Below are 89085 nucleotides of genomic sequence, written 5' to 3'. Positions count from 1 at the left end.
ACGGGGTCAGGTGGGGTCGTACACCCCGGCCTGGACTGCCTTGACCAGTCGGCGCGGCACTCGCAACTCTCGCCCCTGAACACGCACCGTCACCAGATCGGGGGCGACTGCCTTCCACTGCGCCCGCCTGCTTCGGGTGTTCGAGCGCGACATCTTTCTCTTCGGAACAGCCATGATTCAGGCGTCCTTTCGGCTTCGGCGGCCGTATCGCTTCTCGAACTTCTCGACGCGGCCCTGCGTGTCCATCACGCGTGCGGCTCCGGTCCAGAACGGGTGCGATTCGGAGGAGACATCGACGACGATCAGGGGGTAGGTGTTGCCGTCTTCCCACTCGGTCTCGCGTGCGGACGTGACGGTTGACCTGGTGAGGAACTTGTTGCCGGTGCTCGAGTCCTGGAACACGACCGGGTGGTAGTCGGGGTGGATGCCTGGTTTCATTCTGTTGCCTCTCGAGATTGTTCTGCGTACGGGGATTCGCTGCTCTCGCAGGGGTCTTCGTGCCACTGGCCGAACGGGTCGGTCCAGGAGGACCAGGCCGACGGGTCGATCATTTCGTCGTCGGATACCAACGCCCACTGCAGGGTTCGGTCGATCTCGCTGGGGTCGGCGGCATGTACCAGGATCACCAGGGAGGTGTCTCGATCACCGAATTGCTCGTCCCACCGCAGCGCGGCCATCGCCCGCCTGGTGGTATCGACGCGGTCCTGTTCCACCGGAGTCATTGCGGCAAGCCACCTTCCGGCGCTCGCCACTCGTAGTCCGCCACCGGCAGATTCGATCCAGAGCGCCTCATCGGGCTGGGTGGCAACCCACGCCCTGCCCCGCGCCGCGACGACGCCGTCGAGCAATACGTCGATGGCCTCGTGCAGACGCTCCGGGTGGAACGGCCGAGTGGCGGTGAACTCGACGAGCGCGACCCCGCAGTCGACGGTCAGCGGCGGCTCACCGCGCAACAGCGGTGAGTGGGCGTCCGTGATCTCACCTCGCCGGGCATCGAAAGGAATGGACGCGAGCAGCGCGGGCGCGTCGACCATCGAGTCCTGCGAAACCCAGACGACGGGTGCGTTGGGTGCCAACCGCGCGAGGACGGCTGCGAGCCGGGCCCGCTCCCACGCGTCGACATCGGGTCCTGCGGTGACGACGAGCGCGTCGGCGTAGTCGACCTGCCCGACGACGAGCTGCGCGACGGTTCGATCGTCGTCACCGCTGGCGACGACACCGCGGTCGGCCAGCGCATCGTCGCCGGTGGCGTCGGCCAACCAGGTCGCGGCATCGAGACAGCCGATCACGGCCTCGATGCGAACGTCTCGGGCGGCCGGCCCGTCGATCTGCCCGACGACGCCCGCCACGACGACGTTCTCGACGGCCCAGCACAGTGCCTCGGGTTCGAGTGCGGGGTCCATCGCGAGCACGATGCGATGGACGTTGCTGCGCATGGACAGTGCGCGCAGCAGCGGCAGCAGGTCCTCGCGGAGCGTGCACGAGACACAGCCGTGTGCCAGTTCCAGGATGGTCTCGCGCGGGCTTTCACCCGACACGGACAGTGTGCGGCGCACGACGCCCTCGGTGACGCGGCTCAGGTCGTGGCGGACTGCGACGGTCCCGGGCGTCAGTAGCGAGGACACGACCGCGTCCATGGCTCCGGTCCAGCCGGAGACGAGGACCATCGGCGTTCGATCGTCCGGTGAGTTGTTCACGAGCACCCTTCTTTTCGACAACGATTGTCATTCCCTGTGAATGCACGCTACATTCGTCGTAGCACTTTGTCGAAAACGATTGTCATAACGGCAAGATAGGAACGCTCGTGTCAGCGCACTGCCAAGTCACCGGACGCAGCCCCGGATTCGGAAAATCGGTCTCGCACTCCCATGTGCGCACCAGCCGCCGATGGGACCCGAACATCCAGCGCAAGACCTACTACGCGCCGAGCCTCGGCCGCCGCGTCACCCTCACCCTCTCGGCCAAGGGCATCAAGACCATCGATCGCGACGGCATCGACGCCGTGGTGGCGAAACTGCGCGCACGTGGGGAGAAGATCTGATGAGCAAGAGCACAGACGTCCGCCCGATCGTCAAACTCAAATCGACCGCCGGAACCGGCTACACCTACGTCACCCGCAAGAACCGCCGCAACGACCCCGACCGACTTGTCATGAAGAAGTACGACCCGGTGGTGCGCAAACACGTGGATTTCAGAGAGGAGCGCTGAGCTGTGGCGAAGAAGTCGAAGATCGAGAAGAACGAGCAGCGCAAGGTCCTCGTCGCCCGTTGGGCAACGCGTCGGGCAGAGCTCAAGGAGACCATCCGCAAGCCCTCGAGCAGCGAGTCCGAGCGCGCGCACGCCCAAGCCGCACTGCAGCGTCTGCCGCGTGACTCCAGTCCGGTACGATTGCGCAATCGTGACGCTGCGGATGGACGTCCGCGCGGTTACCTACGGAAATTCGGACTGTCCCGCGTGAAAATGCGCGAGATGGCCCACCGCGGGGAGCTGCCAGGCGTCCACAAGTCGAGCTGGTAAAGGGAAAAGGTTTCAGATGGCAGTCAAGAGAGCACCGTCGAAGAAGGTCCGCGCAGAGGCAGGCCGTCGACCCAAGAAGAACCCGTTGAACGCCGCCAAGGTCACCACGGTGGACTACAAGGACATCAACCTTCTTCGTCAGTTCATTTCCGACCGCGGCAAGATCCGTAGCCGCCGCGTCACCGGGCTCACCCCGCAGCAGCAGCGCCAGGTCGCTGTCGCAGTGAAGAATGCTCGTGAAATGGCACTGCTGCCGTTCACCAGCCGCTGAATAAGTTTTCGAGAAAGGCCACGTAGCCGTCCGGCTGCGTGGCCTTTCTGTCGTTCCCAGCAAGAAATGAGCATTCGACGATGTCCGGCGTACTCGAGGGCTTCACCGTCATTTTCGTCGTCATCGCTCTGGGATACCTGCTCGCGCATCTACGAGTGCTCGGCGAACACGGCCAGTTCGTCCTGAGCCGACTCGTCTTCTTCGTCGCGACGCCCGCGCTGCTGTTCGTCACCCTCGCCGGCTCCGATGTGTCGGTCATTCTCTCGCCCACGCTGGCCGTCGCAGGCACCACTGCATTGCTCGTCGGTGCCATCTATTTCGTCGTAGCGAAGCTGGTGCTCACCCGAGCCGTGCCCGACGCGACCATCGGCGCGCTGGCGAGCTCGTACGTCAATGCCGCGAACCTGGGCATCCCCATCGCTGTCTTCGTACTCGGCGACGCCAACTTCGTCGCTCCCCTGCTGCTGTTCCAAATCATGATCTACACCCCGATCGCGGTGACGATTCTCGACATCTCGACCAAGATCGACAAGGTCTCGCTGTTCAAAACCGTCACGACGCCGTTCCGGAATCCGATCGTGCTGGCGGGCGCAGCAGGGCTCGTGCTGTCCGTTACCGGATTCGAGTTGCCCGAGGCATTGATGCAACCGTTCCGCCTGCTCGGAAATGCATCCGTCCCCGGTGCGCTGCTGGCCTTCGGACTCTCGCTCTACGGCGCGCGAGTACTGCAGAAGGGCATCAGTCCGCGGCGGGACGTGGCCCTCGCGACGGTGTTCAAGATGGCGTTGCAGCCGGTACTCGGCTACCTCATGGCCCGGTTCGTCTTCGGCCTGGAGGACCACGAGCTCTTCGCCATCGTCGTCATCTCGGCACTGCCCACCGCGCAGAACGTGTTCGTGTTCGCCAGCCGCTACCAGCGCGGTGTGGTGCTCGCCCGCGACACTGCGTTCGTGACCACGCTCGTCTCGATCCCCGTCATCGCGCTCGTGACAGTCTTACTCGCCTGAGCCGAACGCAAAGGTTCTCCTCAGCTCCCAGCGCTACTTTGAATGCATGAGGTTTCTCGCTGCAGGTGTCATGTTGTGCCTGCTGCTGGTCGGCTGTAGCAGCGCCACCGGTAGCGACGAGGAGACAACGCCGACGCGCAGTGCCACCAATCCTGTCGGCCTCGTCCAGCCGCCCAGCGCCCCTCCGGTTCCGCACGAGGTACCCGTCGGCGACGTCGGCACGATGTTCGAGCCGACACCGGATCTGCTTCGCGCCACCACCACTCCATTCGAATCGTGGAGCCAGGTCTCCCCCAATACGATCGCAGTGCATTTCGTGACCGGCACCCCCGAGTGCTACGGCGCCGACGCCACGGTCGACGAGACCGACACCACCGTCACCATCGAACTGCGCACCGGCACCCGGCCCGACGCCGCCGACAAATCCTGCATCATGGTGGCGGTCTACGCCACGATGCAGGTGACCCTGGCATCGCCTCTCGGCAACCGCACCATCCTGAATGCGGCCTGAACCCCACGACGGTAAGGTCCGGGCCGTGAGCGATCATCTCCCCGACCGAGATCGAAGCCGAGTGCGCGCCGCCGACGCCGACAGGACCCTCGTCGCCCAGCTGCTCAGCGATGCTTTCGCACACGGCCAGCTCACCGTGAGCGAGTACGACGAACGCACCGCGGCTGCGTACCGGGCCACAACCTACGGCGAGCTCGATCTGCTGACCAGCGATCTGGTGCTGTCCCCGCCACCGACGACAACACCATCCGGTGGCTCCTCGAACGACCGCGTGATCGCGATCATGAGCGGTGCCGTCCGCAAAGGCGAGTGGACCACAGCCGCACGCATCGATGCCGTCGCGTTCTGGGGAGGTATCGAACTCGACCTACGCCGAGCGTCGTTCACCACCGAGGAAACCACCATCAACTGCGTCGCCATCATGGGCGGCATCGAGGTCACCGTGCCGCCCGGAGTGAGCGTCGAGGTCCGCGGCATGGGCATCATGGGCGGTTTCGAGCACGTCAGCGCAACACATCCCGGTGCACCGCGCGTTGTCATCACCGGCTTCGCGTTCTGGGGCGGCGTGTCGGTGGACATCAAGGCAGCGGAGAAATAACTACGATCGCCGACGCTTGAGGTAGTCGGTCACCACCGCAGCACCGAGGCCGTCCAGATCGGGCGCGATGACCCGTCCACCCACTCGCTCGGCCATCTTGTCGACGACACGCGCCAATCCGGGATCGTCGCCGAGCCGGAAGATCGTCACCTGCGCACCGAGTTTGGCGACGGTATCGAGCTCCCGCACGGTCAGTCCCAACGTCCTCGGCGACGGCGGGTAATCGAAGTACGCGTGACCGTCCGGTTCCAGGTGCGCCGTCGGCTCACCGTCGGTGACGATCAACACCACCGGCTGTGCATTGGGATGCCTGCGCAGATGACGCACCGCGAGCATCAGCGCGTGGTGCAGATTGGTGCCCTGGTCGTAGGCACCGTCCAATCCGGCCAGCTCCGATGCCGTCAACGTCTGTGCGTGCCTGCCGAATCCGATGAGTTGCAGATCGTCGCCGCGGAACCGGGTACTCACCAGGTGATTGAGCGCCAAGGCGGTGCGCTTCATCGGCACCCAACGGCCGTCCATCACCATCGAGAACGAGGTATCGACCAGCAGTGCCACAGCGGCCTGTGTTCGGGTTTCGGTCTCGCTGATTTCCACGTCGCTCACCTGCAGCTGCACCGGAAATCCGGAACCCTCGGCCGCTGTACGCACTATTGCGTTGGTGACGGTACGCGTGACGTCCCACGGTTCGGTGTCGCCGAACTCCCAGACCCTCGACGCTCCCGTCGGCTCCCCCATCGCACCTGCCTTGCGGGTGTCCCGCTCGCCTCCTCGACGAGAGATGGTGCCCGCCACATCTTTCAAGGCCGATTGGCCCAGCTGACGCATCGCCTTCGGCGACAAGCGCCACTGCCCGTCGGCACCCTTGTCCATGAAACCCTGCTGTCGCAACGCCTTGTCGATCTCGGCGAGCATCCTGGCGTCGGCCGCCGCCTCGGGGCCGAGCTGCTTGCGCAGCGCGTCGGCGTCGATATCGTCCAACGCGGCACCGTTGTACTGCTGCGACAGCTGATTTCCCAGATTCTCGAGATCGGCGATGTCCTGCAGTGCCCCGGTACCGTCGCCCAGACCCATACCGTTCTCGCCGCGGAAGTTCTGCGAACCGTCCCAGTCCTCACCGGGCCTGGCCTGCTGCAGATTCTGATCGAGCCGATCGAGCTGGTTCAGCAGGTTCGAGTCGCCGAAGGCCTGCTGCGCCAATGCATCGAGCTCCGCGCGCTGCTCGGGAGTCAGCGAGTTGCGCAATCGTTGCGCTGCGGCTGCCCGCTGAGCCAGGGAGTCCAGCAGCTCGTCGACATTCTTAGGATTCTCCGGAAAATGCCGGCCGTGCTTGTTCATGAACTCGTCGAACTGCTCGTCGGTGTCCTCGCCCTTGTTGTGGGCATCGAGCAGCTCGTTGAGGTCTTTCAACATCTCGCTGATGGCCTGGCGGTCTTCGTCCGTGGCGCCTTCGAGGGCTTGCTTCATGCCCGCGAAGCGCTGGTCGAGCATTTCGCGTCCGAGCAGGTCCTTGATCTTCTCGTAGTTCTCCCGCCCTTCGGAGGAGCGCCAGTCGTAGTCCGACAGCTCCTGCACCGCCTGGGCAGTGGACGGCGAGAGATCACCGATCTGCATCTCCTGGAACCGCGCATCGTCGTCGAGGGCACGCGCCAATGCCTTGCGCTCCTCGAGCACCGCCTTGTCGAGAAGCTCACGCACCTCCTGCAACGTGCCGTCCAGGTTGTTCTTCTTCAACAGATCTCGCCGACGCTTGGCCGCCTGCGCGGCCAGGTCGTCGAGGCCGCGCATGTTCTTCGTCCCGCGCCGCAACATCTCCTGCAATGCGCGCCGCGGCGACGCACCCTCGAGCACCTCCTCCCCGATGGCGTCGAGTGCCTCGCGTAAATCCACCGGCGGCGCAAGGGGATCCGGCCCGTCGTGGTATCGCCCGTATCTGGAGCGACGCATCAGCTGTACACCGTCTGGCCGTCGTCGTCGGGGTCCTTGGAGATCCGCCGCGCGAGGTAGAGGCCTTCGAGAGCGAGTTCGACGGCGGCGGCCTTCTCGCCGTCCGAGGTCGCGTTCAGCCGCTCGTGGATATCGCCGATGACCTCCACGTCCGGCAGCTCGTCCAGCAGCGCTTTGGCGGTGATCCGGTCTCCGGTGACGATAGGCTCGCCCGTCTCGACGGCTGTCACCAGCGCTGCGAGATTTATGCCTCCCAGATGTGCCCGCACGGTATCGGCCGTCGCGCGGCGAAGCATGTGTTCGAGGACCTCGACTTCCCGTCCCTCTTCACCCGATTCGAATTCCACCTTGCCGCGCAGTACCTCGATGATGGTGCCGAGATCGACCGGACGAGCCACAGGCTCCGCCTCACCCAGTATCGCGGCTCGATGCACGGCCGCGGCAGCGATGGTTTCGGCGGCCGCGATCGCGAATCGAGCGGAGACACCCGAGCGCTGATCGACCGAGGGCGACTCCCGCAGCAGCCTGGTGAATCGAGCCAGCACCTCGAGCAGATACGTCGGGACGACGGCCTGCAGATCCGCTTCCTGGTCGATGACGGCTACCTCGTCGTCGAGCTCGAGGGGGTAATGCGTCCTGATCTCGGCACCGAAGCGGTCCTTGAGCGGGGTGATGATGCGTCCGCGATTGGTGTAGTCCTCGGGGTTGGCGCTCGCCACCAACATGACGTCGAGTGGCAACCGCAGCGTGTAACCGCGGACCTGAATGTCGCGTTCCTCCATCACGTTGAGCAACGACACCTGGATGCGCTCGGCGAGATCCGGCAGTTCGTTGATCGCCACGATGCCGCGGTGGCTGCGCGGGACCAGTCCGAAGTGAATGGTTTCCGGGTCGCCGAGGCTGCGGCCCTCGGCCACCTTCACCGGGTCGACGTCACCGACAAGGTCGGCCACCGAGGTATCGGGGGTCGCGAGCTTCTCGGCGTAGCGCTCACTGCGGTGTCGCCACTCGATGGGCAGGTCGTCGCCGAGTTCCGCGGCTCTACGGATGCTCGCGGGCGTGATCGGCTCGTAGGGATGCTCACCGAGCTCGGCCCCGGCGATGACCGGCACCCACTCGTCGAGCAGCAGATTCAGGGTGCGCAGCAAACGTGTCTTGCCCTGCCCTCGCTCGCCGAGCAGCACCACGTCATGACCGGCCAGAATTGCTCGCTCGAACTGCGGCAATACCGTCGAGCCGAATCCGAGAATCCCCGGCCACGGATCTTCGCCGTCCCGCAGGGCCTTCAGAAGGTTCTCCCGCAGCTCTTCCTTGATCGACCGCTGCCGATGGCCGGATGCCGTGAGTTCACCGAGAGTGGAGATGCCAGGTTTGGTAGAGGTCACTTCTCCACGCTACGAGCGTTTGGCACTTGCTGCCATCCAGTACTCCGCCGAACTCGAAGTTATGGACGAAATTCGCGCAAATTCCGTCCATAACTTCGAGTTCGGCGGTCGATGCACACCGGGGCCCGAGATCAATTACAGGCGCATAACTGTGGACAACTATCTTGTTCATCCACAACCGGCGCTCGGCCCACTTTTCGCCTGAATCCGATGCCACTGTGCGTGGATGGACAGCGCACCGTTCGTCGGATCCGAGGCAATCGCCAACGGACTCGTCACCCGTCAGCAACTTCGAGCCCAGTTTCGACGAATCTATCGTGACGTCTACATCGACCCGGGTAGCGAACTGGACGCTCCCACCAAAGCAAGGGCAGCGTGGTTGTACTCCCGAGGTAAGGCGGTGGTCGCAGGCGTCAGTGCCGCGGCAATCCACGGATCGCGCTGGATCTCGGCAGACCAGGATGCCGAGCTCATCTGGGCCGAACACAGACGGATGTTCGATGGGCTCCGGATCGGCTTCGACAAGCTGGCACCGAACGAAATCGAGACAGTGGATGGAGTGGTCGTCACCACCGCCGCCCGAACTGCCTACGATCTGGGCCGTCGCGCACCCTTCGGCACCGCCGTGGCACGTCTGGATGCATTGTGTCGTGCGACCGGGGTTGGCATCTCGGACATCACCCGGCTTGCCGAACGTCATGGTGGGGCGCGCGGGATCGTCCAGTTGAGAGCCGTACTCGACGTGGTCGACGCAGGTGCGGAATCACCGCAGGAGACGCGTACCCGACTGGCACTCATGGCCGCCGGCCTGCCTCGACCGCAAACACAGATCGAAGTGGTGGGGTCGGACGGCAGAGTGTTCGCGCGCATCGACATCGGATGGGCACGCTGGAAAGTGGCGGTGGAGTACGACGGCGAGCAGCACTGGTCCGACGAAAGGCAGCGAGCCTGGGACATCGAGCGTCAACAATTACTCGAAGCACTCGGCTGGACCGTGATCAGGGTGAGCGCACTGCAACTGCGCACCGATCCATGGGGCATTGCGGCGCGGGTTCGCGACAAGTTGCGCGCAGCGGGGGCAAAGGTCTAGCCGAGCTCGAAGTTAGGGACGGATTTCGCCGGAAATCCATCCCTAACTTCGAGTTCGGCGGGGACGCTCAGTGCGCGAAGTGCCGCGAACCCGTCAGATACAGCGTCACTCCGGCATCCTGCGCCGCGGCGATCACCTCGTTGTCTCGAACCGAACCACCGGGCTGCACAACGGCTTTGACGCCCGCATTCATCAGCACCTGGAGGCCGTCGGGGAACGGGAAGAACGCATCGGAGGATGCCACGGATCCCACTACCCGATCCCCTGCCCGCTGCACCGCGAGATGGGCAGCATCGACGCGATTGACCTGCCCCATTCCGACGCCGACCGAAGCACCGTCGTGGGCCAGCAGAATCGCGTTGGACTTGACGGCTCGTCCTGCCCGCCAAGCGAATTCGAGATCCTTCAGGGTCTGCTCGTCGGCAGGCTCGCCGGCCGCAAGGGTCCACTGGGCAGGATCGTCGCCCTCGGCGTCGAGTACATCGCGCTGCTGCAGCAGGGTTCCGCCCGAGATCGGCTTGAGTTCGACGCCTGCCTTTGGCGGTGCCTGCGCCAGCAGCACGCGAATGTTTTTCTTGCGCTTGAGAACTCCGAGGGCACCATCGGCGTAGGACGGCGCGATGATGACCTCGGTGAAAATCTCGGCTACCTGCTCGGCCATCTCGACGGTGATCTCACGGTTGGCCGCGATGACGCCGCCGTAGGCACTCACGGGGTCGCAGGCATGAGCCTTACGATGCGCCTCGGCGATGTCCTCGCCGACGGCAATGCCACACGGGTTCGCATGCTTGATGATGGCGACGGTGGGCCCGGAATGATCGAACGCCGCCCGCCAGGCCGCGTCGGAGTCGGTGAAGTTGTTGTACGACATCTCTTTACCGTGCAACTGCTCCGCCTGCGCGATGCCCGAGCCGGCAGGATCGACGTACAGCGCTGCCTTCTGGTGCGGGTTCTCTCCGTAACGCAGCACCGCCGAGCGGTCCCAGGTTCCGCCGATCCACTCCGGGAACGAGGACTCGGACTCGACCAGCACGTTGCTCATCCACGACGCCACCGCAACGTCGTAGGCCGCGGTGTGTTGAAATGCCTGCGCCGCAAGCGAAGTGCGCTCCGCGAGGGTGAACCCACCACCGGTGACGGCCGTGAGCACGTCCTCGTATCGCGATGGATCGACCACCACGGCTACCGAGGGATGGTTCTTGGCGGCGGCGCGCACCATCGAGGGTCCGCCGATGTCGATCTGCTCGACGCATTCGTCCGGGGTTGCGCCACTGCTCACGGTCTCGGTGAACGGATACAGGTTCACCACGACCAGCTCGAAGGCCTCGATGCCCAGGTCTTCGAGCTGCGAAAGATGTTCGGGCTTACGGGTATCGGCGAGGACTCCAGCGTGGACACGGGGATGCAGCGTCTTGACGCGACCTTCGAGGGTCTCGGGGAATCCGGTCAGATCCTCGACCTTGGTGACGGGGATTCCCGCGTCGGCGATCTTCGCGGCGGTCGATCCGGTGGACACCAGAGCGACGCCCGCACCGTGCAGGCCGGTCGCAAGTTCGATCAGTCCGGTCTTGTCGTAGACGCTGACCAGCGCGCGGCGCACTGCTTTACGTTCACTCATCGGATTATCTGAGCCTTTCGTCCATCGGAGGTGATACCTGTGGCGGCCACGGCTGCGATCACGTCGACCAGCAACCGTCGCTCGACAGTTTTGATGCGTTCGTGCAACGCCGGTTCGTCGTCGGTGTCGAGTACCGGGACGGCTTCCTGAGCCAGGATCGGGCCGGTATCGACACCGGAATCGACCAGATGAACCGTCGAACCGGTTACTTTGACGCCGTGATCGAGGGCGTCCCGAACGGCGTGTGCGCCCGGGAACGACGGCAGCAGTGCAGGGTGAGTGTTGATGATGCGTCCGGCAAAAGCGTCGAGAAATCGTCCACCGAGGATTTTCATGAAGCCGGCGGTGACGATCAGATCGGGCTCGTGACGCAGGACGGCATCGGTGAGCGCGATGTCCCAGTGGGCCCGATCGGCATAGTCCTTCAGCCCGACCCGAAAATGCGGTATCCCGGCCTCGTCCGCACGGCGGACGGCATCGCAGTCTCGATCGACGCCGACGGCGACGATGCGGGCCGGGTAGTCCTGTGCTTCGGTGGCGTCGATCAGCGACTGCAGCAGCGAGCCCGTCCCCGATGCGAGGACGACGACCCGCGCGGGTGTCTCACGCAAGGCAGTCAGCGCACTACTCCTGAAATATCGAGGCGGATCGATCGAACCAGCGGAAAGCCTAGTCGCTGCGCCCCGCGCACCTACCGGGCAGGTCCGTCCTGTGTGCTGCTCGACGCCTCGTCCCCGTCGACGGGTGGGGCGACGATCTCGGCTTCCAGAGGCTCGTCGGTGCCCGACTTGGCAGATGATTCGGTCGCCTCTGCGGTGTGTGATTCGACCGGTTCGCCCGGAACTTCGTCCACGACCTCCGCTTCGACGACATCCTCTGATTCGGCGACGACCTCGGACGGTTCGGTGTCGGAGGGTTCGGTGGGAGCCGCTTCGATGGCCACGGCGGCGGTCGGCTCGACCGGCTCCTCGGCGGCGGGCTCGGTGGAGTCCTCGGTGGCGGGCTCTGGTTCTGCTCGACGCCACACGACGACAGCTGCGGAGACCGAGCCGATCACGCCCAGCCACGCGAATGTCAGCAGCCCGAAGCTCCACACCGTCACCTCGACGGTCCCGAAGGTTCCGAGGTTCCCACCCGCGACGTATCCGAGCACTGCGGCGAGTGAGCCGACTGCCGCTGCGATCACCCACACCGAGGACAGGGCAACCTGCACGTCGACGCTGCGGATTGCGCAGTCACGGCCGAGCAACAGCCCGGCACCGATCGGAACGACGAGCATCACGGCCCAGATCGCCTGTGCCGGGCCGTCGGGGAAGACGGCCAGGATCGGCAACGGCGGAAGCGGGCCGCCCGTCGTGGAGAACAGGCTCACCGCTGCATCGCCGAACCCGGCTGTCGATCCGGTCGCGACGGCGAGTGCACCCACCAGGACATTGGGCAGGTACAGGATCGACAGAACTGTGAGCCCGAGCATGCCGACAACATCGTGGCCGCGTTCGAGCAGCGATCCGGCGGTCTGCCACGAAGCGAGCAGGGCGAACAGCACGACCGTGCCGCCGCCCGCCGCAAGCAGTGACAGCACCCGCACCGAGGGCGCGACGAGCGCACGAACCCAGTCCGGGAGTCCGCGGCGGACCACCAGCGAGTCCCAGCGCGCCGACAACAATCCCATTCCGGAAGCAGCCGCATGTACGCCCGCGACCCAGGCGAAAGCGACGAGCGCGTTGGGGCTCGACAGCCCGATGACCGCCGACGCATCCTTGGCGACGGCCAGAGCAACGGCCGTCACGGCGAGCGGGCCCGCGATCGACGCCGCCACCACCCACCGAACCATCCGGGTGTCGGTCGCAGTGTGCACCGCGTGGTGGACCGTGCGGGCCACGGACCAGCCGACGATCACCGTCGGCAGCAGGGGCGCGACGCCGAGGGAGGTGCCACCGATGCTCAGAGGCACCAGGTGCACGGCGAACCACGACGCTGCGATCGCGCCGAGAGTTCCGGTCAGATCACTGTTGACCGAGACGAGGGTGATCAGAACGAGCGTCGTTGCGATCACCACGACCAGTCCTGAGGTCTTGAACGCCACCGCGGCGAGCATCCGCGACTGATCTGGGCTCGGCCCGGTGCCGACGCGGGCCGTCGGGCCGGCGGCGCGTCGAGTGTCTCGGTTCAATAGATCGCTCATCACCACGAGAGTTGCATCAACTTCGCCGCGCACCTGTCAGGCGCGCCGCGAAGCCGGTCGTGATGGCCGAATTAGTCCCGTTTGCCCTCTTCGTCCGCGGCGGGAGTGGCACCGAAGGCCTGGGTGGGTGCGCCGTAGGGCGTCGACTGTTCGCCCGTTGCGGGCTCAGCGGGAGTTGCGGGCGGCTGGCCGTACCCCGGGGGCTGACCGTACTGGTACGGATTCGGCGGATATGCCTGGCCCGCGGCGGGGCCACTCGGGCCGGTGTACGGCGGCGGCGAGTAGCCGCCCTGTGGCGGGGTGTAGCTGCCCTGTGGCGGGGTGTTCGAGCCGGACGGGCCACCGTACTGCGGCTGACCACCCGGGTAGGGCTGCTGACCCGTCGACGGTCCGCTCGGTGCCTGACCAAAGTTCGACGGGGCACCCGGGTTCGAAAGTCCGCCGGTGGCCTGTCCGTACGACGGCGGATTGCTGTAGTTCTGGGACTGCGAGGGCCCGCCGAACGATGTCGTGGGCGCGTTGTACGGGTTCTGCTGGCTGTATGCGGACGGCGGGTTCTGGTTGCCGAAGCCGGCCGCCTTGGGCGTTGGAGCCTTGACGATGCCCGCGTCGAGCAGCAGCGAGACCACAGCGGCGGCGGCCTGGACGAACCCCAGCACGAGAACCAGGATTGCGCCGATACCGAGCGAGGTGGTGGTGCTGGCGAACTCGTTGCCGTCGGAGCTCGGCAGGCTGAACGACTCGAAGACCAGCACCAGGAAGCCGGTGATGGCCAAGGCCGCAACCACGGCCTGGTTCTTGGCGTCTTTCTGCACGAGCGATGCGCCCGCTGTCAAGCCCGCAACGAGCAGCAGCGCCACCGACACTGCGCTGCCACCGGATGCGAAGAATGTGGTGCTGAACGACGTCTGAATGCTGCTCGGCAGTTGCTGCGCCGAGCTGACTTCGGCAGTGACGAGATCGAGCAGCCCGAGCAGGAAGTTGACGACGCCGAGGCCAAGCACCACGAAGATCAGAATCCTCGGCAGGTTCGACGGTCCGACACGCGGCGACTTCGTCTGGGGCGCTGAGCTTCCGGGCGCGCCGGGTGCCGAGGTGCCCGGCACGGGAGGTCCGAAAGGATTGGAGACGGTCGGCTGATGAAACGGCTGGCCCTGGCCGGGCTGCCCTTGACCCTGGGCAGGCGAAGGGGGCTGATTCGGCGAGGACGACGGGCCGTAGGACGGTCCACCTCCGCCGTAGCGACCAGAGTTGGAGCCCCCTGATTCAGGGCCGCCGGGCGAGTAGGTCATCGCGTCTCCTCATCCTGATAGTTACGTACCCCAGGTCGGTCGGGTCCTTTCGACTCACGCTACTGCAAGGACCCGACCGATCTCGGCACTCCAGGTCAGCGGGCCGCGACGAGCTCCTGGTCGTTGGCCTCGGCAGCCTCGAGTTCCCGAACGAGCGGCAGCACTCTGGCTCCGAAGTACTCGATCTCCTCCTGGAAATGCAGGAATCCACCGAGGATCAGGTCGACGCCGCGGCGGCGGTAGGCGACGATCCGCTCGGCCACTTGCTCCGGCGTTCCGATCAACTGCGTTTTGAAGCCGTCGTTGTACTGGACGAGATCCTCGAACGACGAGTCGGCCCACATCCCCTTCTTGTCTCCTGTCGAGTTGCCCGCCTGCTGCACCGCACCCTTGAATCCCTCGACAGCGGGCTTGTTCGCCTTCTCGATGATCTCGCGCAGGGTATCTCGGGCTTCCTTCTCGCTGTCTCGCGCGATGATGAAGCCGTTGAGCCCGAACTTGACCTCGCGCCGGTGATCCCGCGCGACGCGTCGCAGGTTGTCGATCTGCTCGGTGACGCCGTCGAAGTCTTTGCCGTTGCTGAAGTACCAGTCCGAGTACCGTCCGGCATTCTCTTGCGCTGCAGACGAATTGCCACCCTGGAACAGCTCGGGGTTCGGGCGCGCGGGGGTATTGAGCGGCTTCGGCTTCAGGGTGAAGTCATGGATCCGATAGAAGTCGCCCCTGAAATCGACGTCGTCCTCGGTCCAGATCTTGCGCAGAACTTGCAAGAATTCTGCACTGCGACGGTGCCTTTCGTCGTGTTCGAGCCACGGCTCACCGAGGTGGGTGAACTCGTCCTTGAACCACCCACTGACGACGTTCACCGCGAACCGGCCGTTGGACAGATGGTCCGCCGTCGCGCCGAGCTTGGCCAACACCGCCGGCTGCCACAGCCCAGGATGAACTGCCGCAATGACTTTGAGTCGTTCGGTGGCCAACAGCAAGGCGAGCGAGAAGCTGGTGGACTCGTGTTGGAACTCGGCGCCGTAGCTTGCCTCGTAGCGAACCTGACTCAGGGCGTATTCGAAGCCGTTGTTCTCGGCCGTCTGGGCCAGCTTCTTGTTGTACTCGTAACTCCAACTGGTGCGCTGCTCGATGGTGCTGGTGACCAAGCCTCCCGAGACATTGGGTACCCAATACGCGAATTTGACGGCGTCGGCGATCTTTTCGGTGCTCATGTTCGTGTCATCCTTCTCGTTCGTGTCAATGGTCCATTCACGCGCTCAGACGGGGTTGCACTGCTCCCCGGAAGTTGGACTGAGTAATTCAGTTCCGACTACCGGGGAGTTTTGTATGCGTGCACGAAGTTCACTTACCGAGGATCAGCGGGTCGCGGCGGTAGCGTTGTTCGAGGATGGTGTGGGTGCCGTCTCGGCTGCTGCGAAGGTCGGTGGCGGGACGGGCGCTGTGGTCTTGCTCTACGACCGGTGGCGGGTTCGAGGAAGGAATGCGTTGGTGGAGAAACCGGATCGACAACACTTCTCGTTCGAGTTCAAACTCGCTGTGGTGCACCGTGTTCTGGCTGGAGAGAACAAGATCGAGCTCGCCCGCGAGTACGGACTGTCGTCGGCGAAAATCATCGAGCCCTGGGTCCGCGGATACCGCCGCGACGGCGACGAGGCGCTACGACCGAAACGGGCAGGTCGCCGACCGGCACCGGCGGGAGTTGATCCGGGTGAGGCCAGCGAGCTCGACCGCCTGCGTGAGGAGAACGAGCGGTTGCGGACGCAGGTGGCGTACCTGGGAAAATTGCGGGCCTTGAGGGAACAGGGACGACGGTGAAAGTTCTTGCCGTCATCGCCCTCAAGGCGCAGTACCGACTCGATGTGCTGCTCGACGTCGCCGGCCTGGCTCGCTCGACGTTCTTCTACCGTCAGGCACAGTTACGCAGGCCCGACCCGAAGGCCGCATTGAAAGCCGCGGTGACCAGGGCATTCGAGACAAACCACCGACGCTACGGGCATCGACGCGTGCACCGAGTCCTCGTCGATGCAGGGTGGCGGGTGGCGAAGAAGACGGTGCTCGCGTTGATGCGTGAACTCGGGTTGGCCTGCCCTGTGCGACGCCGTCGACGGTATGTCTCGTATCAGGGACAGGTCGGGGCGGTCGCTGCGAACATCCTCGACCGTCAGTTCACGGCGGCGGCCCCGAATCAGAAGTGGGTCACCGATGTCACCGAATTCCGGGTCGGGGACGCGAAGTTGTATCTGTCTCCGGTGATGGATCTGTTCGACCGCCAGATCATCTCGTATTCGATCGGAAAGTCCCCGACGACGGAGTTCACCAATCGTTCCCTGCGGGCAGCATTGGACACCCTCGGTGAACAGGATTGCCCAATTGTGCACTCGGATCAAGGATTTCACTACCAGCACTCGTCGTGGCGACGGTTGCTGGCCAATGCGGGAGCTATCCAGTCGATGTCACGCAAAGCGAACTGCTACGACAATGCGATCATCGAGAACTTCTTCGGTCACCTCAAAGAAGAGATGTTTCATCACACCCGATACCTGAACCTCGACGCCTTGCACACCGCGATCGAGGACTACATCGACTGGTTCAACAACGACCGCATCTCGCTACGCCTCGACGGCCTGAGCCCGGTGCAATACCGAGCCCAGGCCCTCGCAGCCTAGGATTTCCATTAACGGTCCAACCCACGGGGTCCAGTGCAGGTGAATGGACCATCGACTCGGAAACTATGGGGGCGGACGGGCCTACGAGTACCAGGTGGGCGCCGGCAGCTCGCCGGTGAGAACCCAGCGCCCCACCTCGCGTCGCTTGTAGGCGACCGGATCGTGCAAGGTGTGGGTGCGCACGTTGCGCCAGAAGCGATCGAAGCCGTACTTGCTGGCCGTGGCCCGCGCACCGAGTGCCTCGAACACCGTCGAGGTGATCTCGAGTGACACCTCGGTGGCGCGAGCCTTGACTGCGGCGACCCGCACTTCGTGATCTCCGCGTTCCTCGGCGGTGACGTTCCAGGCGTCGTCGTGAATCTTCAGCCCTTCCAACGCAACCGCGTCGGCGAGCGCCTCGACGGCCCAGAGCTTGGAAACCAGGTCTCCGTAGATGTCGATGATGTACGGCTCGTCGACGGCCTTGTCGACATTGCTGTGCAGCCAGGCACGCGTCTTCTCCTTGGTGTACGACGCAGCCTCCTCGAGCGCGCCCCGCGCGATACCGAGGTAGAAGTTGACGAACACCAGCTGGATCGTCGGCACGTTGAGGGTGTTGTACACACGAGGTTGAAAAGCCTTGTCCACGAACCCTGCTGCGCTGGACCAATCGACCCGGACCTTGTCGATGGTGACGCTGCCACTCTCGGTCTGACGCAGGCCGATGTTGTCCCAGTCGTCGTGGAAGGACAAGCCCTCGATGTTCGACGGCACGATCGCGAAGACATGATCTGTACTGCCCTCGAGGGCACCTTCGAGCACGGTCACGTCCGAGACGCGGCTGCCGGTGGAGAACGTCTTGGACCCGTCGAACACAAGGGTCTCGCCCTCGTCGGTGACGACGACGTCGTTGTCCCGCGGGTTGACGGCACCGCCGAAGAACCACCTGTTCTTCGTGGCGTCGGCTTCGACTGCCTCGATCTGCTCGGGGGTACCGACCAGACGCGCAGCCCAGAACCACAACAGGTGATAGCCCAGCAGCTGGCCGATGGAACCGTCGGCTGCGGCGACGGTTCTGATCACCTGGTACGCCGTCGGCCAATCCTGCCCTGCCCCGCCGTGTTCGACGGGGCCGAGCAGGGTGACGAGCCCGGCGTCCTTGAGCAACTGGACCTCGGCGATGGGTGCTGCGCGGCCCTTGTCGCGGGCAACGGCGTCCACTGCGAGCAGTTGAGCGACCTCACCGGCGCGGGAAATCCATCCGGCAGCGGTCGTGGGAGCGTCGGGCCAGTTCTTGGTGAGAGCACGATTTTCTGTGGTTGTCATGACGCACAGTGAAGTCTTGCGCCGAAGCAATGACCACAGTTCGATTCAGCGTGATTCTAAGGACGCTGCGGTCCGGGGGGGACTGCAGTCCCGAACGCGACGGCCCGGGGAACCGCAGTCCCGACCGATGTCGTTCGGTCAGCCGGTAACCGCAGCAAGCACTGGGGTTTGCACGATCGCAAGGTCGGTATCCGAGGCTATCGACGTCGGCACGGTTGCGGCGGTGAAGACCGGCAGCGTCGATTCTGCCGATACGCCCTGGTTCCAGTGGTCGTTGATTCCGCGGGCGACGTCGCGGCCGGTGATGGTGATCTGGTTCATCGACTTGTCCTTCGTTCGTAGTGGATCCAACGAACCCGACGATGCCGCCTCGAGTCGGACTCGGCCACGCTCGATCGACAGACACGCCAGGTGACCGGCGCAAAGGTACTTTCCGGACCGGATGCGACGTCGGATCAGCAAGGTGGGCGGTACTCCAGATTCGGTAGCAGCCTCGCCCACATGTCCTCGGTGAGTAGTTTGCCTGTGGTTCGGCAGATCCTGCCGGCGGCGTCCGAGTCATCCATCGTCCAGGTCTGCAACACCCCGTCCTGTCCGACGGCGGACAGCATGGTGCCTGCCGGGTCGAATGCCACGGTCACGGCCGCCTGCGCGACGCGGCTGACCGGCCCGATCGTCTGCACATGCGCAGGATCGGTGAAGTCCCACAGTTCGATCGACCCGTCCGATCCGGCAACCGCCAGCGTCGAGCCGTCCTGCCCGAGCGCGAGCGATTGCACCGCTCCGCCGCCGGCTCGGAAGGGCTCGCCGAGCGCTTCGGGGTGGGTGGGGTCGGAGACGTCCCACACACGGACCACATCGTTGCTGGCGCTGACGAGTACCCGGTCGTCGGGCCCTAGCGCGATCGTCGAAGCATCACCTGAATGACCGTGCAGTGTGATCGGTAGCGATGTCGCATTCGATCCGTCCGCAGAGATCGCCCAACCACGCACGGTGTCGTCCGCGGATGCTACCCATACGGTGCGCCCATCACTGCTGAAGACCGCGTCGGTGACAAACCCCCCGAAGCCGCTCAGCGGCAGTCCGATCGGCCGCGGCATAGCTGGATCTCGTACGTCCCACAAGCGCGCGGACCGGTCGTCGGCCGGTGTCAACAACACCGTCCCCGCCGGGTCGAATGCGAGTTCACTGGTGAAGCGAGCATCGGTGGCGATCTGGGCTCGCGCGCGCGGGGCCGCCGGGTCGCCGGTGTCCCACAATTGCACCGGGCCACCCACCGTCGACGCCGCGGCAAGCAGGTTGGTTTTCGGAGCGAGCTCGACACCGACGCCGCCGTCCCGACCGACGGACACCGGCACGGAACTCGACTGCACCACTGCGCCGCTCGTCATCCGGTGCCACAGTGCGAACGTTCCGTCGTAGGAACCGGTGGCGAACACTGAACCGTCGGTGGCGAAAGACGGTCCCGTTGTCCGCCCGCGGTGAACCTGCTGCACCGCGTCGGGGGTCTGCCAGATCCGCACGGTTCCGTCGTCTCCCGCGGTGACAACGGATCTACCGTCGGGCGCGAGTGCAGTGCTCAGCACGCCACCTCCGTTACCTGTCAGCGCGGCACCGAGTCGCACCGGCCTGGCCGGGTCCATCAAGCTCCACAACTGCGCCGAGCCGTCCTTGCCGGACGTCACCATCGTGTTTCCGTCCGAACCGAAATCGACCGACCACGAGGCCGCGGACTGGGCAGGCAGCGGTGGCCCGAGCGGTACCGGCGCATCTGCGTTGTCCACATTCCACAGCCGGGTAGTACCGTCGTCGCTCGCCACAGCCAGCAGTGCTCCCGGCGGGGCGAACGCCACCGAGTGCGTGACGCTCGCAAATCCGGTGAGGGGAACCGGGCGCTGCACCACGCGGGACACATCTGTTGTGTTCCACAGTCGAACGGTGTTGTCGTCACCGCCGGACGCCAGTGTCCGACCATCGGGCGAGAACTCCACGGTACGAACTGGGCCGGCATGTCCAAGTAGGGGCGCTCCGATCGGACGCGGGGCATCCGGCCTCGTCACGTCCCACAACCGAACCGTCGAATCGTCCTTCGCCACAGCCAGAGTCCGACCGTCTGGGGCAAAGGCCACTTGATACGCGGGACCGGCATCGTCGTCGAGGACCGCGCTGTATCGCACCGGATGAGCCATGTCCGTGACGTTCCACAGACCTACAGTCCCATCACCGGTCGACGCCGCGAGAATCGAACCGTCGGGCGAGAACACCGCCGACGTCGCGAAGTTCGAGCCCTCTTCCAGCGGAACCCCGAGTGCCCGAGGAGAACTGGGGTCTCCGACATCCCACAGCCGCACCGTGCCATCGGCTCCGGCCGAGGCGAGCGTGGCCGCGTCGGGACTGTAGGACACTCCGTAGATGCTGCCCACGTGGCCAGTCATCGACGCGGCCAGCGGCGACAATTCGGCACCGATCATTCTGCTCCGCAGACGTGGGTCATCGGGCCTCGATCGTTGAGCTACGAGCAATAGTTGGGCAGACAGTGACGGATCGGATTCGAGAAGGCTGTCCGATTTGGCCAACACCTCACCGAACACTGCGTCGTCGCGCTGGCTCACCGCCGAGCCGCGCTCGACGAATGCCGCCACGGTACTGACCGTGGCGAGTATTCCGAGAACCGTCAGTGCCGCAACACCCGCACGCAGCCAGGAGCGTGCGCGGGTAGCGCGATGCGTTGCGGCAGCGACGAACTCACCCGCGGCGGGCGGGACGTCTGCGGCGTCCCTGGCCCACCCCTGCGCAGCTACCAACTGCGCTCCGCGGTAGAGGAACTCGTGAGCTCTCTCGTGCTGCAGCCACGTCTCGGCGTCGCCCTCGACTCGCTGCCGCAGCGAGGCATTGTCTCGATCCTGCTCGATCCACCGCGCCAACCTGGGCCACGCCCGGAGCACTGCATCGTGCGCGAACGATACGTATTCTGCGTCGATCGTCACCAATCGTGCTGCGGCAAGGACTTCGAGGACATCTTCGATAGGTGCCGAATTCTCGAACCCCGCCAGAAGTTCTGCCCGAGTGCGCCGACGGCAACCGTCGTCGGTATCGGTACCGAACGCCACCAACCGCATGCACAGTGTTTTGCTCGCGCGTTGCTGGGCATCGGTCAACCGCCGCCACGCCGCCTCCCCGGCCTCGGCCACGGATCCAGCCGCACCGCCGACGGCTCGATACGCAGCTGCTGTCAGCTTGCCGTTCTGGCGCCTGCTCCACGTCGCGCGCAGCGCATGCGACAGGAGCGGGAGTCGACCGGCGCGACGATCTCCGGAGGAGAGCACGTCCGTCGATGCGGACGAGCCTGCGGACCGCGATCCGAATTCGGCGATGATCGTATCCAGAAGCGCCGGTTCGACTCTGAGTCCTTCTGCCTTTGCCGGCTCCACCACGGCCTCACGAAGTTCCGCGTCGGTCATCGGACCTAGCACCATCGAATGATGCTCCAGCGCAACCCCGATTTTCGGAAATTCCAAGCACCGAGAGTAGAAGTCGGCCCTCAAACCCACAACCACCGGCACGTGTTCGGCCAGCGCAACGAGTTCGGCGACGTAGGCGGCTCGTGCGTCGACATCGGTCCGATCGGTGAACAGTTCCTCGAACTGATCGACGACGAGCATCGCGTCGGCGTCCACGTCGGCTGCAACCATCCCGGCACGAGGAGTCCGGACGTCGACGTCGGACACGCCATCGATACGGCCGTCCCGAACTGCCTGGACCAAGCCGGCGCGAAGCAGGGAGGACTTCCCCGCGCCGGACATGCCGACCAACACGAGGACGGACCGGTCGCTTCGAGCCTCCGAGATCCGGTCGAGCAGCGTTGTCGTGCTACGTGATCGACCGAAGTACAGTGCGCTCTGAGACTCGGTGAACGCCGCCAACCCCGGATACGGGCACTCTCCCGAGTACGTGGGCGCAGCAGTTTCCGTCTGACTCTTCTGCGACTGTGTCCACCACCGCGACCACACCGACAGGTCGTAGAGTCCGTCCGTGGGCGGTTCCGGCGTACGTTTACGCGCCTCGGCGACGAGCACCTGCAGGACCGGCAGTACCGACTCGAATTTGGCCGGCACGGCCCGACCTCGCCGCCAGTCGCTGATGCGCTGGGCGGACACCGCCGCCTCGGTGGGCGCTCGCCTGCGTTGCAGCGCCGTGGCGGTGGACGCGACCTTCTTCAGGGGTGGATCGCCGGCGAGCACGTAGAGTCGCGCCAGCGCTTCACCGAACACTTCCCTCGCGTTGGTCTCCCCCACCGATTCTCCCTGCTGTCCGAGCGCACTCATTCCCACGACCCTCGGTAGATAGTAAGCAGAAGAATCAAGTTGCGGTGACTGTGAAGTGCTCCCGGACCGATTTGCGGTTGAGCAAAATGAACACCATGAACATGACGACGACCTGAACGGCCTGGATGACATGGATCCACAGCGGATAGCTCGTGGTGAGCAGATAGCAGTACGCCGCCACCGTGATCACGCTGATGACCAGGAGCGACCGGTACTTGGACTTGTTCTGCGTTCCCAGCCATCTGATCAGCCGCGCGTAGTTGGCGAATATGGCCAGCACCGTCACGATTCGGACACAGTCGGCGATATAGAACGCTTCCTTCGTGTACGGCGGTAGTGGGCCATCCGGGTCATAGCCCGATCTGCGGAGCTGGAATTCGACGATAATCCGCACGAACATCAGCGAGAGAACCGAACTCAGAACGGCCAACGACATGGCCACGATCAACAAGCGCCCTACCGGCCGCACCGCTCCGTCCGCATGCCAACCGTCCTCGTACAGACGGACGAAGAACTCACGCACCGATGGCCCCTTCGTCGGATGCCCGCCTGATGCCCGTCCCCTTCGGTTCCCCGACAGGAATGTTCCTCGACACCACCAACGGTTTCAGCTCTCGCTCTCCGTTGCGATCAGGCGTGGACTGCAGAAGCATGAATTGGACACTGGCAGTGCTGCTGCCGATCTCGGCGTGGAGGCGCACATGCTCTTCGAGCATGCGGTACGGAGGACTGCTTTCGATCGAACCGAACCGACCACCGGATTTCATCGACAAACTCATCACCGCCTGAATCAGATCGAACAACGCTTTGGGGCCCCGGCTGCCTGGATTCCACAGTAGCGCCCAAGGCGGACGATGATGCGCGAGCGGCAGTTCCGACCATTCGGACACGGTGCCGTCCACATCGAAACTCCGGACGAGCAAGTGCGAATCCGAAATGCCAGGATTGGGGCCGAAGAACCTCCAGTTCGGCACGGTCAAGCCAACTTTGGACCACGCCAACTGGTAGTTGAACTTCTGATCCGGCAAATTGTGCAGGGTAGTGGCGACGCCCCAGACCGTGACCAGTGCCCCGACCCCGATCTCAGCCGATCCCCACAGCGCGTCCTGGGTGGAGCGACGACCGTTCAGCGACAGTAAGGACATGTTCTGCTACCTCTCGTGCTCTTGATCGAAAACCGATGACCGACAGATGATTGGAGTCCGGGACGACGGTCAGGGTCGTCGCGTTCACTCGGTCTGCCAGCGCTCTCTGCGCGGCGGCGTGCCCCTCCGCACCCTCGATTCCACTGTCCGCCGCAACGACCGACACCGGGACAAGGAGCGGTGCGAAATCGGGCGCGGCGACGAAACGGAGAAATTCGCGACGGGCCTGGAGCTGGCTGGCCAAGCACGACGAGAATGCCAGGTGCGCTGCATGAATGGACTTCGGGTAATCCAGATCGTCCTCGAATGCTCTCGATCGCTTCGTATTGTCGAACAGACTGGACAGAATCTCCAGCTCGAGTGATTGGGTCACCTTGCCGCGCCGCTCGGGAATGCATGCCATGTCGCGGAACAGAACCGGATCCGTACCGTCGACGAGAACGATGTGGTCGGGCCGACGATCGGCGGACTCCAGCCGCCCGAGAACGTCGTGAATGGCCAGCGCACCTATCGAATGACCGACGTAGACAACAGCTCTCGCATGAGGAAAGGCGGACATCGCGTATCGGTAGCCGGCCAGAACATCGATCCCGCGACTGCTTTCACCATATCCCGCGCGGTTGTATCGGACGCAGTTGACTGTGGGGAGGTTCTCCACCACCCACTGCCACGTCTCGATCGGGGTGCCGAGACCGTTCTCGAACACGACCAGTGGGCTCGACGTGTCAGCGTCGCGACCACGAACCACGTTTGCTTCCAGTCGCCCGGTCGCCGTTTCGACCGAGACGTATCCTGGAATCGCCCGTCGGAACGACTTCGATCGTCTCGTGGTCCGCAGCCCCGAAGCAATCCCCATCAGTCCGAGCACCCCGAGGGTGGGCAGAATCGATCCTTTCCGAAGTTCCCCGAGCACGTTCTCACGCAGCACGTGCCACCTCCCCGATTCGTGCCGCGATGGACGATGCAGTCGCCGCCGAACCACCTTCCAGAACGTAGGACGCAGCAGGATGTGTCGCACCGAATGCCCATACGAAACGCGGCAGACCCATGAAGTGGCCGATAGCCAAATGGAAGAGCCCTGCGATGGGGAGGGCACGCTGCACCCGTGCCGACTTGGGCACTAGATACAGCAGCGGATACAACGTCTCGCCGAGGATCGTGCCCCAGCAAACGAGTAGCGACGACGCTGGGATCTTGTCCAACACTGCCGCAGCCCGCGGATGGCCGTACGCCTCGGTGCGCATCACCGAGACGAACGCGCGACCCGAACGCCAGTCGTCCGAGACCAATTTGATGGCTCCGGAGGCAAAATAGGACACCGCAAGTTGGGTGTTGATGGCGCGTAGCGCGAAATCGGCGGCCTCCTCGCGGTCTCGAAATGCCGAGGACAAGGCGACGATCGTCGCCATGATGTCCTGCATCTGATCGGACCCGTCACGGCCGAAGTTGGTGCGGTAACGCTCGAGCCCGAACACCACCGCCGAGACTGTCGAGGTGACAACGGTGAGTCGACGCGTATGCGGCAGAAACAGCGTCGCGAGACCTGCAGCGGCTTTGACGGTGTCGCAGCCGACGATGAATCGGTAGTCCTCCAACAGCGCGGTCAGATGCGGATGCTTACGCGCAAACCTCGGGTAAGCGTGGCGAATCTGTGGGCTCAGCAGCTCGCCGGATCGATAGAGGTCCCTGCGCGCCAGACCTTCGGCGGCGGACACGCACTGGCCGAAAGCGGCAATGCGACGGGATCTCGCAAGATACTCGGAAGGAAGTCTCATGGAAGTGCGTCCTCTTCGCTTGGGAATCGGCACGAAAGGTGGGGACCATCGGCCCGAGCGTCATCTCGACGCTCGGGCCGTGTCGAGATACCCGTTCGGGTCAGCCGCGGTGTGCGTTGGTGGCGTTGACGACTGCGGTGGTGGCGTTCAGCGTCGCAGTGAGCAAAGCGAGATCCTCCGGCGTAGTGACGACCGTCACCGGAGTGGTGAGGACCGGAATTTCCCCCTTGGTGTCGACACCGGTGGCTACGTCGGTGAAGTGCCGATTGGCAGCTGCGGCAATGTCACGGTTCGCGATCTTGATGGGCTGCATTCTCGTTCTCCTCATGTGATGTGTTTCGTTGTCGGACAGGTACTGCATGTGGTGCGACACCAGAATCCATAACGGGCCGACTGGTTCGCAATGCCGCGCGCGCACCGTCACCACAACGACGCAGCACCAGCCCGGTGCGAGGGTTTCCGGACCGGATCCGGTACCGGAATTCGTTTCCGCCGTCCGCCGCGGCGCAGCGTGGTGCCGTCCGGTCCGGAAACCCCATTTACCCCTCCGAACTGGCGATACAGCGTCCGGACGGTGCGGTGGTGAGCGGATGTCGGCACACTGGATCACCGAGAGCACGCGCTCTCGAAAGAATCATCGGCATCGGCGAAAGGACGATCATGGATCGGAAAAAAGTGGAATACGTCAAGGCCGTGGTGCTCGTGGTTGTCGCGGCTATCTTTGCTTGGGGATTCGGGAGCACGCAGACGGCGTACTTCGGCATTTTCGCAGTGCTGTGTGGAGTGCTGGCTGTTTTCGTCCTGTGGCGAGCCCCGAAGCTCGCCGCCCACGAATGACTCCATCGAGTGACTCACGCAGTCGTTGTCGGCAGTGGACCCAACGGCCTCGCCGCCGCCGTGACTCTGGCCGCCGCCGGTGTCACAGTGCGGGTGCTCGAGGCCGCTACGGTCCCCGGCGGCGGCGTTCGTAGCTCGGAACTGACGCTACCGGGGTTGCTGCACGACGAATGCTCTGCGTTCCACCCCCTCGCCTGCGACACGCCGTTCTCCCGTCGCATCGATCTCGCTCGGTACGGCCTGCACTGGCTCACCCCCGACCTGTCGTACTCGCACCCGCTCGACGGTGGCCGAGGCTCAGCTGCATGGCGGTCGCTCGAGCGCACGGTGGAAGGACTCGAGGGCGACGGCCGTCGGTGGCGAACGGTATTCGGTGGTGTGACGCGCCGTCTCCCGCGGATCACCGAGGACATCCTCGTCCCCGCTGTGCACGTGCCTCACCACCCTCTCGACCTTGTGCGGTTCGGTGCCGCGGCCGGGTTGCCGGCGCATGTGCTGTCGAAAGTCTGGCGCGGGGAATCGGCCCGGGCACTCTTTGCTGGAGTCGCCGCGCACGCCTTTCGTCCGTTCGGCACCCTCGCGTCCTCGGCGATCGGCTTCACGCTCGGTGCGGCCGCGCACCGATACGGCTGGCCCGTCGCCCGCGGCGGTTCCCAGGCGATCGCGCACGCGATGATCGCAGCTTTGACAGATATGGGCGGAACGGTGGAGACCGGGATCACGGTGAGCTCGCTCGACATGCTCAGTGACGCCGACGTCGTGCTACTCGACGTCGCGCCTGCCGCCGCTGCCAGTATCGCCGGATCCCGATTGCCCGACCGGGTCGCTCGCACCCTCCGCAAGTACCGCCACGGTCCTGGTGCATTCAAGGTCGACTACGCCGTCGACGGAGGAATCCCCTGGCAGCACGAGGACTCGCGTTCGGCCGGGACCGTGCACGTCGGTGGCAGTCTGAAGGACATCGCCGACGCCGAGGCCCAGGTTGCCCGGGGACGAATGCCGTTGCGTCCCTTCGTTCTGGTCGGTCAACAGTCGGTTGTCGACCCGTCGCGCTCGCTCGGGGGCGTCCAGCCCGTATACAGCTACGCGCACGTACCGGCCGGCTACACCGGCGATGCGACGGCAGCCATCGAAGCCCAGATCGAACGTTTCGCACCTGGCTTCCGGGATCGAATCTTGATGCGGCACATCAGGAGTACTCCTGCCATGGCCATGCACAACGTCAACTACGTCGGCGGCGACATCGTCACCGGAGCCAACGACGCGCGTCAACTCCTGTTGCGCCCCCGTCCAGCGCTGGATCCATATTCTCTCGGAGCTCCGGGCCTGTACTTGTGCTCGGCAGCAACACCTCCCGGAGCCGGCGCGCACGGAATGTGTGGATACAACGCTGCCACATCGGCGCTGAAGTACCTGAACCGATGATGCGATTCAACTGCGAAGAATCTTCTCCATCGCTTTGCCCTTGGCGAGTTCGTCGATCAGTTTGTCCAGTAGTCGGATCTTCTTCATCAGCGGGTCCTCGACATTCTCGACGCGAATTCCGCAGACGACTCCGGTGATCAGCGTCGCGTTCGGGTTCAGATCAGCCGCGGCGAAGAAGTCCTCGAATGTCGTGTCGACCTCGAGATGGTGCTCGAGAGTCGCTTGATCGAATCCGGTGAGCCACCGAATGATCTCGTCGACCTCGGCTTTCTTCCGGCCTTTGCGCTCGACCTTGGTGACGTAGAGCGGATGGACCCTACTGAACGCCATGCTGAATATCTTGTGCACGGTGGTCACTGTAGCCACCGTTGAGCCGCGTGAATGTGCCATCGCCGCGCCCAGACGTATGCAGTGGTCCATTCACGCGCCCGGATAGCACCGCTCACCCGACACGAAAAAGCCCGCCACCGAATCGGTGGCGGGCTTCTCACGAAACGAGTCCTACTTGACGGACAGCGATTCCAGGATTTCGCGCGCGAGCGCAGCGGTCTCGGACGGCGTCTTGCCGACCTTGACGCCTGCGGCCTCTAGCGCGTCCTTCTTCGCCTGTGCCGTTCCCGAGGAGCCGGAGACGATGGCACCTGCGTGGCCCATGGTCTTGCCCTCGGGAGCGGTGAAGCCTGCGACGTAGCCGACGACCGGCTTGGTCACGTTGGCCTTGATGTAGTCGGCTGCACGCTCTTCGGCGTCGCCGCCGATCTCACCGATCATGACGATGACCTTGGTCTCGGGGTCCGCCTCGAACGCCTCGATGGCGTCGATGTGGGTGGTTCCGATGACCGGGTCGCCGCCGATGCCGATGGCGGTCGAGAAGCCGAAATCGCGCAGCTCGAACATCATCTGGTAGGTCAGCGTGCCACTCTTGGAGACCAGGCCGATGGGGCCGGTTCCCGAGATGTTGGCGGGCGTGATGCCGACCAGTGCCTCACCGGGGGTGATGATTCCGGGGCAGTTCGGTCCGATGATGCGGGTCTTCTTGCCCTTCTCCACGTTGTAGGCCCACGCGTACGCGGAGTCCTGCACGGGGATGCCCTCGGTGATGACGACGAGCAGCGGGATCTCGGCGTCGATCGCTTCGACGATGGCGTCCTTGGAGAATGCCGGCGGCACGAACGCGATGGACACGTCGGCTCCGGTCTTTTCCATGGCCTCGGAAACCGAAGCGAAGACCGGCAATTCGATGTCGTTGCCCTGAGCATCGACGTGCTTGACCGTGGTTCCGGCCTTGCGTGCGTTGACGCCACCGACGACCTGGGTGCCGGCCTTGAGCATCAGGGCGGTGTGCTTGGTGCCTTCGCCGCCGGTGATGCCCTGGACGATGACCTTGTTGTCCTTGTTCAGAAAGATTGACATGGTTTCCTCTACTTCGCTGCCAGCTCGGCGGCCTTGTCGGCGCCCTCGTCCATGGTTCCGGCGAGCGTCACCAGCGGGTGCGCGGCGTCGGCGAGAATCTTGCGGCCCTCTTCGACCTTGTTGCCGTCGAGGCGGACGACCAGCGGCTTGTTGGCATCGTCGCCCAGCTTCTTCAGTGCGCCGACGATTCCGTTGGCAACTGCGTCACAGGAGGTGATGCCGCCGAAGACGTTGACGAACACGCTCTTGACCTGTTCGTCGCCGAGGATGACGTCGAGTCCTGCGGCCATGACCTCTGCCGAAGCGCCGCCGCCGATGTCGAGGAAGTTGGCCGGCTTGACGCCACCGTGTGCCTCGCCTGCGTAGGCGACGACGTCGAGGGTCGACATGACCAGTCCGGCACCGTTTCCGATGATGCCGACCTGTCCGTCGAGCTTGACGTAGTTGAGGTCGTGCGCCTTGGCCTTGGCCTCGAGGGGATCGGCTGCGTCCTTGTCCTCGAACTCGGCGTGGCCGGACTGACGGAAGTCTGCGTTGGCGTCGAGCGTCACCTTGCCGTCGAGGGCGAGGATCTGATCGTCGGGGGTGCGAACCAGCGGGTTTACCTCGACCAGGAGGGCGTCTTCGTTGATGAAGACCTCCCACAGCTTCTGGATGGTCACCGCAGCGGCGTCGAGCACCTCGGCGGGCAGCTTGCCCTTCTCGGCGATCTCGCGTGCGAAGGCGAGGTCGACACCCTTGACGGCGTCGACGGGGATACGTGCGAGTGCGTCGGGGTTCTCCTCCGCCGTCACCTCGATCTCGACGCCACCCTCGACCGAGCACATCGCGAGGTACGTGCGGTTGGTGCGATCGAGCAGGAAGGAGATGTAGTACTCCTCGGCGATGTCGGAGGCCTCTGCAACGAGAAGCTTCTTCACGACGTGGCCCTTGATGTCGAGTCCGAGAATCGACTCTGCGTTCTCGGTGGCTGCTGCGACGTCCTTGGAGTACTTGACGCCTCCGGCCTTACCGCGACCGCCGACCTTGACCTGTGCTTTGACCATTACTGGCTTGCCGATTTCTTCGGCAATCTCTGTTGCTCCGGCGACCGTGTCGGTGACACGACCGGCGGAGGTTGGTACGCCATGCTTGGCGAACAATTCCTTCGCCTGGTATTCGAAGAGATCCATCAGCTCACCGTCTCGTCTACGTTGACGCCCGCTCCAGGGGTGTGAGCGGGTCTGAGCATGGACTTTATCCAGGTGCCCCGACGGCGCATCGGGCGCATGCATGCTATGTGGCCTATCTCACCGCCCTGCTGTCGATGCAACGACCGTCACCGATCGGCGCGGCGGGCCGAAAGTGCCGCAGCGACACCGAGAACGACGATTCCCGCCACCAACGGCAGGACGGCAGATCCCATCTGCGGATCGGTGGCGCGCGCAGATGTCAGCGGCCACGAGGAGAGATGAACGAGACCCGCGACCACTGCGGCGGCAAGCAGAACACTGCCTCGCGCAGCCCGGGCGCGCGCGGCGACGACGGCACCGACGAGCACCCCGACGGCGAGCGTCATCTGCCCCCAGGTGTCCCAGCCCCACGGAACCTCGGTGACGGTTGCGGCCGTGACATCGCTGCCCCGATACAGCGGCAGCGCCAGGCCGACGGCGAGGAGCGCCGCGCCCAGCAACCCGGTACCCAGCACGACGGCGTCGGTACGTGCATCGGTGGAGGTGTCGACATCATCGCGTTCGGCCGACCCGGCGAACAGCGCCAACAGCCCGGTGACCGTCGCGGCCACGACGCCCGCGATGATCGCGAATGCGCCGGTTCCGGCGCTGACTCCGTCCACGTCCTCGGCCAGAACCACCGATTGCAACACCGAGGCCGCTGCCGACACCGAACCGAGCCAGAACAGCGCCACGAACGGGCGTGCTGCCGCAGCGAACTCCGAGAACAGCAGCGGCACCGAGCCCAGAATCAGCACGAACCCGGCGACCAACACCACCCTGGTGGCCAAGATCTGTGGCACGGCGGTTCCCGAGTCGGTCTCGAGAATCGGCAGCAGGGATCCGACAACGAACAATGCACCCGCGAGAACACCCGCACCACCCGTGGCGGTATGCCATCGGAGCACCCCTGGCCCGGCCACGCTGCGGGCACTGCGAACCCCGTTGTCGCGCTGCTGCGCCCTCTCCAACGCCCGGCCGTCACGGATCGCAGCGACGGGTACGAGTACAGCGCCGCAGATCAGCAGTCCGAGTCCCGCGGCGGTGCCCAGATACGCGCCGGGCCCGGCACCGATCCGGTCACCGGCGCTCAGTCCGGCCAGCAGACCCACTCCCGCGAACCCGAGCATTCCGAGCCCGGCGCCGGCGGACGCGCCTGCCGCCACCGGCGGAGACAACGACGCCAGAGCGGACGCAGCCACCACCAACACCGAGATGCCGACTACCGCGGAGCCCACCGCGACGAAGACCGGCGACTCCACCACGGCCGTCACGATCACCACCGGATCGTCCGAGCGGTACAGCGAAGAAAACGCGGCGACGGCCGCCAGCGCTCCGAATGCGCCGAGCAGGATCCCGAGCAGCGGACCCACCCGACCCGCGACCGCGCGCCCCACGTGTTCGGAGTACACCGAATGGCCGTACCCGTCACCGAGCCCGGCGCGGTGCACCGCAGACCACCCCGCAAGACCGGCCAGAACCGACGCAGCATGACCGACGAGCAGAACCTGGGCACCGACGGTGGCGTCGAGGGTGGCGGCGCTCAGTGGACGGAAGAGCTCGAGCCTGTTCGCGTCGATCGGATCCGACAACAGCGCGAGGTCGAGCAGGGTCAGGCCGAGTGCCACCGCCCCGTATCCGGCCAGGAGTGCGGCTGCGAATTCGATGCGCCCGGTAGCGGCCCCTGCCGCCGCGAGAACGGCGACCAGGACTGCAAGCGTGATCGCGACGATCGCTGCGGAGGCGGCACCACTTCCCACCGGCGAGCCGTCGGCGCTGTCGACCACACCGATCAGCTGGGCCGTGACCGCAGCGCCCGCGGCGAGCAGAGCGAGTACGACGCCGACGACGATCCTCGAGGTCGGGGACGGATCGTCCGCTCTGCCGTAGGGCTGATCCTGCGGCTCGATTCGTTGCGGTTCGGCACGCTCTGCGCGGTCGGCGGACGAGTCGTCGAAGGTCGGAGTCGGCATTCGGATCACGGTATCGGCTCGATCGGCCCGTGAACCGCTACTGTGACAGCGTGCCTCGGATTCGATGCTCGCCGATCACGATCCGATGACAACGCGTGGCCGACCTACTGATGTGGCGCGTCACGACGGAACCGCTGGTCGTCCTGTGAGCCATCTCACATATGAACGCAGTTTGGTCCGTTAACTTGCGCGTCTCGCAATCATTTCGTTACCGTCTGCCGAGTCTTTCAGTAACAGCCGGATCACGGATAATGGAGGTTGTAGGTCTTGCAGCATCACCGCGCGTCCTTCACCTCCAGCCGTTTTTCTCGACCTTCGGCTGACGAAGCGACCACGGTCTACAGCTACGAGCCCGCACCCGAGGCCCCGTTCGATCCGGCAGGGTTCGAACCGGCGCTGTTCCACGCTGCACCGTACGAAGAAATTCCGTACGACGAAATTCCGTACGACGAGGCTCCATCCGAGCCCACGTACGCCAGCACTGCCTACTCCTACACCTCGTACCGGCCCGTCGAGACCGAGTACATCGAGACCGAGCGCGTCGAGACACCGCGAGATATCGCAGCAGCCGACGAGTCACCGACCGTCGTCACCGCGCTCGCAACCACTGGCGACGTAGCCCCGGTGGCCCGTCGCGGCGGCGCACACCGGATCCCGCTTCCCCCCACTGCACTCAAGGGCCGAGCTGCCGTTCTCGCAGTGGCCGCAGGCGCTGTCGTAGCGGCGGGTCAGGCCGTGGTCAACCATGACTCGCACGCCGACGTGTCCACCTCCGAGTACGCACTCGCCGCAGGCGAAGCGCCGGCCGCAGCTGCGGTCGCTGCCACCACCGCCCCGCAGAGTGTCGAGCTGGCAGACGACTCCTCGAGCGCGACGCCTTCGCAGGCACCGCAGATCCTCAGCGTCGCTGCACCGGCCGATTTGAGCCAGTTCAACGACTTGCTCGCCAAGGGCCAGCGCTTCAGCGACGAACGAGCTGCCCGTGAGGCCGCTGCCCGTCGGCCGCTGTTCGCTCTCCCCGCGCAGGGCACCTACACCTCCAACTTCGGCACCCGGTGGGGCGTACTTCACGCCGGTGTCGACATCGCCAACTCGATCGGAACACCGATCTACGCCGTCGCCGACGGCAAGGTCATCGACTCGGGTCCGGCGGCAGGTTTCGGTATGTGGGTACGCCTGCTGCACGCCAACGGCACTATCACCGTCTACGGCCACATCGACAGTTCGCTGGTCACCGTCGGGCAAGAGGTCATGGCAGGCGATCAGATCGCGCGCATGGGCAATCGCGGCTTCTCCACCGGCCCGCATCTGCACTTCGAGGTCCATCTCCCGGGCGAGGTCAAGATCGATCCGCTCCCCTGGCTGGCATCCCGCGGAATCTCTCTCGGCCCCGAGATGGACTGAATTTCTCCAGCAACATCACCCACGGCACAATCGAACCGGACCCGCTTTCACAGGGCCGGTTTTTTGGTTTCCGGATCTTCTACAGCTTGGTCATCGGAACGCCGCCGATGAGCATCATCTTGACCCGTCCCGCCGAGCCGAAATCGATCAACACCATCGCCTTGACTCCGGCCCCTGTCGATTCCAGCACCGTACCGAGCCCGTACTTGTCGTGACTGACCCGATCCCCTACCGCCAGAACGAGATTCGAGTTCCGTCCCTTGGCCGCACCGAAGCTGGGTGACGAGCTCTGGCCACGCGACGAGGATCCGCCGTAGCTGTTCGAGCCGTAACCGTTGGAGCCGTAGCTGTTCGAGCCGTAACCGCTACCCGATCCGTAGCTGCCGGACCTGCCGCCACCGATTGCGCGGCCGCCCCCGGTACCTGGATCCTCACGTCGCCAATCGATCAGGTGCTGCGGAACTTCCTGCAAGAAGCGTGATTCCGGGTTGGCAATGGGCTGCCCCCAGGCCGATCGCATGATGGCCCGCGTCAGATAGAGCCGCTGCCTGGCCCGAGTGATTCCCACGTAGGCCAGCCGTCGTTCCTCGGACAGTTCGTTCGGATCGCCCAGTGCCCGCATATGGGGGAATTGGCCGTCCTCCCAACCGGTGACGAAGACGACCGGAAATTCCAGACCCTTCGCGGTGTGCAGAGTCATCAGGGTGACGACGCCGGTGCCCGAGTCGGGGATCTGATCGGTATCGGCCACCAGAGACACTCGTTCGAGGAACGCCGCGAGCGAACCCGGCTCCGCCAGGCCGTCGACGCCACCCTGCTCATCACCGGCGTCGTCGTCACCGGTTTCCAGGGCTTCTGCCGCCACCGCCGCTTGATTTCGCGCCTCGGACGTGAATTCCCTGGCCACGCTGACGAGTTCGTTGAGGTTGTCCAGGCGCGCACCGTCCTGCGGGTCACTGCTCGCTTCGAGCTCGGCGCGGTATCCGGTGCGATCGAGAACTGCTTCGACGACGTCACCGATGTCTGCGATGTCGTTTCCGTCGCCGTCGGTCGCGGTGAGCACGGCGCGCAGTTCTTCGAGCAATTCCATGAACTGTGCGATCAGCTTCTGCTGGCGCGAGTTGAGCAACGCCACTTTCCCGGCGGCCGCATCGTGCAGAGCACGGGAGAAGCTGATCTCTCGTTGCTCGGCGTGGACGGCGACGCACGCCTCGGCACGGTCACCGATACCTCGGCGCGGAGTGTTGAGGATGCGTCTCATGCTGACGGTGTCGTCCTCGTTGGACAGCACCCGCAGATACGCGACCAGGTCTCGAACTTCCTTGCGCTCGTAGAATCGGACGCCGCCGACCACCTTGTAGGGCAACCCCAGTCGAATGAAGATCTCCTCGAGCGCACGCGAGGAGTTGTTGGTGCGGTAGAACACCGCGACCTCGTCGAAGCGCACATCCCCGCGGTCGACGAGTCGATCGATCTCCGACGCCACGAACGACGCCTCGTCGTGCTCGTTGTCGGCAACATATCCGACGATCAACTCGCCTTCGCCGGTGTCGGTCCACAGCTTCTTCTCGCGGCGACCGATATTGCGGGAAATGACGGCGTTGGCGGCCGAGAGAATGTTCTGGGTCGACCGGTAGTTCTGCTCGAGCAGAATGGTGCGAGCGTCGGGGTAGTCGCGCTCGAACTCCTCGATATTGCGGATGGTGGCACCGCGGAAGGCGTAGATGGACTGATCGGCATCGCCCACCACACACAGTTCCCCCGGCGCGACGGTGCCCTCGAGTGCGCCGTCGGCGTCGGCAGTGCCGACCAACTCCCGAACCAGCATGTACTGGGCGTGGTTGGTGTCCTGGTACTCGTCGACCAGAACGTGCCGGAAACGTCGCCGGTAGTACTGCGCGACCTGCGGGAAGGCTTGGAGGACTCCGACCGTTTCGCCGATCAGATCGTCGAAGTCCATTGCATTGGCGGCACGTAGCCGCTGTTGGTAGATGCCGTACACCTTGGCGACGAGCCGGGGCAACTCTGCGGGATCGCCGTCGGCGTCCTGCGCTGCCTTGTCCGGGGCGATCAGTTCGTTCTTGAGATTGGAGATCGCAGTCGAGAGCAGCCGCGCCGAGAACTTCTTGGTGTCGATCTGCAGATCCTTGGAGATCATCGTCAGCAACCGCCGCGAGTCGTCCGCGTCGTAGATCGAGAAGTTCGAGTTCAGGCCGGGCAGCAGCGCTGCCTGTGCACGCAGAATGCGCACGCAACTCGAGTGAAAGGTCGATACCCACATCGAGTTGGCCCGCGGCCCCACCAATCCCGCGACTCGCTCACGCATCTCGGCGGCGGCCTTGTTGGTGAACGTGATGGCCAGCACCTGGCCGGGTGACACTCCCCGCTCGGCGAGCAGATAGGCGATGCGACGCGTGAGCACCGCCGTCTTCCCGGAACCGGCTCCGGCCACGATGAGCAGCGGGGACCCCGTGTGCACAACGGCCTCACGCTGCTGGGGATTGAGCCCTTCCAGCAGCGCATCGGACGCGGTGTTCTTACGGGACTCGAGGCCGTGGAGGAATGTGTTCATCGTCTGGTCACGTTACCGGCGCACACCGACAATCCCATATCTCGCGGTTCCCAGCTGTTCGGACGACTTTTCAGGACGGTCGGCCCATGGCACACTGGATCGGTGATCGAAAAAACCGTACGGCATTGCCTACGTCGGGTCAGCCGCTGTTCGGCCGCACCTACAGGAACCTGTCGGTAGATGTGACGCCCCTGGTTCCAGGCGGGGTGCTCGATGAACCTCGCCGGATATTGGAGCTGGGAACCGAGCCCATTGGCGATGCAGTTCCGAATACGAGAGGTGTAACGGTGCCGGACGACGCAACGATCCAAGATGTGACCCGAGGAGAGACGATGGCCATGACGACGAAGATCGATTCAGACATTGCAGTGCCGTCCAGCGAGGCCGAGATCAACGATCTGCGCCAGGAAATCGACCGTCTCGACGCCGAGATCTTGGCAGCCATCAAGCGCCGCTCCGAGGTTTCCCAGATGATCGGACGCACTCGCATGGCCTCCGGTGGACCACGCCTGGTGCACAGCCGCGAGATGAAGGTCCTCGAGCGTTTCAGCAGCCTCGGTCAGGAAGGCCACACGCTGGCCATGCTCCTGCTCCGTCTCGGGCGCGGACGTCTCGGCCACTGATCCACCCTCCGGTTGGGCGCGAGCGCTGCACGCCCAACCGTCGGTAACTCACTTCAGCGCGATGTACTTGGTCTCGAGGTATTCCTCGATTCCTTCGGATCCACCCTCACGTCCGAATCCGGATTCCTTCACACCACCGAACGGCGCGGCCGCGTCCGAGATGACTCCGCGGTTGACGCCCACCATGCCACTGTCGATGGCCTCCGCCACCCGCAGTGCCCGGTCGAGATTCTCGGTGTAGATATACGAGGCCAGCCCGTACTCGGTGTCGTTGGCCGCATCGATGCCCTCCTGCTCGGTGTCGAAGCCGACGATCGGTGCGACCGGGCCGAACACCTCTTCCTTCAGAATCCGGGCATCGGCCGGGACGTCGGTGAGCACGGTCGCCGGGTAGAAATATCCGTCCCCGCCCGGTGCGCTGCCGCCGAGAGCCACCGTCGCCCCCTTCTGCACCGCGTCGTCGACCAGTTCCTGCACGGTCTCGAGCTGATCGGCGTTGATCAGTGGTCCGAGCTTGGTGTCCGGGTCGACCCCTGCCCCCAGCTTCATCTCGGACATCCTCGCCACCAGCTTGGTGGTGAACTCCTCCCGCACGCTGTTGTGCACGTGCAGGCGATTGGCCGCGGTGCAGGCCTCGCCGCCGTTACGCATCTTGGCGAGCATCGCGCCGTCCACGGCATCGTCGATATCGGCGTCGTCGAACACCACCAGTGGTGCGTTGCCGCCCAACTCCATCGAGGTCCGCAGCAGCCGGGTCGCGGACTTCTCGACCAGGGATTTGCCGACGCCCGTCGAGCCGGTGAACGTCAGCTTCCGCAACCGCGGGTCTGCGAGCAGGGGGCCGGTGACAGCGCCGGACTTCGAGGTCGTGAGCACCGACAGCACGCCCGGCGGCAGCCCGACCTCGTCGAAGATCTGCGCGAGCAGCAGCATTGTCAGCGGGGTCTCACTCGCCGGCTTCACCACGATGGTGCAACCGGCGGCCAGGGCGGGCCCGATCTTGCGGGTGCCCATCGCCAACGGGAAGTTCCACGGGGTGATCGCCAGCACCGGTCCGACCGCAGCTTTGGTGACCAGTATTCGACCGTTGCCCGCCGGGGCCGGGGTATAGCGCCCGCCGATGCGCACAGCTTCTTCGGCGAACCACCGGAAGAACTCGGCACCGTACTTCACTTCTGCCTTGGATTCGGCGAGAGCCTTGCCCATTTCCAGGGTCATCAGGAGCGCGATGTCGTCGGCGCGTTCGGTGACCTTCTCGAATGCCGCGCGCAGAATCTCACTGCGTTCGCGAGCCGGTGTGCTCGCCCAGCTCTTCTGCGCCGCAGCGGCGGCGTCGAGTGCGGTCATCGCGTCCGCCGGTGACGCATCGGCCACCTCGGTCAACGGCCTGCCGGTGGCCGGATCGTTGACCGCGAAGGTCTTGCCTCCCTCGGCGTCGACGGCCCTCCCGCCGATCCACAGTTTTGCCGGAATCGATTCGATCAATGCACGTTGGTCCATACCCCCATGATGCCTCCGCAGCGTCGGATGCAAACGAGGAACGACGAGCGCGCGACTGTGCCCGGCACTACTGTTGATCGATATGAGCGTCGATATCACCGGCACGGATGCCTGGCAGAAGCTGACCGATCACCACTCCGCGATCGCCGATACTCATCTTCGGTCGCTGTTCGCCGACGACGCGGACCGAGGCCGCAGCTTCACCGTCGACGCTGCGGATCTGCATATCGACTACAGCAAGCACCGAATCACTCGCGAGACCATCGAACTGCTCCTCGAGCTTGCACGTACCGCCGATGTCGAAGGCAAGCGCGACGCCATGTTCGCGGGCGAGCACATCAACACCTCGGAAGACCGCGCCGTTCTGCACACCGCGCTGCGTCTTCCTGCCGATGCATCGTTGACCGTCGACGGTCAGAACGTCGTCTCCGACGTGCACGAAGTGCTCACGGCCATGGGCGAATTCACCGACAGAGTGCGATCGGGTGAATGGGTCGGCGCTACCGGCGAAAAGATATCCACCGTCGTCAACATCGGAATCGGTGGATCAGACCTCGGACCGGTCATGGTCTACAACGCACTCCGCCACTACGCCGACGCCGGTATCTCGGCGAAGTTCGTCTCGAACGTCGACCCTGCCGATCTCGTCGCGGCGCTCGACGGACTCGATCCGGCGTCGACGCTGTTCATCATCGCTTCGAAGACGTTCTCCACACTCGAAACACTGACGAATGCGACCGGAGCTCGACGCTGGCTGGTCGATGCTCTCGGTGAGGACGCCGTCGCCAAGCACTTCGTCGCGGTATCGACCAACGCCGAACGCGTGGCGGACTTCGGCATCGACACCGCCAACATGTTCGGCTTCTGGGACTGGGTCGGCGGACGCTACTCCGTCGATTCCGCCATCGGCCTGTCGGTCATGGCCGTCGTCGGCAAGGAGGCATTCGGCGAATTCCTCGACGGTTTCCATTCGATCGACGAACACTTCCGCACCACACCGCTGGCCGAGAACGCGCCGGTTCTACTGGGCTTGATCGGCCTGTGGTACAGCTCCTTCTTCGGCGCGGAGACCCGGGCGGTACTGCCGTATTCCAATGACCTGTCCCGCTTCGCGGCCTACCTGCAGCAGCTGACCATGGAGTCGAACGGAAAGTCCGTCAAGGCCGACGGCTCCCCTGTCACCACGGCCACCGGCGAAATATTCTGGGGCGAACCGGGCACCAACGGCCAGCACGCGTTCTACCAATTGCTGCACCAGGGAACACGTTTGGTGCCGACCGACTTCATCGGATTCGCCGAGCCCACCGACGATCTGCCGACTCGCGACGGCAGCGGCTCGATGCACGATCTGCTGATGAGCAACTTCTTCGCACAGACCAAGGTATTGGCCTTCGGCAAGACCGCCGAGGAGATCGCCGCCGAGGGCACACCGGCAGATGTGGTGCCGCACAAGGTAATGCCAGGCAATCGCCCCTCCACCTCGATTCTCGCTCCGCGGCTCACGCCTTCGGTGGTCGGCCAACTGATCGCACTGTACGAGCATCAGGTCTTCGTCGAGGGCGTGATCTGGGGCATCGACTCCTACGATCAGTGGGGTGTCGAACTGGGGAAGACTCAGGCCCTCGAACTGACCCCGGTTCTCACCGACGCCGAAGCGCCCGCTGTGCAATCGGATTCGTCCACCGATTCCCTGGTGCGCTGGTACCGGGCACAGCGGGGCCGAGCGGTCTGAGCCTGCTCACCTGGCGATTCGCGCACTCACACCCGCGACAACACCGCCGCAGTGTCGACGCCGGCAGGTAGCGTGCCGAAGGCGATGCCCCAGTCACGGTCGAGCCGGCTGGCGCAGAAGGCATCGGCGACAGCAGGATCGCCGTGCATCACCAGTTGGGCACCTTGGAAGGTCAGGGCCATCAGTTCGACGACTCGCCTCGCTCGGTATTCCATGTCGGAAGTGTCGGACAGCTCTTTGCCGACGTGTGCGATGGCGTCGTCCAACCGAGAATCCGCACCCGCGGCCTGACCGATTTCACCGAAGAATGCCTCGACGCTGTCTGGTTGACGGGCCAGCGCGCGGAGGGAGTCGAGCGCGGCGACGTTGCCCGAGCCTTCCCAGATGGACATCAACGGTGATTCGCGGAACAACCTCGGCATCCCCGATTCCTCGACGAAGCCGTTGCCGCCGAGGCATTCGAGCGCCTCGGCAGCGTGGGCCGGTGCCCGCTTGCACACCCAGTACTTGGTGACTGCCAACGCGATTCGGCGCAGCGCGCTCTCCTGCTCGTCGCCGCGGGCCGAGCCGTCGGTGGCCTGCGCCAGGCGCATCATCGCGGCGGTGGCGGCCTCGGATTCGATGGTCAGGTCCGCCAGCACGTTTCGCATCAACGGCTGATCGATCAGCTGCGCGCCGAAGGCCGCTCGGTGCCGCGCGTGATGGACCGCGCGGACGGTGGCGTTCCGAATGCCCGCCGCCGACCCGATGACGCAGTCCAATCTGGTCATGTTGACCATCTCGATGATGGTGGGGACGCCGCGGCCCTCTTCGCCGACGAGCCATCCCGTCGCCCCGTGGTACTCGAGCTCACCGGACGCGTTCGACTTGTTGCCCAGCTTGTCCTTCAACCGCTGCAGGTGCATTCGGTTGCGAGTGCCGTCGGGCAGCACGCGCGGCAGCATGAAGCACGACAGCCCACCCGGGGCCTGCGCGAGTGTGAGGAACATGTCCGACATCGGCGCGGACGTGAACCACTTGTGGCCGACGATGGAGTACGTGCCATCCGACGACGGGGTGGCGGTGGTGGTGTTGCTGCGGACGTCGGATCCACCCTGCTTCTCGGTCATCGACATACCGGCGATCAGTCCGCGCTTCTCGGACGGTACGCGCAACCCGAAGTCGTACTCTCGCGCCGCGAGCAACGGCTCGTATTGCGCTGCCAGGGAGGGGTTGTGCCGCAGGGCCGGAACGACGGCGTAGGTCATCGAAATGGGGCACATGTGCCCGGCCTCGGTCTGGCCCCAGACATAGAATTTCGCGGCGCGAGCGACGTGTGTGCCCACCCGATCATCGGTCCACGGGCTGGCGTGCAGTCCGTGCTCGACGGCGACGGTCATCAGATCGTGCCAGTGCGGATGGAACTCGACCTCGTCGATCCGGTGCCCGTAGCGATCGTGAGTCTTCAGCACCGGCGGATTCTCGTTGGCGAGCCGGCCCCAGTCCTGGGCCTTCGCACCACCGGCGAGTACCCCCAGTCGACGAACCTCGTCGAGCGCCCAAGCGCCGCCGCCGCGCTCGAGTCCGTCGAGCATCGACGCGTCCTCGGACACGTCGTACGGAATCAGGTCGATCGCCTGGTTGAAAACCTCATGTGTGTCCATCTCGAACTCCTAACGCGCGCAGCGACAGTGCAACCAGACCCGGAACCGGATCCATGGATTGGGGGGAGGACAACGGCCCGACCAGCACCTCGCCGACGGCACCGACGAGACCTGCAGCGGAGATCGACGCGTCCTGATCGGGAATCTCTCCGGCTGCGATACCGGACGCGATCGCGTCGGCGAAGGCATCGGTGAATTTCCGGCGGAAGACCAGGCGTTCGGCGTCGACGATCGGGTCCACCGGCTCGGCGAGCAGGGCGTACGCCATCGTCCGATTCTTCATGGCGCGTCCGGCGAACGTCTGCACCACTGCCGTCACTCGCTCGGCGGTGCTGCCGTGCCCGGCAACGGCGACCACTGCGTCGACCTCTCGGCTGCAGACCTCACGAAAGATGGCGACCACCAAGTCCGCCTTGTCTTCGAAGTGGGTGTACACGCTGCCTGCGGACACCCCTGCTGCCGCCGCGACCGATGCAACCGACAGGCCCGCGTACCCCTTGGTCGAGAGCACCTCGATGGCGGCCGCGAACAGTTTCCCGCGACCGGCGTCGAGGCGGGCTTGCACCGCGGGGGTTCGTCTGTAGGGCACTCAAGGATTGAAGCACTGATTCATTGCTTCACGCAAGGGTACTCGAGTAGGGTTCACACATGCCGGTACGGATCGAACGATCAGGCCCCGTCACCACGATCGTCCTCTCGCGCCCGGAAGTGCGGAACGCGGTCGACGGCCCCACCGCCCAGGAACTGATCCAGGCATTCGAGCAGTTCGATGCCGACGAATCGGCCGCGGTGGCCGTCCTGTGGGGCGAGGGCGGCACGTTCTGCTCGGGAGCCGATCTCGCGGCGCTGGGTACATCCCGCTCGAACCATGCGACCGAACACGGCGACGGCCCGATGGGACCGACGCGAATGCGGTTGTCCAAGCCGGTCATCGCCGCCGTCTCCGGATATGCCGTTGCAGGCGGACTCGAACTCGCCCTGTGGTGCGATCTACGCATCGCCGAGGACGACGCGACGTTCGGCGTGTTCTGCCGCCGCTGGGGTGTACCTCTGATCGACGGCGGCACAGTGAGATTGCCGCGCATCATCGGCACCGGCCGCGCGATGGACATGATCCTCACCGGACGCGCCGTCGATGCGCACGAGGCCGCGAACATCGGACTGGTCACCCGCGTCGTTCCGGTGGGGCGGGCGCGCTCCGAGGCCGAGGCCCTGGCCGCCGAACTCGCCCTGCTGCCGCAGACCTGTATGCGCGAGGATCGACTGTCCGTATTGGAGCAGGACGGCCTGGACGAGGAGTCCGCCCTGAAGAACGAGTTCCGGCACGGCGCCATCTCGATCACCGCCGACGCGCTCGCAGGCGCGAGCAAGTTCGTATCGGGCGCGGGACGACACGGCAACCCGAGCACGTGAGATCGACGCGTCTGTCGGTGATCGACGAGATCTTCCTCCGGACGCACCGTGGCTACGGTTTCCCCATTGCGCTGCAGGGAATCTGGCGCACCCCCGACACCCTGAGCCGGCACGAACTCGACGCAGTGCACGCAAGACTGGCCCGCGGGCAGCTGGGCCGCCGAGTCGGAAAGCCCCGCATTCCCGGCGCTCGTCTTCGATGGGAGGCGTCCTCGCAGACGCTGCCACTCGAGTACGCCGCCGACGCGGTCGAGGACATCATCGGGTGGGCCGATGTGCAGGCCGATCTCGAACTCGACCCTCAGTTCGGGCCCGGTTGGCGATTGACGGCCGCTGGAGTTTCGGGCGGCGGGACCGTGGTGTCTCTGGTCTGCTCACACGCACTCGCCGATGCTCGCGAGCTCATAGATGCCGCGGCGCAAGCGTTCTCGGATACATCGGTACACGTCCCCCTCGCTCGGCCCGGCTCGGATGTGAAAGACGCGCTCTCGATGCTTGTGACCGTCCTGGGAAAATCCATCGCCGCGACAGCGAGGTTGTGGGTCAGCACGAAGGCCCGAGGCGAACTACGTGCATTCCTTGCCGCCGACACCGGCGGCACTCGCCCGCACCAAGCGCGCCGTACTCACTCCGTGATACTCGACATCGCTGCCGCAGAATGGGATTCGGCTGCCGTGCACGCCGGAGGCTCGGCCAACTCGCTGTTCGTCTCGATCGTCGCCGCCACGATGAGCGAACTCGGATCACCTGCGGTGACCGTCGACATCCCCTTCCGGACGGCAACCGGCGACGCCAACTCGATCGGCATGGCCACCGTCGCCGTCCGGGGTGACGATTCACCGGTAACCATCAGGGCCGCATGCAAGGCCGCCTTCGGAGCCCCCGTCGGGGCACCGGCCGGGTATCCACCCGAGATCGTTCAGCTGCTTCCCCTTCGCCTGGCCGCGAAGCTGACCTCGACCCCGGGACGCGGAGAAGTGTTGTGCTCCAACATCGGCGATATTCCCGACGCCGTCTCCACCCTCGGCCCGCACCGATCCTGCGGCCTGGCCACTCGGGCCATCCACCCCGACCCCTCGGGTGCGTCGACGACGACGAGGATGTCGACCTACATCTGCCGAATGAACGGCAACTACACCCTCTCGCTGGTCTGCACCGACGACACCGTGGCCGGGTCGAGCGCCGAGCTCGCCTCGGCCGTACAGCGCGCTCTCGCGACGAGAGACCTGGCCGGTACACCCTGGTAGGGCTACCTGCAATAACTACACCAGTCGATCGGTCAGCGCATTCGGCAGGAACCGCAGCGCCGCGTCGATGCCCCGCCACTTGAGACCGGGTAGCGCGGCTCGTCGAGTCTCGCTCTCGATCGCGTCGACCATCGCGGAGACCCCCGCGTCCAAAGTGGCTGTGAGGGCCGCGTTGTCGCCTGCTTTGGCAGACATCTCGGTGGCAATGAAACCCGGCAGCAACGTGGTGACGGCGATGTCGGTTCGAGCCAGTTCGGTGGCCAGCGATTCTCCCAGCGAGGCGACCGCGGCCTTGCTCGCCGAATAGGTGGCCTTCGCGCCCGGCAGACCTCTGTCCGCGCTGATCGACGAGACCAGGACCAGATGCCCGTGCTTCTGCTCGCGGAACATCGCGAGTGCGGCCTCGGACTGGGACAGGGCACCGATGAAGTTGGTGCGCGCGGTCTGCAGGTTGGCCTCGGCGCGCCCGGTACCGATTTTCGCGCCCTTGCCGAGCCCGGCATTGACGATGACGCGGTCGAGGCCGCCGAGCTCGTCTCGGAGCGTGCCGAAGACCTCGATCACGGCGTCGTGGTCGGTGACGTCGAGTGCCCGAACCGACACGGTGATGTTCGGGTTCTGGTGCATCAACTCGACGCGAAGCTCGTCGAGTCGCTCGACCCGCCGGGCACAGAGCGCAAGGTCTCGGCCCATGGCGGCAAACCGTCTGGCCATTTCCTCACCCAGCCCCGAACTCGCGCCGCTGATCAGAATCTTGTTCCGAGTGGTCGCCATAAACGGCGAGCCTATGTCACTGTGGAGCTATGGCCACAGAGAGTTCGGAATTCGATGTCATCGTCATCGGCGGTGGCCCGGTCGGTGAGAATGCCGCCCAGTACGCCATTCAGGGCAGTGACCGCACCGCTGTGATCATCGAACACGAACTCCTCGGCGGCGAATGTTCCTACTGGGCGTGCATGCCCAGCAAGGCGCTGTTGCGTCCCAGCGAGGTCCTCGACACCGCACGGAACATGCCCGGCGTCAAGGAACTGGTGGGTGAGAGCCCCCTCGATGCCGACGCCGTTCTGGCCAGGCGCGAGTCCTATACCCACGGCCTCGACGATTCCTCACAGGTGACGTGGGCCGAGTCGGTGGGCATCTCGGTCATCCGCGGCCACGGACGTATCACCGGGACCAAGACCGTCGAGGTCGATGGACGCACCCTGACCGCTCGACACGCCGTCATTCTGGCCACCGGGACCACGGCGTCGATCCCCGAGGTTCCTGGTCTGCGGGACGCTCTGCCGTGGATCTCCCGCGACGCCACCAATATTCACGAGACCCCGGCTCACATCGCGATCATCGGCGGTGGCGTCGTCGCCTCGGAGGCGGCCACCTGGTTGCTCTCACTCGGGGCGAAAGTGACGATGATCGTGCGCGGCTCGTCCCTGCTGGCAGGTTCGGAGCCGTTCGCCAGCGAACTCGTCGCGGATGCATTGACCCAGCGCGGCGCGTCGATCATGTTCGACGCCTCCCTCGAGTCGGTGTCCCGAGAGAATCCTGCCGACACCGGCTTCGGACGTATCCACGGTGGCCCGGTGACCCTGACCGTCGATGGGAAGGACATCGCGGCCGATGAGGTTCTCGTTGCAGCGGGGCGTCGTCCGGCGAGTTCGGACCTCGGCTTGTCGAGGCTCGGGCTCGAGGACGGACACTCCATCGAAGTCGATGATCATCTGAGCGTTCCCGGCCACGAGTGGCTCTACGCCGTGGGCGACGTCAACGGCCGCGCCCCGCTCACGCACATGGGGAAGTACCAGGGCCGGGTGGCCGGGGATGTCATTGCGGCCCGGGCCGAGGGAAAGCCACTCGATCACAAGAGGTTTCGCGCATCGGCAGATCACGGGCAGGTTCCCCAGGTGGTGTTCACGCCTCTGGAACTGGCCTCGGTCGGGCTCACCGAAGCCGATGCGCGTGAGGCAGGCATCGATGTCGAGACAGTGGCACGTGATATCGCCGTCGCGGGTTCGTCTCTCCAACAGGACGATTACACAGGCCATGCGCAACTGGTGATAGACCGCGCTACCGACACGATCGTGGGCGCGACCTTCGTCGGGCCAGGTGTGGCGGAGTTGGTCCATGCGGCCACGGTCGCCATCGTGGGCAAGGTTTCCCTCGACGACCTGTGGCATGCGGTGCCGTCGTACCCGACGGTGTCCGAGATCTGGCTCAGGCTGCTCGAAGCCCGAAGAGACGCCGATCACTGACGCATGTAGGCCGCGGCAATCCCCTCGTAGGTCTTCGGGTCGGTGCGCCGGATGCGCAGTGCCACCAGCACTCCGAGAATCGCGGCGAGGATCAACACCACCGGTATCGCATTGACGATCGCGGAATCCGAACCGGTCAGGGTGCTGTAATTCGTTCCGGCGAGCACCAATCCGGTCATGAATCCGGCGAAGCCGATGCCGGGAGCAATCGCGGTGCGCCACAGCGAGAAGTCGGGATGCCCGATGAAGAACACCACCACCGACAACGCGGCCGCGGCCTGCAGCGCAATCACCCCCAATGTGCCGAGACCGATGGCACCGGCTGCGTAGATCAAGTACGGGTCTGCACCGGTCACCGCGAACACCGTCAACGCCACCGTGGCAACGACCGAGGCGGTGATACTGCCGACATGTGGACTCGAATGCTTGGGGTGAATTCCGCCGAGACGCACCGGAAGTACGCGCTCACGCCCGAGAGCGAAGAGGTAACGACTGGCAGCGTTGTGCACGGCCAGATACGAGGCGAGCACACTGGTGCACAGCAGCACCGCGGTACCGTCGTACAGCACCGTTCCGCCGTACTGCTGCGCCAGAGTGAACAACAGGTTCCCCAGTTCGGTCTCGGCCAATATCGGGGCATCGACGCCACCCGAGGCACCGACGATGATCCAACTCGTCAGCACGTAGAAGACTGCGATGAGCGAGACAGCGATGAATGTCGCGCGCGGGATGCTGCGCCGGGGATCCTTGGTTTCCTCGCCGTACAACGCGGCGGACTCGAACCCGATGAAGCTCGAGAACGCGAACATCATGGCGATTCCGACAGATCCCGAGAAGACCTGTGTGGGGGTGAAGGACTCGAGGGGAAGTGCCGCGGTTCCCTTCTCGCTCACCACCAGGACGTTGAAGACGGTGAGGAAGGCGAATTCGAGCACCATCAGGGTGCCCAGCACCTTCGCCGAGAGGTCGGCATTTCGGAAACCCAGGAACGCGACGATCGCCACGGCCGCTGCCGTGAAGACCCACCACGGAATGTCGATGCCGGAATCTGCGAAAACCAGGTGGGTGAAATACCCGAATGCTCCCGAAAGTCCGCATGCCAGCGAGGTATACGCGACAACTGCGACATATGCGGCAGCGACCCCTGGCGGCTTCCCCAGCGCGAGACCGATGTACGTGTAGAAGGCCCCGGTGCTGTAGACCTGCTGGCTGATGGCCGCAAACCCCACCGAGAAGCACAGCAGCACAACAGCGCTGACAGCGTAGGCCGCCGGCAAACCGGCTCCGTTGCCGCGGATCAGCGCCAGCGGCACGTTGCCGATCATGGCCGCCATCGGTGCCGCCGCAGCAACAACGAGGAACACCACTCGGCCGGTGGTCAGAGTGCGTCGGTCGGACATCCTCCGGACGGTACTCCCGCGAGAGGCACAATGCTGACATGGAATACGAACGCGGATTCGACAGATTGGTCAACTTCAGTGACGCTGTGGTCGCGATCGCCGCGACACTGCTGATCCTCCCGTTGGTGGAACTGGCAGACCCCGACGAGAGTGCGCAGTTCATCGACATTCTGCGCAGCCACGGGGTGGAGCTGTTCGCGTTCGTGCTCAGCTTCCTGATCATCTTCTCGCAATGGCTGAGCCATCATCGTGTCTTCCGCGACCTGATCGGATACACGCGGTCTCTGATGTGGGTGAACTTCGTCTGGTTGTTGTCGATCGTCTTTCTGCCGTTCCCCACCAAGTTGATCGCCGAGAAGAGTGGATACGACGCGAGCGCGTCTCCGCTGTACGTCGCGACGATCGCGGTGTCGGTCATCTCGATGTGCGCGGCCGATGTCATCGTCTCTCGGCATCCCGGCATCGTCGCGAAGGACACCCCGACGCGCAGCAACCTCCGCAACGGTGTTGTCACCTCGGTGCTGATGGTGGTCGCTCTCGGGCTCTCGTTCACACCGCTCGGGCTGTGGTCACTGCTCGTTCTGCTGCTGACCAAGCCGCTCGCGCGCCTCCGAACTCGGGTGCGCGCGTAGATTCCAGCGCGCCTACCCAGGTGGTGCAGCGCGCCCCCAGGCGTCGGGGTTCACCGGATGCGGTGGCAGGGAGCCGCCGAACATCGCAGCCGCATTGTTGGCGCACAGTCGCGCCATCTCCGACCGCACCGACACCGTCGCGCTACCCACATGCGGCAACAACACGGTGTTCGGGAGCTCTGCGAGGCCCGGTTCCAGGCTCGGTTCCCGCTCGTAGACGTCCAGTCCAGCTGCCGCAATGGTGCCCTCGCCGAGCGCAGCCACCAGAGCGGCTTCGTCGATCACCGGCCCGCGCGCGGTGTTGATCACGATCGCCGACGGTTGCATCGCCCGCAGCACTGCTGCGTCGACCAGATGGTGGGTGGACTCGTTCAGGGGAACATGTAGGGACAGGAAGTCGCTGGTCGTGACGATCTCGTCCCATGATGCATGCTCGACGCGACCCGCGAACTCACCGAGCTCCTCCTCGGAGACCGGGCGATCCCCGGGTGGGCGAGGGCAGAACTTGACCGTCATACCGAAACCCAGTGCCCGTCTGGCAGTGGCCCGGGCGATGCGGCCGAACCCGGCGAGCCCGAGCACTTGGCCCGAGACGTCGCTGCCGAGAAGCAGTTCCGGCTCCCATCCGGTGAACGAACCGGAGCGGACGAACGCATCTGCCTCCAACGCGCGTCTGGCCGTGGACAAGATGAGCAGCATCGCGATGTCGGCGGTCGAATCGGTCAGCACCCCGGGAGTATTGGCGACGGTGATGCCGCGTTCGGTCGCAGCTGCGATATCGATGTTGTCGAATCCGACTGCGTAGTTGGATATCCCGACAAGTGACGCCGACTCGAGCAGCTCGGCGTCGAACCGGTCCCGCAGCTGGGAGACCACGACGCGATAGTCGCCGGAGGAGCAAGCGTCGATCAGCTGCTCGTGATCGAGAGCTCGCAGGTCCACCTCACCTGCGGCGCGCAGGATATCCATTCCCGGCGAGGGGATCTCGGTGGTGACGAGAATGCGGCTCACAGGACCCACTCGAAGGCGCCGGCGTTCGATCGTGCGCCCTGGACGGTGTTCGATCGCATGGGCTCGTCCAGTTCGGCGAGCAGACCCTCCGACACCGTCACCAGTGCCGCGAGGGTCTCCGGCTCGAACCAGTCCGGCCGAGTCGCGAACAGGATGTCCTCGGAGGAGGTGTTGCCGCTGGCTCCCGGCGCGAAGGGGCAACCGCCGAGACCGCCGAGGGAGCCGTCGACCATCGTGGCTCCGGCCGAGATCGCCGCGAGGGTGTTCGCGACACCCATACCCCAGGTGTCATGACCGTGGAAGACCACTCGGCGGTCGGGGGTTTCGGCTCGCACACGCTCGATGAGGGAGGAGACCTGCAGTGGTACCGCCTGCCCGAGGGTGTCGCAGATGACGATATCGGTTGCCCCGGTGGCACGTTCGTCGTTGGCGATCTCGATGACCCGGTCCGCGGGCACGTGGCCCTCGAACGGGCAGGTGAAGGAGGTCGCGATGCACAGTTCGACAGCACCGCCCACCGATCGCGCTATGTCGATCGCATCGGGCATGGCGGCAAGCGAGACCTCGGTGGATCGACCGATGTTGGCCTCGTTGTGCGAGTTCGATGCGGAGAAGCAGTACTGGAAGTTGCGCGCCCCGGCGGCAGCGGCCTTCTCGACATGCCGTGGAGTGGCGACCCACACCCAGCATCGCGCGAGTTCGGCGGCGGTGAGTTCACCGATCACCTCGAGCGTGTTGGCCATCGCGGGCACCTTGTCTGCTCGCGCCATCGACCCGACTTCGAGCGCAGGCACACCGAGATCGACAAGAGTCCTGATGATCTCGAGCTTGCGCTCGGTGGCGAGTATCTTGCCGGTCAATTGCAGGCCGTCGCGCATCGTGACATCGCGGAGCTCGGCCGCGGGAGCGAATCGATACATCTGCTCAACCCATCTCGTCGTCGGTACGGCCGAGCAGAGTCGACAGTACTTCTCTGGTGTGTTCGCCCAGATCCGGTCCGACCGATCGAATGGGCAGGGACACATCGCCGATCACCGGCACCACGCCGACGAACCCGACCTCGGTGGGTTCCTCACCGCCGGTGTCGACCGGGAAGTGCTGAATCATGTTGCGGGCGGCGTATTGCTCGTCGGCGACGATATCGGCCGCCGTGTAGATCGGACCCGACGGCACCCCGGCCGCATCGAGGATCGTCAATGCCTGCTCGCGCGAATGTAATCCGGTCCAGGCCGAGATAGCCGCGTCCAGTTCCTCCCGTCGTCGCCACCGTCCTGCGTTGGACGCCAGGTCCGGATCGGCTCCCAGGTCGGCACGATCGATGGTGTCCATGTAGCGCTGGAAAATGGCATCGCCGTTGCCTGCGATGATGATCGAATGACCGTCGTTGCACTGGTATGCGTTCGACGGCGCGATTCCTTCCATCCGGCCGCCCGTCCGCTCGCGTTCGACGCCGTAGGCGAGGTAGTCGGGAATCAGCGATTCCATCATCGACAGAATCGACTCGTTCAGGGCCACATCGATCGAACGCTGCGCGAGCGGCAGCGGGGACTGCTCCTCCGGTGCCTGCGCCGCACGCCTGGTCTGCCGTTGAAACAGTGCCATCACGGATCCGAACGCCGCGTACAGTCCCGCGATCGAATCACCGATGGAGACCCCCACGCGAACGGGCGGCCGATCCGGGTCGCCCACGAGATTGCGAAATCCGCCGTACGCCTCGGCGACGGCAGCAAACCCCGGTCGCTGCGACATGGGTCCGGTCTGTCCGAAGGCCGAGATGCGGGTGATGATCAACTCGGGATTGGCGGCACTGAGCACCTCCGGCGAGATGCCCCACTTCTCGAGGGTGCCGGGCCGGAAGTTCTCGAGCACGATGTCGCATTCGGCGGCCAAATCGATGACGTCCTGACGCCCCTGTTCGGTGCGCAGGTCGAGCACGATCGACTTCTTGTTCCGGTTGATCGTGCGATAGAGCATCGACGTCGTGCCGGAGTACAGTCGCCAGTTGCGTAGTTCGTCACCGGTTTCGGGACGTTCGACCTTGATCACCTCGGCACCGAAGTCGGCGGGCATGCGCGCGGCAGTAGGGGCGGCAATGTAGTTGCCGAGCTCGAGAACTCGAACTCCGCTGAGCGGCAAGGCCATCGTGTTCCTTTCGATACTCACAGCGAAAAAGCGCACCGACTTGTGCCTCGAGTGTGCCCCTGGTCGACCGGTCCGATCAACAACGACGGCAACGATGTCAGATCGGCTGGGCGCGTCGGATCGACAGCGCAGCGCGCGAGGCATCGAGTTCGACCGGCGAGCGCACCGCCACTTCCCCGACGCGCAGAACTCCATCGGAGAGCGGTTCGACACGCAGGCCGCCTCGCCCGATCAGCGCCTTGCGCGCGCCGTCGGCCACCATCCGATCCATCCACGCGCACGGGTGTGCCGGTCTTCCGCCGCGGAACGCGATCCAGCCGTCGCCGGAGTTCAGCTCGAATTCGAGACCGCGCAGCGGGTCCAGCTCCAGTCCGCGCACGACGATGTTGCGCCTGGCCACCGCGGGATCGGGTACCTCGATGCCGAGCACCTCCCCCACCGCGCCCCAGGCCTCGACCGACAACATGCTCACGGCCGCCTCGGTGTGTGCCTTCACGCCGAAGAATCGATCACCGCGGATGCCCTTGTGCGCCACGATCTCGACGCTGGACGGCAGCTCGGTCGGCACCTCGGCCGGGCCGTCCTTGGATCTACCGAAGTAGGCGTGTGAGGGCGCAGTCAGGAGCTGCACTATGTGGGCGCGATACTCGAAGGGCACGCAGCCCAGTCTGCCCCGCACCCGCATCGGGCCGTTTCTTACCCCGGAGTAAGAACTGGTCAGTACACTCGCGACATGGCTGGAACCACGCGTGTGACCACCTCCGAGGGCATCATCGAAGGCAAGCCGGTCGGCGAACTCATCACCTGGCGAGGCATTCCGTACGCCGCGCCGCCCGTCGGTCCACTTCGATTTCGAGCGCCGCAACCCACCGAGCCGTGGGCAGGAGTGCGCGACGCCACCGAGTGGGGCAATGCCTCGATCCAGCACAAACGCGGCACGATGCTCGCGATCGGCAAGTACCAACCCTCCAGCGAGGACTGCTTGACGCTCAACGTGCTGGCACCGAGCGCTCCGAGCCCCGCACCGCGCCCGGTCATGGTGTTCATCCACGGCGGGGCGTACACCCTCGGCACCTCGGCCACACCCCTGTACGGCGGTGGCTCGCTGGTGCGGCGCTCACTGCAGGACGGCGACGGCATCGTCTACGTCTCGATCAACTACCGTCTCGGCGCGCTCGGTTACCTCGACATGTCCCAGTTCTCCACCCCGGAGCGACCGTTCGACTCCAATCTGGGCCTGCGCGACCAGGTTGCGGCGCTCGAGTGGGTACAACGCAATATCGAGAACTTCGGCGGCGATCCGAACAACGTGACGATCTTCGGCGAATCCGCGGGCGGCAATGCCATCACCACTCTCCTGACCGTCCCCTCCGCGAAAGGCTTGTTCGCCCAGGCTATTGCCGAGAGCTCCGCTCCCGGCATGACCACCACCAAGGAACGCGCCGATCAATGGGCACGCGAATTCGTCGGGTACCTCGGCGGCACCGTCGACAACGCTGCCGAGATACTCGACAGCGCCGAGGTCCTCCGCCTCGGACGGGCCGGCACCAAACTCGGCCTCACCACCTTGCACCGCACCCCCGGCCTGCTTCCCTTCGGTCCGGTGATCGACGGCGACTTCCTGCCGGTCAGTCCGGTACGGGCCTACGCGTCGGGCACTGCTCACCGAGTTCCGCTGATCATCGGCACCAATGCCCGTGAGGGAACGCTGTTTCCGAAGTTCCTCGACGCCCTGCCCACCAATCCCGAACGCATCACCAAACTGTTCGCGCTCACCGATCCCGATGCCGAGGCGGTCGTCACTTCAGGCTACCGGGGCTACCCGAGCGAACGGGCAGCTATCGATTTCGGTGGCGATTTCACGTTCTGGAAGCCGTCTCTGGAAGTGGCCGAAGGGCATTCGCGTTACGCGCCGACGTACTTCTACCGTTTCGACTTCGCACCGAGGTCGATGAAGTTGCTCGGCTTCGACGCCACCCACGGTTTCGAGTTGTTCGCCGTGTTCGGCATCAGCGACACGCTGTTCGGCAAGGCACTCACCCTCGCCGGCGGACGGAAGGCCTTCGCCGAGGTCACCGATCAGGTGCAATCACAGTGGATCGCGTTCGCCACCAACGGAAAACCGCTCGATTCGTGGCCACGGTACGACGAAGCCGACCGCAAGACATTGATCTTCGACACCCGCACCCGGGTCCAGAAAGATCCGCGAAGCGACCGACGCAGAGCCTGGGAAGGCTATCGGGGCTACGACAGCCAGAAGCTCGAACCCGCTACTTGAGCAGGCGAGACATACGACGGTCGGCGAGAATCTTGCCGGCCGTCTGGCAGGTGGCGCAGTACTGGAAGGAACGATCGACATAGGCGACCTCGCGTACCGGGTCGCCGCACACCGGGCAAGGCAGCCCGGTCCGGGCATGGACCCGCATGCCCGATCTCTTCTCGCCTTTCAGACGCGCCGCGTCCTGCCCGGCCGAGCGTGAGACCGCGTCGGACAACACCGAGCGCATCGCCGCGTAGAGCGTCGCGACCGCGTCTGGTTCCAGCTTGCTCGACGATGCGAACGGCGAGAGCTTCGCGACGTGCAAGATCTCGTCCGAGTAGGCGTTGCCGATGCCTGCCAGAAGCGACTGGTCGACCAACGAGGTTTTCAGTCGTGCGGTGGTACCGCCGAGGATCTCCGCGAATTCGAGCTCGGTGACCGTCAGCGCGTCGGGTCCGAGCCTGGCGATGCTCGCCACCTGAGCAGGATCACGCACCACCCACACCGCCAGCCGCTTCTTGGTACCCGCTTCGGTCAGGTCGACAGCGGGCGTCGCACCCTCGGGGGTGAAGAAGTGAATGCGAAGAGCGAGCGGTCCTTTGCCGGGTTTCGGCGGCGCGGCGCTGGGATTGTCGACCCACCGGAGCCAGCCCCCACGAGAGAGATGCGTGATCAGCCACAGATCGCCCGCCCGAAGTGCGAGGTGCTTGCCGAAGCGGGCGGCATCGGTGACGTCCTTGCCCTGCAGCTCGGTGATCGGTGGATCGAATGTCTTGAGAACACTCAGTGCTGCGATGTCGATCCGCCCGATCACGGCACCGACAGCATGCTCGCGCAAAAAGCCGGCCAGGGCTTCCACCTCGGGTAATTCAGGCATGTGTCCAGTATGCAGCTACGATGGCCGTCGTGATGGTTCCGACTCCGTACGAAGATCTGCTGCGCCGCATCCTCACTGCCGGGACGGCGAAGTCCGACCGAACCGGAACCGGTACCACCAGTCTGTTCGGACATCAGATGCGTTTCGACCTGGCGGCCGGCTTCCCGTTGATCACCACCAAGAAGGTCCATCTGAAGTCGATCGTCTATGAGTTGCTGTGGTTCCTGCGCGGAGAATCGAACGCCACGTGGCTGCAGGAACGCGGAGTGAGCATCTGGGACGAGTGGGCCGCCCCGGACGGCGAGCTCGGGCCCGTCTACGGGGTGCAGTGGCGTTCGTGGCCGACCCCCTCGGGTGACCACATCGACCAGATCAGCCAGGTCGTGGAAACCCTGAAGACCGATCCTGATTCTCGTCGGATGATCGTCTCGGCCTGGAATGTCGGCGAGATCCCGCGCATGGCGCTGCCACCCTGCCATGCGTTCTTCCAGTTCTACGTGGCCGAGGGCAAGCTCTCCTGCCAGCTGTACCAGCGCAGCGCAGACATGTTCCTCGGGGTGCCGTTCAATATCGCCAGCTACGCACTGCTCACGCACATGGTGGCGGCACAGACCGGTCTCGAAGTGGGCGAGTTCGTCTGGACCGGCGGCGATTGCCATATCTACGACAACCACCGAGACCAGGTCACCGAGCAGCTGTCTCGGGAGGCCTATCCGTACCCCACCCTGAAGTTGGCGCCACGCGATTCGATCTTCGACTACACCTACGAGGACATCGAGATCGTGGGCTACCTGCACCACCCGGCGATCAAGGCTCCGGTAGCGGTGTGAGTGCCGCGTTCGTCGGCTCGATCTGGGCGCAGAGCAGCACCGGAACCATCGGCGACGGGGGCGGCATCCCCTGGCACGTTCCCGAGGACATGGCCCACTTTCGCACCGTGACAGGCGGCCATACGGTCGTCATGGGTCGCAAGACCTGGGACTCCCTGCCGTCGAGATTCCGCCCCCTTCCGGGTCGACGGAACATCGTCGTCACCCGAAATCCCTCGTGGTCCGCTGACGGAGCAGAGGTGGCACACAGCGTCGCCGACGCGATCGCGCTGGCCGACCCCGCCCCGGTCTGGATCATCGGCGGCGGCGAAATCTATCGCAGTGCAATGGAAATCGCGACCCACCTCGAGGTCACCGAGGTCGACCTGGACGTCGAGGGCGATACCGCTGCTCCGGAAATCCCGGAGGGCTGGATCGCGACCGCGGGCGAATGGCAGAGCAGCCGGGTCGACGGGACCCGCTTTCGCTGGGTCGAGTACCGAAAGCCCGCCCACGCGTCCTGAGCGCGTTCAGGATTCCCCGTCGCGACCGCGGGCGGTGCGTCATACTGTCGATCATGGACAAGAAGTCACTCACCGCCCTTGCCCGCCAACAACTCAAGCTCGCGGTCGGCGCGTCGAGTGGCCGCAGTTCGCAGACGGTGTACGGCGGTCATCGTCGCCACCTGCGGCAGACGGTCGTGGCATTGGCCGCCGGAAACAAGCTGGCCGAACACGATCTGTCCGGTGAGTCGACGGTCCTGGTGCTGAGCGGAAAGCTCGAACTGATCAGCGGCGACCGCTCGTGGAAGGGCTCCACCGGTGACCTTCTTGTCGTCCCGGACGCTCGCCACAGCGTCGAGGCGATCGAGGACGTGTCCTTCTTGTTGACCGTCGCTATGTGAGCGATTTCCGTACGACCAACACCGGACAGTCCGCCGAGTTGACGAGGGCGAAACTGGTGGATCCCAGTAGCATTCCGCCGAATCCACCGCGTCCGCGGTTGCCCACCACGATCAGTGCGGCGGTCTCCGATCGACCACTGAGAACCCGAACCGGTCGGTCCTGTGCGACGATGCGCTGCACCTCGACATCGGGGAACTGCTCCTGCCACCCGGCGAGGCTCTCGGCCAACACCGCTTCCTCGCCGTCGGCAATGGCCTGCCAATCCACGGGCGCGCGCCCGAACGACTGGGTCAGATCGACATCGGACCACACGTGCACCGCGATCAGTACGGCACCGCGTGCCGACGCTTCGACGAATGCCCACTCGATCGCTGCCTGGTTGACTTCGGACCCGTCGATGCCGATGACGACCGGTCCCTCTGCGACCGGACGGCCGTCGATGTCTCGACCCCGCACCACTGCCACCGGTGAGACGCTGTGCGCGGCCAACGACACTGTGACAGCGCCTGTTTCACTGGCACCGATCACCAGCATCTCGGCTTGCGCCGAAACCCCGATCAGGACATCCATGACGCCGCCCTCGATGGCACTCGACGTCACCTCGAAAGCGGGATCGTCGACGACCGATGCGGCCAGAGTCGCTGCGGCCACCAACCTGGACTTTGCGGTGGCGACGAATTCGGTTGCTTCTCCTGCGAATTCACTCAGATCGACGACCCCGGGCATGTCGACGGCAGTCACGATGTGCAATCGGAGATCACGCCGGTACGCGCAGAGCGCCGCCCAGATCACCGCCTTGTCCGCTGCAGCGGATCCGTCGATGCCGACGATGATCGGTCGAGAGCCTGTCACGTTTCGGGCCTCCGGTCGTTGCCACGAGAACGCGGTCTCGAAGCGTATGACGAATAGGAGTCCAGATTAGTCGATGAGACCCGAAGTATGTCGCGTCAGCTGGCTCGCAGTGCGTTCGCGTGCTCCCGCACATGCGCGTGACTGCGTGCGGTAGCGGCCGTCTGAGAGTCGAGATGGTCGAGGTAGTCGGCCAGCTGATCTCGTCTGCGCGCCCCGCCGCCGAGATCGGTGCGTTCGAAAACGCGCCACTGGGCCAGCATGGGTCGCAGGACCTCGTCGACGTGGCGGGCGAGGTCGTAGATCCCGTCGCGCTCGATGAGCATCGCGCTGCGGGCGAACCCGGGCAGGTTGGTCCCCGGTAGTTGGAAGTTCATGACGACCTCGGTGATCGCGGTGACCGTCAGGCCGGGTGCCACGTCGAGCGCCGCCGAGATCAGGTTCTCGAAGAACGTGATGTGCAGTTCTTGATCCGCGACGATGCATCCGAGCAGCCGATCGCCCACCGGGTCATGGCACTGGTCTGCGGTGTTGCGAAGACAGATGCTCGAGACCGACACCTCGATGGCCACCTGGACCAAGGATCGCAGCAGGTGCGCGCCGTTCATCGGGGAGTCGAAGCCCACGGTCATGCACTGCGCGCGGGCTCGTCCGAGTGCTGTCGGATCGACGCTGCGGGTGGCGACGAGGTAGTCGGTGACGGCCTCGGCGTGCCGGGTTCGCTCGCTGCTCCACTCGGCGATCCAGGACGCCCACGCACCGCCCTCCCCGGACGAGGTGTCCCGGCGGTACAGCGGAATATTCTGCTCGACAAGAAGATTGGTGACCAGCGCGGCTTTGGCGGCCTCGGTCAGAGTCGACGCGCTCGCCCCCCAGTACATCTCGGCGCGAACGATATCGGCCGGCCGCCACTGCACGGACTCGGCGCGGTGACGGGCAAGGTTGCTCTCGATGGTCGGCCGCAGCTCCCGCAGAACAGTGAACTGGCCGATGTCGTTGTTCATCCTGCTCCTCACTCTCCGCATACCTGTCCGGACGACCTAAAAGTAGGCGCGGCACCAACCGGCGGCGAGCACCTTCCACATTGTTTAGGGCAAATCGCAAGGGCCACGGAGGCCCGCTGAGATAAATCACAACGAGTTTGGCTGAAACCCTGGATCACATGTAGATAACAACCTATGATCGATCCTGTTAGAGGCCAGGAAACAAACTCGAGGTACGAAAACACCGCGGTTTTGCCCGCATTTACATAGATTGAGCCGCGGAGCCGCGTTGATACGTGCACGAAAGTTTGCTCTCCGATGACCTGAAGAACCCAACACGAAGGGTTGACCTGTGACCGTTCACAACTCGACTAGCCTCGGAATTATGGTCGCGGGTCAACCTGCGTCGGCCCCTCTGCGCGATTTCCGTGCCGTCGCACGCCTGCTCGTCGGACACTTCGCTGCCAACACCCCCTGCGGATCGTTGCCCGGCGAACAGCTCCACGGGGACGTCACCGAGTTCACCGTCAAGTGCATCAGCATCGCCGTGCAGATGCTCGACGAGCGACGCGCTCCGGCCGAGTCCGACCTGGCCGAGCTCCGCGCGAAGGCCAGCCAGTGGGCGCGCGAGGGCGTACCCCTCGAATCAGTGCTCAGCGTGTACCACGAGGGCATTCAGATCGGCTGGAATCTGGTGTCCAAGAGAGCAGGCGAGGGCGATGCCGCCCAACTGATCGAGGCCGCGCGCATGTTCGTACTGCTCTCCGAGAAGGTATCCATCGCCGCCAGCAAGAGTTACGTCGAGGAACTTCAGGCGGTGGCCAGCGAACACCACACCGCCGCGCACACCCTGGTGACCTCGCTGCTCAGCGGCCACAACGCCGTCTCGATGGCCCGCCAGTCCGGAATCGAACTGGCCGACAGTTACCTCGTCCTCGCCATCTCGGTGCCGCCGCACCCGGACGAGAACGATCCGAACATCCAGAAGACCGTCGCCGCACGGAGAAAGCTGCGTCGCGTCCAGGCCGAACTGGCCACGATCTGCGGACGCAGCCCGCTGTCTCTCCTCAGTACCGAGGGTGGCACCGTCCTGATCCCCGGCGTCCACGACGACGAGTGGGTCGAGGCCCTCGTGCACCGCATCGGCACCGCAGCCGAGGTTCCGGTCACCGTCACCGCCGAGCAGGCTGCCACCGCCGACATCCCCACCGCAGCCGACCAGGTACACGAACTGCTCTCGTTGACACACCAGCTGCATCGACCGTCCGGCCTCTACCGCATGGACGATCTGGTACTCGAATACCAGCTCACCCGCCCCGGGCCCGGCCGACGGCATCTGACGCAGATCCTCGAACCCCTCGACTCTTCGCCGGAATTGCTCGAGACCCTGGAGATCCATATCTCGCACGATCTGAACCGTCAGCGCTCCGCCCGCCAGCTCCATCTGCACACCAACACCGTCGATTACCGCCTCAAGCGGATCGCGCAGCTCACCGGCTTCGACCCGACCCGGCCCTCGGGAATCCGGCACCTGCAGGCGGCACTGGTGGCGCGTCGACTCGAATCCTCGCGCGGCGCAGCCTGACCTGCTGGTTCCCCCGGAGTCGTCGAACCGACAGCAGGTAGCGTCGGAACCATTCGACAAGCAAGGGGAATCGTCGGTGACGAAGTTGATGCTGGAGTTGTCCGCGGTGGTCAAGGAGTACCCCACCGGCGAGCAACCGGTACGAGCGCTGGACGGCATCGATCTCACCATCGAGGGCGGGCAGTTCGTCTCTCTGGTCGCGCCCTCGGGTGCCGGTAAGTCGACGCTGCTGCACATGCTCGGCGCACTCGATACCCCCACCTCCGGCTCCATCCGTTTCAACGACGTCGAGGTCACCACCCTCGACGACAACGCCCAATTGGACTTCCGACGGCACCAGGTGGGGTTCGTCTTCCAGTTCTTCAACCTGCTGCCGACGATGTCGGCATGGGAAAACGTCGCCGTCCCCAAGCTTCTCGACGGCACACCCATCAAGAAGGCCAGATCCAACGCGTTGCGACTGCTGGACATGGTGGGGCTCTCGCACCGATCCGAACACCGTCCGGCACAACTGTCCGGCGGACAGATTCAACGCATCGCGATCGCCCGGGCTCTGATGATGGACCCGGCGCTACTGATCGCCGACGAACCCACCGGCAATCTCGACTCGAAGACCTCCCACACCGTCCTCGAGATCCTGGCCGACGTGGCGCACGCCAGCGCTGGGCGTCGAGCAGTGGTGATGGCGACCCATGACCTCGATGCCGCCCACCGCACCGATCGGATCGTCAGCATGATCGACGGCCGCGTCGAGACCGACACACCGACGGCCGGTCTCGATCGGTGATCGGTACCGCGCTCAGCAGATTTCGCGTCATCAGCCTTCGCGACCTGCGCATGCACTGGGTGCGCTCACTGGTCTCGGCCGGTGTCGTCGCCGTGGCCGCTGGATTGCTCATCGCGGTCCTCGGTACCTACGGATCGTTGACCGGATCCGTCGAACGTCTCGCAGCGACGATTGCAGGCAACGCGAACTACGAAATCGTCGGCGTCACCGACTCGGGTTTCGACGAGCGTGAACTCGACGTCGTACGCGCCGTGCCCGGCGTGGTGGCGGCGGTTCCACTGCTGCGCAGCACTGTTCGATCCGATGTCGGGAATCTGACGCTCCTCGGAGTCGACGCCTCCGTCACCGCCCTGCAATCGGATCTGCAGGGTGCCGTCGGCGATGCGGCAGGGCTGCTCGCCGACCCGTCCGGTGTAGTGGTCGGAGCTGCAACGGGTCTCGAACCAGGCGACACCATCTCGATACGAGGTACCCCGGTCGCCGTCGCCGGAGTGATCGACGGCCCGGGGACGCAGCGCATCGGCGGGGGCAACTTCGCGGTTGCACTGCTCCCGACGGCCAGAGCGCTCACGGACCGACCCGGTCAGCTCGACTCGATCTTCGTCCTCGGTGACGGAGACACACTGCGCACCGATCTCGACTCCGCGCTGGGCGGACGGGTATCGGTGATGAATCCGGACTTCCGGGCCGACCGAGCAGACCAAGCGATGAGCCTGACTCGCAATGCCACGCTGATGGTCTCGCTCATCGCGTTCGTCGTGGCGGGCTTCCTCGTCTTCAATGTGATGAACATGGCCATCGCGAAGCGTCGTCCCACCATCTCTCTGCTTCGGGCCGTCGGCGGCCGCCGCGGCGATATCGTCCGCGATCTGCTGTTCGAGTCGGTGCTGGTCGGTCTCGTCGGTGGCGCGGTGGGCGTTCCGCTGGGAATCGCCATGGGCCGCATCGCTATCGAGAGCCTGCCGCCGTTCTTGTCGCAGGCTTTCGATGCGCAGATCGAATACGTGTTGCCCGGCTTCGCCATTCCGGTGGCGATCGTGGCATGTGTGCTGGCCTGTGTGGGTGCCTCGGCTGTCGCGGCGGTTCAGGTCTACCGAATCTCGCCGATCGAGGCGCTGGCCGTCGGCGGCGGGGACACCTCGGGTAGCCCCGGTCTGCGATTCACCGTGGCGGCCACCGTGTTCGGTATTGCCGCCATCGCCGGGTCGTTCCTGTTCGCCGTCAGTGTCGACGGGCAGGCGACCCTCGGTGCAGGCGCGCTGTTCATGGTCGGCGTCGTCGCATTGTGCGTCGGCGCGACAGGGCCGATCGTCTCGGCCACGGCAGCGGTGCCGCGCCGTTGGGGTGGCGCGGGCCGCCTGGCCACCGCCACCATCGAGCGCGCGCCGCGGCGCATCTGGGCGACGGTGATGACCATCGTGATCGCGGTGGGAGTCAGCGTGGGCGTGTCGGGTTCGTTGACCGATATGACCGACTCGGCGGCACGGTCGTTGTCTTCGCTGGCCGATACCGACCTGTACGTGTCGATGAGCTCGCCCGACGCCATTCCGGCTGGCCCCATCGTGCCCACCGAGATTGCGGACGCCGTCAGGGCCACGCCGGGCGTGACGCGCATCGTCGAGGGCCAGTGGGCCTACGCGAGCATCGACGAGCAATGGGTCTCGATCCAGGGCGTCGCCGACGGCAGCAACGCGGTGACTCTCTCGTCGCTGTCGGACGAGGTTCGCTCCGGCCTGCTCGCCGGTGACGGGGTTGTCCTCTCGCAGGGGCTCGGCCGATCACTGGGTGTGTCGGCCGGCGACTCCATCGACCTGCCGACGCCGACGGGCGTGCGGAACGTGCGCGTGCTGGATCTGGTGGACTACATCAACGCCGCAGGCGGCACGATGGCGATCTCGTTGGATTCGATGCAGCGTTGGTTCGAGCGGCCCGGCGCGACCTATCTCGAGGTCACCGTCGCCGGAGATGCTGCCGCTGTTCGAGATTCGTTGCGCGCGACACTGCCGTCGGATGCCTTCGTATACACCGGCGCAGCAGCCTTGGAGGGCACAAGTGCCGCAATCCGGCAGTCCGGTGCGTTGGCCATCGCATTGCAATGGATCGTGGCGCTCGTTGCCGCAGTCGCGTTGCTCAACACGTTGACACTGTCCGTCCTGGAACGTCGCCGTGAACTCGGGGTGCTCCGCGCGATGGGTGGTGGACGGGGAACCCTGGCCCGAATGGTGCTGGCAGAGGCACTGTCGGTCGGCATCGTCGGCGGTGCCCTCGGCCTGATCATCGGCGCAGGTCTGCAATACCTGAGCACCCTGATCCTCGGAGCCAGCATCGGAATTCCGGTCGACTACTCCGCCAGTTGGTCGGTGCTGCTGTACGGACTCGTTGCGCTCGGCCTGTCACTGCTGGGTTCGGCCCCGCCTGCCGTGCACGCCTCCCGGTTGAACATCGTGGAGGCTATTGCGGCGGACTAGGTGGGATCCGCGTCGGTCTGGGCCTCGGGATCCGCGGTCTGGGCCTCGGGATCCGCAAACGCGCGCGCGTTGGTCAGGTGCGAGCGGAATAGACAGCCAGTGGCTGGCAACTCTGCGCGCGTTTGGCGAATGCGCGCGCGTTTGTACGAGGGTGACCGACGTGGCCGAGCCGGACTTCGTTCCGATCGTGAAGCGCAGCTACAGCGCCTTCTACGCCACCGATCTGGAGGTCGAACTGCGCCGACACGGCCGTGACCAGCTCATCATCGTGGGAGTGTTCGCCTCGGCAGGAATTCTCGCGACGACGTTCGACGCTTTCGCCCGCGACATCCAGTGCCTCGTCGGCATCGAATCGACTGCCGACTACACCGCTCACCAGCACCGCATCGCCCTGAACCTGATCGCATCGCTGACCGGGAGGGTGACGAGCAGCGGCGACCTGCTTCACGATCGCCGCGGTGGGCCGCTAGACTAGCGAGCGCGATGTGGGCCAGCTGTGCACCGTAGCAGCGAACTCATCCGCAACCGATTGTTCGATGAATCGAAAGCCGTTGCTGGACACCAGCTTTCGACCAGGAAACGATCACCAGCCTTCGTAGCTCAGGGGATAGAGCAACCCTCTCCTAAAGGGTAGGTCGCAGGTTCGAATCCTGCCGAGGGCACCACCGCACCGATTCCGCGACTCCCCCTCCATCATCCCTGCGACTATTGCGCACCCGCGAAAATGCCCGTACTATCGAACATGCATTCGAGTACTGGGGAGGAACTCGTGGTCACAGCTCTACAGGATTCACCGCTGACGTCGGACGACTTACTGCGTTTCGTCGCACGCCTTCAATCATCGGACTTCGACGCCGACGCAGCTGCCGGCATCGATCTGATCTCTGCACTCGAGACGGTCAAGTGCGCCAGCGTGGCAGCTCAGGCCGTGGTCACCGACGCCGTCGCGACGTCGATCAGCAATGAACGCCGAGAACGAGGAAAGCCGAAAGCGCAGTGGCGCACTGGTATTGCGTCGCAGATCGGCCTGGCTCGACGCGAATCACCCAACCGTGGCAGCACCCACCTCGGTCTCGCTCGGGCCCTCGTGCATGAAATGCCGCACACTCTCGCCCGCCTGCGAGCCGGGGACCTCAACGAGTGGCGCGCGATGATCCTTGCTCGCGAGACGGCGTGTCTCACCGTCGAGGACCGCCGCACCATCGACGAACGATTGTGCGCAGACCCAGCCATACTGGCCGGTGCGGGCGACCGCACCATCGAAGGCCGCGCCCGCGCACTCGCCAACGAACTCGACGCCGCTTCCCAGGTGAAGCGCCGTGCCAAGGCCTACGCCGCCCGCCGCACCAGCACCCGTCCCGCACCCGAATCCATGGGCTTGTTCACCGTGCTCACCTCGATGGAGAAGACGGTCTGCATGTGGGCGACACTGCGACGCGATGCCGACACCATCATCAACACCGGCGGTGACACGCGGACCCGCGACCAGATCATGGCCGACCTCGCATTCGAGCGAATCACCGGTGCAGCAGCGGCTCAAGGTCCGCCGGTGACCGTCGACATCGTCATCTCGGACTCGACTCTCCTCGCCGGCGCAAACACGTCCGCGTACATGCACGGCCACGGCGACATTCCATCCGATGTCGCTCGGCAGCTCATCAGCGACGCACTCGACAGTGAGACACATATCGCATTACGACGCCTCTACGCCCATCCGACATCCGGTGCACTGACGGCAGTCGAGTCCACATCACGCGCATTTCCCACCGCACTCGGACGCCTCATCGACCTCCGAGATCGCACCTGCCGCACCCCGTGGTGCGACGCACCGATCCGCCACCACGACCACATCAGACCGCACTCCGCGGGCGGAAGAACGAGCGCCGAGAACGGCGCAGGTCTTTGTGCCGCATGCAATTACGCGAAAGAAGGCGAAGGCTGGACAGCCGAGGCGGTTCGAGGCACTCGCAGCGAACGACACCGCTACCGGCTCATTTCGCCCACCGGACACACCTACGATTCGAGCGCCCCTCCCATGCCGGTGATCGAGATCTACAACTCCCCGGCCGAGAACGTGATGCTCCTCGGACTCTTCGACGACGACGCCGCATGACCTGTCACTGCGGGAACAGACGGAGCCACAACTCGGTTACACTCGACATCGACGCGCGCAGTTGCGCGTCAGACGTCGTGGAATGCTCCCGAAATCACCACGTGCACCCTGCACAGGCTTCTCTTACGGCGATCGAAACTGCCCACCGGCAGTCTCGCCACCTTTGCATCTCGGCCCGAAGGCCCGCAGGTGCAACATCCTGCCCGAAAGGCACTTTTCAACACTATGACGACCCCACAGACTTTTGCTGCGCTCGGCGTACCCCAGGCCATCGCGGATGTACTCGCGAGCCAGGGCAAAACCGAAGCATTCCCCATCCAGGCCGACACGCTCCCCGACACACTGCAGGGACGCGACGTGCTCGGACGGGGAAAGACCGGCAGCGGCAAGACACTCGCATTCTCCATCCCGATGGTCGCTCGCCTCGCCGGCCAGCTTCCCGGCAACCGCAAGCCCGGCCGCCCACGCGGCCTGATTCTCGCGCCGACGCGTGAGCTCGCCACCCAGATCGCCGTCGCGATCGAACCGCTCGCCGCCGCATACTCACTGAAGGTCACCACGATCTTCGGTGGTGTATCGCAGGTTCGTCAGGTCTCCGCACTCAAGGCCGGAGTCGACATCGTCGTCGCCTGCCCCGGACGCCTCGAAGACCTGATGAAGCAGCGCCACCTCACCCTCGACGGCGTCCAGATCACCGTACTCGACGAGGCCGACCACATGGCCGATCTCGGGTTCCTGCCCGTCGTCACCCGCATCCTCGCCGCCACCCCGGACAAGGGCCAGCGCATGCTGTTCTCCGCCACCCTGGACAACGGCGTCGACAAGCTGGTCAAACGCTTCCTGCACAACCAGATCACCCACTCCGTCGACGAGGCCACCTCGCATGTCGAGGCCATGACGCACAGCGTCTTCGAGGTCGACGGCGTCGAGGCGAAGAAGAAGCTCGTCCATCGGCTCGCCTCGGGCACCGGACGCCGCATCCTGTTCATGCGCACCAAGCACCAGGCCCGCAAGCTCGCCAAGCAGCTCACCGACGCCGGGATTCCGTCCGTCGACCTGCACGGCAACCTCTCGCAGGCTGCACGCGACCGCAACCTCGCGGCCTTCTCCTCCGGTCAGGCCCGCGTCCTCGTCGCCACCGACGTCGCCGCTCGCGGCGTCCACGTCGACGATGTCCAGCTGGTGGTCCATGTCGATCCCCCGGCCGAGCACAAGGCGTACCTGCACCGCTCCGGCCGCACCGCCCGCGCGGGAAGCGCCGGTGACGTCGTCACCGTCGTCCTTCCCGAGCAGCGCAAAGACACCGCAGTACTGCTGCGCAAGGCCGATATCAAGGTCACCCCAGTCCGCGTAACCGCCGACTCGCCCGCAGTGGCGAACCTCGTCGGCGAACAGGCCCGCTACGTCGAGCCGGCACCACGAGTCGAGCAAGCCCCGGCCCGCAGCGGCGCACCGCGCAACAACAACGCGCGACGCGGCGGCCCGGCCCGTTCCGGCGGAAAGCCGCGTTCCGGCGGCGGTGGGCACAGCCGCCGCGCAGCAGGATCGACCTCGAGCCAGCGCAGCCGCTGAGCTCAGGCTGGCACACTGGAGCGGTGACCGTCAGTTCTCCTCGTACGTCGAAATCGGGGCCCCTCGGACCGCATGAATTGGCGACCGCTGCTGTCATGAGCAGCTTCACCGTCGCATTGACGGTGATCGGTGTCCTCGTGCCGATGGCCGCGATTCTTCAGGTGGTCGCAGCGGTTCCCATGTCGGTCGTGGCGCTGCGCCATCGGACGCGCGCATTGGTCACCGCTGCGATGGCAGCAACCCTCGTCGGTTTTGTCGCAGCCGGCACCCAGACCGCCATCACGGTCGCCAGCGCCGCCCTTCTGGGCGGCCTGGTCGGCCGGGCCAAGCGTAAGAAGCAGGGCCTCGCCGGAGTCATGGTCACCTCGATGGTCGTCGGGCCTGCGCTCGGAGCCCTGATGGTGCTGGTCCTGCTCGTCCTCGTTCCGCTGCGCGAGTTGTTCCTCGGCGTACTCCGCAACACTCTCGAAGGTGTATCCCGGCTACTCGAACGCATATCGGCCCCTCAGGGCGCCGCCGATGCGCTTCGGACGGGCTCGACCGCCGTGCTCGACAACTGGTGGTGGTGGGTCGGCGGATCGATCGCCTTCGGCATCGTCACCGGCACCTTGTTCGCGTGGCTGATTCTCACCGCCATCCTGGACCGCCTCTACACCATTCCAACACCGGAGTCCCTCGTCTCGAGCGCCGACGAGGAGAACATCGAACCACTGCCGGTCACACTGACCTCGGTCGGGTACCGGTACTCGGGAAGCAACACTGCGGCCCTGACCGGCGTCGACCTGCACATCGAACCCGGTGAATTCGTAGCGATTGTGGGCCACAACGGGTCCGGAAAGTCGACCCTGACGCGGATTCTCGCCGGCACGGAGCCGACGGAGGGCATCGTCAGCAGGCCAGGCGCACCCGGTCTCGGACGCTACGGCGGCACCGCCGTTGTGCTGCAACGTCCCGAAAGCCAGATCCTCGGTACCCGCGTCGCCGACGACGTGGTGTGGGGTCTGCCCCCGGGGGATACCCGTCCCGACGTCGATGCACTGCTCGACGAGGTGGGACTCGGCGGCATGGGTGCACGCGATACCGCGTCCCTGTCCGGTGGCGAAATGCAGCGTCTGGCCGTCGCCGCAGCATTGGCGCGCACACCTGCCCTGCTCATTGCCGACGAAGCCACGGCCATGATCGACGCCGCAGGCCGCGAACACCTGGTCTCGGTTCTCGCCGAACTGCCGCGAAGGCATGGCATGTCGGTCGTGCTCGTCACCCATCATGTGGCCGAAACCGTTGCTGCAGATCGCGTCGTGCATCTGCAAGGCGGCTTCCAGGTGCACCACGATTCGTCATGGATGAACCCGCGAACCGAGAATCCCATTGCCCTGCACGATAATTCGAGTCCCCGCCTGTTGGAGCTCACCGGCATCGAGCACACCTACAACCGGCGCACTCCGTGGGCACAAACCGCGCTGAACGGGATCGACATCACCGTCAAGCGCGGTGAAGGGGTGCTGGTTCTCGGTGGCAACGGCTCGGGCAAGTCGACTCTCGCCTGGATCATGGCCGGACTGACCGGCCCGACGAAGGGCACCGCACAGCTCGGCGGCAAGGCGATGACCGGGCGGGTCGGCGAGGTCGGGTTGGCGTTTCAGCACTCCCGCCTGCAGTTGCAGCGACGCACCGTATCCGAGGACATCGCCGCGGCTGCGGGCCCTGAAACCGGTTCTGCCACAGTGTCGGCCGCAATGGACGCGGTCGGCCTGGACAGGTCGTTGGCGGCTCGAGACATCGATTCGCTCAGCGGCGGCCAGATGCGACGCGTGGTCCTGGCCGGGCTCATTGCTCGCCGGCCGAGCGTGTTGGTTCTCGACGAGCCACTGTCCGGTCTCGATCCACCCGGGCGCGACGAGATCATCGCAGTTCTCGCCGGACTGCGCGAGCGCGGCGTCGCCATCGTCGTCATCTCGCACGATGTGGACGGCCTGGACACCGTCTGCAGTCGCACCATCACGATGGCCGATGGCCATATCGTCTCCGATTCGATCCTCGGGAGTGTGCACTCGTGACCACCGTCGTACTACGCCAGGTGCCACGGTTCTCGCCGATCCATCGCCTGTGGGCCGGAACCAAGCTCGTCACCGTACTGCTACTGAGCATCACGCTCGTCGTGGCTCCGACGTGGCCCGCGTTGGCGATCGTGTTCGCACTGCTGGTGATCGCGGCGATCCTCGCGCATGTGCCGATCACCGCGCTGCCGCGACCACCCTGGTGGATCTGGGCCTTGTTCGGCGTCGGAGCCCTGATCAACCTGCCGCTCGGCGGCGCGGCCGTGATGCTGTACCTGCGCGCAACACTGTTCGTCTTCGTTCTGCTCGGTGCTTCGATGATGATCGGCTGGACCACCTCGATGAGCGATATCGCGCCCGCGGTGTCCAGGCTCGGGACGCCCTTGAAGAAGCTGAAACTGCCGGTCGACGAGTGGGCGATCGCGGTGGCCCTGAGCCTTCGATCGCTGCCCCTGCTGATCGAAGAGATGCGCACCCTCAACGCAGCCCGACGCCTACGCCCCAAACCGGTCGTCAAGAGCGCCTCGGACAATTCACTCGTCGATATCGTCACGACCGTCATGTCGGTGGCCATTCGGCGGGCCGACGAGATGGGTACCGCCATCACCGCTCGTGGCGGCACCGGGATGATCACCGCGACCGACGACCGGTTCAAGGCCTCCGATGCGGCGGCACTGACTGTGGTCACCCTCGCGTGCGCCGCAGCGATCACACTGAGTTTCGTGCTCGGCTGACCTACTCGCCCGCGAGCCGCTCGGTGCGCGAGTTCAGCGCCTTGACGAATACCTCGGGGATATCGCGCGGATCCTCGGCCACATAGCTCGTTCCGCCCGTGACCGCCGAGATCTGCTGTAGCGCAACCGGGTCTGCATCACTGGTGATGCCGACCGTCACGATGACGACGGGCCGCACCGGATCTTGTTCCTTCTGCAGCGTCGCCAGCAGTTGGTCGAGAGTGATGCTGTCGGCGTCCTCGTTGGCTCCGTCGGTCAAGATGATGACACTGTTGACGTAGTTGGGGTCGTACCCCTCCTTGACCCGTCGGAACGCCGCCAAAGTCGTGTCGTAGAGCCCGGTTCCGCCACCGACCAGAGCCGGCAGACCCCGAATGGCGTCGAGAATCGCCTGTCGCTGCGGCTTGCCGTTGAATGTATTCGTCACCGGGGCCAGCGGAACGAGTTCTCGGTAGTCCTGTTTTCCGCCACCCAGCCCGATGGAGAAGGCCCACAACCCCATCTGGGTCTGGTCGCTGAAGATGTCGTTGGCACCGACCGACGCATCGACGGTGAGCGCGATGCGAGTCGAGTCACCCGATTTCGCAGCCATCGAACCCGACACGTCCTCGACGACGATGGTGCGCAAGGGCAGTGCGAGGACGGCCCAGTCCCTCAGCGTCGTTTCGATGGACAGCGGGTTCTTGATCTCCAGCGATGCCACGGACCCGACACCTCTGCCGTCGGGCAGCGGGGTGCCGCTCGAGGTTCTGAAGCCGGCCGCGACGAGAGTGTCCGAGGCAGCCGTGGTGGCCAAGACCGAGGCCAGAGCAGCTCCGGCCTCCTTGACTCGGTCGTACTCGGGCCCGGCCGGTGCCGTCACCGCCAACGGGTAATTGAGGAAGTAGCTGCCGGTCGGCGGCACCGTCTCGGTCAGTGTCGCGCTCGGGTTCTCCGCCTCGTATGCGAGAAAGGCCTGCTCGGTGGCCACGCTGGTTCCGCCGTCGGCATCGACCTCGGCCACGAGGTCCGGTGTGTCGTGAGGAGTGTCGGCAATCCGTCCGAAGTCCTGGGCCATCGGCACCAGAGCGGCGGAGACGGCCTTCGCGTCCGAGATCGCAACCTCCGATTCGGCGAGCGCACCGAGGATCGCGGCATTGGAGGCGCTGCTGGTGAGTGGGTCACCGATGCGTTGCCCGGGAATCTGCAACACACTGAGCCAGGTATCGGTCACCGGCACCGCATCGGACTTCGAGACCAGGACCGGCAGCGTGTTCGCCACCGATGTCTTGGCCAGCTCGGGCAGGGCACCGGTCGAGCGGAGAGTCTTGAGCAGCCACAGCGTCGAATCCGGAATCCACAGGTCCGGTCGATTCTCGGTGCCTGCGATCTCGGTGGCGGTGTCGGTAGGGCGCTCGGGGCGTACGTCGAAGTTCACGCAGCCACGGTCCACCTCGCCTGCCTGCGACAGAATCTGCTCGACCGGTTCCGCGATGGAGGTGTCCACAGCGAGCGAGACGGTGTCCAGAGAATCGCAGGAGTCGGCCCCGGATGCGCGTACGGCCTGAACTCCGAACCAGCCGCCGGCCACGACGACGACGGCCACCAGGGCCACCACCGCCCAGGTCACAGGCGAGCCGAACGGGCGCGCTTCACCGCTGTGACGACCCGACATCGTTCCCCCCTTCCTCGGTTCCCCTCACACTCGCAGGACGAGTGCAACCGCACGCGCTGTCAGGATGACGACCGGCACGTGATCCACAGCATAGTAACCACTCAGCGACCCGACCGGCTCCTGAGGGCATTGACGAATACGTTCGGAATCTCGGCGGGATTTCGGGCAACGAAGCTGGAACCGCCCGTCGCGGCCGATATCTGCTGCAGCACACCGGCGTCGGCATCGTCGGTGATACCGATGGTGACGATGATGACGGGGCGAGACGGGTCCTGCTCGGCCCGCAGTGTGGACAGCAGTTCCTCGAGCGAGACACTGTTCGGGTCCTCGTTGGCACCGTCGGTGAGGATGATGACGCTGTTGACCGCATCCGGATCGTAGCCCTGCTGCACTGTCCGAAAGGCCGCCAGCGTGGTGTCGTAGAGCCCGGTACCGCCGCCGACCAGCGACGGCATGGTTCGGATCTGCTGCAACAGCACCTCGCGCTGAGTCGTGTCGCCGACCTTGTCGTCCATCCGCCGGATCGGTACCAGTTCTCGATAGTCCTTGTCGCCACCCCCGAGCCCGATGGAGAAGGCCCACAGTCCCATCGACGCGTTGTCGGGGAACAAGCGGTTACCGGTCTCGCTGGCCTGCACCGTCAGGGCGATGCGCGTGTTCGCACCCGCGCTGTAGTTCATCGATCCGGACACATCCTCCATCACCAACGTTCGCGAGGGCAGCGCCAGGACCTGATACTCCCGCAGCGTCGATTCGGCAGCCTGCTGATCGGCAACCGTCAGCGCCGTCACGTCACCGATTCCTCGATCGGAGTCGAGGGGGGCGCCGTCGGCAGCTCGAAAGCCCGCCTCGGACAAGGCCTGCTGCCCGGGCTCGGATGCGATCGCCGCGGCCAGAGCCGCGCCGACGGACTTCGCGTCCTCGTGCTTTTGGCCTGCGGGCTCGGTCACCGCCATCGGAAAATTCAGGAAGATACTGCCGGTCGGCGGCACCGTCGCACCCAGCTCGGCGCCGGTGTCCAGTTGGTACTGCAGGAAGGTCTGCTCGGACACCACGGCAACGCCGCCGTCGGCGACCAGATCGTCCAGGCGTGTCGTCGCGTCGGCTTCACCGCGGTTGGCGGCCTGGGCCTGAGCGATGGGGACCAGCGCCGTCGACACGGAATCGAGCGCAGTGGCGTCGGTCCCGGCCTCCGCCACCGCACCCAGGATCGCGGCATCGGACATGGTATTTGTCAACGGGTTACCGATACGCAGGCTTTCGAGTTTCAAGGCGGTGAGCCAGGTGTCGAAGAACGGCACCTCGTCCTTGCGTGCAGCCAGCACCGCCGGGGTACTGGCCACCGACTGACTGGCCAGGTCGATCAGTGACGCGGTGGAGCGCACGGTCTTGCCGATCCACAACGACGAATCCGGAATCCAGAGTGAGGGCACGTCGGCACCCTTGGCGACAGCGTTGGACACCTGACCCGACTGACTCGCGGTCACCTCGATCTGGGCGCACCCCAGATCCTCGACCGACGTATCGTCGATGATCTTCTCCAGTACCGGCGCAATCGAGGGATCCGCGGCCAGGGAGTAGGACGCAGGGTCGCCGCACTCGGACCCGAATGCCTTCTGGGCTACCACCACGCCGCCTCCGACGACGAGGAGCAGGGCAACGGCTACGACGCCGTACTTGGCGACCCTGCTGCGACTCGTCGCGGACGACGGGACACTGTGTCTACCGGGCATGACTGGACCTCTCCGTAGCGAGCGGAGAGGAACGCATCTCCGCCCCGCCGTTCGGTTCGCCAGATACTACTTCAGGCGTAAATCTTCACGAACGTCTTCAGGGAGTTCTCGATGTCGCCTTTGAGCGCTCGCGCGACGCCGGACCCGATCGGGCCGAACAGCGGTGCCCCGCCGAGATTGACGTCGATGGTGATCTCGGAGCCGTCGCCCTTGGCTTTCACCGACATGTTCAGGCCGATCTTGACGCCGCCCTTGCCGTTGCCCTTGAGCTCGAGTTTCTTGGGCGGATCGTAGGATTCGATCTTCCACGACACCCGGTTGCGCATGCCCTTCACGCTGGCGACGGAGTCCAGAGTGGTGCCGACGGCCAGTTGCTCGGGCAGCTCGCCTCGCCACGCTTCGTGAATGGAGAGCCAGCGATCGTATCCGGACAGATCGGACGCATGCTCCCATGTCTGCTCGGGGGTCAGTGGGACGTCGAGGGAAACCTTCAGCTTGGCCACAGCAGGGATGGTAACCGCTGAACGAAAAATGTCCGTGTGAGGCCTTGCTCACACGGACATTTTCGGTGGACTCTCCGTACGACTAGTGCGCGCTGGCCTTCTCCGCGCCGATGCCGGTGAGGGAGCGAACCTCCATCTCTGCCTGCTTGTCCTTGCTCTCGGTGTCCTTCGAGATCAGCGTTCCGACGATGCCGAGGACGAATGCCAACGGGATCGAGACGATGCCGGGGTTGGACAGGGGGAACCAGGCGAAATCCGATCCGGGGATCATCGACGTCGGCGATCCGGAGACGGCCGGGGAGAAGACGATCAACACGATGGTGGAGATCAGACCGCCGTACATGCTGAACAGCGCACCGGTGGTGGTGAAGCGACGCCAGAACAGCGAGTAGAGGATGGTCGGAAGGTTCGCGGCCGCCGCGACGGCGAACGCGAGTGCCACCAGGAAGGCGATGTTCTGGCCGTTGGCGAGAATGCCGAGACCGATGGCGAGAAGACCGATGACGACGGCGGTGATGCGGGAAACCTTGACCTGCTTGACGTCGTCGACCTTGCCCTTCTTGATGACGCTGCCGTAGATGTCGTGGGCGAACGAGGCCGAGGCGGTGATCGTCAGTCCGGCGACCACGGCGAGGATCGTCGCGAAGGCGACCGCAGAGATGATGCCGAGCAGGATCACGCCGCCGAGTTCGAAGGCCAACAGCGGAGCAGCGGAGTTCTGACCACCGGCCGAGGCCAGGATGCGGTCGGGTCCGACGATCGCTGCGGCTCCGTAGCCGAGAACGAGGGTGAACAGGTAGAAGGCACCGATGAGCGCGATGGCCCATACGACGCTGCGGCGAGCTTCCTTGGCGGTGGGCACCGTGTAGAAGCGCATCAGCACGTGCGGCAGACCCGCGGTGCCGAGCACGAGGGCGATACCGAGCGAGAGGAAGTTGATCTTCGAGGTGGCACTGCCGCCGTACTGAGCCCCGGGCTCGATCACGTCACGCGCTGCCACGGCCTCGTTCGCCGATCCGGCCACCATGGTCTGCGCGCTGCCGAGGAGCTCGGAGAAGTTCAGGCCGAACTTGGCGAGCACGAGGACGGTCATGAATGCTGCGCCGGTGATGAGCAGCACGGCCTTGATGATCTGTACCCAGGTGGTGCCCTTCATGCCGCCGATGAGAACGTAGGCGATCATCAGCACGCCGACGACGGCGATGACGATGGATTGTCCGGTGCGGTCGGAGATGTCGAGCAGCAGAGCGACGAGTCCGCCTGCGCCCGCCATCTGCGCGAGCAGGTAGAACAGTGAGACCGTCAGCGTCGACAGTGCCGCTGCGGTGCGAACCGGGCCCTGCTTGAGCCGGAAGCTCAGCACGTCCGCCATCGTGAATTTGCCGGTGTTCCTGAGCAATTCGGCGACGAGGAGTAGCGCGACCAGCCAGGCGACGAGGAAGCCGATGGAGTACAGGAAGCCGTCGTAACCGTAGACGGCGATGGCACCTGCGATACCGAGAAAGCTTGCCGCCGAGAGGTAGTCGCCCGCGATGGCGACACCGTTCTGCGGTCCGGAGAAGCCGCCGCCCGCGGTGAAGAATTCCGCGGAGGTCGAGTTCTTCTTCGATGCGCGGATGACGACGGTCATCGTGATGAGAACGAATGCACTGAAGATCGCGATGTTGACGAGGGGTTCACCGACGGTGGTCTCGGCGGCCTGGGCTAGTACGTTCACGGCAGGAGTGGAGCCTGCGGAATGACCGATCATGAGTTCTTCGCTCCCTGGGAGGTTTCCATCTCGGCGCGCAGAGCTGCAGCGCGAGGATCGAGTTCACGGTTGGCGAACTTCACGTAGATGCCGGTGATGGCGAACGTGGTGACGAACTGGCCGAGGCCGAGCAGCAGACCGACGTTGATGTTGCCCCACACCTTGGTCGACATGAAGTCGACGGCGTAGGTGCTCAGCAGCACGTAGAGGACGTACCAGACCAGGAAGAACCCGGCCATCGGGAACACGAAGCTACGCAGGCGACGGCGGAGTTCCTGGAACTCCGGACTGGCCTGCATGTCGACGAACGCTTGCGCGTCCGGTGGCGAATTGGTTTCCGGTGCGGTCACCTTGAACTCCTGAAGTAGATGTGAGCTGTGGCTGTGTCGGAACACTAATGAGAGTCAGGTCACAAAATCAGGAGGTGGCCTCGATCACACGGCGGGCTGCGGGTGTGTGCGACGAGCGGTCGAAAGTGGCAGCCGAGCGGGGAGACGGGCGTTTTCAGAGTTCGCGCTCGCGGTCACGCCCCATGTCGAGCCCCTCGGGTAGGTGCAGTCTCGCGAAGATCCGGGAGATGTCCGGCGGCACCGACTTTCGAGTGGCCAGGCTGACCACGAGCATCGAGATGAAGGCGACGGGAACGCTCACTGCAGCGGGATAGCCGAGGATCGCCGACGCCCAACCACCGAGAACGGCCTCGGAGATGGGGGTGACGACGGAGATCGATGCGGCCACCAGTGCGATGCCGCCGCCGAGAAGCAGTCCTGTCGCTGCCCCCGCTGCGGTGAGTCCGCGCCACCAGATTCCCAGTACGAGCAACGGGCAGAGGGTGGATGCGGCGACCGCGAAGACGAGTCCGACGGTACGCGAGAGATCGAGCGAGACCACGCCGATCGACAGCGCCAGCGGTACTGCACCAGCGAGTGTCGCGGCGATGCGGAAGTCTCGGACCCGACCCGACAGGACATCGGTGCTCAGTACACCTGCGATGCTCACCAACAGCCCCGACGAGGTGGACAGGAAGGCCGCGATGGCACCCGCGGCGACGAGCGCGGCGAGCAACTGCCCCGGAATCCCGGACAGCACGGAACCGGGCAGCAGCAGGACAGCCGCGTCCGATGCCCCGGTGATCAGCAGTTGCGGTACGTACAGCCGGGCGAACACTCCCAACACCGTCGGGAACAGGTAGAACATTCCGAGCAGCGCCAGGACGGTCAGTGAGGTCAGCCGTGCCGCTCGACCGTCGGGGTTGGTGTAGAACCGCACCAACACGTGCGGGAGGCCGAGGGTTCCGAGGAACGTGGCCAGAATCAGTGAGTACACCTGGTACAGCGGATGCGCTCCGCCCAGGCCCCCGCCGGGCATCGCCCAGGCCCGGTCGGTCGTCGGCGCCCCCGCGACGACAGGCACGGGAGATCCGGCGTCGAGGGTGAGCGCAGTGCCCGAGCCCAGCTGATGCTGGCCCGCGTCGAGCCGAACCCGTCCCTCGACATTCTCGCGGTCGAGGGTGCCTGCCACGGTGACGACGATCGGGGAATCCACCTGCACCAGAACATCGGTGGTGATGTCGACGACGGTCTGTTCGGTCACGGTCGGCGGTGCCGGGCTGCCGACGATGCGGTCGTCGGAAAAGAAGTGCACGGCCAGGACCAGTGCGGGGATGGCGATCGCGGTGAGTTTGAGCCAGTACTGGAATGCCTGCACGAAGGTGATCGAGCGCATCCCGCCGCCGACGACGTTCGCGATGACGATAAGCCCGACGGCCAGGGCACCGACCCATCCGGGCACCCCCAGCAGAATGTTCAGAGTCAGGCCGGCACCCTGAAACTGGGGCACCAGGTACAGCCCGCAGATGACGACGACGGCCAGCATCGCAACGGTGCGCAACCACGGTGCGCCGAGTCGGAATTCGACGAAATCCGGAACGGTGTACGCGCCGCTGCGGCGCAGTGGAGCGGCGACGAACAGCAGCAGACCCAGGTAGCCCGCCGTGAAGCCGACCGGGTACCACAGTGCATCGGCGCCGTACTTCGCGATGAGCCCGGCAACGCCGAGAAACGATGCAGCAGAGAGATACTCACCACTGATGGCGGCAGCGTTCCAGCGCGGACCCACGCTCCGCGAGGCGACAAGGAAGTCCGAGGTGGTGCGCGCCAGCCGTACCCCGTAGATGCCGATGCCCACGGTGGCCAGCGCTGCCAGAAGCAGCGCGATCACCGTCGCAACGGGAATGGATCCGTTCACCTACCTCTAGTCCTCGACCAGCCCGACGAACTCGGTCTCGTTGCGCTCGGCCCGGCGCACGTAAGCCCAGCCGACCCCGAACAGCAGCGGATAGATCGCCACCCCCAACACCAACCACGGCAAGCCGATACCGAACGGTGCCACCTGGCCGATTCGCGCGAGCAGCATGCCCAGCAACGGGATGGCGAACAGAATCGACAGTGTCATCACCGCCAGGCGCACCGACAGCAACAGTTGCGCCCTGACCAGACTGCGGACCAAGGCGTCACCGACCTCGGTCTGCTCCTGTACTTCGACGCGGGTGCGCACCATCCGGGCACCTCGACGCTGCGAGAGCACCACCCGCTCACGGTTCGGTTGACTCATCGCCGCACCCGCGTCATCGGGACGACCACGACTGCAAGGGCCCGCGGACCAGTCTGTCCTTGAGTTCGCGTGCATGCCTGCGACTGACCGGCAGTTCGCAGGCGGCCAGATCTCCGGTTCCGCGCAGGCACACCACCAGACCCGAACCGACACTTCGGATTCCCGTCACCAGCCGCAGCGAGACCAGGTAGGAACGGTGCACCCGCAGGAATCCTGCATCGACCCAGCGACTTTCGAGGGTCGATATCGGGATGCGTACCAGGTGCGAGCCGGTACCGGTGTGCAGTCTGGCGTAATCGCCGTCCGCCTCCACCCACGCGACCGACGACCGGTGCACCAAGGTGGTGGTTCCACCGAGTTCGACGGGGATGACCTCATCGGCCGCGGTGTCAGCGGACTCGGCGGGTCTACGACGCGCGAGCAGTACCCGACGAACGGCCTCGGCCAGTCGGTCCTCGCGCAGTGGCTTGAGCAGATAGTCGACCGCGCCGAGATCGAACGCCGCGAGAGCCCGATCATCATGGGCGGTGACGAACACGACGGCCGGTGGCCGCGCGAACGCCGACAGGATGCCCGCCAGTTCGAGGCCGTCGAGGCCGGGCATGTTGATATCGAGGAACACCGCGTCGACGACGGGTTGCCCGGGACCGACGGTGTTCTGAATCTGCCGCAGGGCAGTGGTGGCGTCCTGCGCGGTGAACACCGCGGCGACGGCGTCCTGCCTGCGGAGCAGGAAGGCGAGTTCGTCCAGTGCCGGACGCTCGTCGTCGACGGCGAGGACGGTCAACCCGCGGCCGGGGTTGGTGTTGGCGGCCTGAGTCATGCGCGCACCCCCGGCCTGAATTTGGGCACCCGCATGCTCACCTTGGTGCCTGCGCCCGGTGCAGTGTCCACGACGAGACCGTAGTCGTTTCCGAAGGCTGCCCGCAGCCGATCGTCCACGTTCGCCAATCCGACGTGGGCGGCCTCCTCGGTGTGCAAACTGCCCGAACGCAACAAATCGGGGTCCATTCCCACCCCGTCGTCCTCGACGCTGATGACGGCGTCGGTTCCCTCGTCGGCGGCGATGATCGTCACTCGGCCGCCGTCGGCCTTGCGGGACAGCCCGTGCCGGACGGCGTTTTCGACGAGCGGCTGCAGCGCGAGAAACGGCAGAGCAACACCCAACACCTCGGGCGCAACCTGCAACGAGACCTGCAGAGAATCACCGAAGCGGGCCCGTTCGAGTGTGAGATACCGATCGATATTGCGCAGTTCGTCGGCGAGCACCGTGAATTCGCCAGCGTTGCGGAACGAGTATCGGGTGAAGTCGGCGAACTCGAGCACCAACTCGCGTGCCTGATCCGGATCGGTTCTCACGAACGACGCGATGGTGCTCAGTGCGTTGTAGATGAAATGCGGACTGATCTGCGCGCGGAGCGCCCGCACCTCGGCTCGGTCCAGTCGAGCTCTCGACGCGTCGAGCTCGGCGAGCTCTATCTGCCCGCAGGCGTACCGCGCGACCTCGGTGATCGCGCCGAGCATGCCCGGACCCGGCTCCTCGATCAGGGCCGCTCCCAGCACCCCGACGACCGGAGAATCGTCCACCAGCATGGGCTGCACCACCAGAGCCTTGACGGGGTGAATCGAACCGAGTGGTAGGCGCACCAGGACGCGGCGCTGTCCGTCGACGGCTCGTTTGGCTGCTTCGACGAACGCCGGGGTCAGCTCGTCCCACGGTCCGTCCCAGGCCAGCAGGGAGCCGTCGGGATCGCCGATGCCCAACGCGTCGGCTCCGGTGAGCAACCGGAGGTGCGGGGCGGCGGCTGCGGCCGAGCGGGCATCGAGTCCGTCGCGCAGCGGCTTGGCCGCCAACGAGGCGGTGTGCAGGGTGGCGTGTACGGCCCGTTCGGCCGGTGTGGTCAGATCACGCCGTCCGCGCAGGCTGATGACGGCGATCACCGTGACGATCGCTGCCACCATCACCGCGAGCACGGCCAGGGCTCCGGTCATCGTGGGCACGTACTCGACGGCGGCACGTTCAAGAACCGGTCGACGAGCCAGTCGACGCCGATACTGTTGGCGGCCAGCTCGGCGTGGCCCTGCTGCGCTTCGGATCGAAGCTCCACGTCCTGGCCCAGGTCGCAGGCTTTCGCAACCGCCGAACGCGTCCAACTCGGGTCGATCAGATCGTCGCGCTCGCCGACCAGGACCAGTAGCGGCACCGCGGTACGCGATCTCGGCAGCGCCACCGATTCGAGCCAGTTCGTCATCCGATCTGCTGCCTGCTCGGTGGCCGGAACAGCGTCGGCGGGGTCGATGACGGCTCCGGCGTCGGCCTTCCGGAAGCCGAGCAGGTCGCTGCAGGCCGTCAGTGCGGTCACATTGTCGGCGAAGGTGCCGCGGATGTACTCCGAGCGTTCGGCGCTCGGATCGGCGACGTGCAACCCCTCGAACAGATACGGCACCAGCAGCTGACGCGACAGGGTCTGTTCGGTCTCCGGGGCGAAGAATCGGGTCAGATCGGCGGTGGGCGAGAGCGCCGCGGCACCCACCATCTGTAGGCCGTCGCCGTAGTCGGCATTTCTCTCGGCGGCCGCCCATACCGCCTGCCCACCTTGCGAGGTACCCACGGCGCCCCACCTGGTGCCGACCTCGGGCACTACGTTGCGGGCCGCCCGCACCGCGTCGATGATGTCGTAGGCCGCCGCGTCGGGGTCGAGATAGGCCGGGTCACCCGGCGTGCCGAGCCCCTGATAATCGGTGACCACCACCACGGTGCCGCGCTCGAGGAACGGCGTGACCAATCCGATGCTGCCCAACAGGTTCGGGTAGAGCGAGGGCGCGCATTCGTCGGTGACTCCGGTGGTGCCGTGCCCGACCGAGACGATCGGCCAACCGCCAGGGGGCGCAGATCCCTTGGGCACGAACACTGTTCCCGATGTCTGCGTGCTCCCGCCGGTCACTCCGTCGGTGGTGCGATAGACGATCTTCGTGGCCGTGCCGCCGAGGTACGCGACACCGATATCGACCTGACCGAGCAGCATGGACGAGACGATCTCGCCGCGTTCGGAGCCCTCGGGTGCCGTCAGCGGAGTCGGGGGCGGCGGTGTGGGCGCAGCGACGGGCGCACTGCACGCAGCAAGGGCGAACACCAGTGCCGCGGCGGCCACCGGTCCGGTCGACCTCACAGTCTCTGCGCTCCTACGTTGTTCGTCGCATCGGTCATCGTCCAGATCGTGCGTCGGCTGGATCGAGCGTCGGCTAGATCGAGCGTCGTTCGATGCGAGCCTCCGCCGCAATCTCCTCCACGTCCAAGCCATTCAACACTGCTCGTAACGCTTCGTCGTCCAACTCCCCCGAGTCACGGGCGGCAATGAGCGCTGCCCGCTGCGCGACCAGGACGTTGTGGCGCAACGAATCGAACATCGCACCTGCCGCGGCGATTCGCTTCTCCCGATCCTCGGTCTCCTCGGCGTCCAACCGGGCAAGCACCGACCGGCGCACCCGCTCGATCACTTCACCGACCCGTTCCCGGTCCACGCCGGCGATCCCCTGTTCCGCCGCTCGCTTCAGATAGTCCTCAGCCGCCGTGCGCGCGATGGCCTGGGAGAGCAACCGCTGATTGTCGTTGCGCTGCTGCTCGAGTGGATCGGCGACATCCATCCTTCGAATCAACATCGGAAGGGTCAGCCCCTGCAGCAGCAACGTGCCGACCGCGACGACGAAGGCGACCGCCTGAATCACCGCGCGGCCGGGAAACTCGTCACCCACCACCGTGGTCAGCGGCACACCGGCGGCCGCGGCGAGGGTGACCACGCCACGCATCCCGGCCCAGGAAAGCACCAGGTTCTGTTGCCAGGTCAGCCCGGGCTCGCTGGGTTCGCGCCGCCGAAACAGCCGCCTGAACACCAGGCTCCGTCCGGAATTGGCGAAGATCCAGGCCGGACGAACCGCCATGACCACCAGGAGCACCAGCAGCGCGTACGCGAACACGTGGTGGACCGGCAACCCCTCACGTTGCACTTCTTGGACCACGAATTTGAGTTGCAGACCCATGTACGCGAAGACGAATGCTTCCAGAAGAAGATCCAGTGTCGGCCACACCTGCCGTTCCTGGACCCTCGTGGCAACCGAGACATCGGCCGTGACGCGGCCCAACACGAAACCTGCCGTGACGACGGCGAGGACGCCCGAGGCGTGCAGTTCCTCGGCTGCCAGATATGCGGTGAACGGCAACACCAGGCCGAGCACGGTCTCGAGCGCAGAATCGGCAATGCGCGTACGGACGAAACGCACGATGCGAGACAGGGCCAACCCGACCAGCACACCGCCGATGATCTCGTAGGCGAAGAACAGCAACGGCGAGCCCAGTTCGATTCGACTGCCCGTCACCGACGCGACCGCCAGGGTGAACAGGGTCAGCGCCGCCGCGTCGTTCACCAGGCTCTCCCCGGTGAGAATGGCCATCATCCGCGCCGGCAGGCCCAGCTTGCGGCCGACGGAGATCGCGGACACCGCGTCGGGTGGGGCAACGACAGCGCCGAGCACCAGCGCCGCGCCCAGCGTCACTTCCGGGATCAACAGATTCGCGAACCAGCCGACGACGAACGTCGTCACGATCACCATGACCAGGCCGAGCCGAAGAATGGGGCCGAGATTTCGCCGGAAGGTGACGAACGAGAAATCCAGCGCCGCGGAATACAGCAGCGGCGGAAGCACAACCCCGAGGATCAGCTGGGGTGAGAGGCTGACATGCGGAACACCTGGAACGAACGATGCGATGGACCCGACGGTCACCAACACCAGCGGGACCTGCAGGTCCAGTCGCTTGGCAAATCCGGCGACCGCGATCGCGAAAATGACTACGAGAAGAAGTATCGGTCCGTCCACACCGACGATTGTGCCGTCAGCCGCACCCTCGAGCGCGACCGACGGCACCGAACCACCGGATAGGTCCTACTTGTCCGGAATCGCCTTCTTGGCTGCTTCCTGGACCTTGTCGACCTTGTCGGCGTACTTACCGTCGGTCTTGCTGTCGATGAAGTCCCCCGCCTTGTCCACGACGTCGTCGATCTTGTCCGAGTTCTCGGCTGCGAGGTCCTTGCCCTTGTCGACGAGACCCTTCAAGTTGTCTGCGAAGCCCATGACCCACTCCTTGTTCATCAGATCGTTCGGAACACCTGCATCCTACGTATTACCCTGCCGATTACGCAGCGCCGTTCCCACCCTGTTGACCACCTCGACCAGCGCGATACCGATCCCGCCGATGATCAGCGCACTGGTGGTGGCTCCGACGTTGGAAGGGTCGAGCTTGAAGAAGGTGCGGCAGAACGGAATTGCGAACAGCACCAAGTAGCCACCGACCGATCCGGCGAGCAGCAGCACCTTCCACCAGTTGTAGGGCCGCGCGACGACGGCCAACACCCACAGGGCGATCATGATCAGGGTGATCAACGCGGTCGTACTGGCCTGGGTCACCTGGACCTCGGTGGCGTTCGGCCCGGCGTAGGCCAGCAAATAGGACACGAAAGTACACGATCCGACGATCAATCCGGACGGGACGGCCAGCCGCATCACCCGCGAGACGAAACCGCTACGGGCCCGCTCGTTGTTGGGCGCGAGCGAGAGCACGAACGCCGGGATACCGATGGTGAACCACGCGGCTATCGTCACGTGCCGCGGCAGAAACGGATACGGAATCGGCTCGAAGTGGAAGATCTGCGAGAGCACTCCGGTGAGCCCGATGAGGAACGCGAGCAGCACCGAGTAGACGGTCTTGGTGAGGAACAGATTCGAGACGCGTTCGATGTTGCCGATGACGCGTCGCCCCTCCCCCACGACATAGGGCAGCGTTGCGAATTTGTTGTCCAACAACACGATCTGCGCGACGGCACGGGTGGCAGCACTTCCCGATCCCATCGCGACGCCGATGTCTGCGTCCTTGAGAGCCAGGACGTCGTTGACACCGTCACCGGTCATCGCGACCGTGTGGCCGCGAGATTGCAATGCGCCCACCATCGTTCGCTTCTGATCGGGCCGGACCCGGCCGAACGTGGTGGAGTTCGCCACGGCATCGGCGAGTTGTTCGGATTCCTCCGGCAGCTCTCGTGCGTCGACCGGGGAGTCGCCGCCCGGCAGGCCGAGAGACCCTGCGACCGCGCCGACCGAGACGGCATTGTCCCCGGAGATCACCTTGACCTCCACGTGCTGACTGGCGAAGTACTCCAGCGTCTCTCGCGCGTCCTGGCGCACCTTCTGCTCGAGGATCACCAGTGCCCGTGGGGTGACGGTGCCCGGTGCGTCGATGTCGTCGACGGCACGATCGGAGCCGGCGAGCAGCAGCACTCGCAGACCCCTCGATCCGACTTCTTCGGCCTCTCGCGCCGCGTGCGACTGGGGATCGAGCAGCACGTCCGGGGCACCGAGCACCCAGTTTCCGTGCTCGCCGTAGGACGAGCCGCTCCATTTCTTGGCCGACGAGAACGGGGCAACGGCACTCTGCGTCCACCCCGGCGCATCCGGGTAGGCCTCGGCGACGGCCTGCACACTCGCGTTCGGCCGCGGATCGTCATGCGCCAGCGATGCGAGAGCGGCTGTGACGGAATCGGAATCGGCGTCGTCGAGCAACACCACCTCGTGCAACCGCATCCCGTTCTCGGTGAGGGTGCCGGTTTTGTCTGCGCAGACCACGTCCACGCGGGCGAGGCCCTCGATCGCGGGCAATTCCTGCACCAGACACTGCCGTTGACCGAGCCTGATCACGCCGACCGCGAAGGCGATCGAGGTCATCAGCACCAGACCTTCGGGGACCATCGGCACCAGAGCGGCGACCATGCCGTTGAGGGCCGGTCGTAGCGCCTGGCCGCTGGAGAACAATTGGTTGTAGATGATGAGCACACCGGCCGGGATCATCAGGTACGTGATGAACTTCAGGATCTTGTCGATGCCGCTTCGCAGTTCGGACTTGACCAGGGTGAACTTGCTGGCTTCCTCGGCGAGCTTGGCGGCGTAGGCGTCACGGCCGACCTTCGTCGCGCGGTACGCCCCACTGCCCGCCACGACGAAGCTACCCGAAAGGACCTGTGCCGCTTCCGTTTTGTGCACGGCATCGGCTTCACCGGTGAGCAAGGACTCGTCGATCTCGAGGCTTTCGGTCTCGATCACCTCACCGTCGACGACGATCTGGTCGCCCGGGCCCAACTCGACGATGTCGCCCAGGACCACCTCGTCGGGAGCCACCTGCTTCGAGACGCCGTCGCGTCGCACCTGAGGCTTGTTCTGGCCGACGATGGCCAAGCGATCCAGCGTCCGCTTCGCTCGAACTTCCTGGATGATTCCGATGCCGCTGTTCGCGATGATCAGCAGTCCGAACATGCCGTCGATCACCGAGCCCGTCGAGAGCACGATGATCAACAGCACACCCAGGATCGCGTTGATCCGCGTGAACACGTTGCCGCGGACGATATCGCGAACCGACCGAGACGCACGGGCCGGAACGTCGTTCGACTTCCCCTCGGCGGTGAGCCTGGCGACTTCCGCCTCGGTCAGACCGGAGTCACGCAGCGCATCGGCGTCGATAGACATGAGTGCAGCTTAATCCCGGTTCGGTCAGCCCAGCCGCGCCCACCAACGATCGTCGGTCACGGTTCGTGTGCCGTCCATACGCTGTCCAGGCATCGGCACTGCCACCTGGACCCCGACGTCCTGAGCTGCCTCGTGCAACCGCACGATCGGCTCGGACCACGGGTGGAAAGCCAGGTTGAACGTGGCCCAGTGAATAGGAACGAAAATGCCCGACGCCGTCAGATCGACGTGCGCGGTGACCGCTTCCTCGGGGTTCATGTGGACATCCGGCCACCGGGGGTCGTACGCCCCGACGGGGAGGAGGGTCATGTCGAACGGTCCGTAGTTGCGGCCGATCTCGGCGAACTTCGGTGTGTACCCGGAGTCGCCACCGAAGAAGACGCGCCTGGTGGGGCCCGCGAACGCCCAGGACGCCCACTGCGTCGAGTCGCGGGTCAGACCGCGGCCGGAGAAGTGCCGAGCCTCGGTGCACGTGAGGGTGAGACCGCCGATCACCGTCTGCTCGTCCCAGTCCAGTTCGATGATGCGCTCCTCGGGCACCCGCCACTTGCGCAGGTGTGCGCCGATCCCCAACGGAACCACGAAGGGGGCCGACTGTGTCCGCGTCAGCTGCTGCACCGTCGCCTTGTCGAGGTGGTCGTAATGGTCGTGCGAGACGACGATGGCGTCGATCCTCGGCAGATCGGTCAACTCGACCGGCGTCGGATGCAGACGCGCAGGCCCCACCACCGAAGAGGGCGAGACACGATTGCTCCACACCGGATCGGCGAGGATGCGGTAGCCGTCGACCTCGACGAGCACGCTGGAATGGCCGTACCACGTGACCGCCAGCTCGCCCGCATCCACCGGCGCGATCTGCGGGGCGAGCGGGATCGGGCGTTGCGGCCTGCCTCTGCCACGTTCGGTGAACAACGAGACGACGATGTTCTTGTGCCCTTTGTCCGCGCGACCGGGCAGGTAGCTGGAACTGGGGTCGGAATTGTGGAATCGCCGGTCGCGGTACCGCGGCGAGCCTGCCGCGTACGGGGTTATCTGTGCCCGCCGGGCACCGATTGCCGAGGGCAGACCCCACATCGCACGCGCCAACCAAGCCCCGCTCGAGGCGGCGACAGCACCCAATACCAACTTCGTCTTCGTCACGGCCACCACAGTAGGCGGGTCCGACGTCTTCGCAGCTCACCCGTAGCCTTGCCGTAGAATATCCGCGTCGGTTTTGCAGCTAGAAGGGGAGACATTGAGTACCGAACAGCTCGAATTCCAGGCGGAGACGCGTCAGCTCCTGGATCTGATGGTGCACTCCATCTACTCCAACAAAGACAGCTTTCTCCGTGAACTGATCTCGAACTCCTCGGACGCGCTGGACAAGCTGCGCCTGGAGTCGTACCGCAACAAGGACCTGGACGTCGACGTATCGGATCTGCACATCGAGATCGACATCGACTCCGCGGCCCGCACTCTCTCCATCCGCGACAACGGCATCGGCATGTCGCGTACGGAGGTCATCGACCTGATCGGCACACTGGCCAAGTCCGGCACCGCCGAGGTCCGCAAGAAGCTCAAGGAAGCCAAGGATGCGGCCGCATCCGAGGAACTGATCGGCCAATTCGGAATCGGCTTCTACTCCACGTTCATGGTCGCCGAGAAGGTCACCCTGCTCACCCGCAAGGCCGGCGAGAGCACGGCCACCAAGTGGGAGTCCACCGGTGAGGGCACCTACGAGATCACCGATGTCGACGACGCCCCGCAGGGCTCCTCGGTGACGCTGGCGCTCAAGCCCGCCGACGAGGAAGACCACCTGCACGATTACGCGTCCGAGCGCAAGATCAAGGAACTGGTCAAGAAGTACTCCGATTTCATCGCCTGGCCCATTCGCATCGACGTCGAGAAGCGAGTCAAGAGCGAAGAGGAGGGCGGCGAGGACACCGTCACGATCGAGACGGAGACGATCAACTCGCAGAAGGCGCTGTGGACCCGCTCCAAGGACGAGGTGTCCGAGGACGAGTACAAGGAGTTCTACAAGCACGTCAGCCACGCCTGGGACGAGCCGCTCGAGGTCATCCCGTTCAAGGCCGAGGGCACGTTCGAATACCAAGCGCTGCTGTTCATTCCGTCGCAGGCACCGTTCGACCTGTTCATGCGGGAGAGCAAGGCGGGCGTGCACCTGTACGTCAAACGCGTGTTCATCATGGACGATTCGCAGGAGCTGCTACCCGAGTACCTGCGGTTCATCAAGGGTGTCGTGGACGCAGCAGATCTCTCGCTCAACGTCTCTCGCGAGATCCTGCAGCAGGACCGGCAGATCCGCGCGATCCGTCGCCGCCTCACCAAGAAGGTGCTCTCCACGGTCAAGGAACTGCAGAGCGAGCAGCCCGACAAGTACACGACGCTGTGGTCGCAGTTCGGCACGGTCCTCAAGGAGGGCTTGATCTCGGACTCCGACAATCGCGAAACCCTGCTGGGCATCTCGTCGTTCGCGTCCACTCACTCCGAGGAGGGCGTGACGACTCTGGCCGAGTACGTGGACCGGATGAAGGACGGACAGCAGCAGATCTACTACATGACGGGCGAATCCCGCCAGCAGATCGAGAGCTCGCCGCACATGGAAGCGTTCAAGGCTCGTGGCCTCGAGGTGCTGCTGCTGACCGACTCGGTCGACGAGGTGTGGGTCGGCAACGTCACCGACTTCGACGGCAAGTCGTTCCAGTCCATCGCCAAGGGCGAGGTGGACCTCGACACCGAGGAAGAGAAGAAGGAGGCCGAGGCCAAGCGCGAGGAGCAGGACAAGGAGTTCGCCGACCTGCTCACCTGGCTGACCGAGACTCTCGGCGAGGACGTCAAGGAGGTACGTCTGTCGACGCGCCTGACGACGTCACCGGCCTGCGTCGTCGGCGACGAGTTCAGTTTCTCCCCGCAGCTCGAGAAGATGTACAAGGCCTCGGGCCAGTTCGTGCCGACGTCCAAGCGCATCCTCGAGCTCAACCCCACCCACGAGCTGGTGACGGGCCTGAAGAAGGCTCGCGAGGATCGCAGCGATGATCCGCATCTCGCCGAAACCGCCGAGTTGCTCTACGCGACTGCGCTGTTGGCCGAGGGAACGGATCTGAAGGATCCCGCGAAGTTCTCCAAGCTGCTCGCCGACCGCCTCACCCGCACGGTATAAGGCTCCGTCGTCGTGCGCCTTTTGCGTACATATAGGT

Annotated in this window: 81 protein-coding genes and 1 tRNA gene; 33 read left to right on the top strand and 49 right to left on the bottom strand. The window is 65.1% G+C overall.

Going from position 1 to position 89085, the window contains the following annotated elements; all coding sequences use genetic code 11:
* Positions 1-6: 6 nt before the first annotated feature.
* Genes rpmF through mrf form a run of 3 tightly spaced genes read right to left on the bottom strand, consistent with a single transcriptional unit; the run spans position 7 to position 1667 of the window.
* A complete protein-coding gene (gene rpmF / locus ACOQFP_RS03470) occupies positions 7-174 on the bottom strand; it encodes a 50S ribosomal protein L32 (protein WP_341244846.1) in 168 nt (55 codons plus the stop codon).
* Positions 175-177: 3 nt separating this feature from the next.
* Positions 178-438: a type B 50S ribosomal protein L31 gene (locus ACOQFP_RS03465; protein ID WP_121870664.1), complete on the bottom strand. Its 261-nt coding sequence runs from the start codon at positions 436-438 to the stop codon at positions 178-180.
* A complete protein-coding gene (gene mrf / locus ACOQFP_RS03460) occupies positions 435-1667 on the bottom strand; it encodes a ribosome hibernation factor-recruiting GTPase MRF (protein ID WP_421583460.1) in 1233 nt (410 codons plus the stop codon). Before mrf ends, ACOQFP_RS03465 begins: the two co-directional genes overlap by 4 nt.
* Before the next feature lie 137 nt (positions 1668-1804).
* Here mrf and rpmB point away from each other — a divergent pair, with 137 nt between their 5' ends.
* The 7 genes from rpmB to ACOQFP_RS03425 all read left to right on the top strand — a co-directional run bounded on the left by rpmB (position 1805) and on the right by ACOQFP_RS03425 (position 4904).
* The gene (gene rpmB / locus ACOQFP_RS03455; RefSeq protein WP_206488242.1) at positions 1805-2041 is read left to right on the top strand and encodes a 50S ribosomal protein L28; all 237 of its coding nucleotides are present in this window, start codon (positions 1805-1807) and stop codon (positions 2039-2041) included.
* Positions 2038-2208, top strand: coding sequence for a 50S ribosomal protein L33 (gene rpmG, locus ACOQFP_RS03450; RefSeq protein ID WP_206488769.1), 171 nt, complete (start codon positions 2038-2040; stop codon positions 2206-2208). Before rpmB ends, rpmG begins: the two co-directional genes overlap by 4 nt.
* Positions 2209-2211: 3 nt before the next feature.
* Positions 2212-2517 (top strand): 30S ribosomal protein S14, encoded by a 306-nt coding sequence (rpsN, locus tag ACOQFP_RS03445; protein ID WP_341244847.1) that lies wholly within the window; start codon positions 2212-2214, stop codon positions 2515-2517.
* Between the two features lie 16 nt (positions 2518-2533).
* A complete protein-coding gene (gene rpsR / locus ACOQFP_RS03440; protein WP_008719028.1) occupies positions 2534-2788 on the top strand; it encodes a 30S ribosomal protein S18 in 255 nt (84 codons plus the stop codon).
* An 80-nt stretch (positions 2789-2868) separates the two neighbouring features.
* Entirely contained in the window at positions 2869-3795 is a 927-nt protein-coding gene (locus ACOQFP_RS03435) for an AEC family transporter (RefSeq protein ID WP_421583456.1), read from the top strand.
* 46 nt (positions 3796-3841) lie between these two features.
* Entirely contained in the window at positions 3842-4306 is a 465-nt protein-coding gene (locus ACOQFP_RS03430) for a hypothetical protein (protein WP_341244849.1), read from the top strand.
* 25 nt (positions 4307-4331) lie between these two features.
* Positions 4332-4904, top strand: coding sequence for a DUF1707 SHOCT-like domain-containing protein (locus tag ACOQFP_RS03425; protein WP_421583455.1), 573 nt, complete (start codon positions 4332-4334; stop codon positions 4902-4904).
* Here the strand turns inward: ACOQFP_RS03425 and ACOQFP_RS03420 are convergent, their stop codons facing one another.
* Both ACOQFP_RS03420 and ACOQFP_RS03415 read right to left on the bottom strand, forming a co-directional pair.
* Positions 4905-6851 (bottom strand): vWA domain-containing protein, encoded by a 1947-nt coding sequence (locus tag ACOQFP_RS03420; RefSeq protein WP_206488232.1) that lies wholly within the window; start codon positions 6849-6851, stop codon positions 4905-4907.
* Positions 6851-8236: a sigma 54-interacting transcriptional regulator gene (locus ACOQFP_RS03415; RefSeq protein WP_206488230.1), complete on the bottom strand. Its 1386-nt coding sequence runs from the start codon at positions 8234-8236 to the stop codon at positions 6851-6853. Before ACOQFP_RS03415 ends, ACOQFP_RS03420 begins: the two co-directional genes overlap by 1 nt.
* A 226-nt stretch (positions 8237-8462) precedes the next feature.
* On the opposite strand from ACOQFP_RS03415, the gene ACOQFP_RS03410 reads away from it, so the two are divergent.
* Positions 8463-9326, top strand: a complete 864-nt coding sequence (locus tag ACOQFP_RS03410) for an endonuclease domain-containing protein (protein WP_421583454.1) — start codon at positions 8463-8465, stop codon at positions 9324-9326.
* Positions 9327-9393: 67 nt separating this feature from the next.
* On the opposite strand, the gene purH is transcribed toward ACOQFP_RS03410, so the two are convergent.
* From purH to sfnG, 5 genes are all read right to left on the bottom strand, one after another.
* The gene (purH, locus tag ACOQFP_RS03405) at positions 9394-10944 is read right to left on the bottom strand and encodes a bifunctional phosphoribosylaminoimidazolecarboxamide formyltransferase/IMP cyclohydrolase (RefSeq protein WP_341245100.1); all 1551 of its coding nucleotides are present in this window, start codon (positions 10942-10944) and stop codon (positions 9394-9396) included.
* Positions 10941-11555, bottom strand: coding sequence for a phosphoribosylglycinamide formyltransferase (purN, locus tag ACOQFP_RS03400; RefSeq protein WP_421583453.1), 615 nt, complete (start codon positions 11553-11555; stop codon positions 10941-10943). Before purN ends, purH begins: the two co-directional genes overlap by 4 nt.
* Positions 11556-11635: 80 nt before the next feature.
* The gene (locus ACOQFP_RS03395) at positions 11636-13129 is read right to left on the bottom strand and encodes a DUF6350 family protein (RefSeq protein WP_421583452.1); all 1494 of its coding nucleotides are present in this window, start codon (positions 13127-13129) and stop codon (positions 11636-11638) included.
* Between the two features lie 71 nt (positions 13130-13200).
* Positions 13201-14421, bottom strand: a complete 1221-nt coding sequence (locus tag ACOQFP_RS03390; protein WP_421583451.1) for a DUF5336 domain-containing protein — start codon at positions 14419-14421, stop codon at positions 13201-13203.
* A 95-nt stretch (positions 14422-14516) separates the two neighbouring features.
* Positions 14517-15641: a dimethylsulfone monooxygenase SfnG gene (gene sfnG, locus ACOQFP_RS03385; RefSeq protein ID WP_421583450.1), complete on the bottom strand. Its 1125-nt coding sequence runs from the start codon at positions 15639-15641 to the stop codon at positions 14517-14519.
* 115 nt (positions 15642-15756) lie between these two features.
* Here sfnG and ACOQFP_RS03380 point away from each other — a divergent pair, with 115 nt between their 5' ends.
* Complete coding sequence (locus ACOQFP_RS03380; RefSeq protein WP_421583449.1) at positions 15757-16245, top strand: transposase; 489 nt, start codon at positions 15757-15759, stop codon at positions 16243-16245.
* Complete coding sequence (locus ACOQFP_RS03375) at positions 16242-17096, top strand: IS3 family transposase (RefSeq protein WP_421583448.1); 855 nt, start codon at positions 16242-16244, stop codon at positions 17094-17096. Before ACOQFP_RS03380 ends, ACOQFP_RS03375 begins: the two co-directional genes overlap by 4 nt.
* A gap of 81 nt (positions 17097-17177) precedes the next feature.
* Here ACOQFP_RS03375 and ACOQFP_RS03370 read toward each other — a convergent pair whose 3' ends face one another.
* From ACOQFP_RS03370 to ACOQFP_RS03335, 8 genes are all read right to left on the bottom strand, one after another.
* Entirely contained in the window at positions 17178-18401 is a 1224-nt protein-coding gene (locus ACOQFP_RS03370; protein WP_421583447.1) for an acyl-CoA dehydrogenase family protein, read from the bottom strand.
* A gap of 138 nt (positions 18402-18539) precedes the next feature.
* Positions 18540-18722 (bottom strand): hypothetical protein, encoded by a 183-nt coding sequence (locus tag ACOQFP_RS03365; protein ID WP_421583446.1) that lies wholly within the window; start codon positions 18720-18722, stop codon positions 18540-18542.
* Between the two features lie 134 nt (positions 18723-18856).
* Positions 18857-22726 (bottom strand): hypothetical protein, encoded by a 3870-nt coding sequence (locus ACOQFP_RS03360; protein ID WP_421583445.1) that lies wholly within the window; start codon positions 22724-22726, stop codon positions 18857-18859.
* A gap of 34 nt (positions 22727-22760) precedes the next feature.
* Positions 22761-23249 carry a hypothetical protein gene (locus tag ACOQFP_RS03355; protein WP_421583444.1) on the bottom strand — a complete coding sequence of 163 codons (489 nt, stop codon included), beginning with the start codon at positions 23247-23249 and terminating at the stop codon, positions 22761-22763.
* Positions 23242-23871 (bottom strand): hypothetical protein, encoded by a 630-nt coding sequence (locus tag ACOQFP_RS03350; protein ID WP_421583443.1) that lies wholly within the window; start codon positions 23869-23871, stop codon positions 23242-23244. The genes ACOQFP_RS03355 and ACOQFP_RS03350 overlap by 8 nt, the downstream gene beginning before the upstream one ends.
* Positions 23810-24799, bottom strand: a complete 990-nt coding sequence (locus tag ACOQFP_RS03345; protein ID WP_421583442.1) for an alpha/beta fold hydrolase — start codon at positions 24797-24799, stop codon at positions 23810-23812. The genes ACOQFP_RS03350 and ACOQFP_RS03345 overlap by 62 nt, the downstream gene beginning before the upstream one ends.
* Complete coding sequence (locus ACOQFP_RS03340) at positions 24789-25646, bottom strand: hypothetical protein (protein WP_421583441.1); 858 nt, start codon at positions 25644-25646, stop codon at positions 24789-24791. Before ACOQFP_RS03340 ends, ACOQFP_RS03345 begins: the two co-directional genes overlap by 11 nt.
* 100 nt (positions 25647-25746) lie before the next feature.
* On the bottom strand, positions 25747-25959 hold the full coding sequence (locus tag ACOQFP_RS03335; protein WP_421583440.1) for a hypothetical protein: 213 nt from the start codon (positions 25957-25959) through the stop codon (positions 25747-25749).
* Positions 25960-26306: 347 nt separating this feature from the next.
* On the opposite strand from ACOQFP_RS03335, the gene ACOQFP_RS03330 reads away from it, so the two are divergent.
* Complete coding sequence (locus tag ACOQFP_RS03330; protein ID WP_421583439.1) at positions 26307-26483, top strand: hypothetical protein; 177 nt, start codon at positions 26307-26309, stop codon at positions 26481-26483.
* A gap of 9 nt (positions 26484-26492) precedes the next feature.
* Complete coding sequence (locus ACOQFP_RS03325; protein WP_421583438.1) at positions 26493-27908, top strand: phytoene desaturase family protein; 1416 nt, start codon at positions 26493-26495, stop codon at positions 27906-27908.
* A gap of 6 nt (positions 27909-27914) precedes the next feature.
* Here the strand turns inward: ACOQFP_RS03325 and ACOQFP_RS03320 are convergent, their stop codons facing one another.
* The 4 genes from ACOQFP_RS03320 to ACOQFP_RS03305 form a co-directional block, all read right to left on the bottom strand.
* Positions 27915-28238, bottom strand: a complete 324-nt coding sequence (locus tag ACOQFP_RS03320) for a DUF2200 domain-containing protein (protein ID WP_421583459.1) — start codon at positions 28236-28238, stop codon at positions 27915-27917.
* A 171-nt stretch (positions 28239-28409) separates the two neighbouring features.
* A complete protein-coding gene (sucD, locus tag ACOQFP_RS03315) occupies positions 28410-29321 on the bottom strand; it encodes a succinate--CoA ligase subunit alpha (protein ID WP_206488215.1) in 912 nt (303 codons plus the stop codon).
* Positions 29322-29329: 8 nt separating this feature from the next.
* Entirely contained in the window at positions 29330-30493 is a 1164-nt protein-coding gene (gene sucC / locus ACOQFP_RS03310; protein WP_206488213.1) for an ADP-forming succinate--CoA ligase subunit beta, read from the bottom strand.
* 146 nt (positions 30494-30639) lie between these two features.
* Complete coding sequence (locus ACOQFP_RS03305) at positions 30640-32505, bottom strand: hypothetical protein (protein ID WP_421583437.1); 1866 nt, start codon at positions 32503-32505, stop codon at positions 30640-30642.
* Between the two features lie 267 nt (positions 32506-32772).
* On the opposite strand from ACOQFP_RS03305, the gene ACOQFP_RS03300 reads away from it, so the two are divergent.
* Positions 32773-33909, top strand: coding sequence for a peptidoglycan DD-metalloendopeptidase family protein (locus tag ACOQFP_RS03300; RefSeq protein WP_421583436.1), 1137 nt, complete (start codon positions 32773-32775; stop codon positions 33907-33909).
* Between the two features lie 79 nt (positions 33910-33988).
* Here the strand turns inward: ACOQFP_RS03300 and pcrA are convergent, their stop codons facing one another.
* Positions 33989-36481, bottom strand: a complete 2493-nt coding sequence (gene pcrA, locus ACOQFP_RS03295) for a DNA helicase PcrA (RefSeq protein ID WP_421583435.1) — start codon at positions 36479-36481, stop codon at positions 33989-33991.
* Between the two features lie 332 nt (positions 36482-36813).
* On the opposite strand from pcrA, the gene ACOQFP_RS03290 reads away from it, so the two are divergent.
* Positions 36814-37104, top strand: a complete 291-nt coding sequence (locus ACOQFP_RS03290; RefSeq protein WP_421583434.1) for a chorismate mutase — start codon at positions 36814-36816, stop codon at positions 37102-37104.
* Between the two features lie 48 nt (positions 37105-37152).
* On the opposite strand, the gene ACOQFP_RS03285 is transcribed toward ACOQFP_RS03290, so the two are convergent.
* Positions 37153-38604 carry an NAD-dependent succinate-semialdehyde dehydrogenase gene (locus tag ACOQFP_RS03285; RefSeq protein ID WP_421583433.1) on the bottom strand — a complete coding sequence of 484 codons (1452 nt, stop codon included), beginning with the start codon at positions 38602-38604 and terminating at the stop codon, positions 37153-37155.
* An 82-nt stretch (positions 38605-38686) separates the two neighbouring features.
* Here ACOQFP_RS03285 and pgi point away from each other — a divergent pair, with 82 nt between their 5' ends.
* Positions 38687-40336, top strand: a complete 1650-nt coding sequence (gene pgi / locus ACOQFP_RS03280) for a glucose-6-phosphate isomerase (protein WP_421583432.1) — start codon at positions 38687-38689, stop codon at positions 40334-40336.
* A gap of 26 nt (positions 40337-40362) precedes the next feature.
* Here the strand turns inward: pgi and ACOQFP_RS03275 are convergent, their stop codons facing one another.
* Positions 40363-41979 carry an acyl-CoA dehydrogenase family protein gene (locus ACOQFP_RS03275; protein WP_421583431.1) on the bottom strand — a complete coding sequence of 539 codons (1617 nt, stop codon included), beginning with the start codon at positions 41977-41979 and terminating at the stop codon, positions 40363-40365.
* Positions 41966-42568 carry a TetR/AcrR family transcriptional regulator gene (locus ACOQFP_RS03270; RefSeq protein ID WP_206488197.1) on the bottom strand — a complete coding sequence of 201 codons (603 nt, stop codon included), beginning with the start codon at positions 42566-42568 and terminating at the stop codon, positions 41966-41968. Before ACOQFP_RS03270 ends, ACOQFP_RS03275 begins: the two co-directional genes overlap by 14 nt.
* 59 nt (positions 42569-42627) lie before the next feature.
* On the opposite strand from ACOQFP_RS03270, the gene ACOQFP_RS03265 reads away from it, so the two are divergent.
* A complete protein-coding gene (locus ACOQFP_RS03265; protein WP_206488195.1) occupies positions 42628-43392 on the top strand; it encodes a crotonase/enoyl-CoA hydratase family protein in 765 nt (254 codons plus the stop codon).
* Positions 43389-44639 (top strand): hypothetical protein, encoded by a 1251-nt coding sequence (locus tag ACOQFP_RS03260; RefSeq protein WP_421583430.1) that lies wholly within the window; start codon positions 43389-43391, stop codon positions 44637-44639. Before ACOQFP_RS03265 ends, ACOQFP_RS03260 begins: the two co-directional genes overlap by 4 nt.
* Positions 44640-44654: 15 nt before the next feature.
* Here ACOQFP_RS03260 and ACOQFP_RS03255 read toward each other — a convergent pair whose 3' ends face one another.
* Complete coding sequence (locus ACOQFP_RS03255) at positions 44655-45413, bottom strand: SDR family oxidoreductase (RefSeq protein ID WP_206488192.1); 759 nt, start codon at positions 45411-45413, stop codon at positions 44655-44657.
* A 29-nt stretch (positions 45414-45442) separates the two neighbouring features.
* Between ACOQFP_RS03255 and ACOQFP_RS03250 the strand changes: the two genes are divergently transcribed.
* A complete protein-coding gene (locus ACOQFP_RS03250; protein ID WP_421583429.1) occupies positions 45443-46885 on the top strand; it encodes a dihydrolipoyl dehydrogenase family protein in 1443 nt (480 codons plus the stop codon).
* Here ACOQFP_RS03250 and ACOQFP_RS03245 read toward each other — a convergent pair.
* A complete protein-coding gene (locus ACOQFP_RS03245) occupies positions 46879-48285 on the bottom strand; it encodes an APC family permease (RefSeq protein WP_421583428.1) in 1407 nt (468 codons plus the stop codon). The genes ACOQFP_RS03250 and ACOQFP_RS03245 overlap by 7 nt on opposite strands.
* A 38-nt stretch (positions 48286-48323) precedes the next feature.
* Here ACOQFP_RS03245 and ACOQFP_RS03240 point away from each other — a divergent pair, with 38 nt between their 5' ends.
* Positions 48324-48917, top strand: coding sequence for a TMEM175 family protein (locus tag ACOQFP_RS03240; RefSeq protein ID WP_206488186.1), 594 nt, complete (start codon positions 48324-48326; stop codon positions 48915-48917).
* A 12-nt stretch (positions 48918-48929) separates the two neighbouring features.
* Here the strand turns inward: ACOQFP_RS03240 and ACOQFP_RS03235 are convergent, their stop codons facing one another.
* From ACOQFP_RS03235 to ACOQFP_RS03220, 4 genes are all read right to left on the bottom strand, one after another.
* The gene (locus ACOQFP_RS03235) at positions 48930-49928 is read right to left on the bottom strand and encodes a 2-hydroxyacid dehydrogenase (protein ID WP_421583427.1); all 999 of its coding nucleotides are present in this window, start codon (positions 49926-49928) and stop codon (positions 48930-48932) included.
* Positions 49925-50848 carry a hydroxymethylglutaryl-CoA lyase gene (locus ACOQFP_RS03230; RefSeq protein WP_421583426.1) on the bottom strand — a complete coding sequence of 308 codons (924 nt, stop codon included), beginning with the start codon at positions 50846-50848 and terminating at the stop codon, positions 49925-49927. Before ACOQFP_RS03230 ends, ACOQFP_RS03235 begins: the two co-directional genes overlap by 4 nt.
* Before the next feature lie 4 nt (positions 50849-50852).
* On the bottom strand, positions 50853-52070 hold the full coding sequence (locus ACOQFP_RS03225; protein WP_421583425.1) for a CaiB/BaiF CoA transferase family protein: 1218 nt from the start codon (positions 52068-52070) through the stop codon (positions 50853-50855).
* 97 nt (positions 52071-52167) lie between these two features.
* Positions 52168-52728 (bottom strand): molybdenum cofactor biosysynthesis protein, encoded by a 561-nt coding sequence (locus tag ACOQFP_RS03220; RefSeq protein ID WP_421583424.1) that lies wholly within the window; start codon positions 52726-52728, stop codon positions 52168-52170.
* Between the two features lie 75 nt (positions 52729-52803).
* On the opposite strand from ACOQFP_RS03220, the gene ACOQFP_RS03215 reads away from it, so the two are divergent.
* The gene (locus tag ACOQFP_RS03215) at positions 52804-54348 is read left to right on the top strand and encodes a carboxylesterase/lipase family protein (protein WP_421583423.1); all 1545 of its coding nucleotides are present in this window, start codon (positions 52804-52806) and stop codon (positions 54346-54348) included.
* Here ACOQFP_RS03215 and ACOQFP_RS03210 read toward each other — a convergent pair.
* Positions 54341-55207 carry a DNA-formamidopyrimidine glycosylase family protein gene (locus ACOQFP_RS03210; RefSeq protein ID WP_341243961.1) on the bottom strand — a complete coding sequence of 289 codons (867 nt, stop codon included), beginning with the start codon at positions 55205-55207 and terminating at the stop codon, positions 54341-54343. The two genes, ACOQFP_RS03215 and ACOQFP_RS03210, sit on opposite strands and share 8 nt — an antisense overlap.
* 29 nt (positions 55208-55236) lie before the next feature.
* Here ACOQFP_RS03210 and ACOQFP_RS03205 point away from each other — a divergent pair, with 29 nt between their 5' ends.
* The 3 genes from ACOQFP_RS03205 to ACOQFP_RS03195 are packed head-to-tail and all read left to right on the top strand — an operon-like array spanning position 55237 to position 56920.
* Positions 55237-56037, top strand: a complete 801-nt coding sequence (locus ACOQFP_RS03205; RefSeq protein ID WP_307830729.1) for a thymidylate synthase — start codon at positions 55237-55239, stop codon at positions 56035-56037.
* A complete protein-coding gene (locus ACOQFP_RS03200; protein WP_206488170.1) occupies positions 56034-56540 on the top strand; it encodes a dihydrofolate reductase in 507 nt (168 codons plus the stop codon). Before ACOQFP_RS03205 ends, ACOQFP_RS03200 begins: the two co-directional genes overlap by 4 nt.
* A 53-nt stretch (positions 56541-56593) precedes the next feature.
* A complete protein-coding gene (locus ACOQFP_RS03195) occupies positions 56594-56920 on the top strand; it encodes a cupin domain-containing protein (RefSeq protein ID WP_206488168.1) in 327 nt (108 codons plus the stop codon).
* On the opposite strand, the gene ACOQFP_RS03190 is transcribed toward ACOQFP_RS03195, so the two are convergent.
* Together ACOQFP_RS03190 and ACOQFP_RS03185 are read right to left on the bottom strand one after the other, a co-directional pair.
* Positions 56913-57773, bottom strand: coding sequence for a universal stress protein (locus ACOQFP_RS03190; protein ID WP_341243963.1), 861 nt, complete (start codon positions 57771-57773; stop codon positions 56913-56915). The genes ACOQFP_RS03195 and ACOQFP_RS03190 overlap by 8 nt on opposite strands.
* A 95-nt stretch (positions 57774-57868) precedes the next feature.
* Positions 57869-58774, bottom strand: a complete 906-nt coding sequence (locus ACOQFP_RS03185) for an acyl-ACP desaturase (protein WP_421583422.1) — start codon at positions 58772-58774, stop codon at positions 57869-57871.
* Between the two features lie 364 nt (positions 58775-59138).
* Here ACOQFP_RS03185 and ACOQFP_RS03180 point away from each other — a divergent pair, with 364 nt between their 5' ends.
* The 9 genes from ACOQFP_RS03180 to ACOQFP_RS03140 all read left to right on the top strand — a co-directional run bounded on the left by ACOQFP_RS03180 (position 59139) and on the right by ACOQFP_RS03140 (position 70069).
* Positions 59139-60338, top strand: a complete 1200-nt coding sequence (locus ACOQFP_RS03180) for a PucR family transcriptional regulator (protein WP_241256318.1) — start codon at positions 59139-59141, stop codon at positions 60336-60338.
* An 85-nt stretch (positions 60339-60423) separates the two neighbouring features.
* Positions 60424-61125 (top strand): ABC transporter ATP-binding protein, encoded by a 702-nt coding sequence (locus ACOQFP_RS03175; protein WP_421583458.1) that lies wholly within the window; start codon positions 60424-60426, stop codon positions 61123-61125.
* Positions 61122-63593 (top strand): FtsX-like permease family protein, encoded by a 2472-nt coding sequence (locus ACOQFP_RS03170; RefSeq protein WP_421583421.1) that lies wholly within the window; start codon positions 61122-61124, stop codon positions 63591-63593. The genes ACOQFP_RS03175 and ACOQFP_RS03170 overlap by 4 nt, the downstream gene beginning before the upstream one ends.
* A 160-nt stretch (positions 63594-63753) precedes the next feature.
* Positions 63754-64068 (top strand): isochorismatase family protein, encoded by a 315-nt coding sequence (locus ACOQFP_RS03165; RefSeq protein WP_421583420.1) that lies wholly within the window; start codon positions 63754-63756, stop codon positions 64066-64068.
* A 114-nt stretch (positions 64069-64182) separates the two neighbouring features.
* A tRNA-Arg gene (locus ACOQFP_RS03160) sits at positions 64183-64258 on the top strand.
* A 104-nt stretch (positions 64259-64362) separates the two neighbouring features.
* Positions 64363-65706 carry an HNH endonuclease gene (locus ACOQFP_RS03155; RefSeq protein WP_421583419.1) on the top strand — a complete coding sequence of 448 codons (1344 nt, stop codon included), beginning with the start codon at positions 64363-64365 and terminating at the stop codon, positions 65704-65706.
* 225 nt (positions 65707-65931) lie between these two features.
* Positions 65932-67278: a DEAD/DEAH box helicase gene (locus ACOQFP_RS03150; protein ID WP_206488156.1), complete on the top strand. Its 1347-nt coding sequence runs from the start codon at positions 65932-65934 to the stop codon at positions 67276-67278.
* 95 nt (positions 67279-67373) lie between these two features.
* Complete coding sequence (locus ACOQFP_RS03145) at positions 67374-69335, top strand: ATP-binding cassette domain-containing protein (RefSeq protein ID WP_421583418.1); 1962 nt, start codon at positions 67374-67376, stop codon at positions 69333-69335.
* Entirely contained in the window at positions 69332-70069 is a 738-nt protein-coding gene (locus ACOQFP_RS03140) for an energy-coupling factor transporter transmembrane protein EcfT (protein WP_341244528.1), read from the top strand. Before ACOQFP_RS03145 ends, ACOQFP_RS03140 begins: the two co-directional genes overlap by 4 nt.
* 1 nt (position 70070) lies before the next feature.
* Here the strand turns inward: ACOQFP_RS03140 and ACOQFP_RS03135 are convergent, their stop codons facing one another.
* From ACOQFP_RS03135 to ACOQFP_RS03070, 14 genes are all read right to left on the bottom strand, one after another.
* Positions 70071-71723 (bottom strand): substrate-binding domain-containing protein, encoded by a 1653-nt coding sequence (locus ACOQFP_RS03135; protein ID WP_421583417.1) that lies wholly within the window; start codon positions 71721-71723, stop codon positions 70071-70073.
* A gap of 101 nt (positions 71724-71824) precedes the next feature.
* Positions 71825-73456, bottom strand: coding sequence for a substrate-binding domain-containing protein (locus tag ACOQFP_RS03130; protein WP_421583416.1), 1632 nt, complete (start codon positions 73454-73456; stop codon positions 71825-71827).
* A gap of 71 nt (positions 73457-73527) precedes the next feature.
* Positions 73528-73959, bottom strand: coding sequence for a type II toxin-antitoxin system Rv0910 family toxin (locus ACOQFP_RS03125; RefSeq protein WP_206488146.1), 432 nt, complete (start codon positions 73957-73959; stop codon positions 73528-73530).
* An 82-nt stretch (positions 73960-74041) separates the two neighbouring features.
* Positions 74042-75709: a cation acetate symporter gene (locus tag ACOQFP_RS03120; protein ID WP_421583415.1), complete on the bottom strand. Its 1668-nt coding sequence runs from the start codon at positions 75707-75709 to the stop codon at positions 74042-74044.
* Positions 75706-76008, bottom strand: coding sequence for a DUF485 domain-containing protein (locus tag ACOQFP_RS03115; protein WP_421583457.1), 303 nt, complete (start codon positions 76006-76008; stop codon positions 75706-75708). Before ACOQFP_RS03115 ends, ACOQFP_RS03120 begins: the two co-directional genes overlap by 4 nt.
* A 205-nt stretch (positions 76009-76213) precedes the next feature.
* Positions 76214-77956, bottom strand: coding sequence for a cation acetate symporter (locus tag ACOQFP_RS03110; protein WP_421583414.1), 1743 nt, complete (start codon positions 77954-77956; stop codon positions 76214-76216).
* A 6-nt stretch (positions 77957-77962) separates the two neighbouring features.
* Positions 77963-78322: a hypothetical protein gene (locus tag ACOQFP_RS03105; RefSeq protein WP_206488138.1), complete on the bottom strand. Its 360-nt coding sequence runs from the start codon at positions 78320-78322 to the stop codon at positions 77963-77965.
* Positions 78323-78335: 13 nt separating this feature from the next.
* Complete coding sequence (locus ACOQFP_RS03100) at positions 78336-79145, bottom strand: LytR/AlgR family response regulator transcription factor (protein WP_421583413.1); 810 nt, start codon at positions 79143-79145, stop codon at positions 78336-78338.
* A complete protein-coding gene (locus ACOQFP_RS03095) occupies positions 79142-80314 on the bottom strand; it encodes a sensor histidine kinase (protein ID WP_421583412.1) in 1173 nt (390 codons plus the stop codon). The genes ACOQFP_RS03100 and ACOQFP_RS03095 overlap by 4 nt, the downstream gene beginning before the upstream one ends.
* Entirely contained in the window at positions 80311-81492 is a 1182-nt protein-coding gene (locus tag ACOQFP_RS03090; protein ID WP_341244978.1) for a lipase family protein, read from the bottom strand. The genes ACOQFP_RS03095 and ACOQFP_RS03090 overlap by 4 nt, the downstream gene beginning before the upstream one ends.
* 73 nt (positions 81493-81565) lie before the next feature.
* A complete protein-coding gene (locus tag ACOQFP_RS03085) occupies positions 81566-83194 on the bottom strand; it encodes a Na+/H+ antiporter (RefSeq protein WP_206488131.1) in 1629 nt (542 codons plus the stop codon).
* A gap of 66 nt (positions 83195-83260) precedes the next feature.
* Positions 83261-83449 carry an antitoxin gene (locus ACOQFP_RS03080; RefSeq protein ID WP_206488129.1) on the bottom strand — a complete coding sequence of 63 codons (189 nt, stop codon included), beginning with the start codon at positions 83447-83449 and terminating at the stop codon, positions 83261-83263.
* Positions 83450-83491: 42 nt separating this feature from the next.
* The gene (locus ACOQFP_RS03075; protein ID WP_421583411.1) at positions 83492-85888 is read right to left on the bottom strand and encodes an HAD-IC family P-type ATPase; all 2397 of its coding nucleotides are present in this window, start codon (positions 85886-85888) and stop codon (positions 83492-83494) included.
* A gap of 24 nt (positions 85889-85912) precedes the next feature.
* Positions 85913-87028 carry an MBL fold metallo-hydrolase gene (locus tag ACOQFP_RS03070; RefSeq protein WP_421583410.1) on the bottom strand — a complete coding sequence of 372 codons (1116 nt, stop codon included), beginning with the start codon at positions 87026-87028 and terminating at the stop codon, positions 85913-85915.
* A gap of 94 nt (positions 87029-87122) precedes the next feature.
* Between ACOQFP_RS03070 and htpG the strand changes: the two genes are divergently transcribed.
* On the top strand, positions 87123-89048 hold the full coding sequence (gene htpG / locus ACOQFP_RS03065) for a molecular chaperone HtpG (protein WP_341245138.1): 1926 nt from the start codon (positions 87123-87125) through the stop codon (positions 89046-89048).
* Positions 89049-89085: the final 37 nt, after the last annotated feature.

The organism is Rhodococcus sp. MALMAid1271 (assembly GCF_049195265.1).
In the GTDB taxonomy this organism is placed as follows: Bacteria; Actinomycetota; Actinomycetes; order Mycobacteriales; family Mycobacteriaceae; genus Rhodococcoides.
The sequence above is the reverse complement of the archived record's forward strand: the minus strand, read 5'-3'. Positions and strand labels throughout refer to the sequence as shown.

What these genes read in the sequence shown, in the direction of transcription:
- sfnG (WP_421583450.1), bottom strand. Translation starts at nt 15,641, where the DNA reads ATGAGCACCGAAAAGATCGCCGACGCCGTCAAATTCGCGTATTGGGTA.
- ACOQFP_RS03275 (WP_421583431.1), bottom strand. Translation starts at nt 41,979, where the DNA reads ATGGACACACATGAGGTTTTCAACCAGGCGATCGACCTGATTCCGTAC.
- ACOQFP_RS03185 (WP_421583422.1), bottom strand. Translation starts at nt 58,774, where the DNA reads ATGAACAACGACATCGGCCAGTTCACTGTTCTGCGGGAGCTGCGGCCG.
- ACOQFP_RS03290 (WP_421583434.1), top strand. Translation starts at nt 36,814, where the DNA reads ATGGCCATGACGACGAAGATCGATTCAGACATTGCAGTGCCGTCCAGC.
- ACOQFP_RS03335 (WP_421583440.1), bottom strand. Translation starts at nt 25,959, where the DNA reads ATGCAGCCCATCAAGATCGCGAACCGTGACATTGCCGCAGCTGCCAAT.
- rpsR (WP_008719028.1), top strand. Translation starts at nt 2,534, where the DNA reads ATGGCAGTCAAGAGAGCACCGTCGAAGAAGGTCCGCGCAGAGGCAGGC.
- ACOQFP_RS03390 (WP_421583451.1), bottom strand. Translation starts at nt 14,421, where the DNA reads ATGACCTACTCGCCCGGCGGCCCTGAATCAGGGGGCTCCAACTCTGGT.
- ACOQFP_RS03180 (WP_241256318.1), top strand. Translation starts at nt 59,139, where the DNA reads ATGGTCGCGGGTCAACCTGCGTCGGCCCCTCTGCGCGATTTCCGTGCC.
- pcrA (WP_421583435.1), bottom strand. Translation starts at nt 36,481, where the DNA reads ATGAACACATTCCTCCACGGCCTCGAGTCCCGTAAGAACACCGCGTCC.
- ACOQFP_RS03150 (WP_206488156.1), top strand. Translation starts at nt 65,932, where the DNA reads ATGACGACCCCACAGACTTTTGCTGCGCTCGGCGTACCCCAGGCCATC.
- ACOQFP_RS03340 (WP_421583441.1), bottom strand. Translation starts at nt 25,646, where the DNA reads ATGAGACTTCCTTCCGAGTATCTTGCGAGATCCCGTCGCATTGCCGCT.
- ACOQFP_RS03380 (WP_421583449.1), top strand. Translation starts at nt 15,757, where the DNA reads ATGCGTGCACGAAGTTCACTTACCGAGGATCAGCGGGTCGCGGCGGTA.
- ACOQFP_RS03240 (WP_206488186.1), top strand. Translation starts at nt 48,324, where the DNA reads ATGGAATACGAACGCGGATTCGACAGATTGGTCAACTTCAGTGACGCT.
- ACOQFP_RS03265 (WP_206488195.1), top strand. Translation starts at nt 42,628, where the DNA reads ATGCCGGTACGGATCGAACGATCAGGCCCCGTCACCACGATCGTCCTC.
- ACOQFP_RS03320 (WP_421583459.1), bottom strand. Translation starts at nt 28,238, where the DNA reads ATGGCGTTCAGTAGGGTCCATCCGCTCTACGTCACCAAGGTCGAGCGC.
- ACOQFP_RS03080 (WP_206488129.1), bottom strand. Translation starts at nt 83,449, where the DNA reads ATGGGCTTCGCAGACAACTTGAAGGGTCTCGTCGACAAGGGCAAGGAC.
- mrf (WP_421583460.1), bottom strand. Translation starts at nt 1,667, where the DNA reads ATGGTCCTCGTCTCCGGCTGGACCGGAGCCATGGACGCGGTCGTGTCC.
- ACOQFP_RS03255 (WP_206488192.1), bottom strand. Translation starts at nt 45,413, where the DNA reads ATGGCGACCACTCGGAACAAGATTCTGATCAGCGGCGCGAGTTCGGGG.
- ACOQFP_RS03395 (WP_421583452.1), bottom strand. Translation starts at nt 13,129, where the DNA reads ATGAGCGATCTATTGAACCGAGACACTCGACGCGCCGCCGGCCCGACG.
- ACOQFP_RS03365 (WP_421583446.1), bottom strand. Translation starts at nt 18,722, where the DNA reads ATGAACCAGATCACCATCACCGGCCGCGACGTCGCCCGCGGAATCAAC.
- ACOQFP_RS03115 (WP_421583457.1), bottom strand. Translation starts at nt 76,008, where the DNA reads ATGCAGGCCAGTCCGGAGTTCCAGGAACTCCGCCGTCGCCTGCGTAGC.
- ACOQFP_RS03245 (WP_421583428.1), bottom strand. Translation starts at nt 48,285, where the DNA reads ATGTCCGACCGACGCACTCTGACCACCGGCCGAGTGGTGTTCCTCGTT.
- ACOQFP_RS03210 (WP_341243961.1), bottom strand. Translation starts at nt 55,207, where the DNA reads ATGCCTGAATTACCCGAGGTGGAAGCCCTGGCCGGCTTTTTGCGCGAG.
- ACOQFP_RS03215 (WP_421583423.1), top strand. Translation starts at nt 52,804, where the DNA reads ATGGCTGGAACCACGCGTGTGACCACCTCCGAGGGCATCATCGAAGGC.
- ACOQFP_RS03250 (WP_421583429.1), top strand. Translation starts at nt 45,443, where the DNA reads ATGGCCACAGAGAGTTCGGAATTCGATGTCATCGTCATCGGCGGTGGC.
- ACOQFP_RS03225 (WP_421583425.1), bottom strand. Translation starts at nt 52,070, where the DNA reads ATGGCCTTGCCGCTCAGCGGAGTTCGAGTTCTCGAGCTCGGCAACTAC.
- ACOQFP_RS03130 (WP_421583416.1), bottom strand. Translation starts at nt 73,456, where the DNA reads ATGCCCGGTAGACACAGTGTCCCGTCGTCCGCGACGAGTCGCAGCAGG.
- ACOQFP_RS03095 (WP_421583412.1), bottom strand. Translation starts at nt 80,314, where the DNA reads ATGACCGGAGCCCTGGCCGTGCTCGCGGTGATGGTGGCAGCGATCGTC.
- ACOQFP_RS03360 (WP_421583445.1), bottom strand. Translation starts at nt 22,726, where the DNA reads ATGAGTGCGCTCGGACAGCAGGGAGAATCGGTGGGGGAGACCAACGCG.
- ACOQFP_RS03350 (WP_421583443.1), bottom strand. Translation starts at nt 23,871, where the DNA reads ATGTCCTTACTGTCGCTGAACGGTCGTCGCTCCACCCAGGACGCGCTG.
- ACOQFP_RS03465 (WP_121870664.1), bottom strand. Translation starts at nt 438, where the DNA reads ATGAAACCAGGCATCCACCCCGACTACCACCCGGTCGTGTTCCAGGAC.
- ACOQFP_RS03330 (WP_421583439.1), top strand. Translation starts at nt 26,307, where the DNA reads ATGGATCGGAAAAAAGTGGAATACGTCAAGGCCGTGGTGCTCGTGGTT.
- ACOQFP_RS03075 (WP_421583411.1), bottom strand. Translation starts at nt 85,888, where the DNA reads ATGTCTATCGACGCCGATGCGCTGCGTGACTCCGGTCTGACCGAGGCG.
- ACOQFP_RS03135 (WP_421583417.1), bottom strand. Translation starts at nt 71,723, where the DNA reads ATGTCGGGTCGTCACAGCGGTGAAGCGCGCCCGTTCGGCTCGCCTGTG.
- ACOQFP_RS03100 (WP_421583413.1), bottom strand. Translation starts at nt 79,145, where the DNA reads ATGACTCAGGCCGCCAACACCAACCCCGGCCGCGGGTTGACCGTCCTC.
- ACOQFP_RS03105 (WP_206488138.1), bottom strand. Translation starts at nt 78,322, where the DNA reads ATGAGTCAACCGAACCGTGAGCGGGTGGTGCTCTCGCAGCGTCGAGGT.
- sucD (WP_206488215.1), bottom strand. Translation starts at nt 29,321, where the DNA reads ATGTCAATCTTTCTGAACAAGGACAACAAGGTCATCGTCCAGGGCATC.
- pgi (WP_421583432.1), top strand. Translation starts at nt 38,687, where the DNA reads ATGAGCGTCGATATCACCGGCACGGATGCCTGGCAGAAGCTGACCGAT.
- sucC (WP_206488213.1), bottom strand. Translation starts at nt 30,493, where the DNA reads ATGGATCTCTTCGAATACCAGGCGAAGGAATTGTTCGCCAAGCATGGC.
- ACOQFP_RS03435 (WP_421583456.1), top strand. Translation starts at nt 2,869, where the DNA reads ATGTCCGGCGTACTCGAGGGCTTCACCGTCATTTTCGTCGTCATCGCT.
- ACOQFP_RS03120 (WP_421583415.1), bottom strand. Translation starts at nt 75,709, where the DNA reads ATGATCGGTCATTCCGCAGGCTCCACTCCTGCCGTGAACGTACTAGCC.
- ACOQFP_RS03230 (WP_421583426.1), bottom strand. Translation starts at nt 50,848, where the DNA reads ATGTATCGATTCGCTCCCGCGGCCGAGCTCCGCGATGTCACGATGCGC.
- ACOQFP_RS03305 (WP_421583437.1), bottom strand. Translation starts at nt 32,505, where the DNA reads ATGCCGACTCCGACCTTCGACGACTCGTCCGCCGACCGCGCAGAGCGT.
- ACOQFP_RS03370 (WP_421583447.1), bottom strand. Translation starts at nt 18,401, where the DNA reads ATGACAACCACAGAAAATCGTGCTCTCACCAAGAACTGGCCCGACGCT.
- ACOQFP_RS03285 (WP_421583433.1), bottom strand. Translation starts at nt 38,604, where the DNA reads ATGGACCAACGTGCATTGATCGAATCGATTCCGGCAAAACTGTGGATC.
- ACOQFP_RS03420 (WP_206488232.1), bottom strand. Translation starts at nt 6,851, where the DNA reads ATGCGTCGCTCCAGATACGGGCGATACCACGACGGGCCGGATCCCCTT.
- purH (WP_341245100.1), bottom strand. Translation starts at nt 10,944, where the DNA reads ATGAGTGAACGTAAAGCAGTGCGCCGCGCGCTGGTCAGCGTCTACGAC.
- rpmF (WP_341244846.1), bottom strand. Translation starts at nt 174, where the DNA reads ATGGCTGTTCCGAAGAGAAAGATGTCGCGCTCGAACACCCGAAGCAGG.
- ACOQFP_RS03430 (WP_341244849.1), top strand. Translation starts at nt 3,842, where the DNA reads ATGAGGTTTCTCGCTGCAGGTGTCATGTTGTGCCTGCTGCTGGTCGGC.
- ACOQFP_RS03145 (WP_421583418.1), top strand. Translation starts at nt 67,374, where the DNA reads ATGAGCAGCTTCACCGTCGCATTGACGGTGATCGGTGTCCTCGTGCCG.
- ACOQFP_RS03410 (WP_421583454.1), top strand. Translation starts at nt 8,463, where the DNA reads ATGGACAGCGCACCGTTCGTCGGATCCGAGGCAATCGCCAACGGACTC.
- ACOQFP_RS03195 (WP_206488168.1), top strand. Translation starts at nt 56,594, where the DNA reads ATGGACAAGAAGTCACTCACCGCCCTTGCCCGCCAACAACTCAAGCTC.